Raw genomic sequence first — 112,200 nt, forward strand, 5'->3', positions numbered from 1 at the left:
GAGGTACGCCGACACTCAAGGTCAGTGGAGTGGAACGGCCGGAGTTCGAGAACGGCTACCTCGCCGACTACATCGAGAAGCCCTCCTGGATCTCAAGGCTTTAATACCTTCCAGTCTGCCCCAGCGCCTGGCGCCAGGCCGACTTGATCCCTGATTCGCCCTTGCGTACTCCGCAGAAGCTGGGCGAGAACCAGAGCCAGAACTCGTGAGTAAACCGGACTGCTCTTCGTGGGTGAGCAGGGAGCGCCGTTCCGTCGTTCATCCTTCGGGCGGAAGCGGCGCAGGGCGCGGGGCGCGGTCGGTATGCCCGACAGCTTTCGTTTCTACGATCTTCGTCACACCGGGCACACGCTCGCCACGCGCTCGGGGGCGACGCTCAAGGACACGATGGTCCGGGCCGGGCAGTCGTCCGAGAATGCCGCACTGATCTATCAGCACTCGGATCACGAGCGGCAGAGAGAAGTGGCGAGCGGGCTGGGCAAGATGGTCCGGGCCGCGCGGGGGAAGGGCGCTGAACAGCGGAAAGACGGTCAAGGTGGTGCGGAGGTGGTGCGCGACGCTTAAACCGGTCTAGACAACAAGAAAGCCCCGGGCCGTTGGCCTGGGGCTTTTGCATGGAGCGGGTGACGAGAATCGAACTCGCGCTCTGAGCTTGGGAATCAGCGGTTCTTGGGCTACCAAAGGTGCCCTGACCTGTGGTTTCTCGTTGGATGGGATGGTTGGTTACGGTCCCTGGGAGCCGCACCTGACCGCTGTTGTCCGCTCTGCTGGGCACGGATGGGGCACGAGAGCTGACAGTGCGACCCGTGCTCCGAGCGAGCCGACTGGTCAGAGGAGGATGATGCGGACCTGGTTTCCGCAGAGTTTGGTCATGTCGTCGCTGTCGGAGGTCAGGATGGCGACGGGTTTCGGTTGGCACAGTGCTACCTCAGCGACTGCCGCGTCGTTGGCGTACTTGTGTCCGTGCAGCCCGGCGCCTTTGAGGAGCTCCACTGCGGCTTTGGCCTTGTTCTTGAACCCTTCTGGGAACAGCTACCCCCGAGCCATGGCAGACCACTTCCACCTGCAGACCGCCACGCGACCTGCCGTTCAGGTGTCGGCATCCGGGGGCGCCTCACTCCGCCGCCCTTCCCAGGAGGCCGGCGGCTCGGCTTGCGGCTACCGAGGGCGGGCTTGCCGAGAGGGGGACACGATCGGGAAGCGCGGCCTGCCCACTCATTCGGGCTCGGATGACCCTAGAAGCTGGATACCTCCCTTCCACGGCAGTTCGTCCTCGAAGTCACACGCCGCAACGGCTTGCGCCTCTACACCCCACAACGCCTCGAGAATGCGTGAGACGATCTCCACCGCAACCGCCTCCCCGTCTTGCGTCGTCGGTTCCGTCTCGACCTGTACAGGCCACCGGACAAAGTCGTTCGACGGAGCTTCGTCGTCCCGTGCATCAGGGTTCCGGCGCACCTCGACTTCAACGTCGCCCACCGTCAGCGCGCGCCGCTCGAAGGTTCCCTTGAAGACGCCGCCAAGAAGGATTTGAGTATCGGCGACCGTAATTCCAGCGACCATGATCCTGCAGTGGGTCTGTACGGTGAGTGGTGTAACTCCCGTACTGAGAGCGACAGTTGATGACGGACGTGAAGAGTGAGGTCGAGGCCGGGGCCGCTGCGAGTGGGGCGGACGCCGTGGATGACGGGCTGGTTGCCGAGCTGGTGGCCCGGGCCGAGGCCGGCGGAATGAAACTGACCGGTGAGGGCGGGGCGGCTTGCTGGCGGAGCTCACGCGCAAGGTGTTGGAGTCCGCGCTGGAAGGTGAGCTGACCGACCACCTGGGACACGAGCCCGGCGAACGGGCCGAGGGCGGCCGGGACAACTACCGCAATGGTCACCGCTCCAAAACGGTGACCACCGAGGTCGGCCCGGTGGAGATCACGGTGCCGCGGGATCGGGCGGGCACGTTCGAGCCGCAGCTGGTCAAGAAGCGCCAGCGGCGCCTGGGCGGCGTGGACGAGATGATCCTGTCGCTGTCCGCGAAGGGTCTCACCCACGGCGAGATCTCCGCCCATCTGTCCGAGGTCTACGGCACCGAAGTCTCCAAGAGCACGATTTCCACGATCACGGACAGCGTGATGGCCGGCATGGCCGAGTGGCAGAACCGGCCCCTGGACAGCGTGTACCCGGTCGTGTTCATCGACTGTGTGAACGTGAAGGTCAGGGACGGGCAGGTCGCCAACCGGCCCATCTACATGGCGCTGGCCGTGACGGCGGAAGGGCACCGGGACATCCTGGGCCTGTGGGTCGGCGACGGCGGCGAGGGCGCGAAGTACTGGCTGCAGGTCCTCACCGAGATCAAGAACCGCGGTGCCCGGGATGTGCTGATGCTGGTCTGTGACGGGCTGACTGGTCTGCCGGACGCGGTCAACACTGTCTGGCCTGCGACGATCGTACAAACGTGCGTAGTCCACCTCCTGCGGAACAGCTTTCGTTACGCGGCCCGGCAGGACTGGGAGAAGATCGCGAAGGCGCTCAAGCCCGTCTACACCGCGCCGACCGAAGACGCGGCCCTGGAGCGTTTCCTGGAGTTCAGCGAGACATGGGGCAAGAAGTACCCGGCGATCGTGCGGCTCTGGGAAGGCGCCTGGGCTGAGTTCGTCCCGTTTCTCCAGTTCGATGTCGAGATCCGGAAGATCGTCTGCACCACCAACGCGATCGAGTCCGTCAACGCTCGCATCCGCAAGGCCGTGAGGGCCCGTGGCCACTTCCCCACGGAACAGGCCGCGCTGAAGTGTGTCTACCTCGCGGTGATGAGCCTGGACCCCAAGGGCACCGGAGCCAAACGCTGGACCATGCGCTGGAAGGCCGCCCTCCAGGCTTTCGACATCACCTTCGACGGCCGGCTCACTGCCGGACGTCGATAAAAACAATCAACCGAGTCCCACCGTTTACTACACAGACCCTGCGTGGGCCCTGTACTGCCGTCAGGCTCTGGTCTGACCGGAAGGTGCCCCGAAGCTCAGCGAGCCCACGTTGCCAGCCTGAATCACTGGGCCGTGCTGCACGCCCCCGCTGATCGTGTTATGGACATCCGCGACCTGTTGATCACGCTTTGGCAGCACCAAGTCATCGATCAATAACCGGAGTTCGGAAGCCGCGGCCGGATTGGCCAGCAAGGTGCGCCGCAATCGTGTACGCCACTCCGCCTGGACATCCAAGGCGGTCTGCTCGTCGCTGGTCTCCATCGCTGCCGCCAGTTCTCCGCGCGAGATCTCCAGCTCCCCCTCGATCACGTCTTCCTCACCACCACCGCGACGAGAGAAGAACGACACCATCCGGTCACGAGCTTGTGCCCAGGAATCCACTGCCATCTGCTGAACCAATGCCGTAGCGCCTGCGGCAGCAAGTGCCACCAACTCCGCTTCCATCGGGCCCCCTTTGTAGCATCTGAGGCAGCCACCGTACCCCTGACACTCGACGACCACGGCGGCGTCGTAGCCCTGCGCTACGCCGTCCACTCCACTGCGTACGATTGGCGCCACCTGCTCGCCCATCAGCTATGCAGGAGCGGCCTCTCGTACTTTCCTGATTTCGTCCCTAAACCTCGACAACCGTTCGTGGTTCGACCGTCCAGCCTGCTGGAGATCAAAACCCGCAGTGCGTACCAGCTCGACGAGTGGCTCGCCGGTGTGCCGGACGGGCCGGCGCTGCAAACGCACTGGTATCTCGCCGTGACCGGGTACGAGCAGGTGCACGTCGCTGCACTGCTCGGCGGGTACCGGCTGGTTGTGTACTGTGTCGACCTGCGTTCATGGCACTTCCGGCTCGACGACAACCCGAGCCTCTCCGTGGCCTACATCGACGCGTTGCGCGCCGCTCATGCCGGGGGCTCCTCGACGAGCTGCCGGGTTACGCCGGGCCGGAAGAGGCCAGCACGAGTCGAGGGCAAGCCGATCAAGTGCCTCGACCACCCCTGCGACGGGCTGCGGTACGTGATCCACTCGACTGCGCACGGGTGGCGCCAAGTGTCAGACGTATTGAGGGACGGCGGTTGATCAGCTGCTAAGTCCGGGACTCAGCGGTAGCGTCGAAGAGCCAACCAGTGCTTCGCCAGGAATCCGAAACCGATCACCACGTCGAACCACCCAATCGACTCCCACATCACTCGCGTGCTGTCGCCCCCGGATCCGTGACCACCGACAACCAGGAACATGCCGAACAGGATCCATACGACTGACCCGTAGATTCCACGACGTGCCTTCTTGAGGAATCTCTGTCTCTGAAACTGAGACTGGGCGTAGCGTGCTGCGCGTTCTGCATCTTCGGCGTCCAGAATTCGTTTCGTGCGTGCCGCCCAGCGAGCCCGTAACTCTGCCTCCTCTGGGCTCGGCGTATCCGGCAGGATCACATTGCCGTTGATGGATCCAGCCTGGACCACGGGCCCGTTGACATGGCCGCTCACGCCGTTACTTACGTTGTTGGTGACGTCCCGTCCCTCTCCCATGTTCCAGAAGGTACGGGAGGGCGCCACCACTCTCAATCGACTCATGTTGATCCGCGCCTGGCTGGCTTGGTACGCGGAGAAGATCCCGGGCGGGTTGTTGTTCGTGGGCGAGCGGGGCAAGCCTCCGTCGCTCGACCTTCGGCCGGGAGTGGCGCAAGGCCCGTAGCGTGGTTGGCCTGCCGGCCGATTTCCGGTTCCGCGATCCTCGCCACACCGGACGCACCCTGACCACCCGATCGGGCGCGACGCTCAAGGACACGATGGTGCGTGTCGGCCAGTCCACGGAGAGGCCGCGTTCATCTGTCAGCACTCGGACACCGAGCGTCAACGTAAGGTCACTTCCGGGCCCGACTCTCGGGTGCAGGCCGAACGTCGGAAGGCTGCGGTCGGCCAAGGCCGATGAACAGGCATCGGGCACGGAGCGGGCACGAGACACCTAGACAGGTCTAGACAACAAACAAGGCCCAAGTCGCTGACCTGGGCCTTTCGTGGAGCGGGTGACGAGAATCGAACTCGCGCTCTGAGCTTGGGAATCAACGGTTCTTGAACGGCTGTAGTGGCCCTGGCCTGCATGTCTGGCTGGAGCGGTCGAGGGTGGCGTGGTCTCTGGATACCGTGCTTGACCGCTGCTGTCCGCTCCGAAGGGCACGGATGGGGCACGAGGGTGATCGATGCCGCCGTGCCATGGGTGGGGAAGTCACCGCGCTGGATCAGGCGCTCGGCGTCGTGCGATTTCATCCCTGGCGATCTGTCGCAGGGCAATCCGGTCGACCGCCATCGATCCGGAGCCGTAGTACCGGCGGTCGGCGGACTGCGCCTCATTGCAAGGCACCAGCAGGAACCCCATCATGAGGTACTAAGGTACCGTGGATGCGGAGGTGGGATCTATGACCACGGCTTCGAAGCCGCCCCGGCAGTCGCCGCTCAAGGTGGATCCGGCGACGGACAAGCTGATCAGCCAGGGCGCACATTTCCTGGGCCTGACGAAGAAGGACCTGGTGGCGGAGGCGGTACGGGTATACCTGGACCAGAGGCGTGAGGATTTGCGCGAGGGCATGGTGGAAGCGCTCAGTGTCCTGGACGGTTCCTTGAAGTCGGACGTCATGCTCCTGACCGGTCTGACCGTGGAGGAGATCGACGCAGTCGTCGGGATCGACGAATGACCATTCACGCTGCGATGCGTCCCGCCAGGCCCTCCCTGCGATGCCTACGCGATGACCTCGGTCTGCCCCTACCGGCGGTGACCGACCCCCTGGACGAGATCGAGCACCCGATCCTGGAGAAGACCGCCGAACAGTTCGCGACGGACGATGCCAAGCATGAGCGCATCCGCGCTGTCGATGACCAGGTGTTGTTCAAGGTGAAGGTCCAACGTTGGCGCGGGGCGGTCTGGGTGGACGCCGACCTTCCTTGGCAGCCGGCCGCCGCGAGGACGGCTCCACCGACGACTTCTACGCCGCTCTCGAAGCTGATGGCAAGAGTGCCCGAACCCGCTACAACGCCGGCAACGCAGGTGCGCTCAAGTCCGCCACGTACACAGCCCACCTACTCCCCGCTCGCGAGGACCACGTCCGTTACCGCGCCGAATCGGGAGTACGTTTCGTCCGGCGACTCCGGACTACGGTTCTGACCCTGAGCCGTGCCACTCTCCGGGACGGCCAAGAGCACACGGTGGACTTCGACACCTACACCGTCGGCCTTCAGGTCCGCGCCGACGATGGCCATGAAACTTATCTTGCGGTGCGGATCACGGGTTCGGTCCCTCCGAACCTCACTACTTTGATCCTGCGCAACGTCCCCGGCTGTGAGGCCGACGGTTGGTGTCCCGAATACGCCCTGCTGGAGCGGGACCTGCTCCCCGCCGAGCAAGCCTGGTCCAACCCTGATGGACCCTCGCGAGGCCGCCCGACTCCTCGACGCAGAGCCGTAGTAGCCGGAACAAAAACAAGGCCCAGGTCACTGACCTGGGCCTTCATCGTGGAGCGGGTGACGAGAATCGAACTCGCGCTCTGAGCTTGGAATCACCCGGCACGTGGATGACTACATGGCCACGGAGCTGGGCAAACGTCTGTGGAGGGCGGCATGCGGCAAGCCACCTGGAACCCCCTGCTGACCGCTGTTTACCACCACTACTGGCACGTTGTGGCACGGCCGTAGCCGGTAGGGCCGTTCGCTTCGACACCAGGCGTGCACGCCCGCGGCGATGATCCGGATGTGTCCCCCTCGGCTGAGCCGAGTGTGGGCCCTTGGGCACCTTGTCCTGTGCCGATCGAGCTTGTGACATGGAGGCAGTGGGCTCGGGGATGCGCCAGACGATTCGGACCTGTTCCTCGAGGGGGAGTGAAGGAACGCCGTCATAGCCCACACCCTGTGACTGCTTCTCCGGGACCGCCCCTCCCAGTATCAGGCCGCCCAGTTCACAGAGGGATTTCAGGGCTGAGCGCCGGCACCGCTCGCCAACCGCGCGTCAGGCAAGGATGCGCGTGACAATCCAGTATTCGTCCTCCTCGGACGTGACCGCGCACAGATGGCGACCGTCCACCGACAATGCCAGAAACTCCGGCGAGCCAGTTGCGCTTGCCACGCGAGACGGCAGTCCTGTTTCGACGGAATCCTTCACGAGGACCCACCCCACAGAACTGCCGCCCTGTCCTGGAGGCACGATGAGGAATTCCCCCGCACCTGACACAAGAGGCAACTTGAAGGTCTCAGCCAGCCACTGACGATCCAGCTCCGCTGCTGCGTCTGGGTGTGACTCCGGGACTTTCGCGGTCGGCCTGACCTCTACCCCTGTCACAGCGCGGATGGCGGTCAGGACGGCAGGCGCAGGACAGGGGACTTCCCTCCCGAGGGCCAGCAGTCCACACGCTTCGAGGGTGTGCTGCCAGGCCGGGTTCTCCGCGCTGGGGGCCGCTTCCATGTGATTCCTCTCCCGAACGATCCAGGCTGGCTTGCCATCAGTTACCTTCGTAGAAGAAGTGGTGGTCCCCGCCCGGTTTGTTGATCTTGCCGTATCTTTCCATGTCTTCGGGATACCCGAAGGAGCCGTCCCCCCGCTGGACCCGGCCATTGTCCCAGCCGAAGTTGACGAGTTCTCGGGAATCGTCAATCTTGGGCTTTCCCGCATGGAAATGCTGACCAGCCGGATCGTGCGTATGCTCCACGACCACTCTGGATCCCTGATCCGTCTCGAACTGACGGAAGTTTCCCCAGTGAGACGCGTCGCTTGAATAGGCATATCCCGGTACGTGCTTCAAGCTCTTGTCACCGGTTACGGTCCACTCGGCGATCGGTGTCTCGCCATAGGGCACTCCGGCGGCCTCGAACGCGGCTCTTTCGGCGTCGGCTCTGTGGCCGAACGGATTTGAGTGTTCACCCTTGGGTGGATACGGCGTGAGCCCGAGTGGATCGGCCCAAGTCAGCGGATTGTGGACATAGGTGACCGGGTTCGGGGCTGGGGCGAGTCCCAGCGGATCAGGTGTGGTGTAGCGGGCCGTCTGCGGATCGTAGTAGCGGTGGTGGTTGTAGTGGAGGCCGGATTCAGGGTCGTAGTACTGCCCGGGGAAGCGGAGCGGGGTGTACGTGGTGGCATCCGCGTTCCAGGTGGTGTTACCCCAGAGCGTGGTGCGCGTGTGCCACGCGATGTCGCCGGATTCGCTGATGAGTGCGGTCGGTGTGCCGATCAGGTCAGTGGCGATGGCGAAGAATCGGCTGTCGATTTCGCGCTGGGTGGTTTCCTCGGTGAGGCGTTCCGTCTGGGCGAGCGGGGTCAGGCCTTGGTGGTTCCACGTGAGCGTGACCTGATAGGGCAGTCGATCGGGGTGACTGGTGGTCTGTTCCGCCAGGACAGTACCGTCCCAGGTGAAGGCGGTCCGTTCCGCGACACTCGTACCGTCCGCGGCCATCCGCTCCTTCGAGGTGCGGCGGCCGAGAGGGTCGTAGCGGTAGCGCCACTGTGTGCCGTCGGGCGTCGTGAGTGCGGTGAGCTGGTCGTCGGCATTGTAGGAGTAGCGCCAGCTTTCGGCTTTCTTCGATGGACGGGACTTGTTGCGCAGCACGAGACGCCCTGCGGTGTCGTACGTGTAGCTGTTGGCGCCCGCGCGCCGCAGCCGGGTGCCGGTGTGGACACGGTGGCCTCTCGCCTCACTGCCTGAGCGGTGCTCGGGCCAGGTGGCGGAGGTCTGGTTGCCTGCCATGTCGTATGCGTACGACTCCGTCCAGGCAGCGGCGGTGACCTCAGTGACGCGGCCGGCCGCGTCCAGATCGAAGCGTTGGAATCCGCGCAGGGTGTCGTCCAGGGCAGTGACGTGACCATCGGCACGGTAGGTGTAGACGCAGTTGTTGAGAGTGCGGTCGCCGGTGGAGAGGCGCTGTGTGCTCAGGCGTCCCGCAGCGTCCCAGCCGGAGGTCAGGGTGAGGGCTCCGCTGAAGTCCCGCTCGATTTCCCGGCCGGCCATGTCATGGATGAAGGCGATGCGATGGCCGTCAGCCGTCAGGTGTGTGGGGCGTCCTGCCGTGTCGTAGCCGTACGTGGTGATGCGGCCGGTGGGCGTGGTGCGCTGGGCGCGGCGGCCAAGGGCGTCATAGGTGTACGTGGTGGCGCGCCCGTCGGCGAGTTCCGTCTTGACCTGACCACGGCGGTCGTACTGGTAGATCAGCTCGCTGTCCGGACCGGCTGCCCGGACCATGCGCCCAGCTCTGTCGTACGCATAGGTGGTTACCGCGCCCGCCACGTCCTTGGCGATTACACGACCGAGTGGATCTCGTTCGTAGGCGAGGGTTTCGCCGAGCGCGTTAGTACGGACCGTGACCTGTCCCGCCGCGTCGCGGGTATAGGTGAGCGTGCGCCCGTCGAAGTCCGTTTCGGAGCTCAGTCGGCCGGCCGCATCGTAGGTGTATGACCATTTGAGACCCTGGCAGTTGGTGACCTGCGTCAGCCGTAGCTCGGTGTCGTGGTCGAACTCGTAGCGAGCCCCATCCGGGCCGGTGCGTGCTGCCGACAGCTCGAAGTGAGTGTATTCGAAGTGGGTGACCTGGCCCACGGGGTCGGTGTGGCTTGTGCGGCTTCCCTCGCCGTCGTAGGTCCATGATTCGGTTCCGCCGTCCGGGCCTCTTCGGCAGGCCAGTTCACCGTCCGTGGTCCATTCGAGCTGGGTCACTGCACCCAGTGGGTCCGTGACGCGGACGGGTCGGCCGAGGGCGTCGCGCTCGTAGCGGGTCTTACCGCCCCTTGGATCGGTGACTTCCAGTGGCAGCCCGGCCGGGTCGGACTTCACAGTGGTGACGGCGCCAAGAGCGTCAGTGACCGAGACGAGCCGTCCGTGGGCGTCGTACGCGAAACGAGTGGTGAGTCCGGCCGCGTCGGATGCTGCGATGCGGTTGCCCCGTTCGTCGAACTCCTGTTGTCTACGGCCGCCGTCGGGGCCGGTGAACTCCGTCAGGTGGCCCAATGGATTCCGGACAGCGTGCAGTTCAGTGCCGTCCGGGCGGATAACAGTGGCGAGCCTGTCCTTCTCGTCATACCCGAAGGCGGTGGTGCGGCCGAGTGGGTCGGTGCGGGTGAGGGGGTTGCCGCGGGTGTCGTAGGTGAAGCGGGTGGTGTGGCCGAGCGGGTCAGTGGTGGCTAGCACGCGGCAGCCTTCGCCGATCAGGTGGTGGGTGGTGTGGCCGGCGGCGGTGCGGAGAGTAGTGGTGCGGAGGCCGGTGTCCGGCTCCGGGGCTCCATACGCGAGGGTGAGTTGCATGTGTCCCGCTTCGCCGCCCTCGGCGACGCACCTGTCGTGGTCGTCGTACTTGTACTCGTAGCGGCAGTTGTTGGAGTCGATCCAGGCGACGACCCGGTGGCGATGGTCGTATTCAAGGGTGAGGGTGGCGCCGGAGGGTTTGGTGACCTCGGTGAGGTTGCCGTCCGTGTAGCCGTAGGCGCGCAGGGGGTGGGCCACGCTTCGGCCGTCGGCAGTGAGCGCCTCTTCGCCGATCGTGGGAGTGAGTAGCGCCAGACCAGTCACGACCTCGTCCGTCGAGGTCAGCTCGAGGTGGTAGCCGGCCGAATGGACCACTGCCAGGGGCGTGCCGTTCTCCGCGCGGTCGAAGGTGATGGTGTTGTCGTTGCGGTCGCTGATCTCACTGAGCCAGGCGTCGCCGTCGCCTCCTGGTTCCGATCCGGTCGGTGCGTCGAAGTGGCGGGTGAGGCCGGTGTCGGGGTCGGTGAGCGTGTAGTCGCCCGACGCGGCGCGATCCAGGCCACTGCGTGAGGTGCCGGTTTCGGGGCAGGTCGACAGGCCAGGTGCGGGGTGGGGGTAGGTGATGAGTCGGCCGTCGTCGGTGATGTGGATGACGCCGTTGGCGTCGATCTCCAGGTGTTCGTCGACGGTGGAGGACCAGGAGGGGCCGAAGAAGCGGCCTGCGGTGTAGCCGGATTCGACGCGGCGGGTGAAGGTGAGCGGCAGGGTGCCGGGCAGGACGATGTCGGTCTGGGGCAGGAACATGCGGCCGGAGGCGAGGTCGACCGGGTCGGTGTTCTTGGTGGTGCGTTCCTCGGGGGTGCGGTTGTGGGTGCCTTCGGGGGCGTCGTCCACCAGGCGGCGGGCCTTGTTCGCGTCCTGTGCGAGGTCTGCGAGTTCCTTCGCGGTGCGGGCGCCCTTGACCGCGGCGCCTCCGCCGCCGGTCGCGGCGGTGAGGACGAGGTCGGGGACGAGGCGGCCGAGTCCTTCGGCCGGGTCCTTCATGAACTCGGTGACCATCTGTTTGCCGGCGCCGGAAGGGTCGTTGGCGACCTGGACGAGTCCGGCGGCGGTGTTGTTCAGCGAGAGGGCGTACTCGGCGGGGTGGGTGAGGTTGTACGCGTCCATCGGGTTGACGCTGCGTACGAAGTTGAGCATTCCGGCGGTGCCCTTGGCGATCCCGCCGACGAAGTGGGTGCCAGCCAAGTTGAACTCGGAGACTCCGCTCACGGCCTGCTCGGCGTAGGTGGGATTCTTCGGTGCGGTGTCCCGGGCGGCCGTCACCAGGGTGCGGGCGGTTTCGCCGGCGGTGTTGCGCTGTTTTCTGGCCTCGGTGAGGAGCTGCTGTGCTTCTTCCATCCGGGCCTTGCCGGGGTCCTTGAACTCGCCGGGCTTCGGGGGCAGCGTGGCCGGGTCGCGTTTGTCGGAGGGGAGGGCGTTGTACGTGTCGACGGCCTTGTTGTAGGTGTCGCACCGGTCCTTGTGGGCGTCCATGGCTTCCTCGGACGCCTTGGTGCCCGCCTTCCACTGGTCGATCGCCAGCTGTGCCTGGCCCTGGGCCCATTGGACCGTGCCGGCGAAGGACTCCAGTGCGCCTGCGGCCTTCTCGAAGGCGTCGGCGGCTTTGAACCACTTCGGCGGCTCGATGGATACCGAGTCCCGGAAAGCGTCCGCGGTCTTGCCCTTGAGGGTGGAGGCGTCGAGCCCTTTGAGTCCTCCGCCGACCTTGTCGAACGCGCCCTGGAGTGCTTTGAGGTGGGCGGCGGAGGAGCGGAGCCCGGAGGGGCTGCCGTAGATCAGCTTCGTTTTGTCCTCGGTCTGCCCGAGGTCCATCTCGTCGACCTCGGCGCCCATCCGGTTGGCGACCGAACGCGACTGCTCACGCACCCAGTCCGCACCGGACTCCCAGCCGACGTCATCCAGCCGGTCGGCCGTCCAGTTTCCGACGTCCTCGACCCGGTCGCCGACCCACTTGGTCCCGTCCTCGACCGCGTCCTCGACGACGTCCGGAGTGAGGTCGCTGACAATGTCCCCGATGCCCATGGATCAGTTCCCCCCGTTGCCTTGCTGCTGTTGCCGGGCACGTTCCTCGGGCGAGGGACCGAACGTCTCGTCCACGCCCCGGTCGAAGGTCTCCTGATCGACCCCGAGGAAACGGTTCATCAGCTCGCTCTGCCGGCCGCCGCTCCCCTCGGTCAGCAGCGCCCGCCCGGTGTCCTTCCAGGTCTGGTCTGCCTCGTTCTTCGCCCGCTCGGCCGATTCCAGGCTGTAGTCGGGGTTGAGGTAGTCCGGGGTGAACACTTCACCCCAGCCCTGTTTGATGACGTCGGCCTCGGACGCGTTCGGGTTGCCGACGCCGGAGTTGACCACGACTTTCAGCGTGCCCTTGATGTACTGGTCTTCCTCCCAAAGGACCCCGGCGGACAGGCCCAGCGCCGCCGCGATGGTGTTGGCGTCCTGGACCAGAGCCCGCACGCCCCACTCCCACCGCTCGCAGAAGTCCTCGAAATCCACCGACAACCCGTAGTAGCCGACCGCCATCCCGGTCATCGACAGGTCCGACAGCCCCTTGCCCAGGGGCGCACCGGTGCCGGTGCCGACCTCCTTCAGTTCGGCCACCGCTGCCCGCAGACCACTGGTGATCTGTTGGACACTCGCCGGACCTACGTTGAGATCGGCCGCGTCGCCGCTCATCGCTCACGCTCCCCGCCGGGTCCTACCCCGCCGACCGCAGCTTCCCCGTCGACGGCGACCGCGTCCGGCACGATGCCCGTCACCGGCGGGAAGAACATCGACCCGTCCGGATCAGCGATATTCACCGCGAGCCCCGCGGGCACTCCCATCGCTGGAATGACCTCGTCCAACAGCCGAGCGCCCCGCAGCTCCGCGAACTCCCACACCCGTCCGCCGGCATCGGGATCGTGCAGAGCACCCCGCGCCTGCGCGAAACGGGCCAGCGCCGCCTCGTCAGTAAACCCGCACACCCAGCGGACCCCGCCAAGCTCAGCGGCCCACAACCCACCGCCATCGACGGGCACCAGCACCAACGCCCGACGCAACTCACCCAGCATCGCGCGCGGATCACCGCCACCAACCCGCTGCTCCGCTATCCGCTCCGACAGCGCCGTCCCCTCAGCCACGGATCCCCCGTTCCTAGCCGCCGATCGGTCCCGGACAGCGTAGGACAGCACCCACAGCACGAACCGGCAGCTCCGGCCACAGTGACTGATTCCGGCCGGTAGAGGACGTGATGTGGCTCGGAGTGCGGGGCCCACCCGGCGGAGCAAGGGCGACTCGGCGCGGGAGGCGCCCATGTTGTCGCACGCAGAAGCTGGTGAAGCACCTGGGAGACCTCGTACGGCCTGGACAACAAACGAGGCCCCAGTCACTGACCAGGGCCTTCATAAAAGAGCGGGTGACGAGAATCGAACTCGCGCTCTGAGCTTGGGAATCCCGAGGAGTCGTCCCGATGTGGAGCTCTGGCCTGTACGGATACCGCCCAGCGCCCGTTCTGAGCCTGGGCGGGTTGACCGCCATTGACCGTGGTTATCCGCCGCAGATGGTGCGGAGGTGGTGCGACGTGGTGTCCGCGTTCCTGAGAGAAGGAAGGCGCCGCCAGCGCCCACGACCTACAGAGGGTGGCTTCGCCACCAGGCTGCAACACTCAGGGTGTTGCAGCCGTCTGTAACCGGACACCCCGGACACCCGCTGTGCTGGCTGTCCGCCCGATTCGTACAGGTCAGAGCTCCAACCGGACAGTCGGACAGCTGGGACATGAAAGCCCGCGGGCCGTACCGATGAGCATCTTCATCACGTAGGGTGACTGGGTCAAAGCTTGAGGTAATATTGTTCAGTCCGGGCCCTGCGCTTCAGTGGAGCGAGATTGCACAGAGATCAGGTCGAAGAGCTGCATTACATTGCGCCGCTCGTGAACCTTGAGTCCATCGCGAGATTCGGGTTGTTGAGTCATCACGCCGCAGAGAAAATACCCCATCACTCGGTCGCCTCTGCATCCGTGCAGGACAATAGAGTAAATAAGTGCATCCCCGGAGGTGGTCTCCTTCACTCCTACGTAAACACATACTTTCACGCTCGAAATTCAATGATGTTCAAGCTCATGGCTGACGGCGTGAGGGAGCTTGTTGTCATTCGAATAGCCAGTTCTGTTTTGGAGCTTCCTGACGTCGTGGTGTCGGATGGCAACGCGGCTACTGGCACCACGCGATTCTTTCCGTCGCCGGGCGGGTTGGCTCACCTCAATGCCGATCGCGTTTACGCGGAGAGCTGGAACAGTGCTGATGTTTGGGAGAAGGCCGAGCGGAAGCGAATGCGCAGTGCGGAAGTTCTCGTACCTGATTCCGTATTGCCAGAATACTTCATTGGCTGTTATACTCTCAATAATGCCGACGCTGCAGTCTGTAGTGGAATTGCCCCCTTCTGGAAGGTGGAGGTAAACGCAAATGTCTACTTCCGGTAGGAATGTTCGAGTCCTGCAGGGGGATCTGCTCAAGTCTCAGATGCATGGTCTGGTCAACACGGTTAACACCGTTGGCGTAATGGGTAAAGGCATCGCGCTTTCCTTCAAGAGGAAATATCCGGAAATGTACGCTGACTATGTGCAGCGGTGCAGAGCCGGACAGGTTCGTCTAGGCGAGCCCTACCCATACAGGGCTGGGGATCATCTGATCATAAACTTTCCCACCAAAGGGCACTGGCGTAGCGTCAGTAAGCTGGACGACATCATCGCTGGACTTGATTACCTTGCCGAACATTGCAGCGATTGGGGCCTGAAGTCTCTGGCGGTTCCGCCGTTGGGATGCGGAGCCGGTCAACTTGAATGGTCTGTCGTGGGTCCTGTCCTGGCGCAGCGGCTGGAGCAGCTTGATATCCCAGTTGAGCTATACGCGCCTTTCGATGTAGAAGTTGGGCATCAACAGCTTGATCTGTGGGAAAAGGGGGAGTCGAGTACGACTCGCTTTGTCGAGCCATGGCAATATGCGCTGGTTGAAGTCCTAAATAGACTGGAACAGCAGCCCTATAGGCATCGCGTAGGGCGAGTGATGTTCCAGAAGATTGCCTACTTTGCGGTAGCCGCGGGTATTCCAATGGACCTCCAACACGAGAAGGCAAGTTACGGTCCATTTTCACCGCAGCTCAAGCCAACGATTGCGAAACTGCAGAATAACGGATTGATCGCTGAGCGACAGCTCGGGAATATGTTCGAAGTTAATGTAGGGCAAACATTTAACTCATCCAACCCTGAGTATGCACCGTATCTCGAAAAGTGGGATTCGGCGATTGCGGTCACATGTGATCTGGTTGCGCGCTTTGATAGCGCCCAAGCTGAAATTGCAGCCACTGTTCATTACTCTGCGGAGCACCTCTATCGACATTATGGTCGCATTCCCACTGCATCTGAGATTCTCAATGCGGTTGAGGCGTGGAAGGTGCGAAGGAAACCGCCTCTTAAGCGTGATGAAGTCGTCCGGTCCATTGTGCACCTAGCCACTTTGGGGTGGATCTCGGCAGAGCCTGACGAGAGCGTTGCAGATGCCTTGGCTGAGTTGTCGTTAGCCTGACCAATGGTCAGGCGATTTAGATAGGCTGTAGCCACACGCCCAAGACATCACTGAGCCCGGACGAGACGTCCGGGCTCAGTGATGTCTTGGGCGGTGCGGATCACATCTTTAGAAATCCGGGTTTGGCCTGTCCGAGGTCTCGCAGATGAGTCAAATACTCCTGCGCGGCAGGCTCTGTACTGTATCGCTCCCTTACGACTGCTGCGAGTTCTCGGCTTGTCATGATGAGGGAGGGGACCGATTGTCGCGGCCCCTGAAGTGCGCGCTCACCGTGAATCAGTGCTTGTTCAAGGTCGCCACTGCGTGCGGCGGTGACTCCGAGAGTCACGCGTGCTTCGGCATTGCGCATCGGAGACCGTTCCGTGCCGTCGAAATCGGTACCCGCCCGGAGCACTTCGCCAGCGAGTGTGTGCGCGAGCCTGTCTTCTCCGACCAGCCTGTAGCAGTCCATGGCGTAGAAATCGAACTTCGCTGGGTCTACGACGAAGTGGTGATCGAGGTTCTCGGGGTGGGGCATCCCTTCGAGTAGACGTCGACCGCGGTCAAGAGCGACCTCAACCTGCCGGCGGTCTCCGAGTCGCGCCCATGCCTTCGCTTCCTGCGCCGCGAGCTGCACCGCGACACTGTGGTGAGGGGCCACCTGAGCGCCTGCCTGTGCAGCAGCGATGACGCCGCGATAGTCGCCTGTGGTCAGAGCGAACCAGGCGCGCATCTCATGTCCCCAGCCTGCTACTTCGGCGTGGTCGGCTTCGGAGGCCAAGGAGAGCGCAGCGCGGCGCGTTGATTCGGCTGCGTGTCTGGCGCCGGTGTCGTATTCGACACAGCCAACGAGCAGGGCGAGCCAACCGGAGAGGGCAAGCACCTCGCGGTGTTGGGCCAACGTAAGGCTCTTTGAATGGAGGTCGACCACTCGCTTGAGCCACTGCCGACCCTCGATAAGGAGCTGTTCACTCGGCATGAAGGGGTATTCCGAGCACAGTCGGTCGGTTGTGATTCGAAGTGCCTCAAGGGTGGCGTTATCGACATCGGACTTGTTCAGTCGGCTGACGATTTCCAGCGTCTCCATTCCGCTGGCCGCCAAGATTTCGCGGTTGCCGTCCCTGCGTCCCTCGATGGGGAAGATCGCGTGTGTCACTGTGCCGAACATGGCTGCGATGATCGGCTGGTAGAAGTCTCCCGGCTTCGTGCCAGCCTCCCAGCGCTTCCACTGCCGGACCATGCTGTCGTCGGCCGGCAGCTCAGTGGAAGCGTGGGCCCGCATGGCCTTCACCGCATCGAGCTGCGACCAGCTACGCGCCATCCGCTCCGCCGCGATTCGCTGTGCCCACGCGGGCCTTTCGTCGCTCATGCGTCCTCCTCCGAGTAGCTACCGCGAGTCTGGTCCGCCAGCTGGGGGGACAGGCAAGAGGACACCGCGGTGACACCTGAGATGTCCCCTGTCCGCGTCCTTGCCCCCCTGCTGTCACTTAAATCACAGCCCCCGTGCGCTGCATGGTTATTCCAGATCACGCACCGACCGAGTGGATCCCTCTTCGAGCGCCTTCACTCGGTCGGTCAGAGCTTGAATCTGGAGGCGCATTTCCTTGATCTCTTCATCCATGCCCGTCTTACGGGTCGACGGCTCATCACTGCCATCCCCAATGAAGTATCCGCGGTTTCCCGCTGAGAAGATCAGTCCTTCCCGCACGAGGATTCCGAGGCCGTCTCGTACGGTCTGGCCGGCGTACCCGAACTCAAGGGCCAGCTCTCGGGTAGTCGGCAACTTGCCGTCGGGGTACTTGCCGCTCTCGATCCGGCCGCGCATCACATGCGCCAGCACCACGGGCTTGGGTCTTGGGTCGCGCGACACAACGCTCATGCCTTCGAGGGTACCCACCAGTGCGCACTACAGCGCTCTGTCGCGCAGGGTTGCGTACTAGTGCGCACTGGTGCATGCTAGCTGCAGATCGACGGCGTCGGGACTCCCCAGCAAGGTCGCCCGCCGCCTGAGCCTCTCCCTGTTCCCTCGACTCTCAGGAGCGCTCATGCGTGCCTTCATCAGCGGCCATCAGGCCGTCTCTGCAACCGACTTCGTAGAACTGGCCCTCGGCACTCCGCTGGAACTTTGGCTGGGTGTGGAGGGTGAGAGCGAGATGGAGCGTGCGGCCCGTCTGGACGCGGCCCGCGACATCCTCGCCGACAACCCCGGCTTCCCCGACCGCGTGAGCCGCGTCGCCGCTGAGGCGATCGAGGCGTTTGCGCCGGAGATCTTCAACGTGGTCCCGCTCCCCGACCGCAGGCCGGTCCGCCGTCGCCAGAACCGGGGCGGGGTGGCGGCATGACGACCACGACGCTGAGTGCGGATCGGCCGGCCGTTCCGCCGTTGACCCGTCCGGAGATGGGATTGGCCGGTATCGGCGCGCTCGCCGCGGCCGGTGTCGGCGCCCTGGGACTGATCTCTTCCTTCGACGCGGTGTCCGAGGCCGCGGCGCGGTGGGGATTCGGTGAGCCGTGGATGGTGCCGGTCGGGATGGACGTGTCCATCCCGGTGTTCTCGGTGGCGAACCTGCTGCTGATCCGGATGGACATGGCATTGGCGTGGGTGCGGTTCGTGCCCTGGATCCTCACCCTGGTCACCTGCGGCCTGAACGTCTCTGCGGGCCACGGGATGTGGGCGAAGGTCGCGCACGGAACGATGCCGCTGCTGTGGGTGGTCTTTTCGGAGATCGGCGCCCACATCTACGCCTCTCGCATCGGCGCGGTAACCGGTCGGCGCATGGACAAGATCCGCGCCTCGCGGTGGCTGCTGGCTTTCCCCTCCACCTTCGCTCTGTGGCGCCGGATGACGTTGTGGGAGATCACCTCGTACGCCGATGCACTGGCCCGCGAGCGGGAACGCGTGTTGGCCCGTGCCGAACTGCGAGAGCAGCACGGCCGCATGTGGAGGACGAAGACACCACGCCGCGCCCGAGTCTTGCTCAAGCTCGGGGAGGTCAGCCCCGACGCCGAGCAGGAGGCGCCGGCCGTCGCCCCGCAGCCCGAGCCGGAGAGCAAGCCGAAGCCGACCACGAAGCGGCCCGCGCGCCGCGCCCCCGACAAGGCCAAAAGGAAGCGGACCCCGGAAGAGGTTCTGTCCGAGGCACGGGAGGCCACCACGGAGTGGCCGGACACGGCACTGACCGCGGACCGCATCCGTACCGAGCTGCACGTCTCGCAGGCCACCGCCCGCACCCTGCGCGACACCCTCAAGGCAGAGCGCACCGCCATCCCGCTGCACTCCATCGACACCGACCAGGCAGACCACGGTGACGACCCTGAGGCGGTGGCGGCATGAACACCCTTTTATCCGTGCTCGTGGCGGCTGGGCCACTCGCGGCCGGTTGGTCCGTCCACACGGTGTGGATGCGCCGCCGCCTGCACACTGCCCGCCGCGACCCGCTCACCGGGCTCCACACCCGCGACGGCTTCACCCGCCGCGCCACGGTCCTGCTCAAGGACCCGCGCGCGGTGGTGGTCCTCGCGGACGTCGACCGCTTCAAGCAGATCAACGACCGCTTCGGCCACGCCGCGGGCGACGTGCTGCTGCAGGTGATCGCGGCCCGGCTCGCCCACTACGTCGGCCGCCACGGTGTGGCGGGGCGGCTCGGGGGCGATGAGTTCGCCGCAGTCGTCATCGACGACCACGGCGCCGTCGGCGACCTGCTCGCGGTCCTGCACGGTGTCCTTGCCCGACCGGCCAGCAGCAACGAACCGGCCATGCACACCACGGTGTCGCTCGGCTGGGTCCGCGCCGCAGACCACCCCGGTGAGGACCTCTCCGGTCTGCTGCGCCGGGCGGATGAGGCGATGTACGCGGCCAAGCAGGGACGGGCCGGGGTGCGTCGAGCAGGGCTCGGCAGGCTGCTCGCCACGTGGTCCGGACGTCGTGCCGGCCGACGCGGCACCGCGCTTGCAGGACCGCGGGACGCGGCCTGATGTCCCCCGCGTTCGGCAAGTGTTACGACCCGACCGGGGCGGTGCACGGGATACCGACGTTCCCGTGGAAGTACGCCCCGGACGGGTACGCCACCCGCCGCCAACTTCGTGCCCGCGGGCTGCGGCCCGGCGGTCAGGAGGTGGCCGCGCAGATCATGCGCCGCTCGCGCCGCCGCAAAGCCGGTGTGGCCGTCGCCTACCTCTACCGCATCGACGGGGCCAAGCCCGTCCGGCCGATGACCCCGGGCCGCGCCGCGGCGCTCGCCAAAGCGATGCTGGCCCGCCGCACCTGCCCCAAGTGCCGCGTGGATGCCGGGTACTGCATCCCGACCTCCCTCGGCATGTGCCCCACCTGCGCCTACTCGTAGCGCCATAACCGCAGGTGAAGTCATGGCCTGAACTACCACAAATTGGTGGTAGTTAGCGGCCCTCTGCCACCTCAGCCTTGAACTGCGGGCCCGGCCGCTCACCTCTCACAGCGTCGGCCGGGCCCGTGTCCACTCCCTTGTCCAGGAAGGACAGTCAGTGAATCACGACGACGAAAGCGAACTCTTCAACCGACTCGAAGCCGACATGCTCGCCCCCACCGCACCCGACTCGGGTGGGGAAGTAGTCGACCTCGACAAGGCTCGATCGGCCCGGACCGAGTCGGCCGACCCACACGCCGACCGGTCGGCCGACCCGGCTCCCACCGCGTCGGGTAACGGGTCGGGCGACCCGGACGAGCCGATGATGGTCGACGGTCCGGCGGAAGTCGGGCCCGGGTTCATGGGCCGGATCATCGGGGCCAAGCGCCGGGCGATCGTCCCCGCGTGGCTGCGCTCCACCACCGAGCTGCGGACCGCGACTCGGTGGGCCGCAGGCCACTACGGGCACCTGGCCGGGTACCACGCGCTGCGCTCCCCGTACTACGCCGCCCGCCTCACCTTCCAAGCCCCCGTCGGAGCAGCGAAGTTCATGGGCGGGACGATCCGGTGGGTGTCCGACCGGGAAGGCGAGCCGGTCCGACTCGCATCCGTCCGCCGCGAAGACGCAGCCGAGTACTTGAAGCTGTCCAGGCAGCGTGACGGTCGGGTCCGGCTGCGGACGCTGGTCACGGTGCTGGGCATGTTCGTCGGGCTCGGTGTCGCGCTTGCCATCTACGTCCTGGCCCCCGGCTGGCTCCAAGCCCTCTCGGTCGGGGCCGTACTCCTGGCCCTCGGGGCGGTCGGCACTCAAGCCGACGCCCCGGTCATCACCCGCGCCGTGGAGATGACCAAGGCGCCCAAGCTCACCTCGGACATCGTGCTGCGGGCCCTCGGGGCTCTCGGCATCACCGCGATCAACCAGGTCCAGAGCAAGGGCCGAGACGGTTTCACCTTCACCGCCCCCATCACCCGCGACGGCCCCGGATGGCGTGCCGAGGGCGACCTCCCCTACGGCGTCACCGTCACCGACGTCATCGAACGCCGAGACAAGCTTGCCTCCGGCCTGCGCCGCCCGCTCGGGTGCGTGTGGCCCGAAGCTGTCCCGGACGAGCACACCGGCCGCCTGGTGCTCTGGGTCGGGGATCAGGACATGTCTACCGCCACGAAGCCCGCATGGCCGCTGATCAAGGGCGGGTCTGTCGACCTGTTCAAGCCGGTTGCCTTCGGCACGGACCAGCGCGGCCGGTGGGTCGAGATCACCCTGATGTACATCGCCGGAGTGATCGGGGCGATCCCCCGGATGGGTAAGACGTTCCTGCTCCGTCTGCTCCTGCTCATCGCCGCCCTCGATGCACGGGCCGAGGTCCACACCTACGACCTCAAGGGCACCGGCGACCTCGACCCCGTCGGAGAGCGCGTCTCCCACCGCCACCGGGCCGGAGACGATGATGAGGACATCGAATACGCCCTGGCTGACCTGCGGGAACTGCGCACCGAGCTGCGGCGCCGGGCCAAGATGATCCGCTCCCTGCCGCGGGACATCTGCCCGGAATCGAAGGTGACATCCGAGCTGGCCAACAAGCCGAAGCTCGGGCTGCACCCGATCGTCATCGGGGTGGATGAGTGTCAGGTGTGGTTCGAGCACCCCAAGCACGGCGGGGAGTTCGAAGAGATCTGCACCGACCTCGTCAAGCGCGGCCCCGCCACCGGCATCGTCCTGCTCCTGGCCACGCAGCGCCCGGACGCAAAGGCCCTGCCCACCGGCATTTCGGCGAACGCGTCGGCCCGGTGGTGCCTGAAGGTCATGGGCCAGCTGGAGAACGACATGGTCCTCGGCACCAGCAGCTACAAGCGGGGGATTAGGGCCACGATGTTCAGCTGGAAGGACAAGGGGATCCACTACTTCGTCGGTGAAGGCTCCGACGCCCGGATCGTCTCGTCTGTCTACGTCGACGCCCCCACCGCCGAGGTGATCGGGCTGCGGGCCCGGCGCCTGCGCGAGGCAGCGGGACGGCTGACCGGGCACGCGGCCGGGGAGGTCTTCGAGGACCGGGAGTCGTCCGGGTTCGATCTCCTCGCGGACATCCTCGCGGTTGTGCCGGCCGAAGAGCCGAAGCTGTGGTCCGAAGTCGTCGTGGCACGCCTGGCCGAACTCCGGCCGGACGTCTACGGCGGCTGGGAGCCCGAGCAGCTGGCCGCAGCCCTCAAGCCGCACGGCGTCAGCACCGGCCAGGTCTGGGGCAAGACGGAAGCCGGGAAGGGCGCCAACCGGCGCGGTATCGAGCGCTCCCACATCCTCACCGCGATTGCGGAGCGTGACGGAAACCGGGACGCGAGCTAGCCCCGATCGCCGCTAGACCTAGCAGCACACCCCGCTAGGTCTAGCGGCACCGCTAGCGCCACATTCGCTGCTTGATCAGCGCACTAGCTTCTAGCGCCCCACCTGCGCAAACCCCTGAAACAGGCCCGGGAGGCCCTTCATGACCCCTGCCCTGCTCGCTAGCGCACTCCTTCTGGTCATCACGCTCTGTTATGCGTCGCTGTGTGCGGCCAGCCCGTTCGGTGACTGCCGCAAGTGCCGTGGTTGGGGCTTCGCGACCAAGACCGACCGCAAGGGCCGGGCCAAGCGCGGCAAGGACTGCCGCCGCTGCAAGGCCACCGGCAAACGCATCCGCATCGGCCGCCATCTCTACAACGTCGCCGCCCGCCTCCACCGCGACGGCACCCGCTGACCCGTCGACCACCACCGCATCGGAAAGGGGCCCGTCGTGGCCGTCACCATCTCGCTCGTCTTCCTGTTCGGCCTGGTCCTGTTCTTCCTGCTCCGCTCCAACACCCTCGGCTGGGGTGCCGCGTTCGTCGCCGTCATGTTCGGGTTCTTCCTCGCCTCCACCGGAGCGTCCGGCCCGATCAACGAACTCACCACCGCCGTCATCGACGCCATCCCCGACCTGTGAAGGGGCATTCCATGAACGAACCGCTGATCCAGCACCACTGGGCTGCACTCGCCGCACCCAAGGTGGGCCCCGCCCTCGCCACGTCCACCGTGCTCATCCTGGGCCGGATCTGGAACGCGAACGGTGCCGAGCACTCCACCGGCAACGCGGCCTTGATGGTCGTCCTCGCCGCCGGAGCGGCAACGGCCGGCGCATTCGCTGCCGCCGGACGCGGAGGCGGTGACGGGGTCCTCGCCGCGACCGCGTTCGCCACCTCCGGCGGCGTCGCCCTCGCAGGTGTCGCCGGATACGCCGACGGCTGGTCGCTCCCGATCCTGCTGTGGGCTGTAGCCACCGCCGTCGCGTACGGGATCGCCGCCCGGTACTGGCGCACCGACCGCCGCGACACTGTCGCCTACGAGCGGCAGACCACCGTGCGGCGCGAAGAGCACGGGCACATCGAACGGGTGGAACTCCTCCGCAGCCGCACACAGATCGAAGTGGCCCGCGAGACATCCACCGGCTACGCCGACGCGCTCGCCGCAGCCCTCACCGCACGAGCCACCCTGCCCGGGTTCGACCCGCAGACACTCACCCGCGCCGGACTCCCCGAACTCCCCACCGCCGACACCGAGGAGCACTGAGATGGAACAGCTGCACCTGCATACCGAGCACCGCCCGGAACCGGGCGACTGGCCCCCGGAGACCGTCTACGCGCTCGCCCCGAGCATCATCCGCGAGATCGGATGGACCGCGCAGACCGCAGCCAACAAGCCGTTCGGCACCGCGCTGGGCCGGGAGTTCTGGCTCCGCAAGGCCGCCGTCCTCGACCGAATCGCCCTCGCCGACGAGCGCGCCGGATTCCCCGGCGACGCGAGCGAGGTGGCCACCGAAGCGGCCCGACGCCTGATGGACCTGGACGACACCACGGTCATCTGCGATCTGCGCCACTACGTCCGGCAGCAGTACGCCCACTGGGCCAAACAGCAGTAGCACGCCGCGGCGGCGGGACTCCCCAGCAAGGTCGCCCGCCGCCGCGGTTCTCCCTGCCCGTCCGAAGACAGAACAGGAGATACCAAGCATGACCCATCCCGAGAGCATTGGGCGCCTTCGCCCCCGCCTGCTGCATGCCGCGCTTGATGCGGCGGAGCGTGGTTGGGCGGTCTTCCCGCTTCGCCCCGGAGACAAGCGCCCAGCGATTACCGAGTGGGAAGGCCGTGCCACCACCGATCGCGAGCGGATCCGCCGTTGCTGGACATACGCGCCGTACAACATCGGCATCGCCACCGGACCTTCCGGTCTGGTCGTTGTCGACCTCGACACGAGCAAGGGCCCGGACGACGCGCCGCCGGCCGAATGGGCCGAAGGCAGGGTCCGGGACGGAGCCGACGTGCTTCGCGTGCTGCGAGAGCGGCATGACGAATCCCTGTTCGCGCCGGATACGTTTGGTGTGCGAACCGTCAGCGGGGGATCCCACCTGTACTTCGCAGCGCCCGCCGGAGTGGAACTGCGAAACAGTGCGGGCAAGCTCGGTTGGAAGGTGGACACACGAGCTGGTGGCGGCTATGTCGTCGGGCCCGGCAGCGTCATCAACAACCGCCCATATGAGATCACCAGGGACGTTCCCCCTGAGGCCCTCCCGGATTGGCTCACGGATTTGCTGCGGCCAGCGCCGCTCCCGCCTCAGAAGTCCGTGAGCGTCGATCTCTCGACAGACCGACGCGGTAAGTGGCTGCAGTCCGCGGTCAATGGGGAACTGGAGCGAGTCACCAGCTCGGGGCCGCACAGGCACAACAACGCGCTCTACGTTGCCTCCATCGCCCTTGGCCAGCTCGTCGCCGGAGGAGAGCTGGGCGAAGCCGAAGTGACCGGTTGGCTCACCGCGGCTGCGTTGCAGGTCGGACAAGATCAGCGTGAGGCGCGGCGCACCATCGAATCCGGCCTGAGCGCCGGTGCCAAGCGGCCCCGGACGGTGGCGGCATGAGCGCCAACCCGATTCCTCCTCTGCACCTGTACTCCGTTCCGAGCGGACCTCAGCCCACACCTGCGACGCCTCCGGCGCGGGAGCGGCCCCGTACTGCATGGACCGCTGATCAGCTCATGGCAACTGAGTTCCCCGAGCCGAAGTGGGCCGTGCCCGGCATCATCGCCGAAGGTGTGACGCTGCTCGCGGGACCGCCCAAGGTCGGTAAGTCTTGGCTGTCTCTCGGACTGGGTCTATCCGTCGCGTCCGGTGGCCAGGCTTTCGACTCCGTGCCGGTCGGCGGCGGCCCGGTCCTCTACCTCGCTCTGGAGGACACGCCCCGCCGTCTTCAGAGCCGTATGGGCAAGCTTTTGGGCGGTCGGCCGGCGCCGTCCGGCCTGACGCTCGTGACCGAGTGCCCGCCCTTTCCCCAGGGCGGCAGCGAAGCCATCGCACAATGGCTGGAGCGCAACCCTGATGCGCGGATGGTCGTGATCGACGTGTTCGCCAAGATGCGCGGACAGGCCCCGCAAGGCGTATCCGCCTATGACGCGGACTACGTATCCGTCGGCTACGCCAAGCGGCTCGCGGACCACTACGGCATCGCCGTGGTCCTGGTCCACCACGTCCGCAAGATGGCATCCGAGGACTTCCTCACCGAGGTCTCCGGCACGAACGGCATCGCGGGTGCGGCAGACGCCACGCTCGTGCTCAAGCGGGCCCGCGGACAGGCAGACGGCATTCTGCACGTCACCGGCCGCGATGTCAGCGAAGCCGAATACGCCCTCCAATTCCAGGAAGCATCCGGCGCCTGGCACCTGCTCGACGGCCCCGCGTCCGATCACACCGTGGGCGACACCCGTGCCGCGATCCTGCGGTACGTGCGGGCGAACCCGGGCGCCAAACCGCGGGATATCGCGGAAGCGCTCCCGGGCGTGGACGCCGACACCGTGCGCCGCACGTGCTCGCGCATGGCTGCCGACGGACAGGTCACCAAGGACGGCAGCGGCCGGTACTTCCCGGACACCGACACCCGGACGCAGACCACCCAACAGGTGTCCCAGCTGTCCGACTGTCCGACAGCCTCATCTGACCAGCAAGAACTACCCGGACAGGGAGAAGAAGAGCTGTCCGGGCTGTCCGGTTCTGGCGCGGCACAGCGAGGAGAGCGTCTTGCGTGAGAGGTATCTGTCCATCCCGGAAGTAGCTGAGTTTCTGGGTACGACCGAGCGTTTCCCCCGACGGCTTGTTGCCGAGCGGCGCATCACCTTCGTGAAGGTCGGCGCGCACGTCCGTATCGCAGAGAGCACGCTCTCCGCGTACATCAAGGCCAACACTGTCGAGCCGGTCCGTCCCCGCCGCCGTGCAAGGAGGGCTGCATAAGTGCCGAAGAAGGGCCCGAAGAAGGGCAAGAACATGCGGCGCTTCGGGGCGGTACGGCAGTACCGCTCCGGCCGCTGGACCGCCTCTTACCTCGATTCCACGGGGGAGCGGCGCCGCGCACCAGAATCCTTCGCTACGAAGACGGACGCTGAAGTCTGGCTGTCGCAGGTGGAAGCTGACCTCACCCGCGGAGACTGGCGAGACCCCGATGCGGGAGCAGTCAACTTCGGTGAGTACGCAATGAAGTGGGTTGATGAGCGGGAACTCGCGGCAACGACTGATGAGCTCTACCGGCGCCTGCTGCGGCTGCACATCCTTCCCGGATTCGAAAGCAGTGACCTCGATCAGATCACCGCTCCCAGGGTCCGAGAGTGGCGGGCAGAGCGTCGCAAGGCCACCGGGGCGACGACCGTAGCCAAGTCGTACCGGCTGCTGAAGGCGATCCTCGAAACGGCCACCGACGATGAACTGATCCGTCGTAACCCCTGCCGCATCCGCGGCGCGGGCAAGGAATCGCCTGCCGAACGCGAGATTGCCACCGTTGAGCAGGTGGACGCTCTCGCCGAGGCAGTCGGCATCCGGTGGCGCCTCATGGTCTACCTCGGGGCCTACGGCCCGCTGCGGCCGGAGGAACAGGCAGAGCTTCGCCGTAAGGACGTGGACCTTGACGCGATGACTGTCCGGGTTCGCAAGGCAGCGCCGGAGCTGAACACCGGGGAGCGCGCCGTGGGCGACACCAAGTCGGAGGCAGGCAAGCGGTACGTGGTTCTGCCGGCCTTTCTCCATCTGGATCTGCGGAGGCATCTTGACTGGTACGCGGAGAAGGGCTCGGAGGGACTGCTCTTCGTGGGTGAGCAGGGAGCGCCGTTCCGTCGCTCATCCTTCGGGCGGAAGTGGCGCAGGGCGCGGGGCGCGGTAGGTATGCCCGACAGCTTTCGTTTCTACGATCTTCGTCACACCGGACACACGCTCGCCACGCGCTCGGGGGCGACGCTCAAGGACACGATGGTCCGCGCCGGGCAGTCGTCCGAGAAAGCCGCACTGATCTATCAGCACTCGGATCACGAGCGGCAGAGAGAAGTGGCGAGCGGGCTGGACAAGATGGTCCGGGCCGCGCGGGGGAAGGGCGCTGAACAGCGGAAAGACGGTCAAGGTGGTGCGGAGGTAGTGCGCGACGCTTAGACCGGTCTAGACAACAAGAAAGCCCCGGGCCGCTGGCCTGGGGCTTTTTCATGGAGCGGGTGACGAGAATCGAACTCGCGCTCTGAGCTTGGGAAGCTCATGTTCTACCATTAAACTACACCCGCGTAGCGCACTGGCTGACCAGCGACGCATCGTCCGACACTCTACCCCATGGCGGGCCCGTCCCTGTGTCGTCCCCTGGTGGCGGGCGGGGCGGGGGTGTGTTGTTTCGAGGGGTGGATGCGGGTGGGTGGGGCGGGAGTTGGGGGCGTAGCGTGGGTTGCCGGAGTGCCGCGTGGAGTGGCGTCCCGTTCATCCCCTAATGTGGCTTTCTCGTCCACGGCTTGATGGGGAAGGGACTTGATGGAGTCCATGGAACGCACCGTCGTCCGCTGTGCCGAAGGGCACGTTTTCGCTACCGCCTCGTTCCCGATGCAGCAGCTCGGGTCCGGGCGGATCGGTCCCGGGCGGCTTATCCGCTGTCCTCGTTGCGCCCGGTTGCGGCATGCCGTGCCGGTGGGGTTCGAGGAGCGGTAGGGCTTCCGGGAGCGTGGTGACAGGCGCGCGGGGCGGCCCGATGTGGGTGGGTCCGCGCGTTCTGCGTATCCTCGTCGGGTGCTTCTCTCAGACAAGGACATCCGGGCCGAGATCGACGCCGGACGCGTACGTATTGATCCGTTCGATACGTCGATGGTGCAGCCGTCGAGCATCGATGTGCGGCTCGACCGCTATTTCCGGGTGTTCGAGAACCACCGCTACCCGCATATCGATCCGGCCGTCGAGCAGGTCGATCTCACCCGCACCGTCGAGCCGGACGGGGACGATGCTTTCATCCTCCATCCCGGTGAGTTCGTGCTCGCCTCGACGTACGAGGTCATCTCGCTGCCCGACGATCTCGCGTCGCGGCTGGAGGGCAAGAGCTCGCTCGGCCGGCTCGGGCTGGTGACGCATTCGACGGCCGGGTTCATCGACCCGGGGTTCTCCGGGCACGTGACGCTGGAGCTGTCGAACCTGGCGACCCTGCCGATAAAGCTCTGGCCCGGGATGAAGATCGGCCAGCTGTGCATGTTCCGGCTGACCTCTCCGTCGGAGTTTCCGTACGGCTCCGAGCGGTACGGGTCGCGATACCAGGGGCAGCGCGGTCCGACCGCATCGCGGTCCTTCATGAATTTCCACCGGACGCAGGTGTGATGACCGATGGGCGATGACGCGCGGGAGAACCTGACGTACGACGGCTTCGGGCACGCCGTGCGGGAGCTGGCGCAGGCCGTGGCCGATGACGGGTACGAGCCGGATGTGGTGCTGAGCATCGCGCGCGGCGGGGTGTTCGTCGCGGGCGGGCTGGCGTACGCGCTGGACTGCAAGAACATCCACCTGGTCAACGTGGAGTTCTACACCGGGGTGGGCACCACGTTGGAGATGCCCGTCATGCTGGCGCCGGTGCCGAACGCCATCGATTTCTCGGACAAGAAGGTCCTGATCGCCGACGATGTCGCCGACACCGGGAAGACCCTGAAGCTGGTCCGTGACTTCTGTATCGATCACGTCGCCGAGGTGCGGTCCGCCGTCATCTACGAGAAGTCGCACTCGCTCGTGAAGTGCGAGTACGTGTGGAAGAAGACCGATCGCTGGATCAACTTCCCGTGGAGTGTGGAAAAGCCCGTCGTGCGGCGCAGCGGGCAGGTTCTCGACGCCTGAGGCGGTGCGCACGCCGACGTGAAAGACCCCCGGGCCCTGTGGCTGCTCCGGGGGTCGTTTCGGCTCGGTCGGGTCAGATCGTGCCCAGCTTGAGGATCGACACCAGCGCGATCAGCTGGATCGCGCTCGCGCCCAGCGCCTTCGGCCACGGCAGGTCGTGGGACTTGCTCACCATGGACGTGAGCAGGGCCGCCGCGGCCAGCCAGGTCAGCCAGCCGAGGATCTGGACCAGGGAGTTCTCGCCGCCCAGGAACAGGGCGAAGATCAGGCGGGGGGCGTCCGTGATCGACATGATCAGCATGGAGAGGCCCACCGTCGGCTGCCAGGCGCCGTCGCCGCCCAGCTGGCGGGCCAGCGAGTGGGTGACCGCGCCGAGCACCAGGCCGCCGATCACGAAGCCCAGGCCCGTGATGATGACGTAGGGGATGGCGTTGCCGACCGGGGCGCTGATCGCGTCGTCGCGGGCCTGGTCGAAGCCGAAGAGCGCCAGCAGGCCGTAGAGGAACGTGACGATGAGCGCCGGGCCCCAGACGGGGTAGTCGCGCATCTGCCAGAACGTCGGGGCGGGGCGCGTCACGATGCCGCTCAGCAGCTGCTTCCAGTGCAGGCGCGGGCCCGACGGCTGGACGGGGGCCTGGCCGGCGCGGTAGGTGTTCCCGTCGCCGTAGGGGTCCTCGTTGATGCTGAAGGCCTGCGTGTGGCCCGGGTTGTTCGCGTACGGGTCACCCTGGTGCGGTTGCTGGGGCTGCTGCGAGTGGTGCGGTTGCTGGGGGTACGGGTCGGTGAAGTACTCCGGCTCGTCCGCTCCGCCGCCGCCCTGGTACCCGCCGCCCTGGTAGCCACCGTTGCCCTGGTGGCCGCCGCCGGCGTGGTGGCCGCCGTTGTTCTGGCCGCCTGAGTTGTAGCCGCCCTGGTAGCCGCCGTTGTTGCGCGGGGCGCTGTTACCTCCCGTCGGCGGCCATTGCTGCTGTCCGTACGGCGGCGGTGCCTGATTGCCGTACGGCTGCTGCCGCGGTTGCTGCTGCGCTTGCTGCGGGGTGCGGTTGTCCCGGCCGCGTCCGATCCTGAATCCAGCCACGTAATCGAACGTACCTGGTCCGTCCGGGGTGGGTGGGAGGGGCGGGGGAACTTGGCTGCCTTTGACGCTCAGCTGTGACATCCCCTGAGGGAACCCTGGGGGGTTGTCCGCAGTGGGCCGGAGCCGCCGTCAGCCCGTGTTGAACAGCGCGCTGGTGAACGTGATCAGCGGGCGGTCCGGGGCGGCCGCCGGGTACAGGGCGATCAGGTCGGCGCTCTCGCCCCGGTGGGTGCGGACCACCGTGTCCGGCTTCCTGTCGCCGTCGAAGTCCGCGTCCCGGATGAGCAGCGTCGTTTCCGCGGAGGCGGAGGCGGTCTTGCCTCCGTTCCTCGGCAGGGGCGCTTCCGGGAGCTTCCCGGCCGGGGCCCGGAAGCGGTACGCGCCACCGGGCCGCCCCGGTCCGTCGGGGCTGCCGAGCAGCAGCGTGCCCTTCGCCGCCGTACCGGGCTCGTGGGGGCGGGCGGCGTACACCAGGTCGTCGTAGCCGTCGCCGTTCGCGTCCGCCCGGGGCTCGGGGGGCGACAGGGCCGGGCCCGCGCCCGGAATGGTGCCGCCGGCGGCGTGCGGGCGGCCGTCGCGGGTGAACGGGCCGCGCAGGAAACTGAGCCGGCCCGCGCTCGCCGTCACGGCCAGATCGGGCTTCTTGTCCCCGTCGAAGTCGCCGCAGACGGGGTGGTCGGGCCACTCGTTGCCGAAGCGGGCCCGGTCCGGGATGCGCAGCGCGACCGCCTTGCCGGTGAGGCCCGCCGGGGAGCCGAACAGGATCTGCAGCGGTACGGGCGGGCGGCCGATGCCGTTGTACGGGGGGTCGGTGGCCACGATCAGATCGGTGAAGCCGTCCTGGTCCAGGTCGCACGAGGCCTCCGCGTCGAACGCCGAGGGGAGGGTGTCGCCGATCCTGGCGGCGTTCGCGTGCGCGCTCAGCAGCTGTCGGGTCGACGGGTCCGGGCCCCGGGAGGCGGAGCCGTAGACGATGCCGATGCCCGCGTCGTCGCCGTGTGCGTCGGACGCGGGTTTCACCAGGTGGTTGAGGACGAGGTCGCGGTGGCCGTCGCCGTTGAAGTCGTCGGGGACGTGGCTGCCGTCGCCGCGCGGGACCTCGTGGCGCTGCGCACCCGCCAGGCCGGACAGGGCGGTGGGCGGGGCGTCGCCGTTCTTGCCCGGTCCGGGGTCCTGGGCGCCCGCGCAGGCCGCCAGCAGGAGGGCGCAGGCGCAGCGGGCCGCGGCGGTGACCGTCGCCCTTGCGATACGTATCCGCACTGGAGTGCTCCGTCCCTCGGCTCTCGTCTGTCCCGTGTGCTCCGCGCGCCCTGCGCACCTCGGACGTCTCGTGTGCCTCGGAGGTCCTGTACGCCCCGCGCGCCTCGGACGTCTTGGACGCCCCACATGATGCGTCACCGGGGCGGGAAAGCAGAAGCGGCCGGTCCTGCCCCCGAGGCAGGTCCGGCCGCTTCTGCGCCGCGCCGGCGCGGTTCCGGTTACTTCACCGGTTCCGGCTCCGGCGCGTCCGCCGTTTCCGGCTCGCCCGCCGGGTCGGCCGGGGTCTTCACGGAGTCGAGCAGCAGCTGCGAGACGTCGACCACCTGGATCGATTCCTTCGCCTTGCCGTCGTTCTTCTTGCCGTTGACCGAGTCGGTCAGCATGACCAGGCAGAACGGGCAGGCAGTGGAGACGATGTCCGGGTTGAGGGACAGAGCCTCGTCGACGCGCTCGTTGTTGACGCGCTTGCCGATCCGCTCCTCCATCCACATCCGGGCGCCGCCGGCGCCGCAGCAGAAGCCGCGCTCCTTGTGGCGGTGCATCTCCTCGTTCCGCAGACCCGGGACCTTCGCGATGATCTCGCGCGGGGGCGTGTAGATCTTGTTGTGACGGCCCAGGTAGCAGGGGTCGTGGTACGTGATCAGACCCTCGACCGGCGTCACCGGGATCAGCTTGCCCTCGTCCACCAGGTGCTGGAGCAGCTGCGTGTGGTGGATGACCTCGTACTCGCCGCCGAGCTGCGGGTACTCGTTCGCGATGGTGTTGAAGCAGTGCGGGCAGGTCGCGACGATCTTCTTCGTCGCCTTCGCCTTCTTCGTCGAGTCGTCCTCGTCATCCTCGCCGAAGGCCATGTTCAGCATCGCGACGTTCTCCTGGCCGAGCTGCTGGAACAGCGGCTCGTTGCCCAGGCGGCGGGCGGAGTCACCCGTGCACTTCTCGTCGCCGCCCATGATCGCGAACTTGACGCCCGCGATGTGCAGCAGTTCCGCGAAGGCCTTGGTGGTCTTCTTCGCGCGGTCCTCCAGGGCGCCGGCGCAGCCGACCCAGTAGAGGTAGTCGACCTCGGTGAGGTCCTCGACGTCCTTGCCGACGATCGGGACCTCGAAGTCGACCTCCTTGGTCCACTCGACGCGCTGCTTCTTGGCCAGCCCCCAGGGGTTGCCCTTCTTCTCCAGGTTCTTGAGCATCGTGCCCGCCTCGGACGGGAACGCGGACTCGATCATCACCTGGTAGCGGCGCATGTCGACGATGTGATCGATGTGCTCGATGTCGACCGGGCACTGCTCCACGCACGCACCGCAGGTGGTGCAGGACCAGAGGACGTCCGGGTCGATGACGCCGTTCTCCTCGGCGGTGCCGATGAGGGGGCGCTCGGCCTCGGCGAGGGCGGCCGCGGGGACGTCCTTCAGGGCCTCGGCCGAAGCCTTCTCGTTGCCCTCCATGTCCTTGCCGCCGCCGGCCAGCAGGTACGGGGCCTTGGCGTGCGCGTGGTCGCGCAGGGACATGATCAGGAGCTTGGGGGACAGCGGCTTGCCGGTGTTCCAGGCGGGGCACTGCGACTGGCAGCGGCCGCACTCCGTGCAGGTGGAGAAGTCGAGGATGCCCTTCCAGGAGAACTGCTCGACCTGGGAGACGCCGAAGGTGTCGTCCTCGCCCGGGTCCTCCCAGTCGATCGCCTTGCCGCCCGAGGTCATCGGCTGCAGCGCGCCGAGCGCGACGTCGCCCTCCGAGTTCCGCTTGAACCAGATGTTCGGGAAGGCGAGGAAGCGGTGCCAGGCGACACCCATGTTGGTGTTGAGCGCCACCGTGATCATCCAGATCAGCGAGACGCCGATCTTGATCATCGCGGTGAGGTAGATGAGGTTCTGCAGCGTGCCGAGCGCGAGTCCCTTGAAGGCGAGGACCAGCGGGTACGAGACGAAGTACGCGGCCTCGTAGCCGCCGACGTGGTGGATCGCGCCCTCGAGCCCGCGCAGGGTCAGGATCGCCAGGCCGATGACGAGGATGACGTACTCGACGAAGTACGCCTGCCAGGCCTTCGAACCCGCGAACCGGGACTTGCGGCCGGCCCGGGAGGGCAGGTTCAGCAGCCGGATGGCGATCAGCACGAGAATGCCGACCGTCGTCATCAGGCCGATGAACTCGATGTACAGCTCGAACGGCAGCCATTCACCGATGACCGGCAGCACCCAGTCGGCCTTGAAGAGCTGTCCGTACGCCTGGAGCAGCGTCGGCGGCAGCGTCAGGAAGCCGATGGCGACGAACCAGTGCGCGAAGCCGACGATCCCCCACCGGTTCATCCGGGTGTGGCCGAGGAACTCCTTGGCCAGGGTGATCGTGCGCTGTTTCGGGTTGTCGGTGCGACTGCCGGCCGGGACCGGCTGTCCGAGCGTGACGAACCGGTAGATCTGCGCGACGGCTCGGGCGATGAGCGCAACGCCGACCACGGTCAGCACCAGCGACACGATGATCGCGGCGAGTTGCATTGGGGGCTCCTCGGGCCTGCGAGGGTGGGTTCCAGCGTTTACTGGCGAATGCTTACTGGCGAGTACGGGGACTGCCGAGAACTACTAAGCAGTAACTTAATCAGTCTGTGCTGACACTATCCACTTATTCCGCCGCGCTGTAGTTGGGCAGGCGGTGATCTGTGTCGCTCAGGCATACCTGGCCGCGCCGGGTGAGGAGGCGGACCGCCCGGCGCAGCGGCGTGTGTACGGCCTCGGCCAGGATCGCCAGGTCCAGGGCGGTCCGGTGGTGCCCGGCGTAGTGCTGGTCGAGGAGGTCCGCCTCGTCCCACGGCATCGTGGAGCGTCGGCGCACCTGCGCGAGGCCGGTCAGTCCGGGCTTGAGCTCCTGCCGCCAGTCCCGCGCACCGGCGGCCGTGCCCCGTTCGTCGCCCGGTGCGAGCGGCTCGGGGCCGACCAGCGAGAGCTCACCCCGTACGACGTGGGGCAGCCGCGAGAGCACGTCGAGCCGCAGCCGCCGGGTGCGCAGCGATCGCAGTACGAAGGGTCTGCCCGCGAGGCCGGTGCGCAGGGAGCGGTCCAGTACGCCGCCGGGGCGCCGCCGCACGGCGAGGGCGAGAGCGGCCGCCGCGAGGGCGGGGGCGGCCAGGGCCAGGAGGGCCGAGCCGAGGAGCAGGTCCAGGGTGCGCTTGGCGGTGGGGCGCGGCGGGGCGGCCTCGGTGAGGGTCCTCAGGACGGTGAGGGTGCGTGCCGTGCGGGTGGGGCGTGGTGGCTGCCAGGGGCGGCGCGCCGGGGCCGGTCGCCGCCACCCGCTCCGCCACCCGCTCCGCCACCCGCTCTGCCACTGGCCCTGCCACCGGTTCGGCCGCTGACTCCGCCTCGGTGCATGCCGCTGCCGCCGGCGCTGCCTGGGTCTCCGCGTCTGCGTCTGCATCGTTCGCACCTGCCTGGTGTCGCCGTCCGGTACCGGATGGCTGGGATCGCTGGGGGATGACGGGGGTGACTGGGGCGTGTGTCTGCTGTCTGCTGTCGATCGAGTGCCGCTTTTGTGCGGCTCGCGGCAGTTTGTGACAGAACGATCCCATGGCGCGATGATGGTGAGGGGTGTGTCGCCCGCAGGGCGGGCAGGTGTCGCCCGGAGGCGGCTCGGATTCGTCCCGTGTGGCGTGTATGCGGTGTGTGTCCGCCGCCACATAAATAGACAAATCGCTGGTGGCGCGGGGTGTGTGCACGATAGTTGAGTCGCCTAGACTCAGGTCTGTTGACGCCGAAGGCGATGTCATGCATCCTTGAGCCAGATCCACTCAAGTAGTCAGTAGGAGGAATTGAAATGGCACGTGCGGTCGGCATCGACCTGGGCACGACTAACTCCGTCGTCAGCGTTCTCGAAGGCGGCGAGCCCACCGTCATCACCAACGCCGAAGGCGCCAGGACCACGCCGTCCGTCGTCGCCTTCGCGAAGAACGGCGAGGTTCTGGTCGGCGAGGTCGCCAAGCGCCAGGCAGTGACGAACGTCGACAGGACCATCCGCTCCGTCAAGCGCCACATGGGCACTGACTGGAAGATCGACCTGGACGGCAAGAGCTTCAACCCGCAGCAGATGAGCGCCTTCATCCTGCAGAAGCTGAAGCGTGACGCCGAGTCGTACCTGGGCGAGAAGGTCGCCGACGCGGTGATCACCGTTCCGGCGTACTTCAACGACTCCGAGCGTCAGGCGACGAAGGAGGCCGGCGAGATCGCGGGCCTGAACGTCCTGCGTATCGTCAACGAGCCGACGGCCGCCGCGCTGGCGTACGGGCTCGACAAGGACGACCAGACGATCCTCGTCTTCGACCTCGGTGGCGGCACCTTCGACGTGTCCCTCCTGGAGATCGGTGACGGCGTCGTCGAGGTGAAGGCCACCAACGGTGACAACAACCTCGGTGGTGACGACTGGGACCAGCGTGTCGTCGACTACCTGGTGAAGCAGTTCGCCAACGGGCACGGCGTGGACCTGTCCAAGGACAAGATGGCTCTCCAGCGTCTCCGCGAGGCCGCGGAGAAGGCGAAGATCGAGCTGTCGTCCTCGACGGAGACCACGATCAACCTGCCGTACATCACGGCGTCGGCCGAGGGCCCGCTGCACCTGGACGAGAAGCTCACGCGCTCGCAGTTCCAGCAGCTCACCGCGGACCTCCTGGACCGCTGCAAGAACCCGTTCCACAACGTCATCAAGGACGCGGGCATCCAGCTCTCCGAGATCGACCACGTCGTTCTCGTCGGTGGCTCGACCCGTATGCCGGCCGTCGCCGAGCTCGTCAAGGAGCTCACGGGCGGCCAGGACGCCAACAAGGGTGTGAACCCGGACGAGGTCGTCGCCATCGGCGCCTCGCTCCAGGCCGGTGTCCTCAAGGGCGAGGTCAAGGACGTCCTGCTGCTCGACGTGACCCCGCTGTCCCTCGGTATCGAGACCAAGGGAGGGATCATGACGAAGCTCATCGAGCGCAACACCACGATCCCGACCAAGCGCTCCGAGATCTTCACGACGGCCGAGGACAACCAGCCGTCCGTGCAGATCCAGGTCTACCAGGGCGAGCGCGAGATCGCGGCGTACAACAAGAAGCTCGGGATGTTCGAGCTGACCGGCCTGCCGCCGGCCCCGCGTGGCGTGCCGCAGATCGAGGTCGCGTTCGACATCGACGCCAACGGCATCATGCACGTCGCCGCCAAGGACCTCGGCACCGGCAAGGAGCAGAAGATGACCGTCACCGGTGGCTCCTCGCTGCCGAAGGACGAGGTCAACCGGATGCGCGAAGAGGCCGAGCAGTACGCGGACGAGGACCACCGCCGTCGCGAGGCCGCCGAGTCCCGCAACCAGGGCGAGCAGCTCGTCTACCAGACGGAGAAGTTCCTCAAGGACAACGAGGACAAGGTCCCCGGCGACGTGAAGACGGAGGTGGAGACCGCGCTCACCGAGCTGAAGGAGAAGCTCAAGGGCGAGGACACCGCCGAGATCCGTACCGCCACCGAGAAGGTCGCGGCCGTCTCCCAGAAGCTGGGCCAGGCGATGTACGCCAACGCCCAGTCCGAGGGCGGCCCGCAGGCCGAGGGCCAGCCGGGTGCCGAGCAGGCGCAGGGTGACCCCCAGGACGATGTCGTCGACGCCGAGATCGTCGACGACGAGAAGGACACCAAGGGCGGTGCGGCGTGACCGAGGAGACTCCGGGCTTCGAGGAGAAGCCCGACGTCCCCTCCGGCGCCACCTCTGAAGACGCCGGGACGGAGGACGCCACCCCCTCTTCGGAGGAGGCGGCGGCCCCCGCCGGGGACACTGACCAGACAGCCGGTCTGACGGCACAGCTGGACCAGGTCCGCACCGCGCTCTCCGAGCGCACCGCAGACCTCCAGCGGCTCCAGGCCGAGTACCAGAACTACCGCCGCCGCGTGGAGCGGGACCGGGTCACGGTCAAGGAGATCGCGATCGCGGGTCTCCTGTCCGAGCTGCTGCCCGTGCTCGACGACGTCGGCCGGGCCCGGGAGCACGGCGAGCTGCTGGGCGGGTTCAAGTCGGTGGCCGAATCGCTGGAGACGGTCGTCGCCAAGCTCGGCCTCCAGCAGTTCGGCAAGGAGGGCGAGCCCTTCGACCCGACGATCCACGAGGCCCTGATGCACTCGTACGCGCCGGACGTCACGGAGACGACCTGCGTGGCGATCCTGCAGCCCGGGTACCGGATCGGCGAGCGCACCATCCGTCCCGCACGGGTGGCGGTGGCCGAACCCCAGCCGGGGGCGACGCCCGCGGCCGCGAAGGACACGAAAGAAGAGCAGGCAGCCGACGAGGAGAGCGGTGGCGGCGAGGAGGTCTGACATTCTGTCCGACCACTCGGCGGCACACCGCCCGGCCGACGGGGCCGACCGCCCGGAGCGTGCCGGACTCGATGAGTCCGGCATCATCCGGGCGGGAGGCCCCTGGCCGGTCGTCCGGAAGGAGGGACGTCGATGAGTACGAAGGACTTCGTCGAGAAGGACTACTACAAGGTTCTCGGCGTCCCGAAGGACGCCACGGACGCCGAGATCAAGAAGGCGTACCGGAAGCTCGCCCGCGAGTTCCACCCGGACGCCAACAAGGGTGACAACAAGGCGGAGGAGCGCTTCAAGGAGATCTCCGAGGCCAACGACATCCTCGGTGACACCAAGAAGCGCAAGGAGTACGACGAGGCCCGCGCCCTCTTCGGCAACGGCGGCTTCCGCCCCGGACCCGGCAGCGGCGGCGGCAACTTCAACTTCGACCTGGGCGACCTCTTCGGAGGCGCCCCGGGCGGTGGCCAGGGCGGCGGAGCCGGCGGCTTCGGCGGCGGTGGCGGCGGTCTGGGCGATGTCTTCGGCGGCCTCTTCAACCGGGGGGGCGGCGGGGCCGGCACCCGGGTGCAGCCGCGCCGCGGCCAGGACATCGAGTCCGAGGTGACGCTCAGCTTCACCGAGGCGGTCGACGGGGCCACGGTCCCGCTGCGGATGTCCAGCCAGGCGCCCTGCAAGGCGTGCTCCGGCACCGGCGACAAGAACGGCACCCCCAGGGTCTGCCCGACCTGCGTCGGCACCGGCCAGGTCTCCCGCGGCACCGGCGGCGGGTTCTCGCTCACCGATCCCTGCGTGGACTGCAAGGGCCGGGGCCTCATCGCCCAGGACCCCTGCGACGTCTGCAAGGGCAGCGGCCGGGCGAAGTCCTCCCGCACCATGCAGGTGCGGATCCCCGCCGGCGTCTCCGACGGCCAGCGGATCCGGCTGCGCGGCAAGGGCAGTCCGGGCGAGCGCGGCGGACCGGCCGGCGACCTCTACGTCATCGTCCACGTCGACACCCACCCGGTCTTCGGCCGCAAGGGCGACAACCTCACGGTCACCGTGCCCGTCACCTTCACGGAGGCGGCGCTCGGCGGCGAGGTGAAGGTGCCCACGCTCGGCGGACCGCCGGTGACCCTGAAGCTGCCGGCCGGCACGCCCAACGGGCGCACCATGCGCGCCCGGGGCAAGGGCGCGGTGCGCAAGGACGGCAGCCGCGGCGACCTGCTGGTCACCGTGGAGGTGGTGGTCCCCACGGACCTGGGCACGGACGCCCGGGACGCCCTGGAGGCCTATCGCAAGGCCACCGCGGACCAGGACCCGCGGGCGGAGCTGTTCCAGGCAGCGAAGGGAGCTTGAGATGGACGGCCGCCGACGTAATCCGTACGAACTGACCGAAGAATCCCCGGTGTACGTGATCTCGATCGCGGCCCAGCTCTCGGGACTGCATCCCCAGACGCTGCGCCAGTACGACCGCCTCGGCCTGGTCTCGCCCGACCGCACGGCCGGGCGCGGCAGGCGCTACTCCGCCCGCGACATCGAGCTGCTGCGCACCGTGCAGCAGCTGTCGCAGGACGAGGGCATCAACCTGGCCGGCATCAAGCGCATCATCGAGCTGGAGAACCAGGTCGCCGCGCTCCAGCAGCGCGTCGCCGAGCTCTCGGCGGCCGTGGACGGGGCGGCGGCGACGCTCCAGCAGCGCGAGGCCCAGGTGCACGCCTCCTACCGGCGCGACCTGGTCCCGTACCAGGACGTGCAGCACACCAGCGCACTGGTGGTCTGGCGGCCCAAGCGGCCCAAGGACTGAACGGCCCAAGGACCCAGCGGGTTAAGGACCCAACGGGTTCGGCCCGTCCTTGGCGGAGCCCGTCACCCCGGCGTCACCGGGGGACGGGCTTCTCCGTCGTCCCGGGCGGTGCGGACCCGTCGATCCCGGAGCGGACGAGCAGCGCGCCGAGCTGGGTGCGGCTGGTGGCGTTGAGGGTGTGCATGAGCTTGGAGACGTGGGCGCGGCAGGTGCGGACGCTGATGCCGAGCTTTCCGGCCACGACCTGGTCGGTGTGGCCCTCGACCAGCAGGCGGGCGACGCTGAGCTGGACGGCGGTGACCGAGGCACTGGGCGGTGCCGCGGGCAGCGGATCGGTGAGCGGGGTGGCCTGCGCCCACAGGACTTCGTACATCTGGATCAGATAGCGGATCAGCGCGGGGTGGCGGATCTCCAGCGCGACGTCGCGGGCGGCGTTGGCGGGGATGAAGGCCACGGTGTGGTCGAAGACGAGCAGCCGCTCGACCGTCTGCTCCAGCGTGCGGACCTGGATGAGGCCCGGTGGCATCTGGTTCAGATAGGCCTTGAAGGTCTGGTTGTAGCGGATGGGGTGCTGGTAGATGTGCCGGAGCGGGGTGCCCCGCTCCAGGGTGAGCCGGGCCCGCGACAGGGCCCTCTGGAGCTGGTCGGGCGGCCGGGTGCTGCCGGGCTGAAGGGTCCTGATCTCCTCCGTGGCGCTCTCCGTCGCGTTCTGGACGGCGGCGTCGATCAGGGGTATGCCTTCGAGGACGGTGATGGCGAGGTTGGGGTCCGTACTGGCCACGGTCGCCAGCGGCGCCAGCGAGTCGGCCAGCGCGGCCGAGAGGCTGATGCGCTCGTGGATCTCCCGGACGACGGGCTGCAGCAGATGGGCCAGGGCGGCGGACGGGGGCACCGGACGTACCCAGGCCTCGTCCTGCGGGTCGGGGTGGACCAGCGCCAACTCGGTGAGGCAGGGCGCCGGTTCGATGGCGGTCCGGGGTATCCGTCCCGCGCTCAGCGCCTCGGTGTAGATCCTGACCGCCGTGTCGCACAGCGCCCGGTTCTCGTGCGCGTGCGCCGGTGTGTCCTCATCCCTGCCCATTCGGGCCCCCCACTTTTTGCAGTGCAGCAAGATGACGGTGGTGGCAGCCTAGTTCGCGGGCCACTGTGGGTGTTGTCGGGGGAGCCGGGAACTCTCCCGGCACCTCGGAGGCGTGGCCAGGTGTCCCCACGGACACGTGGCCGGGTTTCCGGCCCGGGGGTGGGGGCCTCCGGAGCATCGGCCGGTCAGGAGTCCTGATCGAGGATTCCTGACTGGGCGATCAGGTAGCCCAGCTGGGCGCGGCTCGTGCTTCCCAGCACGGCGGACAGCTTGGCGACATGTGCGCGGCAGGTACGGACGTTCATGCCGAGCCGACGGGCTATCGCCTCGTCCACGTGCCCCTCGATCAGGAGCGTGGCGATGGCGCGCTGGACGCCCGTGATGCCGTCACGGGCCGGGTCGTACGGGGCCGCTTCGTCCAGCGGGACGGCTCGGCGCCAGAGTTGCTCGAAGACCTTCGTCAGATAGGCGACCAGCCCGGGGTGCCGTAGTTCCAGGGCGACGGGCAGGTCGTCCTGGACCGGGATGAAGGCCACGGTGTCGTCGCAGATGATGAGGCGCTCGATGAGCTCCTCGAGCGTGCGGATCTCCATCCGGGCGCCCGCCATGAGGTCGACGTAGGCGAACGTGCGCTGGCTGTGCCTGACGGTGTGCTGGTAGAGAGTACGGACCCTGATGCCGGAATCTATGAGAGGTTTACTGCGGATCAGGGCCTCGCTGAGGACTTCCTCGCTGCGTTTGCCTCCGGGCTGGACCGTCAGCACTTCCCTACGGCTCTCGGCGATGGCCAGGTCGAGTGCTCCGTTGATCCGGTCGATGCCTTCCAGCACCGTGATCGCGTGCGTCGGCGCCGGGCTCTGGGCACTGATGGCCAGGAACGGTTCGAACGCGTCGGTCAGTTCGACGGATGTCCGCCTGCGATCCTGGATCTCGCGTTCCAGCGGGTGAAGACGCTGGGCCAGGGCGGCGGAAGGCGGAACCGGTCGAAGCCACGACGCGTCGTCCGGATCGGGCAGCAGCAGACCGAATTTGACGAGGCAGGGTGCGGTCCTGACCTCGGAGCGGGCCAGGCGGCCCACGCTGAGCGCCGCCGCATACAGCCTGGTGCCCTCGGTGCACAGGTTCGTGACCGCATGAGTATGTGTCGGTTTCGTGTCCATTATAGGCAAAACTCCACCCCCCAGGGTCCTGAACATTCAGGAACATGATGCATCGCTCCTGTGGCATTGACGCGTCCGAATAAGCCATCGTCTCTTGGAGAGCGGGGGAGAGGATCCATCAAGTGAGGACGAAGCCGACTATGAACAAGAGAATGCTTCGCTCAGTGCTTGGCACTGCGTTCGCGGCTGCTGCACTGCTGCTCGTGACGCACGGCTCTGCTCCGGACGTCGGATGGGGCAATGCGGAGGCCGGCGACTCCTACCAGGGCGACGTCGGCTGGGGGTATGTCCAGCCCGCCGGCGGCGGCGGTGTCCACCAGGCCGATGTCGGCTGGGGCAACGTGCAGCCCGCCGCTCTCGGTGGCGCTCAGCAGGCCGATGTCGGCTGGGGTTATGTGTCGCCCGCCGTCTACCAGGGTGATGTCGGCTGGGGCTATGTCCAGCCCGCCGCTGTCGGTGGTGCTCACCAGTCCGACGTCGGCTGGGGGAATTCGGTCGAGAACAGGGCGGAGTTGTGACCACTCCGCCGGACGACCGGACCTTCAGACGTGAAATGGCAACCGCCTACCGCTCAGGGTGGCATTTCATCGACCTCGTCACGGCACTCCCCCACCGTGGTGATTCGTTGATGGTCACCCTGTTCGGCGACCCGGTCGTCGTCGCCCGTGAGGACGACGGCGAGGTGCGCGCCTACCGCTGTCTCCGCAAGCCGCGCGGAGCGCCGCAGCCCGTGCGCTGCGCCATCCGGTACGACATGATTTTTGTGAACCTCGCGCAGCGTGACCACCAGCTGTTCGAACCTGAAGCCATCTCCGCCACCCCCCGCAGTGCCTGAGCGATCCCCCGTCGTTCCACGTCGCTCAGACACTCCCCCACACAACGGCGTCACCGTGACCTGAACACGGTGACGCCGTTGTGCTGTGCCCGTCCGGAGGGCGCCCGCCGGTCAGCCGCGGCCGAGCGCCCGGTCCAGGGTGATCTCGATGGCGACGCGGTCCGGGTTGGGCTTCGGCGCGCGCCCGTAGCGGGCCGTCTTACGGCGTACCGCGTCGTCCACCCTGTCCTGCTCCGTGCGCACCCTGGCGACGCCCTCCAGGGTCGCCCAGCGGCGTCCCTCCAGCTGGCAGACCGCGACCCGTGCGCCGTCCGGTCCCGCGGCCAGGATGTTGGCGACCTTGCGGCTGTGCCGGCCGGTGATGACGCGGGCGAGACCCGCCTCGGGGTCGTACGTCACGCACACCGGGACCACGTGCGGGGTGCCGTCGGGGCGCAGTGTCGTGAGGGTGCACACGTGGGGTTCCCGCCAGAAGGCGAGGTACTCGGGGCCGGGGTTGCGTACGTCGACTGCCATGGGGCCAGGGTAGGCAGCCGCGCGCCACTGCGAGGTGGCGGGCGGGCCGGCCGGCCGCTTCACTCGGACATGAGGTGCGCGGCGGCGCGCGGGGTCCGCCGGGGACCGCTTTCTGCCTTGAGTGGAATAGACTCAACTTTACGCACGTTGATCGTGTCAGAAGTGAAGGTACGGGCCAGTCGTCGCAAGGAGGAGAGAGCGCACGTGGACGCCGAGCTGACCAACAGGAGCCGGGACGCCATCAACGCGGCCACCAACAGGGCCGTGAAGGACGGGCACCCCGATCTGACCCCGGGGCATCTGCTGCTGGCGCTGCTCGCGGGTGAGGACAACGAGAACCTCGTCGATCTGCTGGCCGCCGTCGAGGCGGACCAGATCGCCGTTCGCACCGAGACCGAACGGCTGCTGGCCGCACTGCCCAGCGTGACCGGCTCGACCGTCGCGCCGCCGCAGCCCAACCGCGAGCTGCTCGCGGTGATCTCCGACGCGGCGCGGCGGGCCAAGGAGCTCGGCGACGACTACATCTCCACCGAGCACCTGCTCATCGGGATCGCGGCCGAGGGCGGCCGCGCCGGTGAGATCCTCGACGGGCAGGGGGCCAGTGCGAAGAAGCTGCTGGACGCTTTCGAGAAGAGCAGGGGAGGACGCCGGGTGACCACACCCGACCCGGAGGGCCAGTACAAGGCCCTGGAGAAATTCGGTACGGACTTCACCGCGGCCGCCCGCGAGGGCAAGCTCGACCCGGTCATCGGCCGTGACCAGGAGATCCGTCGCGTCGTCCAGGTGCTCTCGCGCCGCACCAAGAACAACCCCGTGCTCATCGGTGAGCCCGGCGTCGGCAAGACGGCCGTCGTCGAGGGGCTCGCCCAGCGCATCGTCAAGGGGGACGTCCCCGAGTCGCTGAAGAACAAGCGGCTCGTCTCGCTCGACCTCGGCGCGATGGTCGCGGGCGCGAAGTACCGCGGCGAGTTCGAGGAGCGCCTGAAGACCGTCCTCTCCGAGATCAAGGAGAGCGGCGGCCAGATCATCACGTTCATCGACGAGCTGCACACCGTCGTCGGCGCCGGAGCGGGCGGCGACTCCGCCATGGACGCGGGCAACATGCTCAAGCCCATGCTGGCCCGGGGCGAGCTGCGGATGGTCGGCGCCACCACGCTCGACGAGTACCGCGAGCGGATCGAGAAGGACCCGGCGCTGGAGCGCCGCTTCCAGCAGGTGCTGGTGGCGGAGCCGTCCGTCGAGGACACCATCGCGATCCTGCGCGGGCTCAAGGGCCGCTACGAGGCCCACCACAAGGTGCAGATCGCGGACTCCTCGCTGGTCGCCGCCGCGACCCTGTCGGACCGCTACATCACCTCGCGCTTCCTCCCCGACAAGGCCATCGACCTGGTCGACGAGGCGGCCTCCCGGCTGCGCATGGAGATCGACTCCTCGCCCGTCGAGATCGACGAACTCCAGCGCTCCGTGGACCGCCTGCACATGGAGGAGCTGGCCCTCAAGAACGAGACCGACGCCGCCTCCAAGCAGCGCCTGGAGAAGCTCCGCCGCGACCTCGCCGACAAGGAGGAGGAGCTGCGCGGCCTCAACGCCCGCTGGGAGAAGGAGAAGCAGGGCCTCAACCGGGTCGGTGAGCTGAAGGAGCGCCTGGACGAACTGCGCGGACAGGCCGAACGCGCCCAGCGCGACGGCGACTTCGACAGCGCGTCCAAGCTGCTGTACGGCGAGATCCCGGGCCTCGAACGGGAGCTGGCCGAGGCCGCCGAGGCCGAGCAGGAGGCCGCGAAGGAGCCCAAGGAGACGTTGGTCAAGGAGGAGGTCGGCCCGGACGACATCGCCGATGTCGTCGGCGCCTGGACCGGCATCCCGGCCGGGCGGCTGCTGGAGGGCGAGACCCAGAAGCTGCTGCGCATGGAGGAGGAGCTGGGCAGGCGCCTCATCGGGCAGACGGCGGCCGTTGAGGCCGTCTCGGACGCGGTACGCCGCACCCGGGCCGGAATCGCGGACCCCGACCGGCCCACCGGATCGTTCCTCTTCCTCGGCCCGACCGGCGTCGGCAAGACCGAACTGGCCAAGGCCCTCGCGGACTTCCTCTTCGACGACGAGCGGGCGATGGTCCGCATCGACATGAGCGAGTACAGCGAGAAGCACAGCGTGGCCCGGCTGGTCGGCGCCCCGCCCGGCTACGTCGGCTACGAGGAGGGCGGCCAGCTCACCGAGGCGGTCCGCCGCCGCCCGTACAGCGTCGTCCTGCTGGACGAGGTCGAGAAGGCCCACCCCGAGGTCTTCGACATCCTGCTCCAGGTCCTGGACGACGGGCGGCTCACCGACGGGCAGGGCCGGACGGTGGACTTCCGCAACACCATCCTGATCCTGACCTCCAACCTCGGCAGCCAGTACCTGGTCGATCCCCTGACCAAGCCCGAGGAGAAGAAGAAGCAGGTCCTGGACGTGGTGCGGGCCTCGTTCAAGCCGGAGTTCCTCAACCGGCTGGACGACCTGGTGGTCTTCTCCGCGCTGTCCGGCGACGAGCTCGCCCATATCGCGGGGCTCCAGATCGAGCGCCTCGCGAGGCGGCTGGCCGACCGCCGGCTGACCCTCGACGTCACCCCGGCCGCCCTGGCCTGGCTGGCCGAGGAGGGCAACGACCCGGCGTACGGTGCCCGGCCGCTGCGCCGGCTCATCCAGACGGCGATCGGTGACCGGCTCGCCAAGGAGATCCTCTCGGGCGAGGTCACGGACGGCGACACGGTCCTGGTGGACCGGGACGGCGACGGCCTGGCGGTCGGCCCGGCCTCGTGACCGGAGCGCGGGCGCGCCCGTGACCGGAACGGGTGACGGCCCCGGTCCCCACCGGCTGGATATCAGCTTGTGGCGGATCGGGGCCGTTCCCGCTTGCCATGCCCCGCCCGGCATGGGGGAGGATGGCAGTCAACCGCACGAAGGGAAATTACGGTGAGCATCGATCCGTCCTCGATTCCTAACTTCGGGGGCCAGCCCGAACCGCAGGCGGCAGGACCGGAGGGCCCCGTCGTCCCTGACCAGGACCTCGTCAAGCAGCTCCTGGAACAGATGGAGCTCAAGTACGTCGTCGACGACGAGGGCGACCTCGCGGCGCCGTGGGAAGACTTCCGCACGTACTTCATGTTCCGTGGTGAGGGCGAGCAGCAGGTCTTCTCGGTCCGTACGTTCTACGACCGCCCGCACGACACGGACCAGCGTCCGGTCCTGCTCGACGCGATCGACGACTGGAACCGCCGCACCCTGTGGCCCAAGGTCTACACGCACACGCACGAGCCCGAGGAGGGCGCCGAGGACACCACCACCTCGGTCCGCCTGATCGGTGAGGCGCAGATGCTCATCGGCACCGGCGTCAGCCTGGAGCACTTCGTCTCCTCGACGGTCAGCTGGGTGCGGGCCTCGATCGAGTTCGACAAGTGGCTCCTGGAGCGCCTCGGCCTCGCCCCGGCCGAGGACAAGGCGGAAGGCGCGGAGCAGGACGCTCCCGAGGCCTGAGCCCGATCCGTCCCACGAGAGCCCGGCGCGGGGGGGGGGGGGGCCCCCCCCCCCCCCCCCCCCCCCCCCCCCGCGCCGGGCTCCGTCACAGCCCCTTCAGCCGCGAGACGGCCTCCTCCAGCACCTCGGTGCGCTTGCAGAACGCGAAGCGGACGAAGGGCGCGCCCTGCTCCCGGTGGTCGTAGAAGACGGCGTTCGGCACGGCCACCACCCCGCACCGCTCCGGCAGCGACCGGCAGAACGCGAAGCCGTCCCCGGCGGCGTCCAGCGGGCGGATGTCGGTGGTGACGAAGTACGTGCCGGCCGGTCGGTAGACCTGGAAACCGGCCTCCGTGAGCCCGGCGCTCAGCAGGTCCCGCTTGGCCCGCAGATCCGCGCGCAGCGCGTCGAAGTAGCTGTCGGGCAGCCGCAGCGCCTCGGCGACCGCGTACTGGAACGGGCCTGCGGAGACGTACGTCAGGAACTGCTTCGCCGAGCGCACCGCCGTCACGAGATCCGGGCTCGCGGTGATCCAGCCGACCTTCCAGCCGGTGAACGAGAACGTCTTGCCCGCCGAGCTGATGGTGACCGTCCGCTCGCGCATGCCGGGGAACGAGGAGAGCGGCAGGTGCTCGCCCTCGAACACGAGGTGCTCGTAGACCTCGTCGGTGACGACGAGCAGGTCGCGCTCGCACGCCAGGGCGGCGATCGCGGCGAGCTCCTCGCGGGTCAGGACAGTGCCGGTGGGGTTGTGCGGGGTGTTGAGCAGCAGCAGCCGGGTGCGGGGGGTGACGGCCGCGCGCAGCTCGTCGAGGTCCAGCCGGTAGCTGCCGGTGGCGGGCTCGGGGTGCAGGGTGACGGGGACGCGGGTGGCGCCCGCCATGGCGATGCAGGCGGCGTAGGAGTCGTAGTACGGCTCCAGCGCGATGACCTCGTCGCCGGGCTCCAGGAGGGCCAGCATCGAGGCGGCGACGGCCTCGGTGGCGCCCGCGGTGACCAGGACCTCGGTGTCGGGGTCGTACGTCAGGGCGTAGCGCCGGGCCTGGTGCTCGGTGATCGCGGTGCGCAGTTCGGGGACCCCCGGCCCCGGCGGGTACTGGTTGCCGTGGCCGGCGCGCAGGGCACGGACGGCGGCCTCGCGGACCTCCTCGGGGCCGTCGGTGTCCGGGAACCCCTGGCCGAGGTTGATGGCGCCGGTGCGGACGGCCAGCGCGGACATCTCCGCGAAGATCGTCGTGCCGAACTCGGCGAGGCGGCGGTTGAGCAGCGGTCGTCCCTGTGTCATGACCGCCATCCTGCGCGGAAGCTCTGGAGTTGCTCAAGTCTGCTTTGGCCGAACGGGGGCGGGGGAATCCCCCCTCCACGCAGGAACCGGTGCGAAGCGGGGGACTCGCTTCGGGGGACGGAAGGACGTGAGGTCGGTGGAGCTGGCGATCGGTGCGGTACTCGTGCTCATGGTCGTGGCGGTGGCGGTTCTCGTCGCGTCGATGGCGGACACGGCGAAGCGCAACAAGTCACTGGCCGGGAACAAGCGCCGGCGCGGCAGCGCCGGTGGCGGTGCGGCGGGCGGCAGCTGGTGGGCGAGCGGCGGCGGGGGCGGCTCGTCGTGCGGCGGCGGCAGCGGTCACTCGGGGGGCCACTCGGGCGGCGGTCACTCAGGTGGCCACTCCTGCGGTGGCGGCCACTCGTGCGGCGGGGGTTCGTCGTGCGGTGGCGGCGGGGGCGGATGCGGCGGAGGCAGCTGACACGGGGCAGCTGGTCCGAGGCCGGGCGGGGCGTACGAAGGCCCGGTGCCGGTGGAGGTGTCCGGCGGGATCGGGGGCGGGGCTGCGCGGCGGCCCGGACAGCCCCGGGTCCCGCCGGGCACCTTTTTGCGGGGCCTTGCGGCGAGTCGTCGGTGAACAGGTGAACCGGAAGGCCCCCGAGGGGATGGAAACCACGTCAAGTTGGGTAAAAACACTGCGAGTGCGGCTTAGTTCGTGATTCCCTCGGTGGAGAGAACATTCAGCCCTCGGACCCCAGTTGGACCTGATCGGGCGCTCCTCACCTCCCACGTGCAGCACGTCGGGGGCGTCCCCCTGTCCATGTGTCCATGTGTGTTTTGCGGAGCCGACCCATGCTCACGACCCTCCATACGGCCTATTCCGACACCCGTGCCGCCGATCTGGCCTGGGCGCTGGGGCGTGAACCGCTCCCGGCGCTCGCCGTGCTGGATCTCCATCTCGCCGGTGCGCAACTCCAGTTGCGCCTGCTCGGCGCCTCCCATCAGGTCCTCCTGGAGGAGGACAACGGCAGCTGTTCCGAAACCGTCGCCTGTATGCCGGGCAGCAGCACCCCGCTGCCCCTCGGCGTCTCCAAGCGTCTCGGGGACTGGGAGTACGAGTTCGCGGCCCGCGTCGAGACGCTCGGCGCCGGTTCGTTCGCGGGGCGCGCGCAGGAGCTCCTGGCGCTCGTCGCCGACCATCCCCACGGCCTGGCCGGGACGTTCCCGGGCAGCCCGCACGCCTTCACCGCCATGCTCGCCCAGCGGACCGAGGGGCAGGTGCGCTGGCGCACCTGGCACGCGTACCCGCAGGAGGGACAACTGGTGGTGACGCGCACCCGGGTGGGTGTGCGGATGCCGGCGGCAGTGGTGTGACGGGGGCCGGCTCCGTCACCGACTCGGTGGCGAACTCCCTTGCGGCTGAGCCACTTACACCCTTGTGGGTGACAAACGGCGACGTTCCAGTGACGTAGCGTTCGCGGCATGATCGACCAGCAGGTGTCGCTGCGAGGGGGCGCGGCGCGGCTTCCCGTACGGCCGAGGACCGGCCGCTACCTCGTGCTGGCCGCGGTCTTCGTCTGCGCCGCCTGCGGTCTGGTGTACGAGCTCGAACTGGTCGCGCTCGCCTCCTATCTGATCGGTGACTCCGTCACCCAGGCATCCGTCGTGCTCTCGGTGATGGTGTTCGCCATGGGCATCGGTTCGTTGCTCGCGAAACGTTTATGCAGCCGGGCCGCGGTCGGCTTCGGTCTGATCGAGGCGGCGCTCGCCCTGGTCGGCGGCTCCTCCGCGCTGGTGCTCTACGCGACGTTTGCCTGGATCGGGGAGTCGCGGTACGCCCTGGTCGGCTTCTCGCTGGCGATCGGGGTGCTGATCGGTGCGGAGATCCCGCTGCTGATGACGCTGATCCAGCGCGTCGACCGGCAGGACGCGGGCGGGGCCGTCGCCGATCTGTTCGCCGCGGACTACGTGGGTGCGCTGGTCGGCGGGCTGGCGTTCCCGTTCCTGCTGCTGCCGATGCTCGGGCAGCTCACCGGGGCGCTGCTCACCGGCGCGGTCAACGCGGCGGCGGGCGGGGCGCTGGTGATGTGGGTGTTCCGGCGGGACCTCAGCTGCCGGTCCCGGTGGCTGCTCATCGTGGTCAACGTGATGGTGATCGCCCTGCTGGCCACGGTCGCGGTGCTGGCCGACGACTTCGAGCGGGCGGCGAGGCGCGCGGTGTACGGGGACCAGGTGCGGGTCGCGATGCAGACCGACGTCCAGGAGGTGGTGCTGACCGGCGCGGGCCGCAGCTCCCTGGACCTCTACCTGGACGGGCGGCTGCGGGTCAGCTCGCGCGACGAGTACCGCTACCACGAGGCGCTGGTGCACCCGGTGATGAACGGGCCGCACGCGCGGGTGCTGATCCTGGGCGGCGGCGACGGTCTGGCGGCCCGCGAGGTGCTGCGCTACCCCGGGGTACGGAGCGTCACGCTGGTGGAGCTGGACCCGGCCGTCACCCGGTTGGCCCGTACGGACCGGGCGCTCTCCGCGCTGAACGCGCACGCGTACCGGGACCCCCGGCTGACGGCCGTCACCGGGGACGCGTTCACCTGGTTGCGGGCGGCGCACGGGCGCTACGACGCGGTGATCTCGGACCTGCCCGACCCGGGGATCTCGGCCAGTACGAAGCTCTACTCGGCGGAGTTCTACGGCCTGGTCTCCGAGGCCCTCGCGCCGGGCGGGCGGCTGGTGGTGCACGGCGGGCCGCCGTGCGGCCGGCCGCACACCTACTGGACGGTCGAGGCGTCCATGCGGGCGGCGGGGCTGCACACCCGCCCCTACCGGATCAGCGGCCGCTACGCCGGTTTCGACGCGGGCCCGGACCGGGCGACGGGCGGCGGCACCCAGGTGGGCGGCTGGGGCTTCGTGCTCGCCGGGCTCGGCCGGGCCCCGGCGCTGGGCCTGGATCCGGAGGCGCCGGAGCTGAGGTCCCTGACGGAAGCGGCGCTACGGGAGGCGGGGCGGCGGGCGGAGTCCGGCCGGCTGCCGGGGCTGGCCCCCTCGACCCTGGTGCACCCGAGGTACTGGGACGAGCCGTGAGCGGGGCCGGCCGGAGGCGGGCCGGAGCGGGGGACGGGCCCGAGGCTCGCGGGGGGCGTGAGGGGTTCCGGAGGGGCGAAGCGCTGACGTGACGGCCGGGGCTGAGTAGGCTCGGTTTCCATGGAGCATGAGGTGTTCGTTCCGGTTCCGGTCCCCGTCCTTCGTCGGGCGCTGGGCGACCCTGCCCGGGTCGCGCGCTGCGTGCCGGGGCTTCAGCAGGACGCCGAGGCGTCCGCGGGCCCGCTGGCCGGCCGGCTCAAGGTGCGGGTCGGCGGCCACACCATCACCTACCGGGGCGCGCTGCGGATCACCGCGCCGGCGGACGGCGGCCCGGCCGCGGACGGCCCGGCTGAGGCCCCCGCGTACACCGTCTCGGTGGCGGGCGAGGGTGTGGAGGCGCGCGGCACCGGCTCGGTGAAGCTGGCCCTGGCCGTCCGGCTGAGCGAACGGGACGGCGGTACGGCGATCGCCTTCGAGGGCACGGTCAGCGGCGACGGCCGCCTGGCTGAGCTGGAGGCGGCGGCAGCACTCGCCGCGGCCCACCGGCTGCTGGACCGGTTCGCGCAGCAGCTGGTGACGGAGGCGCTCGCCGCGCACGGGGCCGGTTCCGAGGAGCGGCCCGAGCAGTCCGTCGAGGACGAATCCGTGGCCGGGTCCGTGGCGGGCGCCGAGGAGCGGTCCGTCGGGGAAGCGGTGGAGAAGGCCATCGAGGAGGCCGCCGAGGAGGCGGACGACACCGGTGTCGCGGAGGCCCCGACCACGCATGACGCCGCCGCCGACGAGGCACCGGGCGGTGAGCCGCAGCCGGACGGGGCCCCGGTCTTCGACGCCCCGGTGCCGCCGTCCTCGCTGGACGCGGTGGCGGGCATCGAGTTCACGGTTCCGGACGGGCCCCCGGCCGAGGCCGCGCATGCCCGGCGCACCATGATCGGGCGCAGTGCCGAAGAGGTCGACCACGCCCCGCCGCGCGGCCGGTACGCACCCGTGCCCGCGCCCGGCTCGGGCGGCGCGGGCGCCACGCTCCGCTGGGTGGCCCCGGCGGCCGCGCTCGCCCTGGCCTCCGCCGTGGTGGTGGGCCGGGCGCTACGGCGCCGGAGGTAGCAGCGCCAGTAGTGTCCTCGTGTGAGCAGCAGCGAGAAGGACGTCCGGCTGTCCGCCGGCGACACAGAGTTGACCGTGAGCCCCGCCAACGGCTGCCGTATCAGCAGCCTGCGGATCGGCGGTACCGAACTGTTGCGGCAGGGGGAGCGGTACGGCTGCTTCCCGATGGTGCCGTGGTGCGGGCGCACGGAGAACGGCCGGTTCCGCAACGGCGGTGTCCTGCACCAGATGCCGCTGACCGCTCCGCCGCACGCCATTCACGGCACGGGCCGTGACACGGCCTGGCAGACCGACCGGGATACCGGTACGCAGGCCTCGTTCCACTACGACCTGGCCGAGCCGTGGCCGTACCCGGGCCGGGTGTCGCAGACCTTCGAACTGACCGAGGAATCCCTCACGTTGGCGTTCGGCATCGAGACGTACGGGGACTCCTTTCCGGCGCAGGCCGGCTGGCACCCCTGGTTCCGGCGCAACCTCGGCGGCGAGGACGTCGCGCTCGCCTTCGACGCGGCCTGGCAGGAGGAGCGGGGCGAGGACCATCTGCCGACCGGCCGCCGCATCCCGCCGCTGGACGGCCCCTGGGACGACGCCTTCGGGATGCCCGACGGCGTCGACGTCACCCTCACCTGGCCGCAGCAGCTGGAGCTGACCGTGAAGAGCCGGTCCGAGTGGGTCGTGGTCTACGACGAGCAGGCCGAGGCGGTCTGTGTGGAACCGCAGTCGGGCCCGCCGAACGGGCTGAACACCGCGCCCCGCTACGTCACCCCGATCGATCCGCTGGAGATCGCGGCGACGTGGAGCTGGCGCAGGCTCTGAGCCCGGCGGCATGGGTGCCGGGCACGGCCGTGGGGCGGGCGCCGGGCACGGGCCACCGGTGGGCGCCTTATCCTCGTAGCCATGACAGACGTACGCGCTGAGCTGCTGCAGCAGATCAAGGACAAGGCCGTCGTGCACGGCAAGGTGACGCTCTCCTCCGGCCTGGAGGCCGACTGGTACATCGACCTCCGCCGCATCACGCTGGACGGCAAGGCTGCTCCGATGGTCGGCCAGGTCATGCTCGACGCGACGGCGGAGCTGGACTACGACTGCGTGGGCGGGCTGACGCTGGGCGCCGACCCGGTCGCCACCTCGATGCTGCACGCCTCGGCCGCCCGCGGCCAGGAGCTGGACGCGTTCGTCGTCCGCAAGGCGCAGAAGGCGCACGGGATGCAGCGCCGGATCGAGGGCGCCGAGGTCAAGGGCCGCCGCTGTCTGGTGGTCGAGGACACCTCGACGACGGGCGGCTCGCCGCTGACCGCCGTCGAGGCGGTGCGCGAGGCGGGCGGCGAGGTCGTCGCCGTCGCCGTGATCGTGGAGCGCGGTGCGGCTCCGGCCGTTGCCGAGGCGGGCCTCCCGTACGTCCACGTGTACTCGGTCGCGGACCTCGACCTGTCCTGACCTGCGGTTTTTCGCGAGGGCGGCCTGTTTCACGTGAAACAGGCCGCCCTCGTCGTGTGCCCGCTTCGGAGTGGCCCCGAATACGGGGGGATCCGCCGGGTGGAGCCGAACCCAGAGTCTGGGAAGATGGGGGCGACGATGACGTCGCCCCCAGGTCAGGGAACCAGCAACGCACACCCGCACATCCCAAGGAGCGGACAGATGCCCATCGCAACCCCCGAGGTCTACGCCGAGATGCTCGACCGGGCGAAGGCAGGCAAGTTCGCCTACCCGGCCATCAACGTGACCTCGACCCAGACCCTGCACGCTGCGCTGCGCGGTTTCGCGGAGGCCGAGAGCGACGGCATCATCCAGATGTCCACCGGTGGGGCGGAGTTCCTGGGCGGCCAGTACAACAAGGACATGGTCACGGGCGCCGTCGCCCTGGCCGAGTTCGCGCACATCGTCGCCGCCAAGTACGACATCACGGTCGCGCTGCACACCGACCACTGCCCCAAGGACAAGCTGGACACGTACGTCCGTCCGCTGATCGAGGTCTCCGCGGAGCGCGTCGCCAAGGGTCTGAACCCGCTGTTCCAGTCGCACATGTGGGACGGTTCGGCCGAGACGCTGGCCGACAACCTCTCCATCGGCCAGGAGCTGCTGGCCAAGGCCGCCGCCGCCAAGATCATCCTTGAGGTCGAGATCACCCCGACCGGCGGTGAGGAGGACGGCGTCACGCACGAGATCAACGACGAGCTGTACACGACCGTCGACGACGCGCTGCGTACCGCCGAGGCGCTCGGTCTGGGCGAGAAGGGCCGCTACCTGCTGGCCGCGTCCTTCGGCAACGTGCACGGCGTCTACAAGCCGGGCAACGTCGTGCTCCGCCCCGAGCTCCTGAAGGACCTCCAGGTGGGTGTCTCCGCCAAGTACGGCAAGCCGGCCGGCAGCCAGCCGTTCGACTTCGTCTTCCACGGCGGCTCGGGCTCCACCGCCGAGGAGATCGCCACCGCGCTGGAGAACGGCGTCGTGAAGATGAACCTCGACACCGACACCCAGTACGCCTTCACCCGCCCGGTCGCGGACCACATGTTCCGCAACTACGACGGCGTCCTGAAGGTCGACGGCGAGGTCGGCAACAAGAAGACCTACGACCCGCGCACCTGGGGCAAGGCCGCCGAGGCGGGCATGGCCAAGCGCGTCACGGAGGCCTGCGCCAACCTGCGGTCCACCGGCACCAAGCTGAAGTAGTCCCGTACGGCTGTGTGCGTGGGCCCGGCATCCCTTGGGGTGCCGGGCCCACGGCATGTCCGCACCCGGCAGGAACGACGATCCGAGGAAACAGCTGTGAGCACGTCCTACGACTTCGACACCGTCATCGACCGCCGCGGCACCTGGTGCGTCCAGTGGGACGGGGTGGCCGACCGGTTCGGGGTGGACGGGCTGCTGCCGTTCACCATCTCGGACATGGACTTCGCGACGGCCCCCGAGGTGCTGGCCGCCCTGCGGGCCCGTATCGACCACGGGGTGTTCGGGTACACCGACTGGCAGCAGGACGACTTCAGCTCGGCGATCGCCCACTGGTACGAGACCCGCTACGACACCGTGATCGACACCAGCGGCCTGGTGTACGCGCCGTCCGTGCTCAGCCAGCTGTCGCAGCTGCTCCAGATGTGGACGTCGGAAGGGGACGGCGTCGTCGTCCACACCCCCACGTACGACGGTTTCCGCAAGGCGATCACCGGGCTCGGGCGGGAGCTGCGGGGGGTGCCGCTGGGGGACCCGGAGGCGCTGGAGCGGGAGCTCGCCCGTGCGGACAGCAAGGTCCTGCTGCTCTGCTCGCCGCACAACCCCACCGGGCGGGTGTGGACGGAGTCCGAGCTCGCGGGGATGGCCTCGCTCGCCGCGCGGCACGGGGCGGCGGTGATCAGCGACGAGATCCACGCGGACTTCGTGCACGGCGGGCGTCGGCACGTGCCGTGGACGCGGGTGGCGGGGGACGGGCGCTGGGCGGTCATCACGTCCGCGTCGAAGTCGTTCAACTTCCCGGCGCTGACGGGGTCCTACGGGCTCATCGGCCGGCCGGAGGACCGGACGGAGTTCCTGCGCCGGATGCAGACCGCGGAGGGGCTCGCCTCGCCGGCGGTGCTCTCGCTGACCGCGCACATCGCGGCGTACCGGGAGGGCGGGGCGTGGCTGGACGCGGTCCGCGCGTACGTCACCGGGAACCTGGACTTCGTCGCGGAACGCCTGAACGCGGCCTTCCCGGAGCTGGGGTGGGAGCCGCCGCAGGCCGGTTACCTGGCCTGGATCGACCTGCGGAAGGCGGGCGTCCAGGACGACGAGGCGCTCCAGCGGGTGCTGATCGAGCGGGAGCGGGTCGCGGTGATGCCGGGGAGCGTGTACGGCGCGGAGGGCTTCGTACGGCTGAACGTGGGGTGCGCGCGGAGCAAGGTGGAGGCGGGGGTGGACGCGTTGATCCGGGGGGTGGCGGCGGTACGGGTCGCCGGCGCGTAGCGGCGGGGCGGGGTGGGGCGCGGGCCGCGTTCGGGGCGCCGGCGCCGGGCCCCCGCTCCTCAATCGCCGGAGGGGCTGGAACTGGGCGGCTGGGCTTGAGTTTTCCGGTGGCCTCTTGGGGCGGTGGCGTCGATGCTGGGGGCATGGAGAAGTCAGAGGCGGACGGGCCCGGGATCCGGGTTGCCTCCGCCGTCGGGCGCTGGGTGGTCCTCACGACCGTGCTCGGGTCGAGCATGGCCATGCTCGACTCCACCGTCATCAACGTCGCCCTGCCCCGAATCGGTGAGGACCTCGGCACCGACCTGGCCGCGCTCCAGTGGACCGTCAACGCGTACATGCTGACGCTCGCCGGGCTGATCCTGCTCGGCGGTGCGCTCGGGGACCGGTACGGGCGGCGGCGGGTCTTCGTCATCGGGGTCGTGTGGTTCGCCCTTGCCTCGCTGCTCTGCGGCATCGCGCCCAACGCCTTCGTCCTCATCGCCGCCCGCGCCCTCCAGGGCGTCGGCGGGGCGCTCCTCACCCCCGGGTCGCTGGCACTGATCCAGGCGAGCTTCCACCCGGACGACCGGGCCCGCGCGGTCGGGCTGTGGTCCGGGTTCGGCGGGGTCGGGGCCGCAGTCGGGCCGTTCGTGGGCGGCTGGCTCGTCGACGGGCCGGGCTGGCGGTGGGTGTTCCTGCTCAACCTGCCGCTCGCCGCCGTCTGCGTGCCCATCGCGCTGCGCCACGTGCCGGAGTCCCGCGACCCGTACGCGCGCGGCCGCTTCGACGTGCTCGGGGCGGCGCTCGGCGCGTTCGCCCTCGCGCTGGTCACGTACGCGCTGATCGAGGCGCCGGGGAGGGGCGCCTCCCCGCTGGTGATCGGGGCGGCGGTCGGCGGGGTGCTGCTCGGCGCCGTGTTCGTCCAGGTCGAGCGGCGCCGCGCGCACCCCATGCTGCCGCCGTCGGTGTTCGCGTCCCGGCAGTTCACCACCGTCAACATCGTCACCCTCTGCGTGTACGCGGCGCTCGGCGGCTACTTCTTCCTCTCCGCGATCCAGCTCCAGGTCGTGGCCGGGTACTCGGCGCTCGGCGCGGGCACCGCACTGCTGCCGACGACCGTCCTGATGCTGCTGTTCTCCGCCAGGTCCGGCGAGCTGGGCCAGCGCATCGGCCCCCGCATCCCGCTCACCGTCGGCCCGCTGATCGCCGCCACCGGCATGCTGCTGATGCTGCGCGTGGGGCCGGGGTCGAGCACCGTCTCCGGGTACCTCACCGACGTACTCCCGGCGGTCGCCGTCCTCGGCGTCGGCCTGGTCACCGTGGTGGCCCCGCTCACCGCGACCGTCCTGGCCTCCGTGGACACCGGCCGGGCCGGTCTCGCCAGCGGGATCAACAACGCCGCGGCCCGCGCCGCCGGGCTGATCGCGGTGGCCGCGCTGCCGCTGCTCGCCGGGATGGGGCCCGAGGCCTACCGGGACGCGGGGGAGTTCGCCGCGACCTTCCGGCGGGCCATGCCGATGTGCGCCGGGCTGCTCGTGGTGGGCGCCGCGATCGCCTGGGCGACCGTCCGCACGCCCCACGCGGCCGTACAGGACACCGCACGCCCCGAGTGCACGGTGAACTGCGGTGTCGCCGCCCCGCCGCTGGAACCGGCCCCGGAAGCGGCACGCCGGGCGGAAGAGGCCTGAGGGGCCGGAGCGCACGCTTTCGGGTCCTCAGGCGGGCGTCCCGCGCCCCGGCGCCCGCCGTTTGTGCACCGGCGGCGCCGGTGACAGGCACACTTGGACCATGTCGATCCACGAGAACCTGCTCGGGGGCCCCGCCCCGACCCATCTGCCCGACGAACCGGGACCGCGCGAACTGCTCGCCGCCGACGTGGCGCCCGCCGAGGTCGCCGCGAAGTACCCGACCTCCTCCCTGGCCTGGGCGCAGCTCGCCGACGAGGCGTTCGAGGGCGGCCGGGTCATCGAGTCGTACGCGTACGCCCGTACCGGCTACCACCGCGGCCTGGACGCACTGCGCCGGGCCGGCTGGAAGGGCCACGGCCCCGTGCCGTTCGAGCACGAGCCGAACCGAGGTTTCCTGCGCGCCCTGCACGCCCTGGCGCGTGCCGCGCGGGCGATCGACGAGAAGGAGGAGTACGAGCGCTGCTCGGCGTTCCTCCGCGACTCCTCCCCGACCGCGGCCGAGACCCTCGGCTAGGGCCTCTCGTTTGGATCATGCCGGGCTCGCGGTGTCCGGCACGCACATCTGCGGCGTTGTCGTCGGTCGCCAATGCTCCGCATTTACTCCCTCCTCCGCCTTGCAGCCGCACGCACCGGACACCGCTCCCTGATCCGGCCTGATCCAAACGAAAGACCCTATACAGCACCCGCCCCACCGGCCCCGCGGACGCATCGGCGTCCGCGGGGTCTGCGCGTTCCCCGGGGTGCCGTTTAGGATGCGAACAGGGGACCGGAGCTCCATCACCTCACGGAAGGGGCGGACCGCTACCCGGAAGCTCGTGTCGAGGAGACAGCGATGTCGACGATTCACCCCGACCCCGAAGCCACCGGTGCGCAGACCCCGCACCTCGACTTCGCGGGAACGACTCCGTACGAGGACTATGTCCAGGCGGATGTCCTGACCCACCTCCAGCACCTTCGCTCCGACGACCCGGGCGAGATGGTCTTCCTGGTCACCACCCAGGTCATGGAGCTGTGGTTCACCGTCATCGTCCATGAGTGGGAGACCGCCGCGCACGCCCTGCGCGAGGACCGGATTCCCGTCGCCCGGGACGCGCTGAAGCGGTCCGTGCGCGAGCTGGAGGCGCTGAACGCCTCCTGGACACCGCTCGCCCAGCTCACCCCCGCCCAGTTCAACTCCTACCGGTCCGCCCTCGGCGAGGGCTCCGGCTTCCAGTCCGCGATGTACCGGCGGATGGAGTTCCTGCTCGGCGACAAGTCCGCGTCCATGCTCGTGCCGCACCGGGGTGCGCCCCGCGTGCACGCCGAGCTGGAGAAGGCGCTCGGTGAGCCGGGGCTGTACGACGAGACCCTCGCGCTCCTGGCCCGGCGCGGCCACGCCGTCCCGCAGGCCGTGCTCGGCCGCGACCTCAGCCAGAAGTACGAGCCGTCGCCCGAGGTCGAGGCCGTCTGGGCGGAGATCTACGCCAGCCCCGACCAGAACGACGAGCTGGTCAGGCTCGGTGAGGCGCTCACGGATGTCGGTGAGCTGGTCTGGCGATGGCGCAACGACCACCTCGTCGCCACCCGGCGGGCCATGGGCTCCAAGACCGGGACCGGCGGTTCGGCCGGCGTCGCCTGGCTGGAGAAGCGCGCCACCAAGAACGTCTTCCCCGAGCTCTGGACGGCCCGCAGCCATGTCTGACCTCCAGGAGCGCGCACGGGCGCTCGACACCGCCGACGAACTGGCCCCGCTGCGCGAGCTTTTCACGCTCGACGACACCGTCTACCTGGACGGCAACTCGCTGGGCGCGCTGCCCCGGCACGTGCCCGCCCGGCTGCAGGAGGTCCTCACCCGCGAGTGGGGCGCGCTGCGCATCCGGTCCTGGGGCGAGAGCGGCTGGTGGACCGCGCCGGAGCGGATCGGTGACCGGATCGCCCCGATCGTCGGGGCCACCGCCGGCCAGATCGTCGTCGGGGACTCCACCAGCGTCAACGTCTTCAAGGCCGTCGTCGCCGCGACCCGGCTGGCGCCGGAGGGCCGCGACGAGATCCTGGTCGACGCGAACACCTTCCCCACCGACGGCTACATCGCCGCGTCCGCCGCCCGGATGACCGGTCACCGGATCGTCCCGGTCGCCCCCGGCGACGTGACGGCCGCCCTCGGCCCGCGCACCGCGGCCGTCCTGCTCAACCACGTCGACTACCGCAGCGGCAGGCTCCACGACCTGCCCGCGCTCACCGCCGCCGTGCACGCGGCGGGCGCGATCGCGATCTGGGACCTGTGCCACAGCGCGGGCGCCCTGCCCGTGGACCTGGACCGGCACGGGGTGGACCTGGCGGTCGGCTGCACGTACAAGTACCTCAACGGCGGGCCCGGTTCGCCCGCGTACCTGTACGTCGCGGCCCGCCATCAGGCGGTGTTCGACTCGCCCCTGCCGGGGTGGACCTCGCACGCCGACCCGTTCGCGATGACCCCCGGCTACGAGCCCGCCGAAGGCGCCGTACGGGGCCGGGTCGGGACCCCCGACATCCTGTCCATGCTGGCCCTGGAGTCGTCCCTCGACGTGTGGGACGGGGTCGGGGTCGAGGCGGTCCGGGCCAAGTCCCTGGCACTGACGGACTTCTTCCTGGAGTGCGTCGCGGCGTACGTCCCCGAGGGGCGCGTCACCTCGGTCACCCCGGCCGCCCACGCCGAACGCGGCAGCCAGGTCGCGCTGCGGTGCGAGGACGCCGAACCTGTGATGGCCGCGCTGATCGAGCGCGGAGTCGTCGGGGACCTGCGCCGCCCCGACGTGCTGCGGTTCGGATTCACCCCGCTGTACGTGGGATTCGCGGACGCGGAACGCGCGGCGCGGCTGCTCGCGGACGTGTTGGACGGTTCTCCCGCCCCGGTGGCGTAGGCTCCCGGGTCAGTCCGGCGACCGGCTCGCCCCGGTCGCCGGACGGGTTTTGCCCCGTCGCGGGGCGGGCGGCGGCGGTGACCGCCACCGTGACAGGGAGTGCCTCCCGCGATTCCGTTCCCGCCCCACCACCGGCGGCAGGGAGCGCCTCCGTACTGATACCGTCCCCGCAGGTCAGCCCAGTTGGGCATTGTCAGGGACGGTTGGAGCAGCATGTCGGATTCTGCCGCGCGTGATCAGGACGCAGCCGAGACCGAGTCCGCGTTCTCGCATCCGGTGCTCGCCCCCGATGCCTCCGCCGCCTACGGCAGCCACCCGGACCAGACCATCGACTTCTACGCCCCGCACGACGGGCGCACCGGCGCGCCTGTCGTGGTCGTCCTGCACGGCGGGGCGTGGCGGGCCCCGTACGACCGGCTCCACCTGTCCCCGTTCGCGGGCTTCCTGGCCCGGCGCGGTTTCGCCGTCGCCAGCGTCGAGTACCGGCGCGGCAGCGAGATCCCGCAGCAGCGCGGCTCGGGGCCGGTCGCCGGCCGCTGGCCGGAGACCTTCGACGACGTCGCGGCGGCGATGGACGCGCTGCCGGTGCTGCTGGCGCGGGAGCTGCCCTCGGCCGACGCCCGGCGGATCGTCGTGACGGGGCACTCGGCGGGCGGGCAGCTCGCGCTGTGGGCGGCCGCGCGGCACGTGCTGCCGGAGGGTTCGCCGTGGCGGCTGCCGCGTCCGCCCGCGCTGCGCGGTGTGGTGGCGCTCGCACCGATCGCGGACTTCGCCTCCGCGGTCGAACTCGACGTGTGCAACGGCGCGATCGGCCAGTTCCTGGGGACCGACGAGGACTTCGCCGCCCGCAGCGCGCAGGCCGACCCGGCGCAGCTGCTGCCCACCGGCATCGCGACCGCCGTGGTGCAGGGCACCGTGGACCTCACGGTTCCGCAGGCCGTCGTCGAGGCGTTCGTCGACGCCGCGGCGAAGGAGGGCGAGACGGTGGGGCTGACCCTGCTGCCCGGCGTCGGGCACTTCCCGCTGATCGATCCGGCGGCCGACGCGTGCGCCGTGGTGGCCGAGGAGATCGCCCAGCTGGCCTGGTGAACCCCCTGGCGGGACCGGGCGGGTCCCTCGGCGGGCGGCGGGGCGGACCCGGGTAGTACTTGCGACGGACGGTCCAGGATCCGTATCTGTGCTGACGACCCCGCCCGCGGCGCCGCCTACCGTGGAAGCGTGACCGAGACCAAGACCCGAAGCCCCGAGCTCCAGGCCGCCGAGGGTGCGATGGCGGGCCTGCGGCAGGACCTGATCCATGACGCGTTCGCCTACCGCCCGCTGCCGCCCATGCGGACCGACGGGCCGCTGACCCGGCGGCTGCCGGAGCGGCTGCGTGCCCGTGCCGGCTGGACCCCCCACGCGGTGGTGCTGGGGGCCGCGCTGATCGCGTTCATGCAGGGTTTCGCCAGCACCGGCAACGCCGGTGTCCTGCTCTCCGGACTGGTGCCCGCCCTCTGCGTCGCGATGACGCTGATCAGGCCGGTCGGGGCGTTCTGGATGTCGATGGCGCTGATCCCGGTGACCGCGGTCCTCGGCGAGGTGGGCGGGCCGTGGGGGGCGAGCTCCTTCTTCGCCCACCTGGTCGTGCTGAACGTCGTCGCGGCCCGGACCCGGCCGCGCACCGCCGCCTGGATGTGGGTCCTGACCCTGCTGCTCGGCACGCTCGTGGAGAACGTGGCCGGAGCGGGCGCCGGTTCGGACACCGCGGCCATGGCCGTGGCCTCCGCGTTCGCGCTGCTCGTCGTGAGCCTGGTGCAGGTCCGCCGGGAGGCGGAGCGCGAGGTCACCGTGCAGCGCACCGTCACCGCCGTCGAGCGCGACCGCCGCACACTCCTTGAGGAGCGCACCACCATCGCCCGCGAACTGCACGACGTGGTCGCCCACCACATGTCGGTCGTCGCGATCCAGGCCGAGGCCGCCCCGTACCGGGTGGAGAATCCGCCGCCCGAGCTGGAGCAGGCCTTCGTCACGATCCGGGAGAACGCCGTCGCGGCGCTCACCGAACTGCGCCGGGTGCTCGGCGTCGTACGCGCAGAGGGCTACGAGGCGCCGGACGCGCCCCAGCCCACCCTGGCCGAGCTGGACCGTCTCCTCGCCAACGTCGGCGAGGCGGGCCTGGCGACGCGCAAGACGGTGACCGGCGCGGTGCGCGAACTGCCGCAGGGCGTCGAGCTGTCGGCGTACCGGATCATCCAGGAGGCCCTCAGCAACACCCTGCGGCACGCGCCGGGCGCCGCCGCCGAGGTCGAGATCGGCTATGTGCTGGGCGGCCTCGGACTGCGCGTCGTCAACGGCCCGCCGACCGGCCCGGTGAAACCCTCGCCGGGGGCCGGGCACGGGATCACCGGGATGCGGGAGCGGGTCGGGATGCTGAACGGTGAGATGACCGCCGAGACGGCCTCGGACGGCGGTTACGAGGTCACCGCCTTCATCCCCGTCCAGCACACCCCCTCCGACACCCCTGTGGAGCAGGCATGACGACTGCCCCGGACGCGACGATCCGCGTACTGATCGTCGACGACCAGATGATGGTCCGCGAGGGGTTCTCGGTGCTGCTCAACGCGATGCCGGGCATCGAGGTGGTGGGCGAGGCGGTCAACGGCCGCGAGGCGGTCTCGCAGGTCGCCGCCCTCCGCCCCGACGTGGTGCTGATGGACATCCGGATGCCGGAGCTGAACGGGATCGAGGCGACCCGTGAGATCGTCGCCGCCGACCGGGACGCGAAAGTACTGGTGCTGACCACCTTCGACCTCGACGAGTACGTCTACCAGGCGCTGCGCGCCGGCGCCTCGGGCTTCCTCCTCAAGGACGCCTCGGCCCGGCAACTCGCGGACGGTGTAAGGGTGGTGGCCTCCGGTGAGGCGCTGCTCGCCCCCACCGTCACCAAGCGGCTGATCAACGAGTTCTCCAAGCTCGCGGCCGCCCCGCGCCCGCCCGCACTCGCCCGGATCGGTGACCTCACCGAGCGCGAGACGGAGGTGCTGGTGCTCATCGCCCAGGGCCTGTCGAACGGGGAGATCGCCTCGCACCTGGTGGTCGCGGAGTCCACGATCAAGACCCATGTGAGCCGCATCCTGGTCAAGCTGGGCCTGCGCGACCGCACCCAGGCGGCCGTCTTCGCCTACGAGGCCCGGCTGGTCACACCGGCCTGATACGCGGGCCGGGCCAGCGCGGGCGGGGCGGGGCGGACCGGGCCTGGCGGGGTTCCGGCAGGTGGGGGCTGGTCCGGTGGCGGGTGGCCGGTTAGCGTCGGTTCATGAACCAGCCCCCGCGTGCCGCCTCCGGCTCCGCCGCCCCCTTCGACCCGTGGTCGGCGGCGTTCGTCGCCGACCCGTATCCCGCCTACGCCGAGCTGCGCGCCACCGGCCGGGCGCACTACTTCGAGCCCACCGACCAGTGGCTCGTCCCGCACCACGCCGATGTGTCCGCGCTGCTTCGCGACCGCCGGCTGGGGCGGACGTATCTGCACCGGTTCACGCACGAGGAGTTCGGCCGGACCGCGCCGCCCGCCGAGCACGAGCCGTTCGAGACGCTCAACGGGCAGGGGCTGCTGGACCTGGAGCCCCCGGACCACACCCGGATCCGGCGGCTGGTCTCCAAGGCGTTCACCCCGCGCACCGTCGAGCAGCTCGCGCCGACGGTACGGCGGCTGGCCGCCGGGCTCGTCGACGACTTCGTCGCGCAGGGCGGGGGCGACCTGCTCACGGCGGTGGCCGAGCCGCTGCCCGTCGCCGTGATCGCGGAGATGCTCGGCATCCCGGAGTCCGACCGCGCCCCGCTGCGGCCCTGGTCGGCGGCGATCTGCGGAATGTACGAGCTGAACCCGTCCGAGGAGACCGCCCGCGCCGCCGTGCGTGCCTCGGTCGACTTCTCCGCGTACCTGCGCGGACTGATCGCCCAGCGGCGCGGCGACCCGGGTACGGATCTGATCTCCGCGCTCATCGCCGCCCACGACGAGGGCGAGCGGCTGACCGAGCAGGAGATGGTCTCCACCTGTGTGCTGCTGCTGAACGCGGGACACGAGGCGACCGTCAACACCACGGTGAACGGCTGGTGGACCCTGCTGCGCCACCCCGAGCAGCTGGCCGCGCTGCGGGCCGACCACGGGCTGCTGCCGTCCGCGATCGAGGAGCTGATGCGCTACGACACCCCGCTCCAGATGTTCGAGCGCTGGGTCCTCGACGACATCGAGATCGGCGGCACGGTCATCCCGCGCGGTTGCGAGGTGGCGTTGCTCTTCGGCTCGGCCAACCGCGACCCGGCCCGTTTCCCCGACCCGGACACGCTGGACCTCGCCCGGCAGGAGAACCCGCACATCACCTTCGGCGCCGGCATCCACTTCTGTCTGGGCGCCCCACTGGCCCGGGTGGAACTGGCAGCTTCCTTCGGGGAGTTGCTGCGCAAGGCGCCGGGCATGCGGCTGGCCGGGGAGCCGGAGTGGAACCCGGGGTACGTCATCCGGGGTGTGAAGGAGCTGCGCGTCGAGCTGTGAGCGGCGGCTCGGCCCGGAACCGGCTCAGCTCGGCCCGGAACCGGCTCAGCGTTCGGCAGCCCCGCCGGTCCCTGGCATTTCACGGCGGGCTGCGGGGCTGCGGGGCGGCGGACGGCGGCAGGTCTGGGCGGCTTCCGGGCGGGGCGGCGGCCCCGGTGGGTCTCAGCAGGGCGAATTGCCGCAGGGCGAGGGCGGTCCTTCGAGCACCTGGAACGTGACCCCGACGACTGCCAGTGCCGTGAGGAGCGCTCCGAACGCGAGGGCCCGCCGCCATCTCCCCCGTACCAGGCACAGCGTGCCCAGCGCGGCCGCGACGCCGCCCAGCGCCATGACCGGCAGGCCCTGCCAGAGGATGTCCCACTCGGCCTCGCCCTCGAAGCCGCCCAGGATGCCCCGCCGCGCGTACGGCGCCCAGACGGACATCCCCGCGGCTGCCCCGGCTGCGGCCACGGCGAATCCGGTGACTCCGTGGAGGGCTTCCCTGCGGTCATCCATATGGGCGGTGACGCCCACCGGGCCACGCGTGGTTGCGGGCCGTCCCGCTCAGTTCAGCATGTCGCGCCGCCGCAGCGCGGCCAGACCGCCGGCCGTGAGGGCGAGCGCGAGCACGGTGAGCAGGGCCACCGCACCCCACACCAGCTCCGCCCCCGGCAGCTTCGGCAGGTGCGTGAACGGCGACAGGTCCATCACCGGCTGCGGCAGATCCAGGGCCGGGCCTATCCAGCCCAGCGCCAGACAGATCCCCACCAGCCCCCAGGCGGCCGCGGCAGCCTTCGGCAGCGCCCCGTAGAGCAGCACCGTCACCCCGCCCAGCAGCCAGACGGCGGGCAGTTGTATCAGTGCGGCGCCGAGCACGGCGGGCAGATCGTGCCCGTACCCGGCGGCGAGGCCGAGGCCGCCGGCCGCCATGATCAGGGCCGCGCCGCCGAAGGCGATGAACAGATGACCGGCCGCCCAGCCGATCCGGCCGACCCCGCCGGCCAGCACCGGTTCGGCACGTCCGGCGGTCTCCTCGTTGTGCAGCCGCAGCACCGAGGAGACGATGTACAGCGCCGCCACCGTGCCGAGCACGGAGACCATCGAGGCGAGGAACGCGTCGGTCAGACCGGCCTGGCCGCCCATCCGCTCGAAGATCTCCCTGGTCTTCTCGTTGTCCCCCACGAGATCGGCCGCTCCGCCCGTCAGCCCGCCGAAGACGGTACCGACCGCGGCGAACGCCACCGTCCACCCCAGCAGCGCACCGCGCTGGAGCCGCAGGGCGAGGCCGAATGCGGTGGAGATCCGGCCCCGGGCCGGGCCCGGCCGCGTCGCCAGGAAGCTCATGCCGACATCGCGCCGCCCGGCCAGTGCGTACGCCGCGGCGCACTGCACCGTCACCGCGCCGGCGATCACCAGGAGCACCCACCACCGCTCGTCCGCGTACGGTCTGACGTTTTCCGCCCAGCCGATCGGGGAGAGCCAGGTGAACACGGACGAACCGTCGTCCGTCGCGGAATCGCCCGCCGCCTTCAGGACGAACGCGGCACCGACCACCGCGGCGGTCAGCCCCTTCGCGAGCCGGGCGCTCTCGGTGAACTGGGCGGCGATCGCGGCGGTGCAGGCGAACAGCACACCGACCCCGGCGACGGCCAGCGCTATCGCCACCGCCCCGGCCCCGCCCGCCCCCGACCCGGCCATCCCGGCCATGATCACCAGGGCCAGCGCGGCATTGGCGGTCACGGCGGCGAGCAGCGCGGCGGTCAGCGGGGCGCGGCGTCCCACCATGGCCGAGGAGAGCATCTCCTGACGGCCGGTCTCCTCCTCCTCGCGGGTGTGCCGCACGACGACCACCAGGCTCATCACCGAGGCCAGCGCGGCGCCGAAGGCGATCATGCGCCAGCTGACGAGCCCGCCGACGGAGTCGCTGAACACCGGCCCGTACATCGCGCGCAGGGAGCTGTTGCCGTTCATCGAGGCGGCGAGGTCGGCGCGCTGGGCCCCGGTGCCGTAGAGCGAGGAGATGGACTTGCCGACGGAGGAGAACGAGCCGCCGAGCACGAGCACCCAGAGCGGCATGATGATCCGGTCGCGCCGCAGGGCGAGCCTCAGCAGGGCCCGGGTCCCCGCGAGCTGTCCGGTGCCGGTCCCGGTCCGGCGCCCGGTGCCGGCCGGGGCGGGCGTGGCCACGGCGGTCATCGCGCCACCACCCCCGTCCCGGCCTCCGCACCCGGTCCGGCCCCCGCGTCCGCCGCGGTCCCCGTATCCGCCGTGTAGTGCCGCAGGAACAGCTCCTCCAGCGTGGGCGGGGTGCTGGTCAGCGAACGCACCCCGGACGCGGTGAGCGATCTCAGGACCGTGTCCAGCTTGTCCGTGTCGACCTGGAGCGAGACCTCGCGCCCCCGCACGTCCAGGTCGTGCACCCCGGGGAGGCCCGCCAGCCCCTCGGGCTCACCGGCCAGCTCGGCCTTGATGTTCGTACGCGTCAGATGGCGCATCCCGGCCAGTGACCCCGTCTCCACCGTCCGGCCCTGGCGGATGATGCTGACCCGGTCGCAGAGCGACTCGACCTCGCTGAGGATGTGGCTGGAGAGCAGGACCGTGCGCCCGCGCCCGCGCTCCTCGGCGACGCAGCTCTGGAAGACCTCCTCCATCAGCGGGTCCAGTCCGCTGGTCGGCTCGTCCAGGATCAGCAGGTCCACATCGGAGGCGAACGCGGCGACCAGCGCGACTTTCTGCCGGTTGCCCTTGGAGTACGTGCGCCCCTTCTTCGTCGGGTCGAGTTCGAACCGGTCCACCAGGTCGGCGCGGCGGGCGTCGTCCAGCCCGCCGCGCAGCCGCCCGTACAGATCGATCACCTCGCCGCCCGAGAGGTTGCGCCACAGCGTGACGTCACCGGGGACGTAGGCCACCCGCCGGTGCAGCTCCACCGCGTCGCGCCAGGGATCGCGGCCGAGCAGCTGGGCGGCGCCGGAGTCGGCACGCAGCAGGCCCAGCAGCACCCGGATGGCCGTGGACTTCCCCGACCCGTTGGGCCCGAGAAAGCCGTGGACCTCACCGGACTCGACGGTCAGGTCGAGCCCGTCCAGCGCATGCGTCCGGCCGAACGACTTGTGCAGTCCGGCCACGGTGATTGCCTTCGTCATGATTTTGAACGTACGCTACTTTCACAAATTTGTGAAGTTAAGGAAACGTATAAACTTCGGACGAGTGACGGCACCGCTGCCGGTGCCGACGCCGGGACGGATACCCGGGCAGACGCAGGGAGACGATGGAGCTGATGAGCAGCGAATCCGCGGAGAACGCAGAAGACCGGAAGGACGCGGCCGGGGCCCCCGCGCAGCGCGACGCGGAGGCGGTCTCGCGCTTCGTCGAGCGGTTCGCGTCCGACATGACCGAGGCGGGGATGCAGCGGATGGCGTCCCGGGTCTTCGCCGCCCTGCTCGCCGACGACGACGCCTCGATGACCTCGGCCGAGCTCGCCCTGGCGCTCCAGATCAGCCCGGCCGCCGTGTCCGGCGCGGTGAATTACCTCACCCAGGTCAGCATGGTCGGCCGCGAACGCGAACCGGGCTCGCGCCGCGACCGCTACCGGCTGCACAACGAGATCTGGTACACCACCTTCGCCAGCCGCGACCAGGTGCTGACCCGCTGGGAGCGCACCCTCCGGGACGGGGCCCGCACGCTCGGCGAGCACACGCCCGCCGGTGCCCGGATCGCCGAGACGGCGGCGTTCTTCGAGTTCCTGCAGTCGGAGCTGGAAGGGCTGATGGCCCGCTGGCACGACCACCGCAAGACGCTCGACCTCCCGGCGGCCGACGGGGGCGCGGGCGGCGGATACGCGGGCGGCGGATACGCGTCCGACGGGGGCGCGGGCACCTGAAGGCTGAAGGCACCCGCGCTCCGGCCCGGGGACCTACCCCGCCGGCACCGGCAGCATCAGCCCCCACGCGCCCGCCCGCACCGTCCAGGTACGCGTCCTCACCGGCCCGCCGACCTGTATGTCCGCGCGGTAGCGGAAATCGGGTCCGGAGACCGTGACGGCCTTGGCCCCGGTGGTGACCGGGTCGCCGTCCGGCGGGTGGATCGTCACCTCCGCGAGGCCGCCGTCGCCGCACCCCGAGGTCACCGTCACCGATTCGACCGGGCGGTCCAGATCGTTCAGCAGGACCCCGTCCGCCTCGATCCGCAGCCGGTGCGTGCGCAGCGGCGCGGGCAGCGCGGAGGGCGTGGGATGCACCAGGGTCCGGACCAGGGAGCGGCAGGTGTCCCAGACGGCGGTGACGCCCGAATGGGACCCCTCCGTGCCCGGTGCGCTGCTCGGCGCCGGGATGCGCAGCGCGCCAAGGACCACGCCGTCGCTGTCGTCGACCATCAGGTCCAGGCGCCGCACGGCGCCGTCGAGCGCGGTGCGGGCCGCCGCCACCGCACTCGTCGGCACGCCGAGTGAACGGGCGAGTTCCAGGGCCGCCGCCGCGCCGACCGGGATCAGCGAAAGGGCGTTTCCGGCCGGTTCCCGCTCCCGGTGCAGCTGGGCCACCGCCCGCCGCAGCGCCCGGTCGTCACCGATCACCACCGGCCGCCGGCCGCCCCTGCGGGAGAGGGCCCGTGCGAACTCCTCGGGCCCCTCGGGGAGGCAGATCTTGGCGTGTGAGCCCGCGCTCAGCACGTCCTTCGCGATCCGGACGGACTCGCCGTCCGTCCTGCGGGCGACCGGATCGATCACCACCAGCAGATGGGGCGCACCGTTACCGGGGGGCTGGGCAGCCGACACCTCGGTCCTTCCTCGGGTAGCATCTTGGTGCAAGAGCCCCTTGCGCTATTGCGCCAGGGGCTTGGTCTATTCCGGGGCACCCGGTTCGACGGTTCAGGCCTTGTCGTACAACGTCGTACGGCATGTACGACGTTTACGTACGCCCCCTGACCTTGGACATGCCCCGCCCGGAAGGGGTGTACGCCTGTGCCCGCACTTGTGCTGCTCGGTGCTCAGTGGGGTGACGAGGGCAAGGGGAAGGCCACCGACCTCCTCGGTGGATCCGTGGACTATGTGGTGCGATACCAAGGCGGCAACAATGCCGGCCACACGGTTGTCGTCGGCGACCAGAAGTACGCACTGCATCTCCTCCCCTCCGGAATCCTGTCACCGGGGTGTACCCCGGTCATCGGGAACGGTGTCGTGGTCGACCCGGCCGTCCTGCTCTCCGAGCTGAGTGGGCTGAACGACCGCGGCGTGGACACGTCCAAGCTGCTGATCAGCGGTAACGCCCATTTGATCACCCCGTACAACGTCACTGTCGACAAGGTGACGGAACGGTTCCTCGGAAAGCGCAAGATCGGCACGACCGGGCGCGGTATCGGCCCGACGTACGCCGACAAGATCAACCGGGTCGGCATCCGCGTCCAGGACCTCTACGACGAGTCGATCCTGGAGCAGAAGGTCGAGGCGGCCCTGGAGCAGAAGAACCAGCTCCTGGCCAAGGTCTTCAACCGGCGCGCGATCGAGACCGGCAAGGTCGTCGAGGACATGCTCCAGTACGCGGAGCAGATCAAGCCCTTCGTCGCCGACACCTCGCTGATCCTGAACGACGCCATCGCGGCGGGCAAGGTCGTCCTCTTCGAGGGCGGTCAGGGCACGCTGCTCGACGTCGACCACGGCACGTATCCCTTCGTCACCTCGTCGAACCCGACCGCGGGCGGCGCCTGCACCGGTTCCGGCGTGGGACCGACGAAGATCAGCCGCGTCATCGGCATCCTCAAGGCCTATACGACGCGCGTCGGCGCCGGTCCGTTCCCGACCGAGCTGCTCGACGAGGACGGCGAGGCCCTGCGCCGGATCGGTGGCGAGCGCGGTGTCACCACCGGCCGTGACCGCCGCTGCGGCTGGTTCGACGCCCCGATCGCACGGTACGCGACCCGGATCAACGGTCTCACCGACTTCTTCCTCACCAAGCTGGACGTGCTGACCGGCTGGGAGCAGATCCCGGTGTGTGTGGCGTACGAGATCGACGGCAAGCGCGTCGAGGAGCTCCCGTACAACCAGACCGACTTCCACCACGCGAAGCCGATCTACGAGATGCTGCCGGGCTGGTCCGAGGACATCACCAAGGCGAAGACCTTCGCCGACCTGCCGAAGAACGCGCAGGCCTACGTGAAGGCGCTGGAGGAGATGTCCGGCGCCCCGATCTCCGCGATCGGTGTCGGCCCCGGCCGGACCGAGACGATCGAGATCAACTCGTTCCTGTAGGGAACACCGTGAGGGCGGCCGACGAGCAGGATGCGTCGGCCGCCTTCGCGTACCCGCGCGGTGGGGCGGGCGGGTTGACTAGGGTGGTTGTGCGCCAAGGCCCACAGGCCCGCGCTTGATCAACCGGATGGTGAGGAGAAACGGCTCATGCCGGTCAGGAAGCCGCCCACCGCTCGGCAGCGGCGGCTCGGTGCTGAGCTTCGGCGGATGCGGGAGCACGCCGGGCTGACCCTGACCGAAGCCGCCGTTCGGCATCGGGTGGACAAGACCGCGATCAGCAACACCGAGGCGGCGCGGTTCGGGGTGAGTCCCGACCGGGTGCGCGTGTGGGCGTCCAACTACTCCTGCCCCGACCAGGCTTACGTCGACGCTCTGGTCGACATGGCCCGGGAGCGCGGAACCAGTTGGTGGGACGAGTATCGCGATTCACTGCCCGCGGAGCTCCTGGACCTGGCCGAGATGGAGCATCACGCGTCGATGCTGCGGTCGGCCCAGATCATGCACATCCCCGGAATTCTGCAGCAGCCCGACTACATGCGGGGAATCTTCGCGGAAGCGGTCCCGGCGATGCGCCCGGAAACACTGGACCGGCACACGGAGTTCCGCATCAGACGGGCTGCGCTCCTCGACCGTGCTGATTCACCGCCGTGCGAATTCGTCATCCACGAGTCCGCGCTGAGGATGCGGTTCGGTGATCGCAACGTACTGCGCAGGCAGCTCGAGTACATGCTGGAGCAGTCCGACCGGCCCGGCATCACGCTGCGCGTCGTGCCGTTCGAAGCGGGCGGGTTCGCGAACGCGGGGAGTTCGATCCTGTACGCGTGCGGTCCGGTATCCGCACTGGACACCGTGCAGATCGATGTCCCCACGGGCGTGACCTTCCTGGACGCCGAGAACTACCTCGTGAACTATCGTGCGGTTCTTGATCGCATGCGTGAACGTGCCATCGGTCCTGAGGCCTCCGTCGGCTTCATCCGGGAAGTGGCCAAGGGAATCTAGAGGTTGCGAAGCGGTGGAACTTCACTGGCGCAAGGCGTCCTTCTCGGCAGACACGGGGGCCTGCGTCGAGCTGGCTGAGCAGGATGGCGAGATCCTCTTGCGCGAGAGCGACGATCCGGGCGTGGTTGTCCGGACGACCAAGGCGAAGCTGGCGGCCTTCCTGGATGGAGCCAAGGCCGGCGAGTTCGACGACCTCGTGTAGGGAGCGAGTCGCGGCATATGCCAATCCAAGTCATTGCGCATCAACGTTGATGAGGCAGCATGATTTTCGCTACCCTTTGAGTGCGGGTGGTAGTCGCGTGACTACCGCGTGAACGCAAAGTGCCCCGGCGGTGTCCTACCACCCCGGGGCATGACCAACGCCTCAAAGGAGCGTCAGCATGTTCCATCGTATCGGCACGCGCCTCTCGCGCGTCCTGCGCGTCCGGCCCGTCGTGCTTCCGCAGCCTCAACCCCCGTACGTGCAGCGCGTCCTGCGTCTCGCGCCCCCTACGCGTCCCGCGGTCATCGATCCCGAACGCCGGCTGCGGCGTACCGTCATGCGGCTCGCGCTGGACGGTCTTGTGGTCGCGGCCGGGGTCGGGCAGGCGTACGGCACCGGCGCTCTCGTGGTGGCGACGGCGCGGGGGACGGTCTGATGGGCGCCGGGGGAGAGGTACGGGTCAGCCGGGTGCCCAGCAAGCCCGTGCGGCGGGAGGCGGACGGGTCGCTGTTCATCGACCTCTGGCTGCGCCGGGGCGGGGCCTTCGAGGAGGACGCCGCGTTGCGGCTGACGCCCGCCGAGGCCGAGATGCTGCACGCGCAGCTCTGCTACGCGCTCGACGACGAAACGGCCGAGCTCGGCGGTCCGTTCGCGGAGCGTCCCGACTGCCGCAGGGGCGTGCTCAGGACGCGGCGCACGCCCTGACGGCCCGTCCGGATTCCCGCCCGCCCTCATCCCCCTCATCCCTCCCCGCAGATCCGCAGCCCCTGCGGCGTCGCGCACGGCAGGTGGCCGTGGGTGCGGATGATGTCCTGGCCGCTGCCTCGGCTGAGGTAGGCCAGGAAGCTGGAGGCCAGTGAGTCGGCGGGCGGGCTGCCGTAGGTGTACGCGTACTCGATCTCCCGGTACGGGTAGCTGCTGGTGGCGATGGTGTCGACGGACGGGGTCCGGCCGTCGATGTCGATCCGGTGCGCCCCGGCGGGCTTGGTGCCGGAGCGCAGTTCGCTGTAGCCGATCGCGCCGGCGAGCCGGCCCACCTCGGCCAGGACCTGTTCGGTGGAGTCGAGTTCGCAGCGGATGACGGCGGCCTGCGGGTCGTCCTTCGTGGTGCAGTCGCGGGAGGACTGGGCGGGTTCGTTGCGGCCCAGCACGCGGCGCTGGAACACCTCGCGGGTTCCGGAGTTGGCGTCCCGGCTGACCAGCAGTACGGGGAGGTCGGGGCCGCCCAGCTCCCGCCAGTTGCGGATGTCGCCCCGGTAGATCCGGCGGATGTCGTCGCCGGTCAGGTTCTTCAGCGGGACCCGGTCGTTGACGACGAGGCGGAAGAGCGAGACGGCGACGCGGTTCTCGCGCAGCTGCGGGAAGCCGCTCGGCTTGGGCCCGTCGGAGAGGGCGACCAGGGCGGGTGAGCCGGACTTCCCGGACCGGGCGCCGGCGTCGGCCAGTTCCCGTATCCCGGCGGTGCTGCCGTGCGCGTCCACGGTGACGGTGGCGCCCTCGCACGCCTTGCCGTACTTCGCCGCCAGTTCCCGCAAGGCTGGCGTGAAGGCGGTGGAGCCGGTCACGGTCAGCTCGCCGCGGGCGCAGCCGATGGGCGGCGGGGTGTCGTCCCGCACCAGGATGATGGAGGCCAGCGTGACCACGCAGACGGTGAGTGCGACGGTGATGAACCGGGCGGCGCGGCCGAACAGCGGGGGCTTCTCGTCGGGGCGCGCCGCCTTGTTCGGAGTCACCTCGCCGTCCCGGATGCCGCCGGTGACCCGGACCGGGGAGCCCACCCGGGAGCCGGTCAGCAGGACCAGGAGTTTGAAGTGCTCGCCCCGGTTGAGCGGTACGCGCGGCAGCCGGATCAGGGAGCCGCTCTCGCGCAGTCCTGCGGACGGGGTGAAGTGGTCCATGAGGTGGTCGGCGCCCGGGGAGTGGGTGACGGCGATGCCGCGCACCCGGCGTTCGGTGAACTCGACCACCAGGCCGTGGAGTTGCTCGTCCGGTCCGGTGTAGTCGCCTCGGGCGATGGACTGCGATCCGTCGTTCTCGATGCGCAGCAGGACGAGCGTGGCGTCGGACATGTCCGGGGTCTCGCCGAAGAGGCCGAGCCGGACGTTGGCCCGGCCCTGGCCGGCGTCGCCGCCGATCGGGGTGTCCATCTGGACGCGGTAGCCGATGCGTTTGCGGCGGGGCACCCGGCGCTCGTACCAGAGCACGCCGATGGAAGCGAGGACGCCCAGTACGGCGGTGAGTACGGCCACGACGTTCTCGGCGCTGAGCCACTCCACGGCGTCCACCAGCTCCCCCCGGGGTGTCCGCACACGCGGGGCGGCCGGTCTGCGGTTCGCGTCACCGTACGTGCGGGGAAAGGCAGTTGGGGCTCTCGGGCGGGACCTTCGGCCGGTGTTCGTCCGCTGTTCGCCCGGCGGCCACGGGTGCGGTGCGACCGGGCGGCGCGCGGCGGCTGGTCTAGACCTTGACAGGTCCAGACCAGCGGGGGTTGGGTGTCGGGATGCCCGGACGCATGCCGGAGCCCGTGCGGTGTGCCCTGTCGAAGGAGTGAGCAGCGCTGAACCGCATGAAGAGCCTTCTGACCGCCCTGAGTGCCGTCGTGGCGACGGCCGCCTTCCTCCCCGCCACGGCGAACGCCGCGGCCCCCGAGCCCGCCCCGGCCGCCGCCTGCGCGCCGCTCTGGAGCTCCTCGTCGGCCTACACGGCCGGCGGTACCGTCTCGCACCACGGCCGCAACTGGACGGCCAAGTGGTGGACGCAGAACGAGAATCCGGGCGCCACCAGCGTCTGGGCCGACGGCGGGGCCTGTACGGGCGGGGTCTCCGACTTCGTCATCAGCGAGGCGGAGTTCGACCGGATCTTCCCGGACCGCGACCCCTTCTACACCTACCAGGGGCTGATCGACGCCCTGCACGCCTACCCGCGCTTCGCGAACACCGGGACCGAGGCGATGCGGAGCCGGGAGGCGGCGGCGTTCCTGACGCACGCGGACTTCGAGTCGGTCGGTCTTCAGTACGTGAAGGAGATCAACGAGGCCAACTACTGGATCAAGTGCGACTACAGCCAGCCCTTCGGCTGCCCGGCCGGGCAGTCCGCGTACTACGGGCGCGGACCGATCATGTTCAGCTGGAACTTCAACTACAAGGCCGCCGGTGACGCGCTCGGCCTCGACCTGCTGAACAACCCGTGGCTCGTGGAGCAGGATCCGTCGGTCGCCTGGCAGACCGCGCTCTGGTACTGGAACACCCAGAACGGCCCCGGCACCATGACCTCGCACGAGGCGATGGTCGGCGGCGCCGGATTCGGCGAGACGATCCGCTCGCTCAACGGCGCGCTGGAGTGCGACGGCGGCAACCCCGACTCGGTGGCGGCGCGGGTCGCCAAGTACGAGCGGATCACCGGGATCATCGGCACCGCCCCCGGCTCCGGGCTCACCTGCTGACGGCCCGCGAGCCGTGGCGTGCGCCGGGGTGCGGCTGACCGGTCGGACAGTAGGGCGTCCCGAATGCTGGACGGGCCCGAAGGTTTTACCTTCGGGCCCGTCTCCGTTCCGCGGACGGTTGCGGAGCTACTCCCTCCGGAATCGGCCCTGTTGGGGAGGCCTGTGGCGCGGACGGCCGGTGGTCCGTACGCCGCCGGCCGGCGTGGTGGGAAGGTTTCATTACGATGGTCTAGACCTTGACAGGTCCAGACCAGCAGCGCTTGAGTGTCGGCACCCCCCATGGCGGCGCACCGATGAGCTCGGTGCGCCGCGCCGAAGGAGTGTTCACATGATCAGACGCATCATGGGCCTGCTCACCGCGCTGGGCGCGGTCGTCGCGACGCTTGTCATCCTTCCCGCCACCACGGCGTCGGCAGCCGACTGCGCGGCTGCCTGGAACTCCTCGTCCGTCTACACCGGCGGCGGCGCCGCCTCGTACAACGGGCACAACTGGACCGCCAAGTGGTGGACCCAGAACGAGACACCCGGCAGCTCCGACGTCTGGGCGGACGCGGGCAGTTGTGGCGGCGGCGGCACCGACCCGGGCGACCCGGGCTCGTCCGCGGACTTCATCGTCAGCGAGGCCCAGTTCAACCAGATGTTCCCGGGCCGCAACTCCTTCTACACCTACAGCGGGCTGACCGCCGCGCTGGACGCCTACCCGGGCTTCGCCAACACCGGCAGCGACACGGTGAAGAAGCAGGAGGCGGCGGCGTTCCTCGCCAACGTCAGCCACGAGACCGGCGGGCTGGTGTACGTGGTCGAGCAGAACACGGCCAACTACCCCCACTACTGCGACAGCAGCCAGCCCTACGGCTGCCCCGCCGGCCAGTCGGCGTACTACGGGCGCGGCCCGATCCAGCTCAGCTGGAACTTCAACTACAAGGCCGCCGGTGACGCCCTCGGCATCGACCTGCTGGGCAACCCCTACCTGGTCGAGCAGGACGCCGCCGTGGCCTGGAAGACCGGGCTCTGGTACTGGAACACCCAGAACGGCCCCGGCACCATGACGGCCCACAACGCCATGGTGAACGGCGCCGGATTCGGTGAGACGATCCGCTCCATCAACGGCTCCATCGAGTGCAACGGCGGCAACCCCGCCCAGGTGCAGAGCCGGATCGACAAGTACCAGGCCTTCGTCTCGATCCTCGGCACGACGCCCGGATCCAACCTGAGCTGCTGACCCGCGAGCTCCCGTGGACGGGGAGCACCGGCGGCCTCACGGTCGCGGGTGCTCCCCGTCCTGTTGTGCGTCACCGGTGAGGTCCAGCGCCCGGAAGGCCGGCCACAGGTCGTGGCGGGCGCTCGGGGTCCGCAGGAGCGAGCGTCGCAGTACGGCCGTCTCTGCGCAGCCGTTTTCCCTGCGCCGACCCGTTGTCAGTGGTGACCCTTAGCGTCGGGACCGGAGATGGTCGTCGGCGCACGAGGAGAGGTCACCACCATGGAGTTCCGGATCGATCGCGGCACACTGGCCGACGCCGTCACCTGGGCGGCCCGGGTGCTGCCCACGAGGTCGCCCGTTCCCGTGCTGGGCGGTCTGCTGCTGGAAGCGGCGGACGGCCGGCTGTGCATCTCCGGCCTCGACCACGAGGCTTCGGCCCGGACCGAGGTGGACGCCGAGATCCTGCGGCCCGGCAAGGTGCTCGTCATGGGCCGCCGGCTGCTGGACGTGTGCCGGGTGCTGCCCGAGGGCGCGGTGGAGTGCGCGGTGGAGGGCTCCCGCTTCACGGTGACGGGCAGCGGCGCCGGATTCGGCCTGTCGGTGCTGCCGCTCGACGACTACCCGTCGCTGCCGCCGCTGCCGGAGGTCCTCGGCGCGGTGGACGGCGAGGAGTTCGCGGCGGCCGTCGCGGACGTGACCGTGGCGGCGGGCCGGGACGACACCCTGCCGACGCTCACCGGTATCCGGCTGGGGCTGGACGGCGACCGGATGACCCTGGCGGCGACGGACCGCTACCGCTTCGCGGTCCGCACCCTCGGCTGGAAGCCCGCGGCGGCGGACGTCTGCGCCGATGTCGTGGTCTCGGCCCGCCGGCTCACCGAGATCGCCCGCTCCTTCGGCCGTGCGGGCATGGTCAGCCTCGCTCTGGACAGCGGCTCGGCCGGCTTCGAACTGGCCGGGACGCGCACCACGGTCCGCCTGCTGGACGGCCGACTGCCCCGCCACGACAAGCTGTTCGCGATGTCGGACCCGGTAGCGGCGGTCACCGGCCTCGCGCCCCTGGTGGAGGCGGTCAAGCGGGTCTCGGTGGTGGCGGACAACGACAGCCCGCTCCAGTTCGCCTTCCAGGGGGATTCGGTGCTGCTCCAGGCCGGTTACGAGGACGACGTGGCGTCCCAGCGGCTGCCCGCCGCGCTCGCGGGTACCGAGGAGATGGCGGTCGCCTTCAACCCCTCCTACCTGATGGACGCCCTGGCCTCCTTCGACGCGCCGGTCGTCCGGTTCCGGCTGATGGGCCCGGGGCAGCGCGCCATGGTCACCGGGCACGACACGTACGAGGACGCGCTGGACACGGCGGAAGGGGCGTCGCCGCCGGCGCACCAGCACCTGCTGATGACGGTCAGACCGCTGGTCTGAGCTGATCCAGCACGTAACCCGGCACGTGACCCGGCACGTGACCCGGCACGTGCCCGGCGCCTGGACCGCTGCCGTTCCCCGGTCACGCCGAGGGGGAGAGCTGCTCACGCACCCATTCAGGATCGGGGTTGACGTGCGGCCGGCCTGCCGTCGTCCGCGCTGCGGCGTTGTGCCTCCGCCGCGCCGGCCGGCCCCGGGAAGACCAGAGGTGAGTGGATGGGCGAGTTGACGGGCGAGTCCGTGCTGCGCGGCCCCGCCCCGGCTCAGCCGGTCTTCGTGTACGTGAGCTTCTCGCCGGTGTCCGTGTTCTCGCGGCTCAGGGTGCCGTCCGATTGCAGGGTGAGCGTGGTCGGGCCGCCGGGTGTGCAGGACGACATGGGCCGGCCGAGCGTCACCGTGGAGGGGCCGATCCTGAGCGGGTCGTCGCCGGTGACGGCGTCCGTCAGATCCGCCTGGAAGACGCAGCGGTAGGTGCCGCCGGTGTCGGTGGGGCCCTCCGCGGTGAGGCTGAGGACGCTGTCGCCGACCCCGCCCTGCTGGATGACGAGTTCACGGCTGGAGTGGCCGGCGGCGTTCTCGATGCCGCCGGACCAGGTGCCGAGATAGCCCTCGGGGATGCCGTCCTCGCCGTTCTTCCCGTCGGTGGGGGACGGGTCCTGGCTGCCGTCGGGGGAGCCGGAGTTGGACCCCGGGCCGGCATCGGGGCCGGTGGTGTCCTTCGCGGGGGACGGCGTGCTGGAGTGCTTCGGGGATGCCGTGGTGTCGCCGCTGTCGCTCATCAGCGCGTAGACGGAGCCACCGGCGCCTATCGCGACGAGCACCGCGATCACCACGAGAGCGACGGTCGACCCGGTCCGCTTGCGAGCCGGCTCGGGGGCGGGCGGCTGGGGTCCGGCCGGGTAGGCGGGGCCGTACGGGGGCGTGGCGCCGAAATCGGGCTGCTGCTGCGGGTAGCCGTACGCCTGGTGCTGGGCGGGGTTCTGCTGTTGCGGGTAGCCGTAGGCCTGGCCCTGGGCGGGGTGCTGCTGCTGGGGGTAGCCGTACGCCTGGTGCTGGGCCGGGTTCTGCTGTGGCGGGTAGCCGTAGCCCGGGGCGGGAGTCGGCCCGTATCCCGGGGCGGGACTCGCCGCGTACCCGGGTGCGGGCGTGGCAGGCGTCGCGGACGTCGCGGGTGCGGTGGGCGTGGCGGGTGTCGCGGGCGGGTGCGCGGCCGGCGGCGGCGTGTCCTGCGGGCCCTTCGCCTCCGCACGGGTCTCCGCCTCCGCGCGGGTCTCCGCCTCCGCACGGGTCTCCGCGTCCGGGCGGCCCTCCGCTTCCGCACGGGTCTCCGCTTCCCCCGGCTGTGCAGGCGTCCCCGGCTGTGCGGGCGTCCCCGGCGTCTCCGATGCCCCGCGCTCCCCGGGCTCCGCCGCTTCCTGCGGGTCCTCCGAGTCGAGCAGTTCCACCGCGTGGCGCCCGAGCTGGGCGATGAGCGCGCCCGGCAGCCAGGGCTCCGAGCTGTCGTCCCCGGCCAGCCGGTCCAGTATCTCGTCGGTCGTCGGTCTGGCCTCCGGGTCCTTGTGCAGGCAGTCCCGGATCAGCTCCACGAGGTCCACCGGCACCCCGGTCAGGTCCGGGTCCTCCTGCGCGATCCGGAACAGCAGCGCGTGCACCCCGCTGGCCGCATCGCCGAACGGGAGCCGCCCGGTCGACGCGTACGCCAGCACCGAGCCCAGACAGAACACGTCGCACGCAGTCGTCACGGCCTCGCCCCGGACCTGTTCGGGCGACATGAAGCCGGGGGAGCCGACCAGCGCACCGGTGCGCGTGAGCCCGCCGTCGGTGACGGTGTCCAGGGCCCGCGCGATGCCGAAGTCGATGACCCGGGGGCCGTCGATCGTCAGCAGGATGTTGGACGGCTTGAGATCGCGGTGGATGAGCCCGGCGGTGTGGATGGCCCGCAGGGCGTGCGCGAGGCCGTTGCCCAGGATGTGGACCGAGCGCTCGGGCAGCGGCCCGTACGCGCCGGGGGCGGGGCCCGCCGAGAGGATCGTGCGGCCCGAGACGGTGGACTGGAGGGACGGGCCGGCGATGTAACCGGTCGCGACCCAGGGCACGTTGGCGTCGGTGTCGGCGTCCAGCACCGGGGCGGTCCAGGTGGAGCCGAGGCGGCGGGCGGCCATCACCTCCCGCCGGAACCGGTCGCGGAACTCCTGCTGCTCGGCGAGCTCCTCGCGCACCAGCTTGATCGCGACGGTGCGCCCACGGTCCGAACGGGCCAGGTACACCTGCCCCATGCCGCCCGCGCCGAGTCTGCCCAGCAGTCGGTAGGCGCCGATGCGTTGCGGATCTACGGAGCCGAGCTTTTCCATGGTGTGCAGTCCTCCCCCGTACGGCGACACGCCGGACGGGTCGAGAATAGCGGCGCGCCCGTGCCCCGTCGGGGGGTGGTGGCCGGTCCGTGCCCGGAAACGGGGCGCTTCGCCCGGATCAGGACGGGCTGTGCACCGCGTCCATGGCCTGCGCCAGGCGTTCCAGCACGCGCACCGTCTCCGCGAACGCCTCCGGTCCCAGCTCCTGGTTCAGCCGCGCCGCGAACTCCGCGTGGCCGGGGCCGATCCGGGACATCGCGGCGCGGCCCTCCGCCGTCGGGCGCAGGAGCTTCGCGCGGCGGTGGGCCGGGTTCGGCGCGTACTCCGCGAGGCCCTTGCCCACCAGCAGATCGGCGATGCGCTGCACGGCCTGGCGGGTGATGCCCATGACCCGGGCGATCCCGGAGACCGGCAGCGGCTCGGCCAGCACGGCGCCCAGCACCTGCCACCAGGCGGCGGTCAGCCCGGCCGGGCGGGCCAGCTCCTCCGACAGGGAGAGGAACTGGCCGTTCAGCCGGAAGACGCCGAGCGCGGTCCGGCTCAGCCGGTCCTGTTCCGTGCGGCTCATCCCTGGAGCACCTCGTACGCGCTCGGGTCCGAATCGTGGAAGAGGCGGTACCAGGCGTCGAGCTTCTCGCCCTCGAACACCCCGAGGAGGGCGAAGATCTCGCGGGCGAACGCGACCGGCTCGGTCGGCCCGGCGGTGATCAGGGTCCCTTCCTCGTCCGTCACGGCGTCCGTGTCGACGTAAGCCCTGCCGCCCCCGTAGCCGGTGGCCGCCAGGTAGAAGGACACCGCGCTCGTGTGCGCGCGCCCGTCGAGCAGCCCCTCGCGGGCCAGTCCCGCCGTCGCCCCGCAGATCGCGGCGACCGGTACGCCCGCGTCCAGGAAGGTCCGGGCGGCGCGGGCGAAGGGAGCCAGCTCGTCGCCGGTGTCCCACAGCCCGGCGCCCGGCAGGATCAGCAGCGCGCTGTCCTCGGGGCGCAGCCCGGCGAGCGCCAGATCGGGCCGCACGGTCAGCCCGCCCATGCTGGTGACGGGTCCGGTCGTCGGGCCCACCGTCCGGACGGTGAAGCCGTGCTGGGTGAGCTGGGCGGTGGTGTGCCCGGTCTCCCAGTCGGCGTAGGTGTCGTACACGGCCAGATGCACGGTCCCGCGGGTCATGGCGTCCTCCTCGGCAGCAAGGATTTCCGTAGCAGGGATTCGATGACAACATGCTGTCATCATGGCAATATGTTGTCAATCTTTCGGGCCCTCGCGGTGACCCGACACCCTGCCGAACCACCCGCCCCACTCCATATACAAGGTGGCCATACCGGTCCGTGCCCGGCGATGCCTACGCTCGCCGTATGACCCCTCATCCCCGTCCCGCCGCCGACCCCGCCGCAGGCGCGGCCGTGAAGGCCGCCGACCGTGCGCACGTGTTCCACTCCTGGTCCGCCCAGGGCCTGATCGACCCGCTCGCCGTCGCCGGCGCCGAGGGGGCGTACTTCTGGGACTACGACGGCAACCGCTACCTGGACTTCACCAGCGGTCTCGTCTACACCAACATCGGCTACCAGCACCCCACCGTCGTCGCCGCGATCCAGGAGCAGGCGGGTCGGATGACGACCTTCGCGCCCGCCTTCGCGATCGAGTCGCGCTCCGAGGCCGCCCGTCTCATCGCGGAGCGCACGCCGGGTGACCTGGACAAGATCTTCTTCACCAACGGCGGCGCCGAGGCCGTCGAGAACGCCGTCCGCATGGCCCGGCTGCACACCGGCCGCAACAAGGTGCTCTCCGCCTACCGCTCGTACCACGGCGCCACCTCCACCGCGATCAACCTGACCGGCGACCCGCGCCGCTGGGCCTCGGACAACGGCTCGGCGGGCGTCGTCCGGTTCTGGGCCCCGTTCCTCTACCGCTCGCCGTTCTACGCGCAGACCGAGGCGGAGGAGTGCGCCCGCGCACTCCAGCACCTGGAGGACACCCTCGCCTACGAGGGCCCCTCGACGATCGCCGCGATCATCCTGGAGACCATCCCGGGCACGGCCGGCATCATGACCCCGCCGCCCGGCTACCTCGCCGGTGTCCGCGAGATCTGCGACCGGTACGGGATCGTGTTCGTGCTCGACGAGGTGATGGCGGGCTTCGGCCGTACCGGCAAGTGGTTCGCCGCCGACCACTTCGACGTCACCCCCGACCTGATGACCTTCGCCAAGGGCGTCAACTCCGGCTACGTACCGCTCGGCGGCGTCGCCATCTCCGCCGAGATCGCCGCCACCTTCGACACCCGCCCCTACCCGGGCGGGCTGACCTACTCCGGCCACCCGCTGGCCTGCGCTGCCGCCGTCGCCACCATCCAGGTGATGGAGGACGAGAAGGTCATCGAGAACGCCGCCCACATCGGTGAGACGGTCCTCGGCCCCGGTCTGCGCGAGCTCGCGGCCAACCACCCCTCCGTCGGTGAGGTCCGCGGACTCGGCGCGTTCTGGGCGCTGGAGCTGGTCCGGAACAAGGAGACCCGCGAGCCGCTCGTCCCGTACAACGCGACGGGCGCCGCCAACGCCCCGATGGCGGCCTTCGGGGCGGCGGCCAAGAAGCACGGCCTGTGGCCCTTCATCAACATGAACCGCACCCACGCCGTGCCGGCCTGCAACGTCACCGAGACCGAGGCCAAGGAGGGTCTGGCGGCACTGGACGCCGCACTTGCCGTGGCCGACGGGTACACCGCGTAGCACCACCGCCCGCGCGGAGCGCTCCTCCCCTCCCCACCGGCCCGGCCGGCGGGCTCGGTCTATGGTGGCCGAGACCGAAACAGGGGAGGGGCGCTCATGCGCGCGAGCGGAGCTGTCACCCGCAGTACGCTGCGGCAGCAGATCGCGGACGCGCTGCGTGACGAGGTGCTCGCGGGGCGTCTTCAGCCGGGGCGGGAGTTCACCGTCAAGCAGATCGCGGAGCAGTACGGCGTCTCCGCGACGCCCGTCCGCGAAGCGCTGTTCGACCTCTCCGCGCAGGGCCTGCTCGAATCCGACCAGCACCGCGGATTCAGGGTGCACCAGTTCTCCGTCGCGGACTACCGCTCGATGGTGGAGGCCCGCGCCCTGGTCATGGACGGGGTGATCCGGGACGTCTTCCGCGAGCAGCCCCCGTCCCCGGACCGGCAGGCGCGGTACCGCGAGGCGCTCGTCTCGGTACGCCGCCGGGCCGAGGAGGCCGCCCGCGCGGCACGCGGCGGCGACCTGGACATCCTCATCGGCTACGACCTGCGGTTCTGGCGGGAGCTGGGCGCGCTCGCCGGGAACACGTACATCGGTGACTTCCTGCACCGGCTGCGGGTCCAGGCCTGGGTGTTCGCCGTCCCGTACCTGCGCGGCGACGCGGACGTGCGGGACTGGCTCTGGCAGGGCCACGCCGACCTCGTCGCCTCGGTCACGCTCCGGGACCGCGAGGCGCTGCGGGCGGCGGTCGACGACTACAACAACCACGCGCTGAGCTGGGCGGACCGGCTGGCGGCCGGGGACCCGGACCACCTCGGTCACGCACCGCAGCCTCCCGGGGCGGACGAACCCGGGGACGAGGCACGGCCGGAGGCCTGAGCGGCGAAAGCTCCCGAAGCCGCCCGTCACGTCGCTCGGGAAGTCGCTCTTGGGGGAACACTGTCCGCGACGTGGCGACCGCATTACGCTGTCCCGAATTACGCTGTCCCGACCATCACACGCACCCGTTGGAGAGCGAGACTTCGTGGCCTGTGACCTGTGGCTGGTCCCCCTCGTCGATGTGCTGTGCCACAGCCCCGACAACCCCTTCGCCGAGGAGATAGCCGTCTTCGACAAGGCGCTGGGTGAGGCAGGGCTGCCGCCCGTACCCGTCTACGCCTATATGCCGGGCCTGACCGGGGACGTGGCCCCGGTCGCGGGCTTCGACTACGACGCCCTGCACTTCCTGCGCCGCGCCTACCTGCTCCAGATCAGCGGCCTCGCCGTCACGCCCGTGGACGAACTGGGCGGCGACTACGAGCAGTTGCTGGAGATGTTCGAGCCCACTGCCCAGCAGTCGCACCTGGTGTGGCACTACGACCACGCGGGCGCGTACGTCCCCCTGGACTTCGCGTACCCGATCTCCAGCGACGACCTGCTGGAGGGTGGCGGGCCGCTCGGTTCCGCGCACGGGCTGCTCAGGGAGCTGGAGTTCGTCGCGCCGTCCATCGGCATCGATCCGGGCAACCCGCCGGCCGCCCCGCTGCCGCCCGCCGCACCCACCGAGCTGGAGGAGCCGGCGGTCCCGATCCCGTACGACGACAACCCGTTCGCCCGGGAGCGCCACGTCTGGCTCGGCCTGCACGCGGCGGTCACCCGCAGTCTCGCCCAGGGCTCAATGATCATCTTCAGCTGACGGGGCAGGGCCCGCCCGCCGGAGCCCCGCACCGGCCACCGGTCATTGCGGGGCCACCGGCCACCGGTTCATCGCGGGGACTCCGGCGGCCGCTGCCGAGGCATGTTCGGCCGGCCCATCGACTGCAGCGGGAACCTCCCCTGCTGCGCACCCTGCTCCGCCCGCCCGCCACCCGTGCCGCCGGACACCAGCGCCTGCATCCCCATCGGCGCGGGCCCGGCCCGGAACTCCACCATCCAGTCCGCGGTCTCCGAGCGCACGAGCTCCGTGACGTCCTCCGAGAACCGCCGCAGCACACCGAGGCACCGCTCGGCCGCCTCGCTCGCCGTCCCCTCGGTCGGGCCGAGCACCTCCCGTACGCACTCCGAGGCCCAGTCGAACTGGAGCACCTGGAGCCTGCGCTGCACGGCCTGCGCCGTGGCCAGATTCCTTATCCAGCCCGAGGTCAGGCCGAAGTACCGGTCGCACGCCATGCACGCGGCGCCCAGCAGCAGCGACAGATAGCCCCAGCCCGCCGCGCCGTGCAGCGCCCCCGTCAGATCGAGCAGCGGCAGCGCGGCCCCCGCCACCGCACCGGCGGCGGTCCCCATCCGCAGCACCCTGGCCCCGCGCCGCTTCCACACCCGGTCGCCCAGATACCAGTCGGCGGTGCGCAGCGCGTCGGCCTCGACCCAGCGGTACAGCTCGTCGAGCCGCTGGGCGGGTTCGCCCCAGTCGCCGAGCGGGAAGGGCGTTCCGGTCAGATCCCGCCCCGGGGCGCCGGAGCCCGTGCCGGAGGGAGGGGCGGAACCGGCCGGACCGGGCACACCGGAATCGTTGCGGGGCGGCCCTTCGGGCTGCATCTCCGGCTGACTCACCGGGGTACTCCTCTGCATGCTGCATTGCGACGCGTGATGTCGACCGCGTCCTCGACGATGGGCGGGATCTCTGCCCTCTGCTCACTGACGCTCGCTGCGACCGGCAGTGCCCCATGCGTAACCTTGCGTGACGGTTGGTGCACGTGCGCGTACCTGGACGCATGCCCTTCCTACCGCCGAATGGTGGGCCGCGGGGTCGGAATCGCGGTATTCCCGGGTGCGCAGAGCCTGTGATCAGGTATAGGAGTCCCGCCCTCACTGACTCGGTCTCACTCGAAAGAGTTGCTCACCAGTGGGTGGGGCGCGCCGCCCGGGGACAACGTAGGCTCGGCGTACCGAAACATTTGTCGTCGAAATGCCTGGAGTGACCGTGATTCCCGGTGGTGGACAGCCCGATATGCAGCAGCTGCTGCAGCAGGCCCAGAAGATGCAGCAGGACCTCGCGGAGGCCCAGGAGGAACTGGCCAGGACCGAGGTCGACGGCCAGGCGGGCGGCGGTCTCGTCAAGGCGACCGTCAACGGCTCCGGCGAGCTGCGCGCCCTGGTGATCGACCCGAAGGCGGTGGATCCGGAGGACACCGAGACGCTCGCCGATCTCGTCGTCGCGGCGGTCCAGGCGGCGAACGAGAACGCCCAGACGCTTCAGCAGCAGAAGCTGGGCCCGCTGACCCAGGGCCTGGGCGGCATGCCCGGCCTCCCCTTCTGATCCTTCCGGCTCCTCTGATCCCTTCCGGCCAAGGACGGGCCGAGGACATACCCAAGACGGTACGCACCCCCTACGGTACGTACCACGACGCGGCCGACCAGGCGGCAGGAAAGGCTCTCCGTTGTACGAAGGCGTGGTTCAGGACCTCATCGACGAGTTGGGCAGGCTGCCCGGCGTCGGTCCCAAGAGCGCGCAGCGGATCGCCTTCCACATCCTCCAGACGGAGCCCACGGATGTGCGCCGTCTCGCCCATGCCCTCCTGGAGGTCAAGGACAAGGTCCGCTTCTGCGCGATCTGCGGCAACGTGGCGCAGCAGGAGCAGTGCGGGATCTGCCGCGACCCGCGCCGGGACCTGACGGTCATCTGTGTCGTCGAGGAGCCGAAGGACGTCGTCGCGATCGAGCGGACCCGCGAGTTCCGGGGCCGTTACCACGTGCTCGGCGGGGCGATCAGTCCCATCGAGGGCGTCGGTCCGGACGATCTGCGCATCCGCGAGCTGCTGGCCCGGCTGGCCGACGGCTCGATCACGGAGCTGATCCTGGCGACCGACCCCAACCTGGAGGGCGAGGCCACCGCGACGTACCTGGCGCGGATGATCAAGCCGATGGGCCTGCGGGTCACCCGGCTCGCCAGCGGTCTGCCGGTCGGCGGCGACCTGGAGTACGCGGACGAGGTCACCCTCGGCCGCGCCTTCGAGGGGAGGCGCCTGCTCGATGTCTGACTTCGGCGCACTGCCCTCTTGCCCGGGGCCTCACCGCGGCTTTACGTTCACCGCGGATATGTTCTACTCACCGTCTCCGACCGTGCCCACGGGAGGTCCCCGCGATGTCTGACGCCACGCTGAACACTGTCACCCAGGACCCCGACGACTTCGCGGTCCAGATCGCCGACCAGATCAAGACGTTCATCGTCGCGGTCACCGAGGTGTCCAAGGTCGAGGAGCCGGAGGAAGCCGTTCCGGTGCTGCTGCTCCAGGTCTCCCAGCTGCTCCTCGCGGGCGGCCGGCTGGGCGCGTACGAGGACATCCTCCCGGACGAGCGCTACGAGCCGGACCTCGGCGCCGAGCCGGACGCGGACGGCCTGCGCGAGCGCTTCGCGGTCCTCCTGGAGCCGATCGACGTCTACTCCGAGGTGTTCGACCCGTACGAGCCCCGCAAGGCCCCGGTCCCGGCCCGCATCTCCGACGACCTGGCCGACCTCGTCACGGATCTGCGCCACGGCCTGGCCCACTACGAGGAGGACCGCACCACCGAGGCCCTGTGGTGGTGGCAGTTCTCCTACTTCTCCAACTGGGGCTCCACCGCCTCCGCCGCCCTGCGCGCCCTCCAGTCCCTGATCGCCCACATCCGCCTGAACCAGCCCCTCCAGGCACTCGACGGCCTGGACACCGACCAGGACGCCGGCGACGACGACCTGGCCGAGGAGGCCGGCCGCGTGATGGTCGAGGAGATCGCGGGCCCGCTGGGCCTGCGCCCGGTCAAGTAGCGGACGTCAAGTGGCGGACCGGCCGGGGCCGAGTGCGGCGCTCAGCCGGTCCGCGTCCACGAAGGGCGCCGTCGGGGTGGGCCAGGACTGCCACATCAGCGGCCAGGTGTGCCCGTTCAGCGCCGGTACGCCGACGTAGGCGACCTGGTACCGGGTCCCGAACCGCTCGACGTCCAGTGGCCAGGCCCGGTCGCCCGCCGTGCGCGGCGGCAGCAGGAAGTACATCCACCGCAGTCCGGTCCCCTGCCACACGACCGGCCCGGCATCGTCCCCGGTGAGCCGTCCCAGCCTGGCCGCGACCTCCTCGCCCCGGATGCCCTGGATGCGCAGGGTGTCGAAGTGGACTCCGCTCATGCGGAGTTGGTGCCCGTGGAGAGGGACCCAGTCGGGGCGGTGAATTGCTTGCGTCATGGCTACACAGTGGCGGTGAGGTGGCTACGCTCGGTAGTGACTGCCGCGATACGCGGCGCTGTGTATCCCCTGGAGGTGGCTGCTGTGTCAGCTCAAGACCCGCCCCCGCCACGTGGCGCTACTGCGGTGACCAGCTGAAACGCTGGCGGACCCGGGCGGGTGTCAGCCGGGAGGAGCTGGGCGCGGTGGCGAAGTACGCCCCCGACACGATCAAGTCGATGGAGCAGGGCGTACGGATGCCGACGCCGCAACTGCTCGATGCGGCGGATGTGTTCCTCAAGGCGGATGGGCTGCTGAGTGCCGCGAAGGACTTCGTGCGGCGGGGGGAGCGGTTTCCTGTACGGGCGCAGGACTTCATGGCGCGGGAGGATGAAGCCCGTACCCACTGGTCGTACGAGACCGTTCTCGTACCCGGGCTCCTGCAGACGGAGCACTACGCTCGCAGGTTGATCGGCAACCACTCGCCGCCCCTTGATGAGCAGACCGTCGAAGCGCGCGTGGACGCCCGGATGGAGCGTCAGAAGATCCTGTACAGGACGCCACTCGTCGCCCTGAGCTTCATCGTGTACGAGGCGGTGCTGCGTGGCCCCCACGTCGACAGGGAGCAGCTGTTACAGCTGGTGAAGTTGGGGCGGTTGCGCAATGTCTCGGTGCAGGCGCTTCCCTTCGCGCGGGCCATTCCTGCCGCACTGCTGGGGCCAGTGGTGCTTCTTGAGACCTGGGACCACGAACGACTCGCTTTTGACGAGGGGCAGTTCGATAGTCGGCTGAGCTCCGACCCGGACCATGTCGGCGTCACGACGGAGCGGCTTAGCATGATCCGCATGGAGGCTCTGGGGAGTGAGGAGTCGGCTGGCTTAATCGAGCGGATGGCGGACGGGATATGAGTGACAAGCGGCGCTGGTTCAAGTCGAGTTACAGCGACTCCGAAGGAGGTGCCTGCCTCGAAGCCGCCCTGAGCTGGCGTACGTCCACATACAGCAACTCCGAGGGCGGCAACTGCGTCCAGGTCGCCCCCTGCCCCGCCGCGATACACATCCGCGACTCCAAGCTGTCCGCTGACAGCCCTCAACTGACTGTCCCCGCAGGGCCCTGGGCGGAGTTCCTCGCGTACGCGGCCGGTGTCGCCGACCACTGAATACGTGCAGGTCGGCCCGAGGCTCAAGCCCCGAGCCGCGAGCCTCGGAGTCCGAGCTCCTTCTGTAGGAATGGGTGGTGAGGTTGAACCCACCCACCCTCCCAAGTCGCGCGTTCACCTGGGAGGATGACTTTCAGTGATTGGCTTGCGTCACAGCGTGTGCACGCTTTAGGTTCGGTGTAACAGTCCTTAAAAAGGACGATCCCGGCGGTGAGCCAACACCAACCGGGATCTCGTCCTGACAGATCGAAGAGAGACTCGATCCACATGACTAGTGCTCATGTTAGTGCTGCCCTGCGCGTGCCCGCTCACCGCATGGCCAAAGCCGGTTACGGCAAGCGACACGTCCCCGACGAAGCCCCGCGCGGTGCGGCCGACTTCGTACATCTGCCGCCGCGGGAAGCGGCCATCGCCGCGTACATCGACCGGCTGCCGGAGGGGGCCGCGATCGGCTACAAGGTGCTGGCCGAGGAGTTGCCGGACTACGGGCAGCAGGCCTGCCGCAGTGCGCTGGACCGGCTGACCAGGGCGGGGCACCTGCGCCGGATCAAGGTGCAGATCGCCGTCGAGGGCAGCGGGCTGCGCTGGGTGACGCGGACGTTCTTCTCCCGCACCGCACGCGACGCGGCCTGGTGGGCGCGGTACATCCGGTTCATCCGGGGCGTGGACGCGCCGGGGCAGCCCGCCGCACCGGACGAGGTGCCCTCCACCGAGCCCGAGCCGGGCGTTCCGGCCGCGCGCTCGGAGTCGTACAGCGTGCTCGCCGGACTCGGCGGCAGGGAGCCGAGGCTCCAGCTCTCCGAGGGTGAATGCGTCGCCCTGGAGCCGCTGGTGAAGGAGTGGCTGGGGCGCGGGGTGGGCCGTGAGCAGGTCAGCCAGGTGCTAGTCGCAGGACTGCCGGCTTCCGTGCATTCCGCTGGAGCCTTCCTCCGTACCCGACTGGAGAACAAGATGCCGCCCGTACCGCAGCCGAAGAAGAACAAGTTCCGGGAAGTGGAAGAGACCATCGTGGCGGCGCTGGAGATGTGCGCCTTCTGCGACGAGGACGAGAGCACCACCACGCTCGTGGACGGGGTCTGCGTGGACTGCCGCGCGGACATCGACCGGGACGAGGCCAACGGGGCGACGGGCGACATCCCGGACACGTTCCTGGCCCGGCCCCGGCAGCGTACGGACGTCGCGGCCAGGGTGGCCGGGCTGCGGGCGGCGGCAGGTCGCCCGGTGGTGCCGGGTCAGAGGGGGCACTGAGCCTCCGGCGCCGGAGGCTGGCTCTGGTGCTCTGGTGCTCTGGTGGCCGGGGTGATGCGGCGTGTCCCGGCCACCAGGCAGTTGCCGTCGGCCTCAACCGCAGGCGTCTGGGCAGAGCGGTCAGGCGAAGTAGTGGATGGTCCCGCGCAGTGCCGGTTCCGCACCCTCGCAGTGCTGTTCGAAGGTGAGGGCGAGCGCGGTGACCTGCCCCGCCGCGTCCGTGGCCAGCTTGGTCACCGTGAACTCACCGTTGCTGTGGTTGCATCCCCCACCGCCGACATCGAGCATGGCCAGCCCGTCATCCCCCATCCGGTTCGCCTCATAGGTGCGGCCCGCCTGGAGCGACTGGCCCGAGGGAGGCGCGATGATCGCGCCCCAGTACTCACGCAGGCCGCTGACGCGATAGTCGAGGCGCCCGTCCACCGTGCCGTCGAGGTAGAAGGTGCCGGTGCCGCCGGTGAAGGTGCGGCTGCGGCCCCCTCCCGCGTAGTCGCCCGGCTCGCTGACGTAGGAGAACGACAACGGCAGCGCCTTGTACTTGACCGTGCCCCGCAGCGCGGGGGCGTCGGGGGCTTCGCACCGCTGGACGTACGAGGCGTCCAGCAGGGTGATCGCGCCCGTGCTGTCGGTGCTGATCTGGTTGATCGTGTACTGCCCGTACACGATGTTGCAGCCGCGACCGTCCCCGCTCACCGTGAGGCCTGGCGCCCGGCCGGTGGGCCCGGGGGCGCGTTCGGCATTGCGGAACACGCCGGGGGTGAGCTGGTCGCCCGCGGGCGCCTGCATCTCGATGTTCCAGGTCACGTCACCGGACTTGACGGTCGCCGTGGCGTACGTGGCGTCGCCTTCTACCCGGATGTCGGCGGCAGGAGACCGGTAGACAGACGTCTGGCCCTGGCCCACCCAGTCACCTGTCTCGCTGCGCTGGGTGTAGGCCGTGACCGGCACCGGCTGCCCGGCCGCGGCCTCCGCGACCGGCCCGGACCACAACACGCATGCGCCTGCCGCACCCGCCACCGCGGTCAGTGCGGTTGCCCTGTTCAACGCACGACGCCATCTGAACCACATGACTCTCACGTTCCCCACCCCTTACACGCACACGAAAGCAACACGCGCCCAACTACCCACACGCGCAACGAACATGCGCCGCTCGGCTGTGGGAGATTGCCGAGTCGTCGAGCCGGCCCAAGCGATCCCGGCGCGCGGTTGTGGCGCCTTCCGTCTCCCCGGAACGCGGAAAATGGCCGCGCCGTTGTCTGCGCTCGCTGCTAGCCTCCGCTCGCCCGTGATCACCACGGGCTTTGCAGGGGAGGGGACTCGAAAGCATGGACAGAGGGATAAGACGCAGCGGGACCGGCGGAGGGGCGCGACGCAGGGGGGCTCGCTGGCTCGGGGGGCTTGCGGTCGGCGTGGCCGCGGTGCTGGCGGCGCCGAACGCGGCCGTGGCCGCGCCCGTGGAGAATCTGCCGCCGCTCCAGCCGCTCGCCTCGGACCTGAAGACCGATGCCGAGCCGTGTGCGGCAGGCGAGGACCGGCCGTACGTGGCAAGGGCCCCCCGGGTGAAGGCGGTGCTGAACGACCCGGTGGAGGACGACGGGCCTGCCGACGCCAACTACGTGTCCGGTGAGTTCGAGGCCTGGTGGAAGGACGCGGACGGCGTCGAGCAGCGTCGGAGCTACCACACACCCGGCGGCGCACCGTCGGGGACGGCCTCGTTCTGGCAGCTGCCCTCCGATCTGCCGGCCTGGACGGTCATCTCGTGGCGGGTGCGGGCCGACGACGGTGCGGCCGTCTCGCCGTGGAGTGCCGCCGATGCGGGTGGGGCGGCCTGCGAGTTCGTGATCGACGACGTGAGCCCGGAGAAACCCGTGGTCACTTCGGCCGACTATCCGGAGGACGTCTTCTGGTCGGACGGGGTCGGGGTCTACGGGACGTTCCGCTTCGACTCGCCGTCCGACGACGTCGTGGACTACACGTACAGCTTCCTCGGAGGCCCGCGCGGAACCGTGAAGGCCGACGGGCCGGACGGCTCGGCCGAGATCCGCTTCATGCCGACGTCGAGCGCGCCCGGCCGACTTGAGGTGTACGCGAACGACCGCTCGGGGCGCCGCAGTTCGACGACCTCCTACAACTTCTACGTACAGGCGGGCCGCTCCCCGGTCGGGCAGTGGGCGCTCTTGGACCCGGCCGGGTCCAAGTCGGCCGAACCGACCGAGGGGCCCGCGGCCCGAGCCGGGGCCGGTGTCACCTTCGGCGGCCCGGCGCCGTCGGGCACCTCGCTGACGTCCACGGTGACGCTCGACGGGACGGGGCACGGATTCCTGACGCCTGCCGCACAGGTCGTCGACACCGGGAAGACCTTCGCGGTCAGCGGATGGGCGCGACCCGCGACGGTGAGCCACGACATGACGATCGTCAGTCAGGACGCCGGCACGGGGCGGGCGTTCACCCTCGGACTCCGTACCGCCGGCGGTGATCCGGTCTGGTCGTTCGGCATCGGCGGTGCGCGCGTCAGCGGCAGCGGCCCCGAGGCCGGCGAATGGGCGCAGGTGATCGGGCTGTACGACGCCGAGACCGGGCTGGCGCACCTGTACGTGAACGGCCAGGAGGTGGGCACCGCCGTCGCGGCCACCCCCTCGACGGTGGCCGGCGACTTCCAGATCGGCCGGGCGCGCGGTGCGGCCGGCTACCGGGACCGCTGGCAGGGTGAAGTCGGCGACATCCGTACCTACGACCGGGTCGTCGTTCCCGAGGAGGCCGTCGAGCTGGCCCACCGCGTGCCGCAGCAGCGCGGTCACTGGTCCCTGGAGTCCGCGCCGGACGGGCTCAGCCCGGAGGCGAACGGCGGCGAGCCGCTGAAGCTCGCGGCGGGCGCGACGGTCTACAACCGTCCGGCCGACGCGTGCGAGCCGGCCGCAGATCCGGATTGCGTACCGGTCACCGAGCCGCTCGTCGGCTCCGGGCACCTGGAACTCGACGGGGCCGGCGGCTACGCCGCCACGGATGCTCCGGTCGTCGACACCGGCGACAGCTTCACCGTCGGTGCGGTGGTCCACCTCGCCGAGAAGGAGCCCACGCGTCCCATGACGGTCCTGTCTCAGGGCGGGGAGAACGGCGACGCCTTCAAGGTGCGGTACGTCCCCTCGGAGCTGAGGTTCGAGCTCGTGATGGGCCACGAGGACGCCCGGGGAGCCGACGAGACGGTGGTGTCCATCCCGGCACCGGCGGACCCCGGCTTCGGGCGGAACCACCGCGTCGCGGTCGTCCACGACGCCGCGACCGACCGGATCACGCTGTACCTGGACGGCCGGCCGGGCACCGCCACGGAATTCCACTCGGCCTGGACGAGCGCGGGCGGCCTCCAGGTGGGGCGCGGCCGTACGGCTGACGGCTGGGGCGAGTACCTGCACGGCTCGGTCGACGAGGTGCAGGCCTTCTCGGGCGCGCTGAGCGAGACCGCCGTCAGCCAGCTCGGCTTCGGCGTGGATCCCTGCCTCGGCTGCTGATACCGGCGGCACAGGTGTCCCGGCCCACCTGTGTGGGCTGGGACACATAAGGGAATGTCCGGGCGATCGGCGGGCAACAGCCTCGTACGAGCAGTTCGGAACGACGCGCCGGTGATCACGTGGTGAGCGGGACATCTCACCATATGATATCGGCGAGGCGTTTCCGGACTGCTCGTTAAACTGAGCCGACAGCAATGGATTGAGCGAGGAGCGCACGTGGGCCTGGTCGTGCAGAAGTACGGGGGTTCCTCCGTAGCCGATGCCGAGGGCATCAAGCGCGTCGCCAAGCGAGTCGTCGATGCCAAGAAGAACGGCAACCAGGTGGTTGTCGTGGTGTCAGCGATGGGCGACACGACGGACGAGTTGATCGATCTCGCGGAGCAGGTGTCACCGATGCCCGCCGGGCGCGAGTTCGACATGCTGCTGACCGCCGGGGAGCGGATCTCCATGGCCCTGCTGGCCATGGCGATCAAGAACCTGGGCCACGAGGCCCAGTCGTTCACGGGCAGCCAGGCCGGTGTCATCACCGACTCGGTCCACAACAAGGCGCGGATCATCGACGTCACTCCGGGCCGCATCCGGACCTCGATCGACGAGGGCAACATCGCCATCGTCGCCGGGTTCCAGGGGGTGAGCCAGGAGGGCAAGAACATCACCACCCTCGGTCGTGGCGGGTCCGACACCACCGCAGTGGCCCTCGCCGCCGCGCTGGACGCCGAGGTCTGTGAGATCTATACCGATGTGGACGGTGTCTTCACCGCCGACCCCCGGGTCGTCAAGAAGGCCCAGAAGATCGACTGGATCTCCTTCGAGGACATGCTGGAGCTGGCGGCGTCCGGCTCCAAGGTGCTGCTGCACCGGTGCGTGGAATACGCACGCCGTTACAACATTCCGATCCACGTCCGCTCGTCCTTCTCCGGACTCCGCGGAACCTGGGTCAGCAACGAGCCGCAAGGGGACCAGCAGGTGGAGCACGCCATCATCTCCGGAGTCGCCCACGACGTCTCCGAGGCCAAGGTCACTGTCGTCGGCGTGCCCGACAAGCCGGGCGAGGCCGCAGCGATCTTCCGCGCGATCGCGGACGCCGAGATCAACATGGACATGGTGGTGCAGAACGTCTCCGCCGCGTCGACCGGGCTGACCGACATCACCTTCACGCTGCCCAAGGCGGAAGGCCGCAAGGCCATCGACGCCCTGGAGCGCAGCCGGGCCGGCATCGGCTTCGAGTCGCTGCGCTACGACGACCAGATCGCCAAGATCTCCCTGGTCGGCGCCGGTATGAAGACCAACCCGGGGGTCACCGCAGGCTTCTTCGAGGCGCTGTCCGACGTCGGTGTGAACATCGAGCTGATCTCGACCTCCGAGATCCGCATCTCGGTGGTCACCCGTGCCGACGACGTCAACGAGGCAGTGCGCGCCGTGCACACCGCCTTCGGTCTCGACAGCGACTCCGACGAGGCAGTCGTGTACGGGGGCACCGGCCGATGACCGCGCGCCGCCCTTCGCTCGCGGTCGTCGGCGCGACCGGGGCGATCGGTGGCGTCATGCTCCAGATCCTTTCGGAACACGCGGATGTCTGGGGCGAGGTGAAGCTGATCGCCTCACCGCGCTCGGCCGGCGGCAAGCTGGTCGTGCGCGGTGAGGAGACCGAGGTCCTCGAACTCTCCGAGGACATCTTCGACGACGTCGACGTGGCCCTGTTCCTGGCACCCGACGAGGTGTCCGAACGCTGGGCGCCGCTCGCCGCGTCCAGGGGCGCGGTCGTCATCGACGACTCCGCCGCCTTCCGGATGGACGGCGACGTTCCGCTCGTCGTCCCCGAGATCAACCCCCACTCCGCCCGGATCAGACCGCGCGGCATCGTCGCGAGCCCGAACTCCACGACGCTGGCCCTGATCGTCGCGGTCGGCGCACTGCACGCCGAATTCGGGCTGCGCGAACTCGTCGTGTCCTCGTACCAGGCCGTCAGTGGCGTCGGGCGCGAGGGCGTCGCCGCGCTGCGCGAGCAGCTGTCGACGGTCGCCGGCAGCGAACTGGGTACGAAGCCGGGCGACGTGCGCCGGGTCGTGGGGGACGCGGACGGCGGCCTGTTCGCCGCGCCCGTCGCCCTCAACGTCGTGCCGTGGGCCGGGACGGACGCCGGGGACGGCTGGTCGTCCGAGGAGCTGGCGATCCGCGACGAGTGCCGCAAGATCCTCGATCTGCCGAGCCTGCGGGTGGCGGCGACCTGCGTGTACGTCCCCGTGATCACCACTCACTCGATGTCCGTGCACGTCCGCTTCGAGAACGAGGTCACGGTCGACCGGGCGCACGAGATCCTGGCGACCGCACCCGGTGTGGTGCTGTACGACAATCCCGGGGCGGGCGACTTCCCGACCCCGTCCGACGTGGTGGGCACCGATCCGACCTGGGTCGGCCGGGTCCGCCGGTCGATGGACGAGCCGAGGGCCCTGGAGCTCTTCGTCTGCGGCGACAACCTCCGCAAGGGTGCCGCGCTGAACGTCGCGCAGATCGCCGAAGCGGTCGCTGCCGAATTCCCCGAGTCCTGAATTTCCCCGGTCCTGATCGAACCTGTTTTGTACGTTCTGTGAACGCCCTGTGAGCAAGTTGCTGGTCTGAACCTCTTGAGCTGGGGCGTTGCGGTGTCCGACGATGACCTTTCGGCCCGCTGCAACCGCCGGTCGGGCAGCACGCGTCTACGTCGTCACTTCTTGCGCGACGAGACGCACATTCGGGGTATTTGGGGAAGAGCGGTTACGTATGAAGGCATATCGCATGGTGTCAAACGCGGTGCCGTATGCGTACAACCCTGACGGGGGGAAACGTGTCCAACTGGCGTGGCAGAGGTACTCGATATCACAGTGGTGGGCCCCTTGCGCGGCGCTTCGGTGCGACCGCTCAGACGGCCCCGCGCGCCCGGTGGCATGCCGGTGATCGCACCCATGCCCGCCGCGCACCCGACGGGGCTGCCGTCACAGCGCGAGGGCGCTGAAGACAGCGTGGCGTCCGGAACTACAGTTGACCATCTCACCGAAACCTATCGCGCCCACTACCGTTCGCTGCTCGGCCTCGCGGCCCTGCTCCTGGACGACACGGCCTCCTGTGAGGACGTCGTGCAAGAGGCGTTCATCCGCGTGCATTCGGCGCGCAACCGGGTCCGGGAGCCCGAGAAGACACTCGCGTACCTGCGCCAGACCGTCGTCAACCTCTCCCGCTCCGCGCTCCGCCGTCGCATCCTCGGGCTGAAGCTGCTGTCCAAGCCCATGCCGGACATGGCGAGCGCGGAGGAGGGTGCGTACGACCAGCTGGAGCGGGACGCACTGATCAAGGCAATGCGGGGGCTGCAACGGCGTCAGCGGGAGGTACTGGTGCTGCGCTACTTCGCGGACATGACCGAGGCGCAGGTCGCCACGACCCTGGGGATATCCCTGGGCTCGGTGAAGGCGTACGGTTCCCGCGGCATCGCGGCACTGCGCGTGGTGATGGAGGCGCAGGCATGAGCCGGCGCGACGGCCACGAGCACGGACGCCGGCACGGGCCCTCATTCGGACATCGGAATGACCGGACTGGAAACGGAATTGTGAATCACGGGCCGGACAGCACCCCGGACAGCACACCGGGTACGGATGGCGATCGGCTGGCCGCCCTCTTCGGCGCCGGTCCCGGTGACGGGTTCGGAGCCGGGCTCGGATCGGGATTGGGATCGGGATCGGGATCGGGTGATGGTGCCGAGGTCGACGAGGACGCGCTGCGCCGGATGATGCGCGGCGCCGTGCAGGGCCTTGAACCCCGCGACGGCAGCCTCGACCACCTGTACCGGGCGGTGCCCGCCCGTCGGGCCCGGCGGCGGCAGGCGCTCGTGGGCGTGGCGGCGGCTGCCCTGCTCATCGGCACCGCGATCCCCGCGTTCGTCCATGTCGCGAACTCCGAAGGATCGAACGCCGCCGGCCCGGCGATCGCCGGTCACGGCGAGCAGGCGCAGGGCGGCAGTGGCGAGGAGCCCGGTCCGGGCTCCGGCGGCGCGAACGACGGTGGTGGGAACGAAGGGCGCCACGACACCGGCGAGGACGTTCCGGACACCTCGGCCAGCCCGTCCGTCAGCAGCGGCCAGGGCGTGGAGGGCACGACGGTGGGCGGCTCGGCCGACCCGGAGGCCAGCGTGGCGGCGGACATGCCGGTCTGCGCACCCGACCAGCTCGGTGTCGCCTCCGCGGAGACCGGCGCGACCGGCGCCGACGGCACGGTGTACGGAACGTTCCGGATCGCCAATGTCTCCGGCAAGAACTGCTCGGTGAGCAGCGGCGGCACGGTGGGCTTCGAGGCGATGGGCGCGGCGGACCCGGCCAAGATCGTGGTCGTCCGGCACACCGAGGGGGACGCGGCGTCCGGTCTGCCCGATCCCGCCGAGGAGGAGGCGACGGTGCTGCTGAAGCCGGAGATGGCGTACGAGGTGCAGTTCGCCTGGGTACCGGAGGACACCTGTCCGACGGCCGGCGGCTCGCCCTCCCCGACCCCGACGGACGGTACGGCCGGCAGCGCGGTGGGCTCGGCCGGGGCCGGCACGGGCGGCGGGAGCGGGGACACCGAGACGGGTACGGACACGCAGCTCGGCAGCGAGGACGACCCGCCGGCGGCGGAGGGCAGCGTCGCCGTGAAGCACACGGCGGAGCCGGGAGCGCCGGTCGCCGAGACGAAGATCAGCAATGCCTGCGCGGGCACGATCTACCGCACGGGCGCGCTGGAATCCTTGCCGCAGCAGTAGCGCAGGAGCGGCTGAGGCGCGGCTCAGGAGCAGCTCGGGAGTAGCGCACGAGTCGCTCAGGCGCTTGTGCCCGCGTTCCGGTCCGGGGCGGTCGGCTCCTCCGGGGGCGCGTCCGGCGCCGTTGCCGCCGGGGCCTCCTGGTCCTCCGGGGCCGTCTGCTGGTCTGCGACGAGGCCCAGGCGCACGTCCCGGACGGCTTCGGCCTCGCGCCGGACCAGGCGGAACCACATGAAGAGCACGAACGCCGCGAAGACGAACCACTCGCACAGGTAGCCCAGATTCTGGAAGGCCTTCAGGTCCAGCCCGGTGCCCTGTGCCGCGGCGGCCGGTACGGGTCGCAGGGCGGTGGCCTTCCCGCCCGAGGTGTCGTCGGTCCCTGCCGTGTCCTCGGCCCCCGGGGTGTCCGCCGTGCCTGACGTCCCCGTGGCGGCCGCGCCGCCCGTGCGGACGTCGGACCGCTGGAGTGTCACCCACGCGTCGTACACGTCGTACGGCACGAGGTTGACGAGGGACGCGGCGCTGATCATCCCGACCTGGCCGTCGGGGAGCCCGCCCGTCGCGTCAACCCCCGCGGTCGCCGCGTTCTCCGAGGCCTGGAGGTCGCCGGTCACCGTGACATCGCCGGTCGGCGCGGCCGGCACCGAGGTGTGTCCGGCCTTCCCGGGGAGCCAGCCCCGCACCACGGGCAGCGCCTTGCCGCTGTCGGTGCGCAGCATCCCCACGACGTAGAAGCCGGTCCGGTCGTCCAGCTTCCGGCCGGGTACCAGGAACTGGTCGGCGTACCGGCCGGTCGCGGTGGCGGGACGGCCGGAGGTCACCGTGTCGACGGGCAGCAGCTCGTCGACCGGCTTGGCGGCCCTCGTGCCCGGAGCGGGCTGCTTGTCGGCGGCCTCGTGCGTCTGCACGCGGTCCTCGAAGCGGCCGAGCTGCCAGGTGCCCATGAACACGCAGAACGGGATGGCCAGCACGACGAAGAGGTTGATCCCCCACCATCGCGGGGTCAGCAGGAACCGGTACACCCCTCCACGGTACGGTCCCCGCTCCGGCCGTCCGGAGCGGGGGCACCCGTGGAGCCGCCCTTTATCCGGCCCCTACGCGGCCCGGGAGGCCCTATCCGGCGAGGCCGTCCGGAGCTCCCAGGTGGCGGGCGGCGAAGTCGAGCTCAAGGCGCACCTGCTTGATCCGCTCCTCCACGACGAGCGAGCCGTGACCCGCGTCGTAGCGGTAGACCTCGTGCACCGCGTCGCGGTCCTTCAGCCGGTCCACGTAGTTCTCGACCTGACGGATCGGGCAGCGCGGGTCGTTGACGCCCGCCGAGATGTAGACCGGAGCCCGCACGGCGTCGACGTAGGTCAGGGGCGACGAGGCCTCGAAGCGCTCGGGCACCTCCTCCGGCGTCCCGCCCAGCAGGGTGCGGTCCATCGCCTTCAGGGCCTCCATCTCGTCGTGATACGCCGTGACGTAGTCCGCGACCGGGACGGCGGCCAGGCCCACGGCCCAGTCACCGGGCTGCGTACCGAGGCCGAGCAGGGTCAGGTAGCCGCCCCACGAGCCGCCGGCCAGGACGAGCCTCGCCGGGTCCGCGAGACCGGACTTCACCGCCCACTCCCGGACCGCCGCGATGTCCTCCAGCTCGATCAGGCCGATCCGGTGCTTCAGCGCGTCCGTCCAGGCCCGGCCGTACCCGGTCGAGCCGCGGTAGTTGACCCGGACGACCGCGTAGCCGTGGTCCACCCAGGCGGCGGGCCCGCCCGCGAAGGCGTCGCTGTCGTGCCAGGTCGGGCCGCCGTGGATCTCGAAGACCGTCGGGAACGGCCCCTGCGCCGGGGCCGCCGGGCGCTGGACGAGCGCGTGGACGCGGCCCCCGGGACCCTCCACCCACACGTCCTCGACGGGCACCGACCGGGGGGCCTTCGCACCCGGCGGATCGAGCACCACCGCACCGGTCGTTGACCGGACGACGGGCGGCTCGGCGGCCGAGGACCAGAGGTACTCCACCGTGCCGTCCGGGCGGGCGGTGGCCCCGGAGACCGAACCGGTGGGCGTCTCCACCCGCACCAGGGCGCCGTCGGCCGCCGCCGGCCCGTACCGCCACAGCTCGCTGCGGGCCTCGAAGCCGTGCTCGATCAGCAGCGCGGAGCCGTCCGGATACCACTCGGCCCCCACATCGCCGGGCAGCTCGATGGCGAGGTCCGTCTCGGTGCCCGCCACCGGGTCCCAGATCATCGGCTCCCAGCGGCCGCGCCGCTGATGCCCGACCAGCAGCCGGGTGTCCCCGGCCACCGGTGCGAAGCCGAGAACCGCGAGGCCCAGCTCCTTCGTGCCGCCTTCGGTGTCGTCCAGTTCCGCGACCGTGCCGCCGTCCGGCCGCACGACGCGCAGCGCGGAGTGCATCGCGTCGCCGTGCTCGGTGTGCTCCAGCGCGATCAGCGTCCCGTCGTGCGACAGGTCACCGACTCCGGCCGACTCGCGGTGACGGTAGATCTCGACGGGCGCCGCCCCGGGCCGTACGACGTGGACCGTCGTGCCGTCCTCGTCCGTCGAACGGCCTACCACCGCCGTCCCGTCCCGGCCGATCGCGAGCCCGGCGGGGTAGGAGGGGTCGAGACCGGGGGCCGCCGGCTCGTCCTTCACGGCTTCGCCGCCGCCCGCGCCCGCACCCTCGCTGTCGCCCGAGGCGGCGTTGAACGGCCGGCGCATCCACACCCCGAACTCGTCGCCGTCGGTGTCGTCGAACCACCAGATGGCCTCGCCGTCCGGCGTCAGGGTGCCGTCCGTCGTCCCGTTCGGGCGGTCGGTCACCTGGCGCTGTTCACCGGTGGCCCGGTCCCAGGCGTACAGCTCGTACGTCCCCGTCGCGTTGGAGACGAACAGCGCGCGGTCCGGCGCGTCCTCCGCCCAGTCGGGCAGGGACACCCGGGGAGCCCGGAAACGCTGCTCCCACTCCGGAACGGAATCGGTCGTCGAACCAGTGGTCTCAGTCATGCCCACCATTCTGCGCCGGACCGACGACAATCTGTTCGCCCCGTCCTCAGCCTGTGGATAACCTCGCGGGCATGCATACACCGATACCCGCCGACTGGCGCGATGCCAACCGCGCCATGTGGGATGAACGTGTGCCCATCCACAGCAGCAGCGATTTCTACGACCTTGACTCCTTCCGCGCGGGCAAGGACTCCCTGCGGGCCTTCGAGCTGGCGGAGGTCGGGGACGTGACGGGCCGGTCGCTGCTGCACCTCCAGTGCCACATCGGGCTCGACACCCTCTCCTGGGCCAGGCACGGCGCCGCCCAGGTCGTCGGCCTCGACTTCTCCGAGCCGGCCGTCGAGACCGCGCGCTCGCTGGCCCAGGAAATCGGCCTGACCCCGGACCGGGCGGCGTTCGTCGTCGCCGACGTCAACGACGCGGCGGAGGCCGTCCCGGACTCCTCGTACGACATCGTCTACACCGGTGTCGGGGCGCTGAACTGGCTGCCCGACATCGACCGCTGGGCCGAGACGGCGGCCTCGCTCGTGGCGCCCGGGGGGTTCCTCTACCTGGCGGAGTTCCATCCGCTGACCGACTGCCTCGACGACGCGACCGGTGAACGGATCGTGCACGATTACTTCAGCCGCGACGCCTGGGTGGACGAGACGCCGGGCACGTACGCGGACTTCGACGCGCCGACCGTCCACAACCGCAGCGTCGAATGGCAGCACCCGGTGGGCAGTGTCGTCTCGGCACTGGCGGCGGCCGGGCTGCGGATCGAGTTCCTGCACGAGCACGACACCTCACTCTTCGCACGCTTTCCCGTGCTGCAGCGGCAGCCGGACGGCTGCTACCGCTTCCCGGCGGAACGACCGCGCATCCCGCTGATGTACTCGATCAAGGCGACCCGCCCGGCACGGCTTCCTCAGCCCGGCACGGCTTCCTCAGTACGGCGCGGCGGGTGAGGCCGGGCCGGCTGTCAGTGGTGGGGTCCAGACTCGGAGCATGACCACGACTGCTGATCTGCGCGCCGCTGTCGAGAGTTACTGGACCGCGGCCGATCTCCGAGACTGGGACACCTTCGCGGCCACGCTCGCCGACGAGGTGCTGTACGACCTGCCGCAGACCCGGGAGCGCGTTCGCGGCAAGGAGCGCTACCTCAGCTTCAACCGTGAGTATCCGGGGGACTGGCGGGTGAGCGTCGAGCGGATAGTGGCCGACCGGGACGGACAGCAGGTGGCGGCTCGGACACTGTTCGCGGTCGGCGGCCAGGAACTGCACGCCATCCACTTCTTCACGTTCGACGCGCGGGGGCTGATCAGCGAGATCACCGACTTCTGGCCCGAGCCGTACGAGCCCCCGGCGGGCCGGGAGCATCTCGTCGAGCGGTACTGAGCGCGGCAGGAGGCGACCGGGGCACGGCGGGGGCTCGTGCGGATCGGGCGGGGGAGCACGGCAGCGGCGCGGCAGGGCCCGGGAGCCGGGGCTCCTGAGCCGTTGCCGCGCCGCTGCTTCCCGTGGTTCCTACGCGGCCGAGCTGAAGGCGGGCAGATAGCCGCCCGACTGTCCCTCGGCCTTGGGGTGATACGAGTTCTCGATGGGGATCGAGACGCTGTGGAGCCACGGGTCGCCGGAGCACAGTTCGTGTCCGGTGAACTCGTCCGCGACGCCGGAGAAGGTGAATCCCGCGTCGGCGGCCTGCTTGGCGATCACTCCGTTCAACACGTCGGACGCGTTGTTGATGGCCGTGCGCTCCGCCTCCGTGAGCCCGGCGACGCAGCTTCCGCCGATCTCGTAGAAGCGCGGGTAGCCGAGCACCACGACATGTGCCTGCGGGGCCTTGGAGTGGATGGACCCGTAGAGCGAGCTCAGACCGGCCGGCAGTGAGCCGTTCATCTGCGAGACGGCAGAGTCCACGCTCGCGAGGCAGGCGTCCTCGCCGGACAGCACGCAGTCCTGCATGACGTCCGCGAACCCGACGTCGTTACCGCCCGCCGTCACGCTGACCAACGAGGTGGACGAGTTCAGCGGGCCGAGCTGGCCGCCCGCCACCGAGCTCGTGGTGGCGCCCGAACAGGCGACGAAGTCGAAGGAGGAAGGCGAGTTCGCCGCCGCCCAGAGGTAGGCGTAGGCGTTGGTGCTGCGCCGGCAGTCACCGCTGTCGGAGAGGTAGTTCCCCGCTCCGACGCCGGACGAGTACGAGTCGCCGAGGGCGACGTACCCGCCGGCGGCGGCCGAGGGGGTTGCCGAGGCCGGCTGGGCCAGGCCCAGAGCAGCCGCGGCGGCGAGGATCAGAGTGGATGCGGACGCCCAGAATCTCCGTACTGACATACCTGTCAGCCCTCCGAAGTGTGGGGGGTGGGTGGGGGGTTGATGGAGCGTCAACTGTTGTAGCAGCTTCCGGTACCAGTCGGTAATAGGCGGGCGGGAACCTGTCGGAATTGCCCGAATGATCGTTCGGTAGCCGTAGCTCCGCGCGTAGATAATCCCCGAACTCCACCCGAAACAAGGGGTTTAGGTCTATCCGGTCGTCACTTCGCAGGTCTTCGTCCCACGGCCCGGCGCATGCTGGTTCAGCGGTTCGTCCGGAGGCCTGCCTGCGGGCGGGCGGCCGCAGCGCATGTCCGAATGTGACAGACACCCGTCATTGCGGCCGTGCGCTCGGGCGGTGACGATGGACGCATGTCCTCCAGCACCTGCCGCGTCGTGATCGCGGTCTTCCCCGATGTCGACCTCCTCGACGTCACCGGCCCGGCCGAGGTGTTCGCCCTGGCCAACCGGGAGACCGGCGGCGATGCGGGGTACGAGGTCAGGCTGGCCGGCCCCGAGCGGGGCCCCGTCGTCACGTCGGCGGGGGTGCGGCTCGTGGCGGATCTGGCGTTCGCGGAGGTGGGGGCCGCGGTGGACACCCTGCTGGTGCCCGGTGCCGTCGACATGCGCCCGGAAGGGCCGGTGGCCCGGGTCGACGAGGACGTGGTGGCCTGGGTGCGGGAAACCGCTCCGCACGCCCGCCGTATCGCGTCGGTGTGTGTGGGCGCGCACGTACTGGCGGCGGCCGGTCTCCTGGACGGGCGCCGGGCGACCACTCACTGGTCGACCGCCGCGCAGCTGGCGGCCGATCACCCCGAGGTGCGGGTGGACCCCGATCCGATCTTCGTACGCTCCGGCAAGGTGTGGACGGGCGCGGGCATCAGCACCTGCATGGACCTGGCGCTGGCCCTGGTGGCGGAGGACCACAGCGAGGAGCTGGCTCTGGTGGTGGCCAGGCAGCTGGTGATGTACCTCAGGCGGCAGGGCGGCCAGAGCCAGTTCAGCGTCCCGCTGAGCAGGCCTGCCGCGAGCCGCCGGGACATCGACGAGCTGCGGGTGTTCATCACCGGGCACCTGGACGCCGACCTCTCGGCGCCCGCGCTCGCGGAACGCATGTGCCTGAGCGAGCGGCACTTCGCCCGGGTCTTCCACCAGGAGACCGGCACCAGTCCGGCCGCGTACGTGGAAGCGGCCAGGGTCGAGGCGGCGCGCAGGCTGCTCGAATCCACCGATGAGCCGCTGGAACGGGTCGCCGCGGCGGTCGGTCTGGGCTCGGTCGAGACGCTGCACCGGGCGTTCCGCAAGCAGATCAGCACCACCCCGGCCGCCTACCGCCGCCGCTTCCGCACAACAGCCTGAGCCGCCCTTCCCCGCCGTTTCCCGCCCTTGCCGGCCCTGCCGGTCCGGCCCGCGGTCCCCGCTGCCCTTTTGTCCTTCTGCACCCTGCCCTTCTGTCCCCCTGCTCGAAAGGAACCTTCAGCAATGAGCGTCTCCACGTCCCTGCGCGATGTCATCGGTCTCGACAACGCGCTGCCCCGCCTCGGTGCGGCCCCCCTGCTCATGATCGACTTCCAGAACACCTACCGCACCGGCGTCATGGCGCTGGAGGGCTCCGAACCCGCCCTGGCCGCCGGTGCGCGTCTGCTGGCCGCCGCCCGCGAGGCCGGTACGCCGGTCATCCACATCGTCAACGACGGCGGCGAGGGCGGCCCGTACGACATCCGTGCGGAGATCGGTGCCATCAGCCCCGAAGTGGCCCCTGTGGAAGGGGAGCCGGTCGTCGTCAAGCAGTTCCCCGACGCCTTCCGGGCCACGGACCTGGAGAAGGTCCTGCGGGAGCGGGGCGCCGGTCCGGACCTGGTGCTGGCCGGGTTCATGACCCATATGTGCGTCACCTTCACGGCCCAGGGCGCCTTCAACCACGGCTACCGGCCCACGGTGGTGGCCGAGGCCACCGCCACCCGCTCACTGGCCGCCCCCGACGGAGACGTACTGCCCGCCGCCGCTCTCCAGGCCGCCGCCCTGACCACCGTCGCGGACCTCTTCGGCACGGTGGCCCCGACGGTCGGCCACCTCACCGAATCGCACATGTAAATGTTCAAACGAACATAATCATGTTAGAAATGAGGCATGGGTGTCGCTAATCGTCTGGACCTGACCCTGCGGTTGGCGCAGGGCTCCGACCGGGTTTCCGTGTCGGAGCTCTCCCATCGCCTGGGGGTCTCCGAAATGACCGTGCGCAGGGACCTCGACGCGCTTGAGCGCCAGGGGCTGGTGCGCAGGGTGCACGGAGGTGCTGTCGCCACGCGGTCCCGTGAGGAAGGGGCGGGGTTCTCGGCGCGCGAGCCCTGGCAGGCCGCGACCAAGGACCGGCTCGGGGCGGCGGTGGCCGCGATGGTGGAGCCGGGGTCCAGGGTGCTGCTGGACGCGGGCACCACCACCGTCCATGTCGCGGAGCACCTCGCCGAACGGGCCCCGCTCACCGTGGCGGTGCTCAGCCTCCAGGCCGCGGTGAGCCTGGCGGACCGGCCCGGGATCGATCTGCTGGTCGTCGGCGGCCGGTCCCGTCCGGGCGAGCGGTCCCTCGTCGGGCCGCTGGCCCTGCGGACGCTGGAGGCGCTGGCCTTCGACTGCTTCGTACTGTCCATCGGCGGCGTGCACGCCGAGCACGGGTGGTCGGAGTTCTCGCTGGACGACGCCGCGGTGAAGCAGGCCGCGTTGGCAGGGGCCACCCGGACGATCGCGGTGGCGGACGCGACCAAGCTCGGGGTACGCGCGTTCAGCCAGGTCGCCCCGCTGGGCGCGGTCGACGACTTCGTCACCGACGCCGCCGCCGGGGACGCCGCCACCCACCCCAACGGCCCCCAGACCCTCGCGGCCCTGCGCGATGCGGGCGTCCGCACCACCCTGGCCCGAACCGGGCCGTGAACCCGGCTCCAGAGGCGGCCCCGAGCCCGTCTTCGATGCCTGTCCCACTGCGAGGAGCACCTGTCATGACCACCGTCCCGCGCCCCCTGATGATCCTGGTCGCCGGCCCCTACCGGTCCGGGACCGGGGACGACCCGGCCGGGCTCGACGCCCATGTGCGCGCGATGAACCGGACCGCGCTGGCCCTCTTCCGCGCCGGGCATCTGCCGGTCACCGGTGAGGCCCTGGCCCTTCCCCTGGCCGAGGCCGCGGGGAGCGCGCGGCCGGGGGATCCGGCCTTCGAGGAGATCTTCCACCCCGTGGCCGAACGCCTGCTGGCGCGCTGCGACGCCGTACTGCGCATCGGAGGCCCTTCGGGCGGCGCGGACCGGATGGTGGCGATGGCCCGGGAGCTGGGCCTGGACGCCTACACCGGCATCGACGAGATCCCGGCCGCCCGGTGACCGCCGGCCTCGACACCCCGGACCGGCGCGGGCGCACCGGCCTGGACCGGCAAGGCCGGGACCTCACCGGCAACCCGCGCGTACGCGTCAGGGACGTGGAGGTGCTCTCCTGCGACTGGTACGTCCTGCGCAGGACGACCTTCGACTACCGGCACAGCGACGGGCACTGGAGTCAGGAGCGACGCGAGACGTACGACCGGGGCGACGGCGCCACGATCCTGCTCCACAACACCGAACGCCGCACCGTGCTGTTGACCCGCCAGTTCCGCCTGCCCGCGTACGTGAACGGGCACCCCGACGGGATGCTGATCGAGACCGCCGCCGGACTGCTGGACGGCGACGCCCCGGAGGAGTCCATCCGCAGGGAGGCGGCCGAGGAGACCGGGTACGTCATCGGCGTCCCGGATCCGGTGTTCACCGTCTACATGAGCCCGGGGTCGGTCACCGAACGCCTGCACTTCTACGCCGCTCCGTACGACCCCGGAACCACCGTGACCACCGGAACTGCTGCGACCGCTGTGACTACGGAGGCGGCCGACGGGCACGCGTACGAATACGGGCACGGGGTCGCCGAGGAGGGCGAGGACATCGCGACCGTGGAACTCCCCTTCGACGAGGCCCTCGCGATGATCCGCAGCGGCGAAATCGTCGACGCCAAGACCATCATGCTGCTCCAGTGGGCAGCTCTGGAAGGCCCGTACGGTCCGTCCGGGCCGTACCCGCGTTCCGGTCCCTGACCGCCCTCATCCGTCGGCCAGCCGCTCGCGCAGCACGGTGCTCATGGTGACGGGTTCACGCCCGAGCAGGGTGGCCAGCGTCGGGTCCACGGCGGTGAATTCACCGGCGCGGGCGGCCGCGAAGATGCCGAGCAGCTGGTCCGCGGCATCGGCGGGGGCGCCGTGGCCCATCAGCTGCTCCCTGAACTCGGCGTCGGGTGCGGTGGTCCTGGTGATCGTGCGGCCCGTGATCTCGGCGGCGATGCCCGCTATGTCGGCGAACGTGAGCGCCTGCCCGGCGGTGAGCGGCGGCGTGGGTCCGTCGAAGCACCCCTCGTCGGACAGGATGGCGGCGGCCGCGTCCGCGAGGTCGGCGTGCGTGGTCCAGGTGACCGGCCCGTCCGCGGGGAGCGCGATTTCTCCGGACTCCAGGCCCTGGGCGGCGAACTGCATCGCGCTGGCGGCATAGAAGCCGTTGCGCAGCGAGGTGAACGCCACACCGGAGGCGCGCAGCGCGTCCTCGGTGGCGGCGTGGTCGCGGCAGGCCTGGAAGTGCGAGGCAGGGCCGGCGCCCATCTGGCTGGTGTAGAGGATCCTGCGGGCGCCTGCCGCCACGGCCCCGTCGATCGCGGCGCGGTGCTGACGCACGCACTCCTCGCCCATCTTGTCGACGGAGACGATGAGCACCTGGGAGGCGCCCTCGAAGGCGTGGGCGAGGCTGTCGGGGTCGGTGAAGCTGCCCTGCCGCACTCGTACGCCGCGGTCCGCGAAGGCCTTCGCTTTCTGCGGGTCGCGGACGCTGATGCCGATCCGGTCCGCCGGCATGCGCGTCAGCAGTCCCTCGACGACCTGGCGCCCGAGCTTTCCGGTGGCTCCGGTCACGATGATCATGATGTGCTCCAGTCTCTGTCTGGTTCCAGTGGAATCACAATTACCGTAACACTGGAATTATCAACGGAACCAGTCGAGCTGTATCATCGATATATGTCACCACGTCCACGCGATACCGACAGCGATACCGGCACCGATACGGCCAGTGATACCGGCAGTGATGCCGACGTCGAGACCGGTGCGCAGCCCAGGCAGCGGATCATCGAGGCGGCGGCCGGTCTCCTGGCACGCGAGGGGCGCGACGCGGTCACCACCCGCGCGGTCGCGGTCGCCGCGGGCGTCCAGCCCCCGGCGATCTACCGCATGTTCGGCGACAAGGGCGGACTCCTCGACGCGGTGGCCGAGTACGGCTTCGCCCGGTTCCTCGCGACCAAACACGTGGACCCCGACCCGCCGGACCTCATCGAGGACCTGAGGGGCGGATGGGATCTGGCGGTCGAGTTCGGTCTGGCCAATCCGGCGTTGTTCTCGCTGATGTACAGCGAGCCCACGCGGCCCACGTCGGCGGCTTTCAGGGCGGGCCTGGACGTCCTCATGGGGCGGATCAGGCGGCTGGCCGCCGGGGGCTGGCTCCGTGTCGACGAGGCGCTCGCGGCGATGCTCATCCACGCCACGGCGCGGGGCGCGGTGCTCACCTGGCTGTCGCTGCCCGAGGACCGGCGCGACCCGGCGCTGTTGACGACGCTCCGTGAGTCCATGGTCGCCGCGGTGACCACGCAGGAGCCGGCGGTGCAGGACACGGGCCCGGCCGGGGCGGCCCGCGCCCTGCGCGCCGCGCTGCCGGAACAGACGGTGCTCAGTGGCGCGGAGCAGCACCTGCTGAGGGAGTGGCTGGACCGCGTGGCCTCCGAGGGCTGAGCCGCGCCGGCCGGACCGTACGGGTTGAGCGGCCCCGGACCGGGGCCGCTCAGCGCGTCGCAGCCTCAGCCGCGCCCGCCGTTGTCGCGCTCGAAGGTGGCGAAGGCCGCCTCCTGGCGCCACTCCGTCGCAGCCTTCGGGCTTGCGGCGAGGTAGCGGGAGCAGCGCGGACCCGGCCGGCCGGCACCGGGCCGCTCGCCGCGGCAGGCCGGGACCAACTGGTAACCGGAGGGCGCCGAGCCGTCGGCCCACAGGCTGCGGCCGTCGCGGAAGGCGTACTCCAGCGAGGCGCGGGCCAGGTCCTTCAGTTCGGTGTAGCCGAGGCTGTAGGTCCTGGCGGCGTACTGGTACTCGTGGCTGATGTCGATCCGCGAGACGCCCGGGTCGTCGGTGGCCAGGACCACCGGGACGCCGTAGCGGCGGTAGGCGTTGAACGGGTGGTCGTTGCCCGCGACGCCGAGGATCTGCTTGTTGCTGGAGAACGGCACCTCGACGGCGACCCCGCGCTGTGCCATGGTCCGGGCGAGCTGCCGCCAGTTGTCCTCCTGGACCAGGTCCACGCCGTGCCCGATGCGCTCGGCACCGGCGACGAGCACCGCCTCGCGGATGTGGAAGGTCAGGTCCTCGGGCTTGACCAGGCCGGGGGCCAGCTCACCGGCGTGCAGGGTGAGGTGGGCGCCGGGGTACCGGCCGCGCAGGTACTGCAGCATCCGCATCTGGAGGCTGTAGTTGGCCAGCGCGCTCTCGCCGTCCTCGGGCTGTACGAGGTTGACCGCGACGAACCTCGGGTCGCGCTCCGCCAGCCGCATGCCGACCGCGATCTGCGTGAACACCCGCGCCGGGGTGCTTCCCCGGGAGACCTGGGAGACCCACCTGACGGGGAGCCGGCAGCCCGGATCGGGGCGCGCGGTGTCGCAGTGCGCGGCCGCCCGGAACTGGACATCGGCGTCATCGGCCTCCTTGACCGCGTCGTCGACGACCCGGTCGAGCTGCCCTCCGGCCAGCAGCTTGCGGTGGAAGGCGGCCAGGTCGGCGTCGTAACCCACCTTGTCGGCGAGCTTCTTGGCGCTGTCGGAGGCCGGGGTGACCATGGTCTCCAGATAGAACTGGTTCTGCTCGACCACGGTGTCGGCCACATTGGCGAGGAGCTTGCCCCGGTCACCGGTCGCCAGGCCGAACTTGCCGAACGTGTCGAAGAAGTGGTCGTGTCCGGACTGGTCGGCCGGGAAGTCCTGCATGGACCAGGCCCTGACGATCTGCTGCCGGAAGGCGGCGTCCGTCCGGGCGTCGGCTGCGGGCCTCGTGCCCGACCCGCAGGGCGGTGCGACAGCCGTCATCGTCGCGTCGATGCAGAGGCCGTGCTCGATCGCGAGCTTGAGCAGGAACTCGGTGGTGGCCGCGCCCGACAGGTGGTTGTGGAGGTCACCGCCCTTGGGCAGGTCCTCGAAGAAGGCCTTCAGCCGCGCCGGCCTGTTCCGCAG

General features: G+C 69.9%; 110 protein-coding genes, 1 tRNA gene and 3 pseudogenes (2 of these 114 only partly in view). 79 read left to right on the top strand and 35 right to left on the bottom strand.

Going from position 1 to position 112,200, the window contains the following annotated elements; genetic code table 11:
- Both ACGFU6_RS21220 and ACGFU6_RS21225 read left to right on the top strand, forming a co-directional pair.
- Positions 1–104 carry the end of a DsbA family protein gene (locus ACGFU6_RS21220; RefSeq protein ID WP_393612825.1) on the top strand. It extends 565 nt beyond the left edge of the window, so only the last 104 of its 669 coding nucleotides appear in the window; its start codon lies off the left edge, out of view; the stop codon is at positions 102–104.
- A 112-nt stretch (positions 105–216) separates the two neighbouring features.
- Positions 217–564: pseudogene (locus tag ACGFU6_RS21225) on the top strand (site-specific integrase); the annotation flags it as partial.
- A gap of 264 nt (positions 565–828) precedes the next feature.
- On the opposite strand, the pseudogene ACGFU6_RS21230 reads toward ACGFU6_RS21225, so the two are convergent.
- Together ACGFU6_RS21230 and ACGFU6_RS21235 are read right to left on the bottom strand one after the other, a co-directional pair.
- A pseudogene (locus ACGFU6_RS21230) lies at positions 829–1,005 on the bottom strand (DNA-binding protein); the annotation flags it as partial.
- Positions 1,006–1,215: 210 nt separating this feature from the next.
- Positions 1,216–1,563, bottom strand: coding sequence for a hypothetical protein (locus tag ACGFU6_RS21235; protein WP_393612827.1), 348 nt, complete (start codon positions 1,561–1,563; stop codon positions 1,216–1,218).
- Positions 1,564–1,747: 184 nt separating this feature from the next.
- Here ACGFU6_RS21235 and ACGFU6_RS21240 point away from each other — a divergent pair.
- A pseudogene (locus tag ACGFU6_RS21240) lies at positions 1,748–2,911 on the top strand (IS256 family transposase); the annotation flags it as partial.
- A 60-nt stretch (positions 2,912–2,971) separates the two neighbouring features.
- Here the strand turns inward: ACGFU6_RS21240 and ACGFU6_RS21245 are convergent.
- Positions 2,972–3,415 (bottom strand): hypothetical protein, encoded by a 444-nt coding sequence (locus ACGFU6_RS21245; protein WP_393612829.1) that lies wholly within the window; start codon positions 3,413–3,415, stop codon positions 2,972–2,974.
- Between the two features lie 189 nt (positions 3,416–3,604).
- Here ACGFU6_RS21245 and ACGFU6_RS21250 point away from each other — a divergent pair, with 189 nt between their 5' ends.
- Positions 3,605–4,042: a hypothetical protein gene (locus ACGFU6_RS21250; RefSeq protein ID WP_393612831.1), complete on the top strand. Its 438-nt coding sequence runs from the start codon at positions 3,605–3,607 to the stop codon at positions 4,040–4,042.
- Positions 4,043–4,062: 20 nt separating this feature from the next.
- On the opposite strand, the gene ACGFU6_RS21255 is transcribed toward ACGFU6_RS21250, so the two are convergent.
- Positions 4,063–4,611, bottom strand: a complete 549-nt coding sequence (locus tag ACGFU6_RS21255) for a hypothetical protein (RefSeq protein WP_393612833.1) — start codon at positions 4,609–4,611, stop codon at positions 4,063–4,065.
- A 767-nt stretch (positions 4,612–5,378) separates the two neighbouring features.
- On the opposite strand from ACGFU6_RS21255, the gene ACGFU6_RS21260 reads away from it, so the two are divergent.
- The 3 genes from ACGFU6_RS21260 (at position 5,379) to ACGFU6_RS21270 (ending at position 6,504) form a co-directional block, all read left to right on the top strand.
- Positions 5,379–5,654, top strand: coding sequence for a hypothetical protein (locus ACGFU6_RS21260; protein WP_393612834.1), 276 nt, complete (start codon positions 5,379–5,381; stop codon positions 5,652–5,654).
- A 77-nt stretch (positions 5,655–5,731) separates the two neighbouring features.
- Entirely contained in the window at positions 5,732–6,121 is a 390-nt protein-coding gene (locus ACGFU6_RS21265) for a hypothetical protein (RefSeq protein ID WP_393612836.1), read from the top strand.
- Positions 6,122–6,162: 41 nt separating this feature from the next.
- Positions 6,163–6,504 carry a hypothetical protein gene (locus ACGFU6_RS21270; protein WP_393612838.1) on the top strand — a complete coding sequence of 114 codons (342 nt, stop codon included), beginning with the start codon at positions 6,163–6,165 and terminating at the stop codon, positions 6,502–6,504.
- Positions 6,505–6,958: 454 nt separating this feature from the next.
- Here the strand turns inward: ACGFU6_RS21270 and ACGFU6_RS21275 are convergent, their stop codons facing one another.
- The 4 genes from ACGFU6_RS21275 to ACGFU6_RS21290 all read right to left on the bottom strand — a co-directional run bounded on the left by ACGFU6_RS21275 (position 6,959) and on the right by ACGFU6_RS21290 (position 13,354).
- Complete coding sequence (locus tag ACGFU6_RS21275; RefSeq protein ID WP_393612840.1) at positions 6,959–7,111, bottom strand: hypothetical protein; 153 nt, start codon at positions 7,109–7,111, stop codon at positions 6,959–6,961.
- A 337-nt stretch (positions 7,112–7,448) separates the two neighbouring features.
- Entirely contained in the window at positions 7,449–12,257 is a 4,809-nt protein-coding gene (locus ACGFU6_RS21280) for a putative T7SS-secreted protein (RefSeq protein WP_393612842.1), read from the bottom strand.
- Between the two features lie 3 nt (positions 12,258–12,260).
- Positions 12,261–12,908: a hypothetical protein gene (locus ACGFU6_RS21285; protein ID WP_393612844.1), complete on the bottom strand. Its 648-nt coding sequence runs from the start codon at positions 12,906–12,908 to the stop codon at positions 12,261–12,263.
- Positions 12,905–13,354, bottom strand: coding sequence for a hypothetical protein (locus tag ACGFU6_RS21290; RefSeq protein ID WP_393612845.1), 450 nt, complete (start codon positions 13,352–13,354; stop codon positions 12,905–12,907). The genes ACGFU6_RS21285 and ACGFU6_RS21290 overlap by 4 nt, the downstream gene beginning before the upstream one ends.
- A gap of 788 nt (positions 13,355–14,142) precedes the next feature.
- Here ACGFU6_RS21290 and ACGFU6_RS21295 point away from each other — a divergent pair.
- A complete protein-coding gene (locus ACGFU6_RS21295; RefSeq protein WP_393612847.1) occupies positions 14,143–14,691 on the top strand; it encodes a DUF4433 domain-containing protein in 549 nt (182 codons plus the stop codon).
- Positions 14,675–15,793, top strand: a complete 1,119-nt coding sequence (locus ACGFU6_RS21300; RefSeq protein WP_393612849.1) for a macro domain-containing protein — start codon at positions 14,675–14,677, stop codon at positions 15,791–15,793. The genes ACGFU6_RS21295 and ACGFU6_RS21300 overlap by 17 nt, the downstream gene beginning before the upstream one ends.
- Before the next feature lie 100 nt (positions 15,794–15,893).
- On the opposite strand, the gene ACGFU6_RS21305 is transcribed toward ACGFU6_RS21300, so the two are convergent.
- Entirely contained in the window at positions 15,894–17,141 is a 1,248-nt protein-coding gene (locus ACGFU6_RS21305; protein WP_393612850.1) for an XRE family transcriptional regulator, read from the bottom strand.
- 147 nt (positions 17,142–17,288) lie between these two features.
- Positions 17,289–17,651 carry a GntR family transcriptional regulator gene (locus ACGFU6_RS21310; RefSeq protein ID WP_393612852.1) on the bottom strand — a complete coding sequence of 121 codons (363 nt, stop codon included), beginning with the start codon at positions 17,649–17,651 and terminating at the stop codon, positions 17,289–17,291.
- Positions 17,652–17,817: 166 nt separating this feature from the next.
- On the opposite strand from ACGFU6_RS21310, the gene ACGFU6_RS21315 reads away from it, so the two are divergent.
- The 13 genes from ACGFU6_RS21315 to ACGFU6_RS21375 all read left to right on the top strand — a co-directional run bounded on the left by ACGFU6_RS21315 (position 17,818) and on the right by ACGFU6_RS21375 (position 27,618).
- Positions 17,818–18,114, top strand: a complete 297-nt coding sequence (locus tag ACGFU6_RS21315; protein WP_393612854.1) for a hypothetical protein — start codon at positions 17,818–17,820, stop codon at positions 18,112–18,114.
- A complete protein-coding gene (locus ACGFU6_RS21320; RefSeq protein WP_393612855.1) occupies positions 18,111–19,106 on the top strand; it encodes a DUF2637 domain-containing protein in 996 nt (331 codons plus the stop codon). The genes ACGFU6_RS21315 and ACGFU6_RS21320 overlap by 4 nt, the downstream gene beginning before the upstream one ends.
- Positions 19,103–19,747, top strand: a complete 645-nt coding sequence (locus tag ACGFU6_RS21325; protein ID WP_393612857.1) for a GGDEF domain-containing protein — start codon at positions 19,103–19,105, stop codon at positions 19,745–19,747. The genes ACGFU6_RS21320 and ACGFU6_RS21325 overlap by 4 nt, the downstream gene beginning before the upstream one ends.
- A complete protein-coding gene (locus tag ACGFU6_RS21330) occupies positions 19,747–20,115 on the top strand; it encodes an RRQRL motif-containing zinc-binding protein (RefSeq protein ID WP_393612858.1) in 369 nt (122 codons plus the stop codon). Before ACGFU6_RS21325 ends, ACGFU6_RS21330 begins: the two co-directional genes overlap by 1 nt.
- Before the next feature lie 157 nt (positions 20,116–20,272).
- On the top strand, positions 20,273–22,495 hold the full coding sequence (locus tag ACGFU6_RS21335; protein ID WP_393612859.1) for a cell division protein FtsK: 2,223 nt from the start codon (positions 20,273–20,275) through the stop codon (positions 22,493–22,495).
- A 139-nt stretch (positions 22,496–22,634) separates the two neighbouring features.
- Positions 22,635–22,886 carry a hypothetical protein gene (locus ACGFU6_RS21340; protein ID WP_393612861.1) on the top strand — a complete coding sequence of 84 codons (252 nt, stop codon included), beginning with the start codon at positions 22,635–22,637 and terminating at the stop codon, positions 22,884–22,886.
- A 36-nt stretch (positions 22,887–22,922) separates the two neighbouring features.
- Positions 22,923–23,111, top strand: coding sequence for a hypothetical protein (locus ACGFU6_RS21345; protein ID WP_393612863.1), 189 nt, complete (start codon positions 22,923–22,925; stop codon positions 23,109–23,111).
- An 11-nt stretch (positions 23,112–23,122) separates the two neighbouring features.
- Positions 23,123–23,734 (top strand): hypothetical protein, encoded by a 612-nt coding sequence (locus tag ACGFU6_RS21350; protein ID WP_393612864.1) that lies wholly within the window; start codon positions 23,123–23,125, stop codon positions 23,732–23,734.
- Between the two features lies 1 nt (position 23,735).
- Positions 23,736–24,083 carry a hypothetical protein gene (locus tag ACGFU6_RS21355; RefSeq protein ID WP_393612866.1) on the top strand — a complete coding sequence of 116 codons (348 nt, stop codon included), beginning with the start codon at positions 23,736–23,738 and terminating at the stop codon, positions 24,081–24,083.
- 88 nt (positions 24,084–24,171) lie between these two features.
- Positions 24,172–25,074, top strand: a complete 903-nt coding sequence (locus tag ACGFU6_RS21360; RefSeq protein ID WP_393612868.1) for a bifunctional DNA primase/polymerase — start codon at positions 24,172–24,174, stop codon at positions 25,072–25,074.
- The gene (locus tag ACGFU6_RS21365) at positions 25,071–26,234 is read left to right on the top strand and encodes an AAA family ATPase (RefSeq protein ID WP_393612869.1); all 1,164 of its coding nucleotides are present in this window, start codon (positions 25,071–25,073) and stop codon (positions 26,232–26,234) included. The genes ACGFU6_RS21360 and ACGFU6_RS21365 overlap by 4 nt, the downstream gene beginning before the upstream one ends.
- Positions 26,227–26,436, top strand: a complete 210-nt coding sequence (locus ACGFU6_RS21370; protein ID WP_393612871.1) for an excisionase family DNA-binding protein — start codon at positions 26,227–26,229, stop codon at positions 26,434–26,436. The genes ACGFU6_RS21365 and ACGFU6_RS21370 overlap by 8 nt, the downstream gene beginning before the upstream one ends.
- 33 nt (positions 26,437–26,469) lie before the next feature.
- Complete coding sequence (locus tag ACGFU6_RS21375) at positions 26,470–27,618, top strand: tyrosine-type recombinase/integrase (RefSeq protein WP_393613004.1); 1,149 nt, start codon at positions 26,470–26,472, stop codon at positions 27,616–27,618.
- Between the two features lie 51 nt (positions 27,619–27,669).
- On the opposite strand, the gene ACGFU6_RS21380 is transcribed toward ACGFU6_RS21375, so the two are convergent.
- Positions 27,670–27,743, bottom strand: a tRNA-Gly gene (locus ACGFU6_RS21380).
- Between the two features lie 490 nt (positions 27,744–28,233).
- Here ACGFU6_RS21380 and dcd point away from each other — a divergent pair.
- Together dcd and ACGFU6_RS21390 are read left to right on the top strand one after the other, a co-directional pair.
- Complete coding sequence (gene dcd / locus ACGFU6_RS21385; RefSeq protein ID WP_393612873.1) at positions 28,234–28,809, top strand: dCTP deaminase; 576 nt, start codon at positions 28,234–28,236, stop codon at positions 28,807–28,809.
- Positions 28,810–28,815: 6 nt separating this feature from the next.
- On the top strand, positions 28,816–29,316 hold the full coding sequence (locus ACGFU6_RS21390) for a phosphoribosyltransferase (RefSeq protein WP_393612874.1): 501 nt from the start codon (positions 28,816–28,818) through the stop codon (positions 29,314–29,316).
- Positions 29,317–29,389: 73 nt separating this feature from the next.
- Here ACGFU6_RS21390 and ACGFU6_RS21395 read toward each other — a convergent pair whose 3' ends face one another.
- The 4 genes from ACGFU6_RS21395 to ACGFU6_RS21410 form a co-directional block, all read right to left on the bottom strand.
- The gene (locus tag ACGFU6_RS21395) at positions 29,390–30,394 is read right to left on the bottom strand and encodes a Yip1 family protein (protein WP_393612876.1); all 1,005 of its coding nucleotides are present in this window, start codon (positions 30,392–30,394) and stop codon (positions 29,390–29,392) included.
- A 129-nt stretch (positions 30,395–30,523) separates the two neighbouring features.
- Positions 30,524–31,654: an FG-GAP repeat domain-containing protein gene (locus ACGFU6_RS21400; protein ID WP_393612878.1), complete on the bottom strand. Its 1,131-nt coding sequence runs from the start codon at positions 31,652–31,654 to the stop codon at positions 30,524–30,526.
- Positions 31,655–31,872: 218 nt separating this feature from the next.
- Complete coding sequence (locus ACGFU6_RS21405; RefSeq protein WP_393612880.1) at positions 31,873–34,140, bottom strand: (Fe-S)-binding protein; 2,268 nt, start codon at positions 34,138–34,140, stop codon at positions 31,873–31,875.
- Between the two features lie 124 nt (positions 34,141–34,264).
- Positions 34,265–35,053: a sugar transferase gene (locus ACGFU6_RS21410; protein ID WP_393612882.1), complete on the bottom strand. Its 789-nt coding sequence runs from the start codon at positions 35,051–35,053 to the stop codon at positions 34,265–34,267.
- Between the two features lie 396 nt (positions 35,054–35,449).
- Between ACGFU6_RS21410 and dnaK the strand changes: the two genes are divergently transcribed.
- From dnaK to ACGFU6_RS21430, 4 genes are all read left to right on the top strand, one after another.
- The gene (gene dnaK / locus ACGFU6_RS21415) at positions 35,450–37,309 is read left to right on the top strand and encodes a molecular chaperone DnaK (RefSeq protein WP_393612883.1); all 1,860 of its coding nucleotides are present in this window, start codon (positions 35,450–35,452) and stop codon (positions 37,307–37,309) included.
- Positions 37,306–37,965: a nucleotide exchange factor GrpE gene (gene grpE / locus ACGFU6_RS21420; protein WP_393612885.1), complete on the top strand. Its 660-nt coding sequence runs from the start codon at positions 37,306–37,308 to the stop codon at positions 37,963–37,965. Before dnaK ends, grpE begins: the two co-directional genes overlap by 4 nt.
- Positions 37,966–38,097: 132 nt before the next feature.
- A complete protein-coding gene (dnaJ, locus tag ACGFU6_RS21425) occupies positions 38,098–39,294 on the top strand; it encodes a molecular chaperone DnaJ (protein ID WP_393612886.1) in 1,197 nt (398 codons plus the stop codon).
- A 1-nt stretch (position 39,295) separates the two neighbouring features.
- Entirely contained in the window at positions 39,296–39,742 is a 447-nt protein-coding gene (locus ACGFU6_RS21430; RefSeq protein ID WP_123525094.1) for a heat shock protein transcriptional repressor HspR, read from the top strand.
- 73 nt (positions 39,743–39,815) lie between these two features.
- Here the strand turns inward: ACGFU6_RS21430 and ACGFU6_RS21435 are convergent, their stop codons facing one another.
- Together ACGFU6_RS21435 and ACGFU6_RS21440 are read right to left on the bottom strand one after the other, a co-directional pair.
- Entirely contained in the window at positions 39,816–40,823 is a 1,008-nt protein-coding gene (locus tag ACGFU6_RS21435; protein ID WP_393612889.1) for a LuxR C-terminal-related transcriptional regulator, read from the bottom strand.
- Positions 40,824–41,008: 185 nt separating this feature from the next.
- On the bottom strand, positions 41,009–41,983 hold the full coding sequence (locus tag ACGFU6_RS21440) for a helix-turn-helix transcriptional regulator (RefSeq protein ID WP_123525096.1): 975 nt from the start codon (positions 41,981–41,983) through the stop codon (positions 41,009–41,011).
- Positions 41,984–42,147: 164 nt separating this feature from the next.
- Between ACGFU6_RS21440 and ACGFU6_RS21445 the strand changes: the two genes are divergently transcribed.
- Positions 42,148–42,501, top strand: coding sequence for a hypothetical protein (locus ACGFU6_RS21445; protein WP_393612891.1), 354 nt, complete (start codon positions 42,148–42,150; stop codon positions 42,499–42,501).
- Entirely contained in the window at positions 42,498–42,818 is a 321-nt protein-coding gene (locus ACGFU6_RS21450) for a hypothetical protein (RefSeq protein ID WP_018522262.1), read from the top strand. The genes ACGFU6_RS21445 and ACGFU6_RS21450 overlap by 4 nt, the downstream gene beginning before the upstream one ends.
- Before the next feature lie 111 nt (positions 42,819–42,929).
- Here the strand turns inward: ACGFU6_RS21450 and ACGFU6_RS21455 are convergent, their stop codons facing one another.
- A complete protein-coding gene (locus ACGFU6_RS21455) occupies positions 42,930–43,334 on the bottom strand; it encodes a pyridoxamine 5'-phosphate oxidase family protein (protein WP_393612893.1) in 405 nt (134 codons plus the stop codon).
- Between the two features lie 204 nt (positions 43,335–43,538).
- On the opposite strand from ACGFU6_RS21455, the gene clpB reads away from it, so the two are divergent.
- Together clpB and ACGFU6_RS21465 are read left to right on the top strand one after the other, a co-directional pair.
- Positions 43,539–46,133, top strand: a complete 2,595-nt coding sequence (gene clpB, locus ACGFU6_RS21460; RefSeq protein ID WP_393613006.1) for an ATP-dependent chaperone ClpB — start codon at positions 43,539–43,541, stop codon at positions 46,131–46,133.
- Between the two features lie 153 nt (positions 46,134–46,286).
- Positions 46,287–46,847 (top strand): YbjN domain-containing protein, encoded by a 561-nt coding sequence (locus tag ACGFU6_RS21465; protein ID WP_393612895.1) that lies wholly within the window; start codon positions 46,287–46,289, stop codon positions 46,845–46,847.
- A gap of 85 nt (positions 46,848–46,932) precedes the next feature.
- Here the strand turns inward: ACGFU6_RS21465 and ACGFU6_RS21470 are convergent, their stop codons facing one another.
- Positions 46,933–48,111: a pyridoxal phosphate-dependent aminotransferase gene (locus ACGFU6_RS21470; RefSeq protein WP_393612896.1), complete on the bottom strand. Its 1,179-nt coding sequence runs from the start codon at positions 48,109–48,111 to the stop codon at positions 46,933–46,935.
- 136 nt (positions 48,112–48,247) lie between these two features.
- Between ACGFU6_RS21470 and ACGFU6_RS21475 the strand changes: the two genes are divergently transcribed.
- The 16 genes from ACGFU6_RS21475 (at position 48,248) to ACGFU6_RS21550 (ending at position 65,288) form a co-directional block, all read left to right on the top strand.
- Positions 48,248–48,571, top strand: coding sequence for a hypothetical protein (locus tag ACGFU6_RS21475; protein ID WP_393612898.1), 324 nt, complete (start codon positions 48,248–48,250; stop codon positions 48,569–48,571).
- A 371-nt stretch (positions 48,572–48,942) separates the two neighbouring features.
- Entirely contained in the window at positions 48,943–49,464 is a 522-nt protein-coding gene (locus ACGFU6_RS21480; RefSeq protein WP_393612899.1) for a DUF2617 family protein, read from the top strand.
- A gap of 108 nt (positions 49,465–49,572) precedes the next feature.
- Entirely contained in the window at positions 49,573–51,171 is a 1,599-nt protein-coding gene (locus ACGFU6_RS21485) for a polyamine aminopropyltransferase (RefSeq protein WP_393612901.1), read from the top strand.
- A 120-nt stretch (positions 51,172–51,291) separates the two neighbouring features.
- Complete coding sequence (locus ACGFU6_RS21490) at positions 51,292–52,272, top strand: SRPBCC domain-containing protein (RefSeq protein ID WP_393612903.1); 981 nt, start codon at positions 51,292–51,294, stop codon at positions 52,270–52,272.
- Between the two features lie 21 nt (positions 52,273–52,293).
- Positions 52,294–53,088: an aldose 1-epimerase gene (locus ACGFU6_RS21495; protein WP_393612904.1), complete on the top strand. Its 795-nt coding sequence runs from the start codon at positions 52,294–52,296 to the stop codon at positions 53,086–53,088.
- A gap of 81 nt (positions 53,089–53,169) precedes the next feature.
- A complete protein-coding gene (gene pyrE / locus ACGFU6_RS21500; RefSeq protein WP_073733510.1) occupies positions 53,170–53,709 on the top strand; it encodes an orotate phosphoribosyltransferase in 540 nt (179 codons plus the stop codon).
- A gap of 201 nt (positions 53,710–53,910) precedes the next feature.
- Complete coding sequence (fbaA, locus tag ACGFU6_RS21505) at positions 53,911–54,942, top strand: class II fructose-bisphosphate aldolase (RefSeq protein ID WP_123525107.1); 1,032 nt, start codon at positions 53,911–53,913, stop codon at positions 54,940–54,942.
- 96 nt (positions 54,943–55,038) lie between these two features.
- Positions 55,039–56,208, top strand: a complete 1,170-nt coding sequence (locus tag ACGFU6_RS21510) for a MalY/PatB family protein (RefSeq protein ID WP_393612906.1) — start codon at positions 55,039–55,041, stop codon at positions 56,206–56,208.
- A 143-nt stretch (positions 56,209–56,351) separates the two neighbouring features.
- Positions 56,352–57,875: an MFS transporter gene (locus ACGFU6_RS21515; RefSeq protein ID WP_393612908.1), complete on the top strand. Its 1,524-nt coding sequence runs from the start codon at positions 56,352–56,354 to the stop codon at positions 57,873–57,875.
- Positions 57,876–57,975: 100 nt separating this feature from the next.
- Positions 57,976–58,389: a DUF3151 domain-containing protein gene (locus tag ACGFU6_RS21520; RefSeq protein WP_393612909.1), complete on the top strand. Its 414-nt coding sequence runs from the start codon at positions 57,976–57,978 to the stop codon at positions 58,387–58,389.
- Between the two features lie 318 nt (positions 58,390–58,707).
- Positions 58,708–59,556 carry a tryptophan 2,3-dioxygenase family protein gene (locus tag ACGFU6_RS21525; RefSeq protein ID WP_393612911.1) on the top strand — a complete coding sequence of 283 codons (849 nt, stop codon included), beginning with the start codon at positions 58,708–58,710 and terminating at the stop codon, positions 59,554–59,556.
- Complete coding sequence (gene kynU, locus ACGFU6_RS21530; RefSeq protein WP_393612913.1) at positions 59,549–60,754, top strand: kynureninase; 1,206 nt, start codon at positions 59,549–59,551, stop codon at positions 60,752–60,754. The genes ACGFU6_RS21525 and kynU overlap by 8 nt, the downstream gene beginning before the upstream one ends.
- Before the next feature lie 213 nt (positions 60,755–60,967).
- The gene (locus tag ACGFU6_RS21535) at positions 60,968–61,843 is read left to right on the top strand and encodes an alpha/beta hydrolase family protein (RefSeq protein WP_393612914.1); all 876 of its coding nucleotides are present in this window, start codon (positions 60,968–60,970) and stop codon (positions 61,841–61,843) included.
- Between the two features lie 180 nt (positions 61,844–62,023).
- Positions 62,024–63,274: a sensor histidine kinase gene (locus ACGFU6_RS21540; RefSeq protein ID WP_393613007.1), complete on the top strand. Its 1,251-nt coding sequence runs from the start codon at positions 62,024–62,026 to the stop codon at positions 63,272–63,274.
- Positions 63,271–63,948 carry a response regulator gene (locus ACGFU6_RS21545; RefSeq protein ID WP_393612915.1) on the top strand — a complete coding sequence of 226 codons (678 nt, stop codon included), beginning with the start codon at positions 63,271–63,273 and terminating at the stop codon, positions 63,946–63,948. The genes ACGFU6_RS21540 and ACGFU6_RS21545 overlap by 4 nt, the downstream gene beginning before the upstream one ends.
- Before the next feature lie 104 nt (positions 63,949–64,052).
- Positions 64,053–65,288 carry a cytochrome P450 gene (locus tag ACGFU6_RS21550; RefSeq protein ID WP_393612917.1) on the top strand — a complete coding sequence of 412 codons (1,236 nt, stop codon included), beginning with the start codon at positions 64,053–64,055 and terminating at the stop codon, positions 65,286–65,288.
- 162 nt (positions 65,289–65,450) lie between these two features.
- Here the strand turns inward: ACGFU6_RS21550 and ACGFU6_RS21555 are convergent, their stop codons facing one another.
- Genes ACGFU6_RS21555 through ACGFU6_RS21565 form a run of 3 tightly spaced genes read right to left on the bottom strand, consistent with a single transcriptional unit; the run spans position 65,451 to position 68,410 of the window.
- Positions 65,451–65,783 carry a hypothetical protein gene (locus ACGFU6_RS21555; RefSeq protein WP_393612919.1) on the bottom strand — a complete coding sequence of 111 codons (333 nt, stop codon included), beginning with the start codon at positions 65,781–65,783 and terminating at the stop codon, positions 65,451–65,453.
- Between the two features lie 48 nt (positions 65,784–65,831).
- Positions 65,832–67,463 carry an ABC transporter permease gene (locus ACGFU6_RS21560; RefSeq protein WP_393612920.1) on the bottom strand — a complete coding sequence of 544 codons (1,632 nt, stop codon included), beginning with the start codon at positions 67,461–67,463 and terminating at the stop codon, positions 65,832–65,834.
- Positions 67,460–68,410: an ATP-binding cassette domain-containing protein gene (locus ACGFU6_RS21565; RefSeq protein ID WP_393612922.1), complete on the bottom strand. Its 951-nt coding sequence runs from the start codon at positions 68,408–68,410 to the stop codon at positions 67,460–67,462. The genes ACGFU6_RS21560 and ACGFU6_RS21565 overlap by 4 nt, the downstream gene beginning before the upstream one ends.
- Before the next feature lie 134 nt (positions 68,411–68,544).
- Between ACGFU6_RS21565 and ACGFU6_RS21570 the strand changes: the two genes are divergently transcribed.
- On the top strand, positions 68,545–69,147 hold the full coding sequence (locus ACGFU6_RS21570; protein ID WP_393612923.1) for a GbsR/MarR family transcriptional regulator: 603 nt from the start codon (positions 68,545–68,547) through the stop codon (positions 69,145–69,147).
- A 33-nt stretch (positions 69,148–69,180) separates the two neighbouring features.
- Here the strand turns inward: ACGFU6_RS21570 and ACGFU6_RS21575 are convergent, their stop codons facing one another.
- Positions 69,181–70,038, bottom strand: coding sequence for a diacylglycerol kinase (locus ACGFU6_RS21575; RefSeq protein WP_393612925.1), 858 nt, complete (start codon positions 70,036–70,038; stop codon positions 69,181–69,183).
- Between the two features lie 186 nt (positions 70,039–70,224).
- Between ACGFU6_RS21575 and ACGFU6_RS21580 the strand changes: the two genes are divergently transcribed.
- From ACGFU6_RS21580 to ACGFU6_RS21600, 5 genes are all read left to right on the top strand, one after another.
- Positions 70,225–71,508, top strand: coding sequence for an adenylosuccinate synthase (locus ACGFU6_RS21580; RefSeq protein WP_393612926.1), 1,284 nt, complete (start codon positions 70,225–70,227; stop codon positions 71,506–71,508).
- A gap of 147 nt (positions 71,509–71,655) precedes the next feature.
- Positions 71,656–72,507, top strand: coding sequence for a helix-turn-helix domain-containing protein (locus tag ACGFU6_RS21585; RefSeq protein WP_393613008.1), 852 nt, complete (start codon positions 71,656–71,658; stop codon positions 72,505–72,507).
- A 13-nt stretch (positions 72,508–72,520) separates the two neighbouring features.
- Entirely contained in the window at positions 72,521–72,709 is a 189-nt protein-coding gene (locus ACGFU6_RS21590) for a DUF397 domain-containing protein (protein WP_393612928.1), read from the top strand.
- 178 nt (positions 72,710–72,887) lie between these two features.
- On the top strand, positions 72,888–73,145 hold the full coding sequence (locus tag ACGFU6_RS21595; RefSeq protein ID WP_393612930.1) for a hypothetical protein: 258 nt from the start codon (positions 72,888–72,890) through the stop codon (positions 73,143–73,145).
- Positions 73,145–73,414: a hypothetical protein gene (locus ACGFU6_RS21600; protein WP_393612932.1), complete on the top strand. Its 270-nt coding sequence runs from the start codon at positions 73,145–73,147 to the stop codon at positions 73,412–73,414. Before ACGFU6_RS21595 ends, ACGFU6_RS21600 begins: the two co-directional genes overlap by 1 nt.
- 35 nt (positions 73,415–73,449) lie before the next feature.
- Here the strand turns inward: ACGFU6_RS21600 and ACGFU6_RS21605 are convergent, their stop codons facing one another.
- Positions 73,450–74,985: a substrate-binding domain-containing protein gene (locus ACGFU6_RS21605; protein WP_393613010.1), complete on the bottom strand. Its 1,536-nt coding sequence runs from the start codon at positions 74,983–74,985 to the stop codon at positions 73,450–73,452.
- Between the two features lie 290 nt (positions 74,986–75,275).
- Here ACGFU6_RS21605 and ACGFU6_RS21610 point away from each other — a divergent pair, with 290 nt between their 5' ends.
- The 3 genes from ACGFU6_RS21610 to dnaN all read left to right on the top strand — a co-directional run bounded on the left by ACGFU6_RS21610 (position 75,276) and on the right by dnaN (position 78,768).
- Positions 75,276–76,151 carry a glycoside hydrolase family 19 protein gene (locus ACGFU6_RS21610; protein ID WP_393612934.1) on the top strand — a complete coding sequence of 292 codons (876 nt, stop codon included), beginning with the start codon at positions 75,276–75,278 and terminating at the stop codon, positions 76,149–76,151.
- Positions 76,152–76,479: 328 nt separating this feature from the next.
- Positions 76,480–77,373 (top strand): glycoside hydrolase family 19 protein, encoded by an 894-nt coding sequence (locus tag ACGFU6_RS21615; RefSeq protein WP_393612935.1) that lies wholly within the window; start codon positions 76,480–76,482, stop codon positions 77,371–77,373.
- 258 nt (positions 77,374–77,631) lie between these two features.
- Complete coding sequence (gene dnaN, locus ACGFU6_RS21620; protein WP_393612937.1) at positions 77,632–78,768, top strand: DNA polymerase III subunit beta; 1,137 nt, start codon at positions 77,632–77,634, stop codon at positions 78,766–78,768.
- 263 nt (positions 78,769–79,031) lie between these two features.
- On the opposite strand, the gene ACGFU6_RS21625 is transcribed toward dnaN, so the two are convergent.
- The 3 genes from ACGFU6_RS21625 to ACGFU6_RS21635 all read right to left on the bottom strand — a co-directional run bounded on the left by ACGFU6_RS21625 (position 79,032) and on the right by ACGFU6_RS21635 (position 82,283).
- Entirely contained in the window at positions 79,032–81,119 is a 2,088-nt protein-coding gene (locus tag ACGFU6_RS21625; RefSeq protein ID WP_393612939.1) for a protein kinase, read from the bottom strand.
- Positions 81,120–81,237: 118 nt separating this feature from the next.
- Positions 81,238–81,687 (bottom strand): MarR family winged helix-turn-helix transcriptional regulator, encoded by a 450-nt coding sequence (locus tag ACGFU6_RS21630; RefSeq protein ID WP_393612941.1) that lies wholly within the window; start codon positions 81,685–81,687, stop codon positions 81,238–81,240.
- Positions 81,684–82,283 carry a DJ-1/PfpI family protein gene (locus ACGFU6_RS21635; RefSeq protein WP_393612943.1) on the bottom strand — a complete coding sequence of 200 codons (600 nt, stop codon included), beginning with the start codon at positions 82,281–82,283 and terminating at the stop codon, positions 81,684–81,686. The genes ACGFU6_RS21630 and ACGFU6_RS21635 overlap by 4 nt, the downstream gene beginning before the upstream one ends.
- A 185-nt stretch (positions 82,284–82,468) precedes the next feature.
- Here ACGFU6_RS21635 and ACGFU6_RS21640 point away from each other — a divergent pair, with 185 nt between their 5' ends.
- The 3 genes from ACGFU6_RS21640 (at position 82,469) to ACGFU6_RS21650 (ending at position 85,493) form a co-directional block, all read left to right on the top strand.
- The gene (locus tag ACGFU6_RS21640) at positions 82,469–83,836 is read left to right on the top strand and encodes an aspartate aminotransferase family protein (protein WP_393612945.1); all 1,368 of its coding nucleotides are present in this window, start codon (positions 82,469–82,471) and stop codon (positions 83,834–83,836) included.
- Positions 83,837–83,932: 96 nt separating this feature from the next.
- Positions 83,933–84,697 (top strand): GntR family transcriptional regulator, encoded by a 765-nt coding sequence (locus ACGFU6_RS21645; RefSeq protein ID WP_393612947.1) that lies wholly within the window; start codon positions 83,933–83,935, stop codon positions 84,695–84,697.
- Positions 84,698–84,842: 145 nt separating this feature from the next.
- Positions 84,843–85,493, top strand: coding sequence for a hypothetical protein (locus ACGFU6_RS21650; protein WP_393612948.1), 651 nt, complete (start codon positions 84,843–84,845; stop codon positions 85,491–85,493).
- Between the two features lie 68 nt (positions 85,494–85,561).
- On the opposite strand, the gene ACGFU6_RS21655 is transcribed toward ACGFU6_RS21650, so the two are convergent.
- A complete protein-coding gene (locus ACGFU6_RS21655; RefSeq protein ID WP_393613012.1) occupies positions 85,562–86,335 on the bottom strand; it encodes an SLATT domain-containing protein in 774 nt (257 codons plus the stop codon).
- A 385-nt stretch (positions 86,336–86,720) separates the two neighbouring features.
- On the opposite strand from ACGFU6_RS21655, the gene ACGFU6_RS21660 reads away from it, so the two are divergent.
- The 3 genes from ACGFU6_RS21660 (at position 86,721) to ACGFU6_RS21670 (ending at position 88,541) form a co-directional block, all read left to right on the top strand.
- A complete protein-coding gene (locus tag ACGFU6_RS21660) occupies positions 86,721–87,056 on the top strand; it encodes a YbaB/EbfC family nucleoid-associated protein (RefSeq protein ID WP_393613013.1) in 336 nt (111 codons plus the stop codon).
- A 121-nt stretch (positions 87,057–87,177) separates the two neighbouring features.
- Positions 87,178–87,777: a recombination mediator RecR gene (recR, locus tag ACGFU6_RS21665; protein ID WP_393612950.1), complete on the top strand. Its 600-nt coding sequence runs from the start codon at positions 87,178–87,180 to the stop codon at positions 87,775–87,777.
- A gap of 104 nt (positions 87,778–87,881) precedes the next feature.
- Positions 87,882–88,541: a DUF5063 domain-containing protein gene (locus ACGFU6_RS21670; protein WP_024492455.1), complete on the top strand. Its 660-nt coding sequence runs from the start codon at positions 87,882–87,884 to the stop codon at positions 88,539–88,541.
- Between the two features lie 6 nt (positions 88,542–88,547).
- On the opposite strand, the gene ACGFU6_RS21675 is transcribed toward ACGFU6_RS21670, so the two are convergent.
- The gene (locus ACGFU6_RS21675) at positions 88,548–88,895 is read right to left on the bottom strand and encodes a hypothetical protein (RefSeq protein WP_393612952.1); all 348 of its coding nucleotides are present in this window, start codon (positions 88,893–88,895) and stop codon (positions 88,548–88,550) included.
- Between the two features lie 191 nt (positions 88,896–89,086).
- Here ACGFU6_RS21675 and ACGFU6_RS21680 point away from each other — a divergent pair, with 191 nt between their 5' ends.
- The 3 genes from ACGFU6_RS21680 (at position 89,087) to ACGFU6_RS21690 (ending at position 91,338) form a co-directional block, all read left to right on the top strand.
- Complete coding sequence (locus ACGFU6_RS21680) at positions 89,087–89,839, top strand: helix-turn-helix transcriptional regulator (protein WP_393613015.1); 753 nt, start codon at positions 89,087–89,089, stop codon at positions 89,837–89,839.
- Positions 89,836–90,090 (top strand): DUF397 domain-containing protein, encoded by a 255-nt coding sequence (locus ACGFU6_RS21685; RefSeq protein WP_393612954.1) that lies wholly within the window; start codon positions 89,836–89,838, stop codon positions 90,088–90,090. The genes ACGFU6_RS21680 and ACGFU6_RS21685 overlap by 4 nt, the downstream gene beginning before the upstream one ends.
- A gap of 315 nt (positions 90,091–90,405) precedes the next feature.
- Positions 90,406–91,338, top strand: coding sequence for a hypothetical protein (locus ACGFU6_RS21690; RefSeq protein WP_393612956.1), 933 nt, complete (start codon positions 90,406–90,408; stop codon positions 91,336–91,338).
- Between the two features lie 120 nt (positions 91,339–91,458).
- On the opposite strand, the gene ACGFU6_RS21695 is transcribed toward ACGFU6_RS21690, so the two are convergent.
- A complete protein-coding gene (locus tag ACGFU6_RS21695) occupies positions 91,459–92,382 on the bottom strand; it encodes a hypothetical protein (protein ID WP_393612958.1) in 924 nt (307 codons plus the stop codon).
- A gap of 365 nt (positions 92,383–92,747) precedes the next feature.
- On the opposite strand from ACGFU6_RS21695, the gene ACGFU6_RS21700 reads away from it, so the two are divergent.
- The 5 genes from ACGFU6_RS21700 to ACGFU6_RS21720 all read left to right on the top strand — a co-directional run bounded on the left by ACGFU6_RS21700 (position 92,748) and on the right by ACGFU6_RS21720 (position 99,606).
- A complete protein-coding gene (locus ACGFU6_RS21700; RefSeq protein ID WP_393612960.1) occupies positions 92,748–94,844 on the top strand; it encodes a LamG-like jellyroll fold domain-containing protein in 2,097 nt (698 codons plus the stop codon).
- A gap of 216 nt (positions 94,845–95,060) precedes the next feature.
- The gene (locus ACGFU6_RS21705) at positions 95,061–96,332 is read left to right on the top strand and encodes an aspartate kinase (RefSeq protein WP_326660415.1); all 1,272 of its coding nucleotides are present in this window, start codon (positions 95,061–95,063) and stop codon (positions 96,330–96,332) included.
- Positions 96,329–97,393 carry an aspartate-semialdehyde dehydrogenase gene (locus ACGFU6_RS21710; protein ID WP_393612962.1) on the top strand — a complete coding sequence of 355 codons (1,065 nt, stop codon included), beginning with the start codon at positions 96,329–96,331 and terminating at the stop codon, positions 97,391–97,393. The genes ACGFU6_RS21705 and ACGFU6_RS21710 overlap by 4 nt, the downstream gene beginning before the upstream one ends.
- A 375-nt stretch (positions 97,394–97,768) precedes the next feature.
- Positions 97,769–98,344 carry a SigE family RNA polymerase sigma factor gene (locus tag ACGFU6_RS21715; RefSeq protein WP_393612964.1) on the top strand — a complete coding sequence of 192 codons (576 nt, stop codon included), beginning with the start codon at positions 97,769–97,771 and terminating at the stop codon, positions 98,342–98,344.
- Between the two features lie 197 nt (positions 98,345–98,541).
- Positions 98,542–99,606 carry a hypothetical protein gene (locus ACGFU6_RS21720; protein ID WP_393612966.1) on the top strand — a complete coding sequence of 355 codons (1,065 nt, stop codon included), beginning with the start codon at positions 98,542–98,544 and terminating at the stop codon, positions 99,604–99,606.
- Positions 99,607–99,662: 56 nt separating this feature from the next.
- Here the strand turns inward: ACGFU6_RS21720 and ACGFU6_RS21725 are convergent, their stop codons facing one another.
- Positions 99,663–100,625, bottom strand: a complete 963-nt coding sequence (locus ACGFU6_RS21725) for an SURF1 family protein (RefSeq protein WP_393612967.1) — start codon at positions 100,623–100,625, stop codon at positions 99,663–99,665.
- 91 nt (positions 100,626–100,716) lie between these two features.
- Positions 100,717–102,591 carry a S9 family peptidase gene (locus tag ACGFU6_RS21730; RefSeq protein WP_393612969.1) on the bottom strand — a complete coding sequence of 625 codons (1,875 nt, stop codon included), beginning with the start codon at positions 102,589–102,591 and terminating at the stop codon, positions 100,717–100,719.
- Between the two features lie 71 nt (positions 102,592–102,662).
- On the opposite strand from ACGFU6_RS21730, the gene ACGFU6_RS21735 reads away from it, so the two are divergent.
- Both ACGFU6_RS21735 and ACGFU6_RS21740 read left to right on the top strand, forming a co-directional pair.
- Positions 102,663–103,538 (top strand): class I SAM-dependent methyltransferase, encoded by an 876-nt coding sequence (locus tag ACGFU6_RS21735; RefSeq protein WP_393612970.1) that lies wholly within the window; start codon positions 102,663–102,665, stop codon positions 103,536–103,538.
- A 40-nt stretch (positions 103,539–103,578) separates the two neighbouring features.
- A complete protein-coding gene (locus ACGFU6_RS21740) occupies positions 103,579–103,968 on the top strand; it encodes a nuclear transport factor 2 family protein (protein WP_393612972.1) in 390 nt (129 codons plus the stop codon).
- Positions 103,969–104,097: 129 nt separating this feature from the next.
- Here the strand turns inward: ACGFU6_RS21740 and ACGFU6_RS21745 are convergent, their stop codons facing one another.
- Positions 104,098–104,904, bottom strand: a complete 807-nt coding sequence (locus tag ACGFU6_RS21745) for an SGNH/GDSL hydrolase family protein (RefSeq protein ID WP_393612974.1) — start codon at positions 104,902–104,904, stop codon at positions 104,098–104,100.
- Between the two features lie 351 nt (positions 104,905–105,255).
- On the opposite strand from ACGFU6_RS21745, the gene ACGFU6_RS21750 reads away from it, so the two are divergent.
- The 5 genes from ACGFU6_RS21750 (at position 105,256) to ACGFU6_RS21770 (ending at position 108,991) form a co-directional block, all read left to right on the top strand.
- A complete protein-coding gene (locus tag ACGFU6_RS21750; RefSeq protein ID WP_393612976.1) occupies positions 105,256–106,242 on the top strand; it encodes a GlxA family transcriptional regulator in 987 nt (328 codons plus the stop codon).
- Positions 106,243–106,365: 123 nt separating this feature from the next.
- Positions 106,366–106,977, top strand: coding sequence for an isochorismatase family protein (locus ACGFU6_RS21755; RefSeq protein WP_393612977.1), 612 nt, complete (start codon positions 106,366–106,368; stop codon positions 106,975–106,977).
- A gap of 36 nt (positions 106,978–107,013) precedes the next feature.
- Positions 107,014–107,811, top strand: a complete 798-nt coding sequence (locus tag ACGFU6_RS21760) for a DeoR/GlpR family DNA-binding transcription regulator (protein WP_393612979.1) — start codon at positions 107,014–107,016, stop codon at positions 107,809–107,811.
- 65 nt (positions 107,812–107,876) lie between these two features.
- Complete coding sequence (locus ACGFU6_RS21765; RefSeq protein ID WP_393612981.1) at positions 107,877–108,254, top strand: DUF4406 domain-containing protein; 378 nt, start codon at positions 107,877–107,879, stop codon at positions 108,252–108,254.
- Positions 108,251–108,991 carry an NUDIX domain-containing protein gene (locus ACGFU6_RS21770; RefSeq protein ID WP_393612982.1) on the top strand — a complete coding sequence of 247 codons (741 nt, stop codon included), beginning with the start codon at positions 108,251–108,253 and terminating at the stop codon, positions 108,989–108,991. The genes ACGFU6_RS21765 and ACGFU6_RS21770 overlap by 4 nt, the downstream gene beginning before the upstream one ends.
- A 6-nt stretch (positions 108,992–108,997) precedes the next feature.
- Here the strand turns inward: ACGFU6_RS21770 and ACGFU6_RS21775 are convergent, their stop codons facing one another.
- Positions 108,998–109,861, bottom strand: coding sequence for an NAD(P)H-binding protein (locus tag ACGFU6_RS21775; protein ID WP_393612984.1), 864 nt, complete (start codon positions 109,859–109,861; stop codon positions 108,998–109,000).
- Between the two features lie 93 nt (positions 109,862–109,954).
- Between ACGFU6_RS21775 and ACGFU6_RS21780 the strand changes: the two genes are divergently transcribed.
- Positions 109,955–110,719, top strand: a complete 765-nt coding sequence (locus ACGFU6_RS21780; protein ID WP_393612985.1) for a TetR/AcrR family transcriptional regulator — start codon at positions 109,955–109,957, stop codon at positions 110,717–110,719.
- Between the two features lie 65 nt (positions 110,720–110,784).
- Here the strand turns inward: ACGFU6_RS21780 and ACGFU6_RS21785 are convergent, their stop codons facing one another.
- On the bottom strand, positions 110,785–112,200 hold the 3' portion of the coding sequence (locus ACGFU6_RS21785) for an adenosine deaminase (RefSeq protein WP_393612986.1). Its footprint extends 207 nt past the window's final position; the window shows 1,416 of its 1,623 coding nt (coding positions 208–1,623); its start codon lies beyond the right edge, outside the window; the stop codon is at positions 110,785–110,787.

Origin of the sequence: Streptomyces sp. NPDC048462, from assembly GCF_043200175.1 — a bacterium.
Taxonomy (GTDB): Bacteria; Actinomycetota; Actinomycetes; order Streptomycetales; family Streptomycetaceae; genus Streptomyces.

Coding starts and splice junctions, on each gene's coding strand:
- ACGFU6_RS21235 (WP_393612827.1), bottom strand. CDS start 1,563: ATGGTCGCTGGAATTACGGTCGCCGATACTCAAATCCTTCTTGGCGGC.
- ACGFU6_RS21245 (WP_393612829.1), bottom strand. CDS start 3,415: ATGGAAGCGGAGTTGGTGGCACTTGCTGCCGCAGGCGCTACGGCATTG.
- ACGFU6_RS21260 (WP_393612834.1), top strand. CDS start 5,379: ATGACCACGGCTTCGAAGCCGCCCCGGCAGTCGCCGCTCAAGGTGGAT.
- ACGFU6_RS21280 (WP_393612842.1), bottom strand. CDS start 12,257: ATGGGCATCGGGGACATTGTCAGCGACCTCACTCCGGACGTCGTCGAG.
- ACGFU6_RS21285 (WP_393612844.1), bottom strand. CDS start 12,908: ATGAGCGGCGACGCGGCCGATCTCAACGTAGGTCCGGCGAGTGTCCAA.
- ACGFU6_RS21300 (WP_393612849.1), top strand. CDS start 14,675: ATGTCTACTTCCGGTAGGAATGTTCGAGTCCTGCAGGGGGATCTGCTC.
- ACGFU6_RS21305 (WP_393612850.1), bottom strand. CDS start 17,141: ATGAGCGACGAAAGGCCCGCGTGGGCACAGCGAATCGCGGCGGAGCGG.
- ACGFU6_RS21310 (WP_393612852.1), bottom strand. CDS start 17,651: ATGAGCGTTGTGTCGCGCGACCCAAGACCCAAGCCCGTGGTGCTGGCG.
- ACGFU6_RS21315 (WP_393612854.1), top strand. CDS start 17,818: ATGCGTGCCTTCATCAGCGGCCATCAGGCCGTCTCTGCAACCGACTTC.
- ACGFU6_RS21320 (WP_393612855.1), top strand. CDS start 18,111: ATGACGACCACGACGCTGAGTGCGGATCGGCCGGCCGTTCCGCCGTTG.
- ACGFU6_RS21325 (WP_393612857.1), top strand. CDS start 19,103: ATGAACACCCTTTTATCCGTGCTCGTGGCGGCTGGGCCACTCGCGGCC.
- ACGFU6_RS21330 (WP_393612858.1), top strand. CDS start 19,747: ATGTCCCCCGCGTTCGGCAAGTGTTACGACCCGACCGGGGCGGTGCAC.
- ACGFU6_RS21340 (WP_393612861.1), top strand. CDS start 22,635: ATGACCCCTGCCCTGCTCGCTAGCGCACTCCTTCTGGTCATCACGCTC.
- ACGFU6_RS21350 (WP_393612864.1), top strand. CDS start 23,123: ATGAACGAACCGCTGATCCAGCACCACTGGGCTGCACTCGCCGCACCC.
- ACGFU6_RS21355 (WP_393612866.1), top strand. CDS start 23,736: ATGGAACAGCTGCACCTGCATACCGAGCACCGCCCGGAACCGGGCGAC.
- ACGFU6_RS21360 (WP_393612868.1), top strand. CDS start 24,172: ATGACCCATCCCGAGAGCATTGGGCGCCTTCGCCCCCGCCTGCTGCAT.
- ACGFU6_RS21365 (WP_393612869.1), top strand. CDS start 25,071: ATGAGCGCCAACCCGATTCCTCCTCTGCACCTGTACTCCGTTCCGAGC.
- ACGFU6_RS21375 (WP_393613004.1), top strand. CDS start 26,470: ATGCGGCGCTTCGGGGCGGTACGGCAGTACCGCTCCGGCCGCTGGACC.
- ACGFU6_RS21390 (WP_393612874.1), top strand. CDS start 28,816: ATGGGCGATGACGCGCGGGAGAACCTGACGTACGACGGCTTCGGGCAC.
- ACGFU6_RS21405 (WP_393612880.1), bottom strand. CDS start 34,140: ATGCAACTCGCCGCGATCATCGTGTCGCTGGTGCTGACCGTGGTCGGC.
- ACGFU6_RS21410 (WP_393612882.1), bottom strand. CDS start 35,053: ATGCAGACGCAGACGCGGAGACCCAGGCAGCGCCGGCGGCAGCGGCAT.
- dnaK (WP_393612883.1), top strand. CDS start 35,450: ATGGCACGTGCGGTCGGCATCGACCTGGGCACGACTAACTCCGTCGTC.
- dnaJ (WP_393612886.1), top strand. CDS start 38,098: ATGAGTACGAAGGACTTCGTCGAGAAGGACTACTACAAGGTTCTCGGC.
- ACGFU6_RS21430 (WP_123525094.1), top strand. CDS start 39,296: ATGGACGGCCGCCGACGTAATCCGTACGAACTGACCGAAGAATCCCCG.
- ACGFU6_RS21435 (WP_393612889.1), bottom strand. CDS start 40,823: ATGGGCAGGGATGAGGACACACCGGCGCACGCGCACGAGAACCGGGCG.
- ACGFU6_RS21440 (WP_123525096.1), bottom strand. CDS start 41,983: ATGGACACGAAACCGACACATACTCATGCGGTCACGAACCTGTGCACC.
- ACGFU6_RS21455 (WP_393612893.1), bottom strand. CDS start 43,334: ATGGCAGTCGACGTACGCAACCCCGGCCCCGAGTACCTCGCCTTCTGG.
- ACGFU6_RS21470 (WP_393612896.1), bottom strand. CDS start 48,111: ATGACACAGGGACGACCGCTGCTCAACCGCCGCCTCGCCGAGTTCGGC.
- ACGFU6_RS21480 (WP_393612899.1), top strand. CDS start 48,943: ATGCTCACGACCCTCCATACGGCCTATTCCGACACCCGTGCCGCCGAT.
- ACGFU6_RS21485 (WP_393612901.1), top strand. CDS start 49,573: ATGATCGACCAGCAGGTGTCGCTGCGAGGGGGCGCGGCGCGGCTTCCC.
- ACGFU6_RS21490 (WP_393612903.1), top strand. CDS start 51,292: ATGGAGCATGAGGTGTTCGTTCCGGTTCCGGTCCCCGTCCTTCGTCGG.
- pyrE (WP_073733510.1), top strand. CDS start 53,170: ATGACAGACGTACGCGCTGAGCTGCTGCAGCAGATCAAGGACAAGGCC.
- fbaA (WP_123525107.1), top strand. CDS start 53,911: ATGCCCATCGCAACCCCCGAGGTCTACGCCGAGATGCTCGACCGGGCG.
- ACGFU6_RS21515 (WP_393612908.1), top strand. CDS start 56,352: ATGGAGAAGTCAGAGGCGGACGGGCCCGGGATCCGGGTTGCCTCCGCC.
- ACGFU6_RS21520 (WP_393612909.1), top strand. CDS start 57,976: ATGTCGATCCACGAGAACCTGCTCGGGGGCCCCGCCCCGACCCATCTG.
- ACGFU6_RS21525 (WP_393612911.1), top strand. CDS start 58,708: ATGTCGACGATTCACCCCGACCCCGAAGCCACCGGTGCGCAGACCCCG.
- kynU (WP_393612913.1), top strand. CDS start 59,549: ATGTCTGACCTCCAGGAGCGCGCACGGGCGCTCGACACCGCCGACGAA.
- ACGFU6_RS21535 (WP_393612914.1), top strand. CDS start 60,968: ATGTCGGATTCTGCCGCGCGTGATCAGGACGCAGCCGAGACCGAGTCC.
- ACGFU6_RS21540 (WP_393613007.1), top strand. CDS start 62,024: ATGGCGGGCCTGCGGCAGGACCTGATCCATGACGCGTTCGCCTACCGC.
- ACGFU6_RS21545 (WP_393612915.1), top strand. CDS start 63,271: ATGACGACTGCCCCGGACGCGACGATCCGCGTACTGATCGTCGACGAC.
- ACGFU6_RS21550 (WP_393612917.1), top strand. CDS start 64,053: ATGAACCAGCCCCCGCGTGCCGCCTCCGGCTCCGCCGCCCCCTTCGAC.
- ACGFU6_RS21555 (WP_393612919.1), bottom strand. CDS start 65,783: ATGGATGACCGCAGGGAAGCCCTCCACGGAGTCACCGGATTCGCCGTG.
- ACGFU6_RS21560 (WP_393612920.1), bottom strand. CDS start 67,463: ATGACCGCCGTGGCCACGCCCGCCCCGGCCGGCACCGGGCGCCGGACC.
- ACGFU6_RS21565 (WP_393612922.1), bottom strand. CDS start 68,410: ATGACGAAGGCAATCACCGTGGCCGGACTGCACAAGTCGTTCGGCCGG.
- ACGFU6_RS21570 (WP_393612923.1), top strand. CDS start 68,545: ATGAGCAGCGAATCCGCGGAGAACGCAGAAGACCGGAAGGACGCGGCC.
- ACGFU6_RS21585 (WP_393613008.1), top strand. CDS start 71,656: ATGCCGGTCAGGAAGCCGCCCACCGCTCGGCAGCGGCGGCTCGGTGCT.
- ACGFU6_RS21595 (WP_393612930.1), top strand. CDS start 72,888: ATGTTCCATCGTATCGGCACGCGCCTCTCGCGCGTCCTGCGCGTCCGG.
- ACGFU6_RS21600 (WP_393612932.1), top strand. CDS start 73,145: ATGGGCGCCGGGGGAGAGGTACGGGTCAGCCGGGTGCCCAGCAAGCCC.
- ACGFU6_RS21610 (WP_393612934.1), top strand. CDS start 75,276: ATGAAGAGCCTTCTGACCGCCCTGAGTGCCGTCGTGGCGACGGCCGCC.
- ACGFU6_RS21615 (WP_393612935.1), top strand. CDS start 76,480: ATGATCAGACGCATCATGGGCCTGCTCACCGCGCTGGGCGCGGTCGTC.
- dnaN (WP_393612937.1), top strand. CDS start 77,632: ATGGAGTTCCGGATCGATCGCGGCACACTGGCCGACGCCGTCACCTGG.
- ACGFU6_RS21625 (WP_393612939.1), bottom strand. CDS start 81,119: ATGGAAAAGCTCGGCTCCGTAGATCCGCAACGCATCGGCGCCTACCGA.
- ACGFU6_RS21630 (WP_393612941.1), bottom strand. CDS start 81,687: ATGAGCCGCACGGAACAGGACCGGCTGAGCCGGACCGCGCTCGGCGTC.
- ACGFU6_RS21635 (WP_393612943.1), bottom strand. CDS start 82,283: ATGACCCGCGGGACCGTGCATCTGGCCGTGTACGACACCTACGCCGAC.
- ACGFU6_RS21640 (WP_393612945.1), top strand. CDS start 82,469: ATGACCCCTCATCCCCGTCCCGCCGCCGACCCCGCCGCAGGCGCGGCC.
- ACGFU6_RS21645 (WP_393612947.1), top strand. CDS start 83,933: ATGCGCGCGAGCGGAGCTGTCACCCGCAGTACGCTGCGGCAGCAGATC.
- ACGFU6_RS21655 (WP_393613012.1), bottom strand. CDS start 86,335: ATGCAGCCCGAAGGGCCGCCCCGCAACGATTCCGGTGTGCCCGGTCCG.
- ACGFU6_RS21670 (WP_024492455.1), top strand. CDS start 87,882: ATGTCTGACGCCACGCTGAACACTGTCACCCAGGACCCCGACGACTTC.
- ACGFU6_RS21675 (WP_393612952.1), bottom strand. CDS start 88,895: ATGAGCGGAGTCCACTTCGACACCCTGCGCATCCAGGGCATCCGGGGC.
- ACGFU6_RS21685 (WP_393612954.1), top strand. CDS start 89,836: ATGAGTGACAAGCGGCGCTGGTTCAAGTCGAGTTACAGCGACTCCGAA.
- ACGFU6_RS21690 (WP_393612956.1), top strand. CDS start 90,406: ATGGCCAAAGCCGGTTACGGCAAGCGACACGTCCCCGACGAAGCCCCG.
- ACGFU6_RS21710 (WP_393612962.1), top strand. CDS start 96,329: ATGACCGCGCGCCGCCCTTCGCTCGCGGTCGTCGGCGCGACCGGGGCG.
- ACGFU6_RS21715 (WP_393612964.1), top strand. CDS start 97,769: ATGCCGGTGATCGCACCCATGCCCGCCGCGCACCCGACGGGGCTGCCG.
- ACGFU6_RS21730 (WP_393612969.1), bottom strand. CDS start 102,591: ATGACTGAGACCACTGGTTCGACGACCGATTCCGTTCCGGAGTGGGAG.
- ACGFU6_RS21735 (WP_393612970.1), top strand. CDS start 102,663: ATGCATACACCGATACCCGCCGACTGGCGCGATGCCAACCGCGCCATG.
- ACGFU6_RS21740 (WP_393612972.1), top strand. CDS start 103,579: ATGACCACGACTGCTGATCTGCGCGCCGCTGTCGAGAGTTACTGGACC.
- ACGFU6_RS21745 (WP_393612974.1), bottom strand. CDS start 104,904: ATGTCAGTACGGAGATTCTGGGCGTCCGCATCCACTCTGATCCTCGCC.
- ACGFU6_RS21750 (WP_393612976.1), top strand. CDS start 105,256: ATGTCCTCCAGCACCTGCCGCGTCGTGATCGCGGTCTTCCCCGATGTC.
- ACGFU6_RS21755 (WP_393612977.1), top strand. CDS start 106,366: ATGAGCGTCTCCACGTCCCTGCGCGATGTCATCGGTCTCGACAACGCG.
- ACGFU6_RS21760 (WP_393612979.1), top strand. CDS start 107,014: ATGGGTGTCGCTAATCGTCTGGACCTGACCCTGCGGTTGGCGCAGGGC.
- ACGFU6_RS21765 (WP_393612981.1), top strand. CDS start 107,877: ATGACCACCGTCCCGCGCCCCCTGATGATCCTGGTCGCCGGCCCCTAC.
- ACGFU6_RS21775 (WP_393612984.1), bottom strand. CDS start 109,861: ATGATCATCGTGACCGGAGCCACCGGAAAGCTCGGGCGCCAGGTCGTC.
- ACGFU6_RS21780 (WP_393612985.1), top strand. CDS start 109,955: ATGTCACCACGTCCACGCGATACCGACAGCGATACCGGCACCGATACG.